Annotated in this window: 112 protein-coding genes, 2 pseudogenes and 2 riboswitches (2 of these 116 cut by a window edge); of the genes and pseudogenes, 33 read left to right on the top strand and 81 right to left on the bottom strand. The window is 46.4% G+C overall.

All coding sequences use genetic code 11. The annotated features are described in order from the left end of the window. Nucleotides 1-631, bottom strand: the start of a protein-coding gene (locus NLX82_RS15335; protein ID WP_068939324.1) for a glutamine--tRNA ligase/YqeY domain fusion protein. 1,049 nt of this gene lie to the left of the window's left edge; only the first 631 of its 1,680 coding nucleotides appear in the window; its start codon is at nt 629-631; its stop codon lies off the left edge, out of view. A gap of 207 nt (nt 632-838) precedes the next feature. Here NLX82_RS15335 and NLX82_RS15330 point away from each other — a divergent pair, with 207 nt between their 5' ends. Then, nucleotides 839-1,564: a copper amine oxidase gene (locus NLX82_RS15330; protein ID WP_068938949.1), complete on the top strand. Its 726-nt coding sequence runs from the start codon at nt 839-841 to the stop codon at nt 1,562-1,564. Between the two features lie 84 nt (nt 1,565-1,648). Continuing rightward, nucleotides 1,649-2,197 carry a GNAT family N-acetyltransferase gene (locus tag NLX82_RS15325; protein WP_028540721.1) on the top strand — a complete coding sequence of 183 codons (549 nt, stop codon included), beginning with the start codon at nt 1,649-1,651 and terminating at the stop codon, nt 2,195-2,197. Nucleotides 2,198-2,295: 98 nt separating this feature from the next. Here the strand turns inward: NLX82_RS15325 and NLX82_RS15320 are convergent, their stop codons facing one another. The 13 genes from NLX82_RS15320 to NLX82_RS15260 all read right to left on the bottom strand — a co-directional run bounded on the left by NLX82_RS15320 (nt 2,296) and on the right by NLX82_RS15260 (nt 18,482). After that, on the bottom strand, nt 2,296-2,790 hold the full coding sequence (locus tag NLX82_RS15320; RefSeq protein WP_039271600.1) for a GNAT family N-acetyltransferase: 495 nt from the start codon (nt 2,788-2,790) through the stop codon (nt 2,296-2,298). Nucleotides 2,791-2,894: 104 nt separating this feature from the next. Continuing rightward, nucleotides 2,895-4,142, bottom strand: coding sequence for an MFS transporter (locus tag NLX82_RS15315; RefSeq protein WP_068938950.1), 1,248 nt, complete (start codon nt 4,140-4,142; stop codon nt 2,895-2,897). A 46-nt stretch (nt 4,143-4,188) separates the two neighbouring features. Continuing rightward, complete coding sequence (locus NLX82_RS15310; protein WP_254348482.1) at nt 4,189-6,321, bottom strand: molybdopterin-containing oxidoreductase family protein; 2,133 nt, start codon at nt 6,319-6,321, stop codon at nt 4,189-4,191. 372 nt (nt 6,322-6,693) lie between these two features. Continuing rightward, nucleotides 6,694-7,527 carry a formate/nitrite transporter family protein gene (locus NLX82_RS15305; protein WP_023990747.1) on the bottom strand — a complete coding sequence of 278 codons (834 nt, stop codon included), beginning with the start codon at nt 7,525-7,527 and terminating at the stop codon, nt 6,694-6,696. Between the two features lie 388 nt (nt 7,528-7,915). Further along, nucleotides 7,916-9,277, bottom strand: a complete 1,362-nt coding sequence (locus tag NLX82_RS15300; protein WP_013312369.1) for an FAD-dependent oxidoreductase — start codon at nt 9,275-9,277, stop codon at nt 7,916-7,918. A 391-nt stretch (nt 9,278-9,668) separates the two neighbouring features. Beyond that, nucleotides 9,669-10,145, bottom strand: coding sequence for a glutathione peroxidase (locus NLX82_RS15295; protein WP_023990749.1), 477 nt, complete (start codon nt 10,143-10,145; stop codon nt 9,669-9,671). Nucleotides 10,146-10,232: 87 nt separating this feature from the next. Further along, entirely contained in the window at nt 10,233-11,036 is an 804-nt protein-coding gene (locus NLX82_RS15290; RefSeq protein WP_028540725.1) for a hypothetical protein, read from the bottom strand. Nucleotides 11,037-11,048: 12 nt separating this feature from the next. Further along, a complete protein-coding gene (locus NLX82_RS15285) occupies nt 11,049-11,942 on the bottom strand; it encodes an ABC transporter ATP-binding protein (protein ID WP_023990751.1) in 894 nt (297 codons plus the stop codon). A gap of 237 nt (nt 11,943-12,179) precedes the next feature. Beyond that, on the bottom strand, nt 12,180-13,193 hold the full coding sequence (locus NLX82_RS15280; protein WP_028540726.1) for an LLM class flavin-dependent oxidoreductase: 1,014 nt from the start codon (nt 13,191-13,193) through the stop codon (nt 12,180-12,182). Between the two features lie 104 nt (nt 13,194-13,297). After that, complete coding sequence (locus tag NLX82_RS15275; protein ID WP_254348475.1) at nt 13,298-14,461, bottom strand: AI-2E family transporter; 1,164 nt, start codon at nt 14,459-14,461, stop codon at nt 13,298-13,300. Nucleotides 14,462-14,612: 151 nt separating this feature from the next. Continuing rightward, nucleotides 14,613-15,626 carry an LCP family protein gene (locus NLX82_RS15270; RefSeq protein ID WP_013312376.1) on the bottom strand — a complete coding sequence of 338 codons (1,014 nt, stop codon included), beginning with the start codon at nt 15,624-15,626 and terminating at the stop codon, nt 14,613-14,615. 91 nt (nt 15,627-15,717) lie between these two features. Beyond that, nucleotides 15,718-16,620, bottom strand: a complete 903-nt coding sequence (locus NLX82_RS15265; RefSeq protein WP_023990753.1) for a cation diffusion facilitator family transporter — start codon at nt 16,618-16,620, stop codon at nt 15,718-15,720. 209 nt (nt 16,621-16,829) lie between these two features. Then, a complete protein-coding gene (locus tag NLX82_RS15260; RefSeq protein ID WP_254348473.1) occupies nt 16,830-18,482 on the bottom strand; it encodes a DEAD/DEAH box helicase in 1,653 nt (550 codons plus the stop codon). 350 nt (nt 18,483-18,832) lie between these two features. Here NLX82_RS15260 and NLX82_RS15255 point away from each other — a divergent pair, with 350 nt between their 5' ends. The 7 genes from NLX82_RS15255 to NLX82_RS15225 all read left to right on the top strand — a co-directional run bounded on the left by NLX82_RS15255 (nt 18,833) and on the right by NLX82_RS15225 (nt 22,932). Beyond that, complete coding sequence (locus NLX82_RS15255) at nt 18,833-19,441, top strand: hypothetical protein (RefSeq protein ID WP_254348603.1); 609 nt, start codon at nt 18,833-18,835, stop codon at nt 19,439-19,441. 39 nt (nt 19,442-19,480) lie between these two features. Continuing rightward, complete coding sequence (locus tag NLX82_RS15250; RefSeq protein WP_023990756.1) at nt 19,481-20,125, top strand: immunity 50 family protein; 645 nt, start codon at nt 19,481-19,483, stop codon at nt 20,123-20,125. Further along, on the top strand, nt 20,118-20,525 hold the full coding sequence (locus NLX82_RS15245) for a hypothetical protein (RefSeq protein WP_053326289.1): 408 nt from the start codon (nt 20,118-20,120) through the stop codon (nt 20,523-20,525). Before NLX82_RS15250 ends, NLX82_RS15245 begins: the two co-directional genes overlap by 8 nt. Before the next feature lie 177 nt (nt 20,526-20,702). Continuing rightward, the gene (locus tag NLX82_RS15240; protein WP_023990758.1) at nt 20,703-21,332 is read left to right on the top strand and encodes a hypothetical protein; all 630 of its coding nucleotides are present in this window, start codon (nt 20,703-20,705) and stop codon (nt 21,330-21,332) included. Nucleotides 21,333-21,414: 82 nt separating this feature from the next. Continuing rightward, nucleotides 21,415-21,942, top strand: a complete 528-nt coding sequence (locus NLX82_RS15235; protein WP_049828352.1) for an SMI1/KNR4 family protein — start codon at nt 21,415-21,417, stop codon at nt 21,940-21,942. Then, a complete protein-coding gene (locus NLX82_RS15230) occupies nt 21,926-22,486 on the top strand; it encodes a hypothetical protein (RefSeq protein ID WP_254348471.1) in 561 nt (186 codons plus the stop codon). The genes NLX82_RS15235 and NLX82_RS15230 overlap by 17 nt, the downstream gene beginning before the upstream one ends. A gap of 2 nt (nt 22,487-22,488) precedes the next feature. Then, nucleotides 22,489-22,932, top strand: coding sequence for an immunity 26/phosphotriesterase HocA family protein (locus NLX82_RS15225; RefSeq protein ID WP_068938959.1), 444 nt, complete (start codon nt 22,489-22,491; stop codon nt 22,930-22,932). A 62-nt stretch (nt 22,933-22,994) separates the two neighbouring features. Here the strand turns inward: NLX82_RS15225 and NLX82_RS15220 are convergent, their stop codons facing one another. Both NLX82_RS15220 and NLX82_RS15215 read right to left on the bottom strand, forming a co-directional pair. After that, nucleotides 22,995-23,534: an SMI1/KNR4 family protein gene (locus NLX82_RS15220; RefSeq protein ID WP_254348469.1), complete on the bottom strand. Its 540-nt coding sequence runs from the start codon at nt 23,532-23,534 to the stop codon at nt 22,995-22,997. A 129-nt stretch (nt 23,535-23,663) separates the two neighbouring features. Beyond that, nucleotides 23,664-23,837 carry a putative holin-like toxin gene (locus NLX82_RS15215; protein ID WP_254348467.1) on the bottom strand — a complete coding sequence of 58 codons (174 nt, stop codon included), beginning with the start codon at nt 23,835-23,837 and terminating at the stop codon, nt 23,664-23,666. 128 nt (nt 23,838-23,965) lie between these two features. Here NLX82_RS15215 and NLX82_RS15210 point away from each other — a divergent pair, with 128 nt between their 5' ends. After that, a complete protein-coding gene (locus tag NLX82_RS15210) occupies nt 23,966-24,625 on the top strand; it encodes a hypothetical protein (RefSeq protein ID WP_254348465.1) in 660 nt (219 codons plus the stop codon). Then, a complete protein-coding gene (locus NLX82_RS15205; protein WP_023990764.1) occupies nt 24,606-24,965 on the top strand; it encodes a DUF7716 domain-containing protein in 360 nt (119 codons plus the stop codon). Before NLX82_RS15210 ends, NLX82_RS15205 begins: the two co-directional genes overlap by 20 nt. On the opposite strand, the gene NLX82_RS15200 is transcribed toward NLX82_RS15205, so the two are convergent. Continuing rightward, nucleotides 24,955-26,589, bottom strand: a complete 1,635-nt coding sequence (locus NLX82_RS15200; protein ID WP_254348463.1) for a DUF6138 family protein — start codon at nt 26,587-26,589, stop codon at nt 24,955-24,957. The genes NLX82_RS15205 and NLX82_RS15200 overlap by 11 nt on opposite strands. Before the next feature lie 158 nt (nt 26,590-26,747). Between NLX82_RS15200 and NLX82_RS15195 the strand changes: the two genes are divergently transcribed. Next, nucleotides 26,748-27,524, top strand: coding sequence for an SMI1/KNR4 family protein (locus NLX82_RS15195; RefSeq protein WP_053326292.1), 777 nt, complete (start codon nt 26,748-26,750; stop codon nt 27,522-27,524). 17 nt (nt 27,525-27,541) lie between these two features. Beyond that, nucleotides 27,542-28,963, top strand: coding sequence for an SMI1/KNR4 family protein (locus NLX82_RS15190; protein WP_254348462.1), 1,422 nt, complete (start codon nt 27,542-27,544; stop codon nt 28,961-28,963). A gap of 68 nt (nt 28,964-29,031) precedes the next feature. On the opposite strand, the gene NLX82_RS15185 is transcribed toward NLX82_RS15190, so the two are convergent. Both NLX82_RS15185 and NLX82_RS15180 read right to left on the bottom strand, forming a co-directional pair. Then, the gene (locus NLX82_RS15185; protein ID WP_023990768.1) at nt 29,032-29,646 is read right to left on the bottom strand and encodes a TetR/AcrR family transcriptional regulator; all 615 of its coding nucleotides are present in this window, start codon (nt 29,644-29,646) and stop codon (nt 29,032-29,034) included. Between the two features lie 25 nt (nt 29,647-29,671). After that, nucleotides 29,672-31,156 (bottom strand): phytoene desaturase family protein, encoded by a 1,485-nt coding sequence (locus NLX82_RS15180; protein ID WP_254348460.1) that lies wholly within the window; start codon nt 31,154-31,156, stop codon nt 29,672-29,674. Nucleotides 31,157-31,578: 422 nt separating this feature from the next. Between NLX82_RS15180 and NLX82_RS15175 the strand changes: the two genes are divergently transcribed. Beyond that, a complete protein-coding gene (locus tag NLX82_RS15175; RefSeq protein WP_076156485.1) occupies nt 31,579-32,811 on the top strand; it encodes a PHB depolymerase family esterase in 1,233 nt (410 codons plus the stop codon). 420 nt (nt 32,812-33,231) lie between these two features. Here NLX82_RS15175 and NLX82_RS15170 read toward each other — a convergent pair whose 3' ends face one another. Continuing rightward, nucleotides 33,232-33,339: a putative metal homeostasis protein gene (locus tag NLX82_RS15170; RefSeq protein ID WP_175405225.1), complete on the bottom strand. Its 108-nt coding sequence runs from the start codon at nt 33,337-33,339 to the stop codon at nt 33,232-33,234. Between the two features lie 245 nt (nt 33,340-33,584). Next, nucleotides 33,585-33,945, bottom strand: a pseudogene (locus NLX82_RS27930) (hypothetical protein). A 167-nt stretch (nt 33,946-34,112) separates the two neighbouring features. Here NLX82_RS27930 and NLX82_RS15160 point away from each other — a divergent pair. Beyond that, on the top strand, nt 34,113-34,355 hold the full coding sequence (locus NLX82_RS15160; protein ID WP_023990771.1) for a helix-turn-helix domain-containing protein: 243 nt from the start codon (nt 34,113-34,115) through the stop codon (nt 34,353-34,355). Nucleotides 34,356-34,838: 483 nt separating this feature from the next. Here the strand turns inward: NLX82_RS15160 and NLX82_RS15155 are convergent, their stop codons facing one another. The 9 genes from NLX82_RS15155 to NLX82_RS15115 all read right to left on the bottom strand — a co-directional run bounded on the left by NLX82_RS15155 (nt 34,839) and on the right by NLX82_RS15115 (nt 43,122). Then, on the bottom strand, nt 34,839-35,714 hold the full coding sequence (locus tag NLX82_RS15155; protein ID WP_023990773.1) for a cysteine ABC transporter substrate-binding protein: 876 nt from the start codon (nt 35,712-35,714) through the stop codon (nt 34,839-34,841). 18 nt (nt 35,715-35,732) lie between these two features. After that, nucleotides 35,733-36,488 carry an amino acid ABC transporter ATP-binding protein gene (locus NLX82_RS15150; protein ID WP_025721631.1) on the bottom strand — a complete coding sequence of 252 codons (756 nt, stop codon included), beginning with the start codon at nt 36,486-36,488 and terminating at the stop codon, nt 35,733-35,735. An 18-nt stretch (nt 36,489-36,506) separates the two neighbouring features. Then, on the bottom strand, nt 36,507-37,184 hold the full coding sequence (locus tag NLX82_RS15145) for an amino acid ABC transporter permease (protein WP_023990775.1): 678 nt from the start codon (nt 37,182-37,184) through the stop codon (nt 36,507-36,509). After that, on the bottom strand, nt 37,165-37,830 hold the full coding sequence (locus NLX82_RS15140) for an amino acid ABC transporter permease (RefSeq protein WP_023990776.1): 666 nt from the start codon (nt 37,828-37,830) through the stop codon (nt 37,165-37,167). Before NLX82_RS15140 ends, NLX82_RS15145 begins: the two co-directional genes overlap by 20 nt. 219 nt (nt 37,831-38,049) lie before the next feature. Then, nucleotides 38,050-39,498 carry a SulP family inorganic anion transporter gene (locus NLX82_RS15135; RefSeq protein ID WP_076295243.1) on the bottom strand — a complete coding sequence of 483 codons (1,449 nt, stop codon included), beginning with the start codon at nt 39,496-39,498 and terminating at the stop codon, nt 38,050-38,052. Between the two features lie 270 nt (nt 39,499-39,768). Further along, a complete protein-coding gene (locus NLX82_RS15130; RefSeq protein WP_254348458.1) occupies nt 39,769-40,326 on the bottom strand; it encodes a hypothetical protein in 558 nt (185 codons plus the stop codon). A gap of 23 nt (nt 40,327-40,349) precedes the next feature. Next, complete coding sequence (locus tag NLX82_RS15125; protein ID WP_069080890.1) at nt 40,350-42,020, bottom strand: ABC1 kinase family protein; 1,671 nt, start codon at nt 42,018-42,020, stop codon at nt 40,350-40,352. A 1-nt stretch (nt 42,021) separates the two neighbouring features. Further along, nucleotides 42,022-42,381, bottom strand: coding sequence for a phasin family protein (locus NLX82_RS15120; RefSeq protein ID WP_013312404.1), 360 nt, complete (start codon nt 42,379-42,381; stop codon nt 42,022-42,024). A 102-nt stretch (nt 42,382-42,483) separates the two neighbouring features. Further along, nucleotides 42,484-43,122, bottom strand: a complete 639-nt coding sequence (locus NLX82_RS15115; protein WP_023990782.1) for a ThuA domain-containing protein — start codon at nt 43,120-43,122, stop codon at nt 42,484-42,486. A gap of 439 nt (nt 43,123-43,561) precedes the next feature. Here NLX82_RS15115 and NLX82_RS15110 point away from each other — a divergent pair, with 439 nt between their 5' ends. Next, nucleotides 43,562-44,011 carry an AbrB/MazE/SpoVT family DNA-binding domain-containing protein gene (locus tag NLX82_RS15110; RefSeq protein ID WP_023990783.1) on the top strand — a complete coding sequence of 150 codons (450 nt, stop codon included), beginning with the start codon at nt 43,562-43,564 and terminating at the stop codon, nt 44,009-44,011. Nucleotides 44,012-44,146: 135 nt separating this feature from the next. On the opposite strand, the gene NLX82_RS15105 is transcribed toward NLX82_RS15110, so the two are convergent. The 19 genes and pseudogenes from NLX82_RS15105 to NLX82_RS15015 form a co-directional block, all read right to left on the bottom strand. Continuing rightward, nucleotides 44,147-45,595, bottom strand: coding sequence for a cobyrinic acid a,c-diamide synthase CobB (locus tag NLX82_RS15105; RefSeq protein ID WP_254348601.1), 1,449 nt, complete (start codon nt 45,593-45,595; stop codon nt 44,147-44,149). Between the two features lie 6 nt (nt 45,596-45,601). Beyond that, nucleotides 45,602-46,687, bottom strand: a pseudogene (locus tag NLX82_RS15100) (cobalt-precorrin 5A hydrolase); the annotation flags it as partial. Next, on the bottom strand, nt 46,680-47,474 hold the full coding sequence (gene cobM, locus NLX82_RS15095) for a precorrin-4 C(11)-methyltransferase (RefSeq protein ID WP_053326306.1): 795 nt from the start codon (nt 47,472-47,474) through the stop codon (nt 46,680-46,682). The pseudogene NLX82_RS15100 and the gene cobM, both read right to left, overlap by 8 nt. Then, on the bottom strand, nt 47,471-48,187 hold the full coding sequence (gene cobI, locus NLX82_RS15090) for a precorrin-2 C(20)-methyltransferase (protein ID WP_023990787.1): 717 nt from the start codon (nt 48,185-48,187) through the stop codon (nt 47,471-47,473). Before cobI ends, cobM begins: the two co-directional genes overlap by 4 nt. Nucleotides 48,188-48,218: 31 nt before the next feature. Continuing rightward, entirely contained in the window at nt 48,219-49,475 is a 1,257-nt protein-coding gene (cbiE, locus tag NLX82_RS15085; protein WP_254348456.1) for a precorrin-6y C5,15-methyltransferase (decarboxylating) subunit CbiE, read from the bottom strand. Beyond that, complete coding sequence (locus NLX82_RS15080; RefSeq protein ID WP_023990789.1) at nt 49,468-50,613, bottom strand: cobalt-precorrin-5B (C(1))-methyltransferase; 1,146 nt, start codon at nt 50,611-50,613, stop codon at nt 49,468-49,470. Before NLX82_RS15080 ends, cbiE begins: the two co-directional genes overlap by 8 nt. 74 nt (nt 50,614-50,687) lie before the next feature. Beyond that, nucleotides 50,688-51,332 carry a precorrin-8X methylmutase gene (locus NLX82_RS15075; RefSeq protein WP_013312413.1) on the bottom strand — a complete coding sequence of 215 codons (645 nt, stop codon included), beginning with the start codon at nt 51,330-51,332 and terminating at the stop codon, nt 50,688-50,690. Between the two features lie 378 nt (nt 51,333-51,710). After that, on the bottom strand, nt 51,711-52,490 hold the full coding sequence (cobK, locus tag NLX82_RS15070) for a precorrin-6A reductase (protein WP_053326309.1): 780 nt from the start codon (nt 52,488-52,490) through the stop codon (nt 51,711-51,713). Then, nucleotides 52,487-53,566 (bottom strand): sirohydrochlorin chelatase, encoded by a 1,080-nt coding sequence (locus tag NLX82_RS15065; protein WP_254348450.1) that lies wholly within the window; start codon nt 53,564-53,566, stop codon nt 52,487-52,489. Before NLX82_RS15065 ends, cobK begins: the two co-directional genes overlap by 4 nt. 92 nt (nt 53,567-53,658) lie before the next feature. Continuing rightward, entirely contained in the window at nt 53,659-55,455 is a 1,797-nt protein-coding gene (gene cobJ / locus NLX82_RS15060) for a precorrin-3B C(17)-methyltransferase (RefSeq protein WP_028540743.1), read from the bottom strand. A 311-nt stretch (nt 55,456-55,766) separates the two neighbouring features. After that, a riboswitch (cobalamin riboswitch) is annotated at nt 55,767-55,952 on the bottom strand. A gap of 57 nt (nt 55,953-56,009) precedes the next feature. Then, nucleotides 56,010-56,564 (bottom strand): LOG family protein, encoded by a 555-nt coding sequence (locus NLX82_RS15055; RefSeq protein ID WP_023990794.1) that lies wholly within the window; start codon nt 56,562-56,564, stop codon nt 56,010-56,012. A 206-nt stretch (nt 56,565-56,770) separates the two neighbouring features. Then, nucleotides 56,771-57,622 carry a uroporphyrinogen-III synthase gene (locus NLX82_RS15050; protein ID WP_068938986.1) on the bottom strand — a complete coding sequence of 284 codons (852 nt, stop codon included), beginning with the start codon at nt 57,620-57,622 and terminating at the stop codon, nt 56,771-56,773. Between the two features lie 101 nt (nt 57,623-57,723). Then, nucleotides 57,724-58,878, bottom strand: a complete 1,155-nt coding sequence (locus NLX82_RS15045) for a GerAB/ArcD/ProY family transporter (protein ID WP_028540745.1) — start codon at nt 58,876-58,878, stop codon at nt 57,724-57,726. A 43-nt stretch (nt 58,879-58,921) separates the two neighbouring features. Next, the gene (locus NLX82_RS15040; RefSeq protein ID WP_023990797.1) at nt 58,922-59,146 is read right to left on the bottom strand and encodes a hypothetical protein; all 225 of its coding nucleotides are present in this window, start codon (nt 59,144-59,146) and stop codon (nt 58,922-58,924) included. After that, on the bottom strand, nt 59,139-60,356 hold the full coding sequence (locus tag NLX82_RS15035; protein ID WP_028540746.1) for a Ger(x)C family spore germination protein: 1,218 nt from the start codon (nt 60,354-60,356) through the stop codon (nt 59,139-59,141). The genes NLX82_RS15040 and NLX82_RS15035 overlap by 8 nt, the downstream gene beginning before the upstream one ends. Continuing rightward, the gene (locus tag NLX82_RS15030) at nt 60,356-61,981 is read right to left on the bottom strand and encodes a spore germination protein (protein ID WP_023990799.1); all 1,626 of its coding nucleotides are present in this window, start codon (nt 61,979-61,981) and stop codon (nt 60,356-60,358) included. The genes NLX82_RS15035 and NLX82_RS15030 overlap by 1 nt, the downstream gene beginning before the upstream one ends. A 179-nt stretch (nt 61,982-62,160) precedes the next feature. Next, nucleotides 62,161-62,499, bottom strand: coding sequence for a hypothetical protein (locus NLX82_RS15025; protein ID WP_023990800.1), 339 nt, complete (start codon nt 62,497-62,499; stop codon nt 62,161-62,163). Between the two features lie 15 nt (nt 62,500-62,514). After that, nucleotides 62,515-63,228 carry a pirin family protein gene (locus NLX82_RS15020; RefSeq protein WP_069080099.1) on the bottom strand — a complete coding sequence of 238 codons (714 nt, stop codon included), beginning with the start codon at nt 63,226-63,228 and terminating at the stop codon, nt 62,515-62,517. A gap of 69 nt (nt 63,229-63,297) precedes the next feature. Next, entirely contained in the window at nt 63,298-64,155 is an 858-nt protein-coding gene (locus tag NLX82_RS15015) for a LysR family transcriptional regulator (protein ID WP_254348448.1), read from the bottom strand. Nucleotides 64,156-64,336: 181 nt separating this feature from the next. Here NLX82_RS15015 and NLX82_RS15010 point away from each other — a divergent pair, with 181 nt between their 5' ends. Then, nucleotides 64,337-65,317 carry a DMT family transporter gene (locus NLX82_RS15010; RefSeq protein ID WP_254348445.1) on the top strand — a complete coding sequence of 327 codons (981 nt, stop codon included), beginning with the start codon at nt 64,337-64,339 and terminating at the stop codon, nt 65,315-65,317. 95 nt (nt 65,318-65,412) lie between these two features. Here NLX82_RS15010 and NLX82_RS15005 read toward each other — a convergent pair whose 3' ends face one another. From NLX82_RS15005 to NLX82_RS14980, 6 genes are all read right to left on the bottom strand, one after another. Further along, a complete protein-coding gene (locus NLX82_RS15005; protein WP_254348443.1) occupies nt 65,413-67,401 on the bottom strand; it encodes a methyl-accepting chemotaxis protein in 1,989 nt (662 codons plus the stop codon). Between the two features lie 154 nt (nt 67,402-67,555). Beyond that, nucleotides 67,556-67,963: a DoxX family protein gene (locus tag NLX82_RS15000; RefSeq protein ID WP_028540751.1), complete on the bottom strand. Its 408-nt coding sequence runs from the start codon at nt 67,961-67,963 to the stop codon at nt 67,556-67,558. A 119-nt stretch (nt 67,964-68,082) separates the two neighbouring features. Further along, on the bottom strand, nt 68,083-68,943 hold the full coding sequence (locus NLX82_RS14995; protein ID WP_028540752.1) for a M56 family metallopeptidase: 861 nt from the start codon (nt 68,941-68,943) through the stop codon (nt 68,083-68,085). Between the two features lie 3 nt (nt 68,944-68,946). Continuing rightward, the gene (locus NLX82_RS14990; RefSeq protein WP_023990807.1) at nt 68,947-69,360 is read right to left on the bottom strand and encodes a BlaI/MecI/CopY family transcriptional regulator; all 414 of its coding nucleotides are present in this window, start codon (nt 69,358-69,360) and stop codon (nt 68,947-68,949) included. Nucleotides 69,361-69,506: 146 nt separating this feature from the next. Further along, nucleotides 69,507-70,346, bottom strand: coding sequence for a winged helix-turn-helix domain-containing protein (locus NLX82_RS14985; protein ID WP_254348441.1), 840 nt, complete (start codon nt 70,344-70,346; stop codon nt 69,507-69,509). Beyond that, a complete protein-coding gene (locus NLX82_RS14980) occupies nt 70,319-70,717 on the bottom strand; it encodes a Fur family transcriptional regulator (protein WP_254348439.1) in 399 nt (132 codons plus the stop codon). The genes NLX82_RS14985 and NLX82_RS14980 overlap by 28 nt, the downstream gene beginning before the upstream one ends. 145 nt (nt 70,718-70,862) lie before the next feature. Between NLX82_RS14980 and NLX82_RS27925 the strand changes: the two genes are divergently transcribed. Beyond that, nucleotides 70,863-71,231, top strand: coding sequence for a YczF family membrane protein (locus NLX82_RS27925; protein ID WP_483312059.1), 369 nt, complete (start codon nt 70,863-70,865; stop codon nt 71,229-71,231). On the opposite strand, the gene NLX82_RS14975 is transcribed toward NLX82_RS27925, so the two are convergent. From NLX82_RS14975 to NLX82_RS14960, 4 genes are read right to left on the bottom strand one after another with little or no spacing between them, the layout of a single operon-like run. Then, a complete protein-coding gene (locus NLX82_RS14975) occupies nt 71,121-72,266 on the bottom strand; it encodes a GerAB/ArcD/ProY family transporter (protein WP_069080097.1) in 1,146 nt (381 codons plus the stop codon). The two genes, NLX82_RS27925 and NLX82_RS14975, sit on opposite strands and share 111 nt — an antisense overlap. Next, nucleotides 72,263-73,372 carry a GerAB/ArcD/ProY family transporter gene (locus NLX82_RS14970; protein WP_068938994.1) on the bottom strand — a complete coding sequence of 370 codons (1,110 nt, stop codon included), beginning with the start codon at nt 73,370-73,372 and terminating at the stop codon, nt 72,263-72,265. Before NLX82_RS14970 ends, NLX82_RS14975 begins: the two co-directional genes overlap by 4 nt. A 25-nt stretch (nt 73,373-73,397) precedes the next feature. Next, complete coding sequence (locus NLX82_RS14965; RefSeq protein WP_226887719.1) at nt 73,398-74,639, bottom strand: Ger(x)C family spore germination protein; 1,242 nt, start codon at nt 74,637-74,639, stop codon at nt 73,398-73,400. After that, nucleotides 74,617-76,251, bottom strand: a complete 1,635-nt coding sequence (locus NLX82_RS14960) for a spore germination protein (protein ID WP_069080096.1) — start codon at nt 76,249-76,251, stop codon at nt 74,617-74,619. The genes NLX82_RS14965 and NLX82_RS14960 overlap by 23 nt, the downstream gene beginning before the upstream one ends. A 224-nt stretch (nt 76,252-76,475) precedes the next feature. Here NLX82_RS14960 and NLX82_RS14955 point away from each other — a divergent pair, with 224 nt between their 5' ends. After that, entirely contained in the window at nt 76,476-77,567 is a 1,092-nt protein-coding gene (locus NLX82_RS14955; protein WP_023990814.1) for a GGDEF domain-containing protein, read from the top strand. 67 nt (nt 77,568-77,634) lie between these two features. On the opposite strand, the gene NLX82_RS14950 is transcribed toward NLX82_RS14955, so the two are convergent. Continuing rightward, a complete protein-coding gene (locus tag NLX82_RS14950) occupies nt 77,635-78,108 on the bottom strand; it encodes an Rrf2 family transcriptional regulator (protein ID WP_069080094.1) in 474 nt (157 codons plus the stop codon). A 66-nt stretch (nt 78,109-78,174) separates the two neighbouring features. Next, nucleotides 78,175-81,126, bottom strand: a complete 2,952-nt coding sequence (locus NLX82_RS14945) for a glycoside hydrolase family 3 protein (RefSeq protein WP_069080093.1) — start codon at nt 81,124-81,126, stop codon at nt 78,175-78,177. Between the two features lie 234 nt (nt 81,127-81,360). Here NLX82_RS14945 and NLX82_RS14940 point away from each other — a divergent pair, with 234 nt between their 5' ends. From NLX82_RS14940 to metE, 4 genes are all read left to right on the top strand, one after another. After that, the gene (locus tag NLX82_RS14940; protein WP_023990816.1) at nt 81,361-81,831 is read left to right on the top strand and encodes an AbrB/MazE/SpoVT family DNA-binding domain-containing protein; all 471 of its coding nucleotides are present in this window, start codon (nt 81,361-81,363) and stop codon (nt 81,829-81,831) included. 291 nt (nt 81,832-82,122) lie between these two features. After that, nucleotides 82,123-84,072 (top strand): anaerobic ribonucleoside triphosphate reductase, encoded by a 1,950-nt coding sequence (locus NLX82_RS14935; protein WP_028540758.1) that lies wholly within the window; start codon nt 82,123-82,125, stop codon nt 84,070-84,072. Then, nucleotides 84,069-84,566 carry an anaerobic ribonucleoside-triphosphate reductase activating protein gene (nrdG, locus tag NLX82_RS14930; RefSeq protein WP_023990818.1) on the top strand — a complete coding sequence of 166 codons (498 nt, stop codon included), beginning with the start codon at nt 84,069-84,071 and terminating at the stop codon, nt 84,564-84,566. Before NLX82_RS14935 ends, nrdG begins: the two co-directional genes overlap by 4 nt. 176 nt (nt 84,567-84,742) lie before the next feature. Continuing rightward, nucleotides 84,743-84,938: riboswitch (cobalamin riboswitch) on the top strand. 160 nt (nt 84,939-85,098) lie between these two features. After that, entirely contained in the window at nt 85,099-87,417 is a 2,319-nt protein-coding gene (metE, locus tag NLX82_RS14925; RefSeq protein WP_069080092.1) for a 5-methyltetrahydropteroyltriglutamate--homocysteine S-methyltransferase, read from the top strand. Between the two features lie 87 nt (nt 87,418-87,504). Here metE and NLX82_RS14920 read toward each other — a convergent pair whose 3' ends face one another. Continuing rightward, on the bottom strand, nt 87,505-88,038 hold the full coding sequence (locus NLX82_RS14920; protein ID WP_069080091.1) for a DUF6985 domain-containing protein: 534 nt from the start codon (nt 88,036-88,038) through the stop codon (nt 87,505-87,507). A 381-nt stretch (nt 88,039-88,419) separates the two neighbouring features. Between NLX82_RS14920 and NLX82_RS14915 the strand changes: the two genes are divergently transcribed. The 5 genes from NLX82_RS14915 (at nt 88,420) to NLX82_RS14895 (ending at nt 91,612) form a co-directional block, all read left to right on the top strand. Next, complete coding sequence (locus NLX82_RS14915) at nt 88,420-88,749, top strand: PadR family transcriptional regulator (RefSeq protein ID WP_023990821.1); 330 nt, start codon at nt 88,420-88,422, stop codon at nt 88,747-88,749. Then, the gene (locus tag NLX82_RS14910; RefSeq protein WP_069080090.1) at nt 88,742-89,293 is read left to right on the top strand and encodes a DUF1700 domain-containing protein; all 552 of its coding nucleotides are present in this window, start codon (nt 88,742-88,744) and stop codon (nt 89,291-89,293) included. Before NLX82_RS14915 ends, NLX82_RS14910 begins: the two co-directional genes overlap by 8 nt. Nucleotides 89,294-89,297: 4 nt before the next feature. Then, the gene (locus tag NLX82_RS14905; protein ID WP_069080089.1) at nt 89,298-90,149 is read left to right on the top strand and encodes a DUF4097 family beta strand repeat-containing protein; all 852 of its coding nucleotides are present in this window, start codon (nt 89,298-89,300) and stop codon (nt 90,147-90,149) included. Nucleotides 90,150-90,269: 120 nt separating this feature from the next. Beyond that, nucleotides 90,270-90,989 (top strand): 3-ketoacyl-ACP reductase, encoded by a 720-nt coding sequence (locus NLX82_RS14900; RefSeq protein ID WP_076264523.1) that lies wholly within the window; start codon nt 90,270-90,272, stop codon nt 90,987-90,989. A gap of 185 nt (nt 90,990-91,174) precedes the next feature. Continuing rightward, nucleotides 91,175-91,612 carry an AbrB/MazE/SpoVT family DNA-binding domain-containing protein gene (locus tag NLX82_RS14895; protein WP_013312449.1) on the top strand — a complete coding sequence of 146 codons (438 nt, stop codon included), beginning with the start codon at nt 91,175-91,177 and terminating at the stop codon, nt 91,610-91,612. 67 nt (nt 91,613-91,679) lie between these two features. Here the strand turns inward: NLX82_RS14895 and NLX82_RS14890 are convergent, their stop codons facing one another. After that, nucleotides 91,680-92,138, bottom strand: coding sequence for a hypothetical protein (locus tag NLX82_RS14890; RefSeq protein ID WP_053326325.1), 459 nt, complete (start codon nt 92,136-92,138; stop codon nt 91,680-91,682). A gap of 120 nt (nt 92,139-92,258) precedes the next feature. Between NLX82_RS14890 and NLX82_RS14885 the strand changes: the two genes are divergently transcribed. Continuing rightward, entirely contained in the window at nt 92,259-92,420 is a 162-nt protein-coding gene (locus NLX82_RS14885; RefSeq protein WP_013312451.1) for a hypothetical protein, read from the top strand. Between the two features lie 25 nt (nt 92,421-92,445). Here the strand turns inward: NLX82_RS14885 and NLX82_RS14880 are convergent, their stop codons facing one another. The 11 genes from NLX82_RS14880 to NLX82_RS14830 form a co-directional block, all read right to left on the bottom strand. Next, on the bottom strand, nt 92,446-93,609 hold the full coding sequence (locus tag NLX82_RS14880; RefSeq protein ID WP_160789274.1) for a nitric oxide synthase oxygenase: 1,164 nt from the start codon (nt 93,607-93,609) through the stop codon (nt 92,446-92,448). Nucleotides 93,610-93,759: 150 nt separating this feature from the next. Next, on the bottom strand, nt 93,760-94,236 hold the full coding sequence (locus NLX82_RS14875) for a Dps family protein (RefSeq protein ID WP_023990827.1): 477 nt from the start codon (nt 94,234-94,236) through the stop codon (nt 93,760-93,762). A 426-nt stretch (nt 94,237-94,662) separates the two neighbouring features. Further along, nucleotides 94,663-96,390 carry an adenine deaminase C-terminal domain-containing protein gene (locus NLX82_RS14870; RefSeq protein WP_069080087.1) on the bottom strand — a complete coding sequence of 576 codons (1,728 nt, stop codon included), beginning with the start codon at nt 96,388-96,390 and terminating at the stop codon, nt 94,663-94,665. Between the two features lie 28 nt (nt 96,391-96,418). After that, the gene (locus NLX82_RS14865) at nt 96,419-97,477 is read right to left on the bottom strand and encodes an ABC transporter ATP-binding protein (protein WP_254348437.1); all 1,059 of its coding nucleotides are present in this window, start codon (nt 97,475-97,477) and stop codon (nt 96,419-96,421) included. 16 nt (nt 97,478-97,493) lie between these two features. Then, nucleotides 97,494-98,282, bottom strand: a complete 789-nt coding sequence (locus tag NLX82_RS14860; protein WP_013312456.1) for an ABC transporter permease — start codon at nt 98,280-98,282, stop codon at nt 97,494-97,496. A gap of 6 nt (nt 98,283-98,288) precedes the next feature. Beyond that, nucleotides 98,289-99,110, bottom strand: a complete 822-nt coding sequence (locus NLX82_RS14855; protein WP_013312457.1) for an ABC transporter permease — start codon at nt 99,108-99,110, stop codon at nt 98,289-98,291. Between the two features lie 27 nt (nt 99,111-99,137). Then, on the bottom strand, nt 99,138-100,067 hold the full coding sequence (locus NLX82_RS14850; protein ID WP_069080085.1) for a nucleoside hydrolase: 930 nt from the start codon (nt 100,065-100,067) through the stop codon (nt 99,138-99,140). Continuing rightward, nucleotides 100,067-101,140, bottom strand: coding sequence for an ABC transporter substrate-binding protein (locus tag NLX82_RS14845; RefSeq protein WP_254348435.1), 1,074 nt, complete (start codon nt 101,138-101,140; stop codon nt 100,067-100,069). Before NLX82_RS14845 ends, NLX82_RS14850 begins: the two co-directional genes overlap by 1 nt. 176 nt (nt 101,141-101,316) lie before the next feature. Continuing rightward, nucleotides 101,317-101,661 (bottom strand): hypothetical protein, encoded by a 345-nt coding sequence (locus NLX82_RS14840; protein WP_023990832.1) that lies wholly within the window; start codon nt 101,659-101,661, stop codon nt 101,317-101,319. 383 nt (nt 101,662-102,044) lie between these two features. Beyond that, a complete protein-coding gene (locus tag NLX82_RS14835) occupies nt 102,045-102,341 on the bottom strand; it encodes a WXG100 family type VII secretion target (RefSeq protein ID WP_254348428.1) in 297 nt (98 codons plus the stop codon). A 37-nt stretch (nt 102,342-102,378) separates the two neighbouring features. Then, complete coding sequence (locus NLX82_RS14830) at nt 102,379-103,842, bottom strand: hypothetical protein (protein WP_069080083.1); 1,464 nt, start codon at nt 103,840-103,842, stop codon at nt 102,379-102,381. Between the two features lie 81 nt (nt 103,843-103,923). On the opposite strand from NLX82_RS14830, the gene NLX82_RS14825 reads away from it, so the two are divergent. The 4 genes from NLX82_RS14825 (at nt 103,924) to NLX82_RS14810 (ending at nt 106,421) form a co-directional block, all read left to right on the top strand. Then, on the top strand, nt 103,924-104,280 hold the full coding sequence (locus tag NLX82_RS14825) for a hypothetical protein (RefSeq protein WP_053326329.1): 357 nt from the start codon (nt 103,924-103,926) through the stop codon (nt 104,278-104,280). Nucleotides 104,281-104,636: 356 nt separating this feature from the next. After that, nucleotides 104,637-104,993 (top strand): hypothetical protein, encoded by a 357-nt coding sequence (locus tag NLX82_RS14820; RefSeq protein ID WP_254348426.1) that lies wholly within the window; start codon nt 104,637-104,639, stop codon nt 104,991-104,993. A 531-nt stretch (nt 104,994-105,524) separates the two neighbouring features. Further along, nucleotides 105,525-105,881, top strand: coding sequence for a hypothetical protein (locus NLX82_RS14815; protein ID WP_254348424.1), 357 nt, complete (start codon nt 105,525-105,527; stop codon nt 105,879-105,881). A 195-nt stretch (nt 105,882-106,076) separates the two neighbouring features. After that, the gene (locus NLX82_RS14810) at nt 106,077-106,421 is read left to right on the top strand and encodes a hypothetical protein (RefSeq protein ID WP_254348422.1); all 345 of its coding nucleotides are present in this window, start codon (nt 106,077-106,079) and stop codon (nt 106,419-106,421) included. Nucleotides 106,422-106,866: 445 nt separating this feature from the next. On the opposite strand, the gene NLX82_RS14805 is transcribed toward NLX82_RS14810, so the two are convergent. The 7 genes from NLX82_RS14805 to NLX82_RS14775 form a co-directional block, all read right to left on the bottom strand. Next, nucleotides 106,867-107,010, bottom strand: coding sequence for a hypothetical protein (locus NLX82_RS14805; RefSeq protein WP_254348420.1), 144 nt, complete (start codon nt 107,008-107,010; stop codon nt 106,867-106,869). A gap of 28 nt (nt 107,011-107,038) precedes the next feature. Then, nucleotides 107,039-108,433 (bottom strand): phage late control D family protein, encoded by a 1,395-nt coding sequence (locus tag NLX82_RS14800; RefSeq protein ID WP_254348418.1) that lies wholly within the window; start codon nt 108,431-108,433, stop codon nt 107,039-107,041. A 21-nt stretch (nt 108,434-108,454) separates the two neighbouring features. Then, nucleotides 108,455-109,765, bottom strand: coding sequence for a hypothetical protein (locus tag NLX82_RS14795; RefSeq protein WP_254348411.1), 1,311 nt, complete (start codon nt 109,763-109,765; stop codon nt 108,455-108,457). Between the two features lie 19 nt (nt 109,766-109,784). Further along, nucleotides 109,785-111,152, bottom strand: a complete 1,368-nt coding sequence (locus NLX82_RS14790) for a hypothetical protein (protein ID WP_254348410.1) — start codon at nt 111,150-111,152, stop codon at nt 109,785-109,787. A gap of 24 nt (nt 111,153-111,176) precedes the next feature. Next, nucleotides 111,177-112,622 carry an NADase-type glycan-binding domain-containing protein gene (locus NLX82_RS14785; protein WP_254348409.1) on the bottom strand — a complete coding sequence of 482 codons (1,446 nt, stop codon included), beginning with the start codon at nt 112,620-112,622 and terminating at the stop codon, nt 111,177-111,179. Continuing rightward, the gene (locus NLX82_RS14780; protein WP_068939022.1) at nt 112,619-114,082 is read right to left on the bottom strand and encodes an NADase-type glycan-binding domain-containing protein; all 1,464 of its coding nucleotides are present in this window, start codon (nt 114,080-114,082) and stop codon (nt 112,619-112,621) included. The genes NLX82_RS14785 and NLX82_RS14780 overlap by 4 nt, the downstream gene beginning before the upstream one ends. 162 nt (nt 114,083-114,244) lie before the next feature. Next, nucleotides 114,245-115,343 carry the 3' portion of a discoidin domain-containing protein gene (locus tag NLX82_RS14775; RefSeq protein WP_254348599.1) on the bottom strand. It continues 344 nt past the right edge of the window, so 1,099 of the gene's 1,443 nt are visible here — the last part of the coding sequence; its start codon lies off the right edge, out of view; it ends in the stop codon at nt 114,245-114,247.

Here is a 115,343-nt window from a genome sequence, read left to right as displayed (position 1 = left end):
AGTACATTGGATAGATGCACCATGTGTCGCCTGTATTGTGATGTGCTGTGTGTGAAATGCGGTAAATAACCGGATCACGTAAATTAATGTTTCCTGAAGCCATATCAATTTTGGCACGCAGCACCTTTTCACCATTTTGGTATTTGCCTGCACGCATCTCTTCAAACAGCTTCAGATTGTCTTCAACACTGCGATCCCGATAAGGGCTATTTTCCCCCGGTTCGGTCAGTGTGCCACGAGTTTCGCGGATTTGGTCCGCACTTTGGTCATCCACGTAGGCTTTACCCTTTTGGATCAGCAGGATGGCACGCTTGTACATTTCTTCGAAATAATTGGAGGCAAAATGTTTTTCCTCCCATTCATAACCGAGCCACTTCACGTCCTCCTGGATGGAGTTCACGTATTCCGTGTCTTCCTTCGCCGGATTGGTGTCGTCAAAACGCAGATTGGTGCGTCCTCCGAATTCATCTCCCAGCGAGAAATTGATCCAGATAGCTTTGGCATGTCCAATATGCAAATATCCGTTAGGTTCAGGCGGAAATCGTGTAACAACCTCCTTTACCTTACCCGTACGTAAGTCCTCTTCAATAACATTTTTAATAAAATTGGGGGGAGTGATCGGCTTCTCCACGCTAATCAACCTTTCTTCCGTATAATCTGTGTAAAACCTGTTCCCTTAAATATACCCTTTCACACCGCATAACTCAATAAAATGAAAATCCTTATGCTCGCTTCATCAAAAAAAGTGACAAGTTATGAAAAAGAGTTAACATTTTCGGCAAATAAATTCGTTATAGTGTATATATCTTTTATTTTGCCCGGAAAAGGAGACACACCCGTGTTTAAGCTGCTCATTGTGATCCTGCTGTCTATGCTTTTGTCCTCTTCCGTCATGACTTCCGGTCATCCTTCACCGGACCCGGTGAACGAAACCGTACAATCTCGTCCGCTAGCCAGCGCTCCAGAAGACTCATCCGTCCGCTTATATGCTGTTAATCCGTCACAGGGATTATTCCATTCGGCTGTACTGGAAATCGGTCAGCAACTCCGCACATTCCGATGGTCGGGCTCGGCAGATATCTCCACCGCACCACAATTATATTACAGGGATGTGAACGGGGATGGTGTCCGTGAAGCCGTCGTGATTATCACACGCGCCTCGGGAACGGGTGTCGAATTGCAGGAGTTGCATATTGTTAACGCACGCACGATGGAAGAATATGCGGTCGAATCTGCAGCAGATGCTGTGTCCCAGCGCGTACACAGCTCAGTGGAGCTACGTGATCACGACCGCCAGGTCCATATTGCTGTTACGATTGACGGTGCTACACATACGATGGACCCTAAAGCATCAGTATTTTACGATGATCCAGCCCAATTTACAAAGCATCTCGATTTTAGCTCTGTCGTAATGTATGATGCCGAACAACTTCCTCTGCAAGCCACTGTATCTGGCAGTGTATCCCCAAGCGAATTTGTAGGGGATTTGGATCTGAAATATGTATACGAGCATGAACGGTTCCGGGTGGGACCTATAGAATTTGAAGCTTCCTCTCCCTTTTGACGACTCTCGCAGAATAAGGTAGCATGGGATTAAATGCTAGACTGGCTGGTTTAGCGATTTTCCGAGTGAAAGAGGGGATCAATCATGTTTACATATGCGTTGGACGAACGCACAGTCCTTCGGCCGCTCACCAAGGAGCATGTGCAGCCTCTGTTTGAGCTGATCGAAATGTCCCGTGACCGCCTGCGTCAATGGCTTCCATGGGTAGACTCCACCACGGAAATCAGCCACACAGAGCAGTTCGTACAGGGCGCCTTGAAACAAGCCGCAGAGAACGGTAGCCTGACCGCCGGAATTTGGATAGACAACGAGCTTGCTGGCATCATCAGCTACCATGAGATCAATTGGACTCACCGTTCGGTTAGCATCGGATACTGGCTTGGACATGGATACGAAGGACAAGGTCTTATGACCAGCGCCTGCCGCGTATTCGTTGAATATGCTTTGATGGAGCTGGACTTGCATCGGGTCGAAATCCGTTGTGCAACTACGAACCGCCGCAGCCGCGGTATTCCGGAACGTTTGGGCTTTGTGCTCGAAGGCATTGTACGCGAAGCGGAATTGCTGCCCGACGGCTACATGAACCACGCAGTGTATGGTATGCTTCAAAATGAATGGAAGCAACTTCGGTAATATTGTATTATACAACAACGCCGCAGACCTGATCAGGTCTGCGGCGTTGTTTGTTTAGGCCGGACATAAAACCGAATGTTGCTATCTGTGCCTCCCGCCTATTTTAAGAAATAGGCCATTAACACATCATCCACGAATTGGCCTGCTATGTAAAACTCCTCATGCAAACGTCCTTCAATCGCAAAACCACTTTTTTCATAAAACATAAGGGCTTCCGTGTTGCATGAGAGTACACGCAAACTCAACTTGCGTATGCCCTCGGCAGCTGCAATGTCCTTCATGGAGTTCATGAGCGCCGTCCCAATACCTTTGCGATGATAGGCTGGATGTACAGCTATATTTATTTCCAATACATGACAATTACTAGCCAACAGCGTTGGAGGACGAAATCCAATATACCCGCAGAGTACTTCCTGTTCGATGGCGACCAGTTGGGAGCCCGGAGGCGTATTGCGCAAAAACTCTCCGCGAGACTTCCAGGACAGCGAAGCGGGAGCCGTACGTTCATTCCATACCAATTCATCCAGCGCAATCAGATCAGGAGCATCCTTCATCTCCGAATGACGTATCGTCAAGGGTTGACTTGTAAACAATTCCTTTCAATCCTTCCTGTGAAGGCTTTCCTGAAGCAATAACTGCAATCATTCGTCACTTATTGTACCATAATCACCGCTCATTACTGAACTTTTATTAGGACTTAAGAACTGGGAACATCAGCCTTGGAAGTAGTATCAAAAGTATCCAAATCATGTCGGTAACGGTTCAACCAGCTATGCAGGACGAAAAACAGGATCGACAACACCGCTACGCCCGCTGCCAGCCAAAGTGTAGGCGGTAACCCACCACCATCATACAACTTCCCCATAATATAAGGCCCCATTACCCGTCCGGCTGCGCCAATACCCCCCACAAGCCCAATGTAAAAGGGTGCACCCCGACCTCCATGATCAGACAGGAATGCTGGAACCGCAGGTGCAATCAGCATTTCTCCCAGGGTCGCCAGAACCATAGCGAATATCATCCCAGTATAGTTCTGTGTGCCCAGCATGACAATATAAGCCGCCAAATAAAATCCCCCAGCCCATGTCATTTGCGCTGAAGCGTGATGAGCGTACAGTCGTTTTATCCAAAAAATAATGGGTTGTGCGGCAAAAATAAGGATACCATTCAGTGTCCATAGTAACCCATACATCGTTTTAGGCAAGCCCTGCTCAATAATATGGGGAGACACTCCTGTATTCCAGATCGAATTGCCGAACCATAAAAAAAGCGAGCCTACCCCCACAAAGAGATACAATCTGGTATCACGAAACAGCAAACGAGCTGGTATTTCCTCTCTTTTCTTCACGGACTTGCTGAGCTGTACTTCTCCCTCTTCTCGATCTACCCTGCTTAGATAAGACCAGAAGAACCCGGCAAATACCGCAGAAGTCACCCCGTTCATCACAAAGCTGAGCTGATAGGAAAGGTCAGCCAGAACGCCGCTCAATCCCGTACCCACTGCAACCCCAATATTGTTAGCGACATAAATAATATTAAACAGCTCTCCACGACGGTCAGCGAAACGAAAACCTACAAAGGCCTGAATCGCAGGCACAGATACGACATTAAAAAAGCCGATAAAGCCCATCATGATGACAAACGCTACCCAATGACCACTGGTAAATGGAAGCGTGAGAAGTCCCAGCGCGTTCATCGCCAGTGAGCCAACAATCAATTTTTTGGCTCCAATACGATGATAGAGGGCTCCGCCCAGCACTTGACCAAAAATTCCGCCCAGAGACTGCACTAAAATCGCAATCCCTGCATCTCCCATACTACGGTTCAGTTCGTCAAACACATACATGCTAACCAACGGCCACATCAGGGAACTTCCAGCAGAATTAATCAGGCTAGCAACGAGAAACACTTTCACTTCTTTCGGATAAGACTCCAACCATTTCATATCTTTTGTTTCTCCTTTTGCATCTGACGCCATAAATGGCATTATCTCATTGGCGCTTCACATTCACCACCGTTGAGAAGAAAGTAGCCCCCTGTCCCATATCCGACAGCCGATCAGAGGTTAACACATTGGCACGCTGTCTGCGTCCTTTGCCTTCCCACCATAATCCCTGGCTAATCACTGTACCGGGCAGCATCAGATCGGTGACTTTGGCTTTCAGCTCATACGTCCCCCGATCATTCCATACGGTAACCGGTTCCCCATCCGCGATGCCTCTTGTCTGAGCATCCTCCGGGTGAATTTGTAGCAAGGGCTCCCGCTCCAGCCGCTGATGCTTGGGTAAGTTAGCGAAAGTAGAATTCAGAAAATTATGGTTTGGCGGTGAAATAAACATTAATGGAAACCGCTCGTCCGCTTGCGGTCGATGCTCTCCATCATACCCTTCAATCAGCGGCACATATGAAGGCATCGCGGGCAGACCTGCTTGTTTCATTTTTTTCGAATATAGCTCAATCTTGCCTGAAGGCGTGGTTAGACGATCCAAATAAGTGGCCTTTGGCGACATATCGAGCTTTACAAAAGGTGACTTCTTTAAGGCTTCCAAGGTTACACCGTTGAGATAAGGGTTCGTTGGATTATCCAGCGCGCCTGCGATCATGTCCGCTTCACTTTCCGTAAAGGCAGCTTCGTCAAAGCCCATAGCCCGTCCGAGCAGGCTAAACAGCTCATAATTGCTTTTGCTTTCCCCGAGTGGAGCAATGACGGGTTCCTGCATCTGGACATAGTGATGCCAGTAGGATTTATATAGGTCTGTACCCTCAAAGGAAGACGCTGCAGGCAGCACAATATCGGCATAACGGGCCGTATCCGTAAGAAACAGGTCATGTACGACTGTGAACAAATCCTCTCGTTCAAATCCTTCAGTCACCCGTTCCGAATCGGGAGCTACAACTACCGGGTTACTGCAGTATACAAATAACGCCTTAATCGGCTGTTCCTTCTGTAGCAGCGCTTCTCCGATCCGGTTCATGTTGATCACCCGGGCATCCGGGTTCTGTCGCAGATCAGGACGCGCCAGATTGGCGCCGTTAAATTTGCCATAAGCGCCATTAGAGCGTGACGCTCCCCCGCCGTGCTTTAGCCATTGTCCAGTGAGCGCAGGCAAGCATGTAACCGCACGTACGTTCATACCGCCATTATCATGATGCTGAAGCCCATTACCTATATTGATATACGCTGCTCGCGCAGTTCCGTACATTTCCGCTAAACGGATAATATCTGCTTCCGGCACGCCGGTAATCCGCGAAACTCGCTCTGGTGAATATGTCTTAACATGCTCGCGCAGTTCCTCATGGCCTACCGTGTAGCGATGTAAAAATTCGTCGTCCGTCAGTCCCTGAGCGAACAGCACATTCATAACACCCAGCGCGAGCGCCGTATCCGTCCCCGGATATAACGGAATGAACCAATCCGCCCATTGCGCCGTCCGGTTGCGATGAACGTCAATAACGACCACCTTAGCACCCTTTTTACGTGCCTTCTCAGCCAAAACGACCTGATGCATGTTGGTGCTAATGACATTTCCACCCCACACAATAATGAGGTCTGCATCCTCCGTGTCCTCCGGGCTGGTGCCGCCCTTAAAGCCCATAACGGATGCCCAGCCTTCATTCCCAGCCACGCTGCAAATCGTCTGATCCAGTTGGCTTGAACCCAGCGCATTAAAAAATCGGCGATCCATTCCATCCACACTCAATACGCCCATATTGCCATAAAAGCTGTAGGGGAGAATAGATTCCGATCCGTCCGTACGTATCAGCTCCTTGAACCGACCTGTAATGGTATCGACCGCTTCCTCCCAGCTAATTCGTTCAAACTTCCCTTGTCCTTTGGGGCCTATACGTTTCAACGGATAGAGCACCCGATCAGGATCATATACCCGCTCCGTCATATTGCGAACTTTGTTACAAATAGCGCCTTTGGTAATAGGATGATCCGGGTTCCCAGTGACCTTGACTATCTTTCCATTTTCCTTGTGAAGCAGGAGCCCACACGTATCCGGGCAATCTAACGGGCATACAGCCGGAAAAATACCGTCCTGCTGCTCCGTCATCCGCTGTCCCCTTTGTAAGTCTTGTTGAAGCGTGGCCTCAGGAGGCGCGCTATTGCGATGATCCATAGTGTTGATGCTCCTTTCCGTTACCGTTTCCAAAAATTACACTGATCTTATCATATCCACAGCTTTGACCTATGGCAAGAGAAGGATTTTCCCACACAGCCGCTAGTCCAAAATATTAAAAAATCCGTCTGCTGCATAGAGCAAAACGGATTTTTTTAAGAATCATATTTTTTTCGACATCCTGTTTCATCATATCTTACCGAGGGTAAAAGAGATCAAGGCATTATGGGACGAGAGCACACTCATCCTCCATGCCAAATCATGGACCACTCCCAAAAAAATCCGCCATGACAGGTTTCGTTCCCCCGGGCCTGTCATGGCGGATTTGCTTTGTTCATTGCTGTTTAAAGTGCCGTAATTAAGCAGGATCACTCAACGGATTTGATGTGCAACCGAAGAAGTGGTTGGAGATTCATTCACTGGATGTGCGTTGGCTTGAGGCTTTTTTAAATAGGCCAACCAGTAGGCTCCAGCCACAAACAGGCTACCTCCTACCAAATTCCCCAGCCAGACCGGAATGAAGTTCATAACATAATCTGCCCATGAAAAGTGGCCTGCAAAAATAGCCGCCGGAATGAGAAACATATTGGCAACAACGTGCTGAAATCCAATAGCGACAAAGGCCATGGTCGGGAACCAAATCCCCATAATTTTGCCGCCAATTGAGTCTGTGCTATAAGCCAGCCATACAGCCAGTGCTACGAGCCAGTTACATCCTATACCCGATATAAAAGACTGCAAAAAGCTTTCATGTAGCTTATGTCCTGCCATATCCACCACTTTGTCCAGGTAAGGGCCCGTTTCTGTCAAACCCAGCACATGGCCAAAGAAAAAAGCAACGAATAACGCACCCGCAAAATTACTGAGCGTAATAATCGCCAAATTACGAAGCATGGCCCCTGTCTTAATCCGTCCTGCCCATCTCGCCAAAGGAACCGCCATCATATTGCCGGTCAGCAATTCTCCGCCGGCGATCAAAACTAATACCAGACCTACAGGGAACACCGCAGCTCCAATAAAGGTGGCAATGCTTCCCCATTCTTTAGGCGCACTTGCAATAACACGTATATCCAGCAAAAACCCGAGTGCAATAAATGCACCTGCCAAAAATCCCAGTACCACCGCCACAGTCCACGGGTTGTTCGCCTTGGCCACTCCTGTTTCCACCGTCTTTTCGGCAATTTGCCCCGGTTTATAGCTCGCCATATGTCCCCGCTCCTTTAATATCTTTTCACTAAAATGTTCTTCTTTCATATTTTATTTAAAATCAGTGATTATGTTTGTGAAAAAAATCACTTTATCAAGCATTAAAAAAACAGCCCTTGGAAAAAGGACTGTCTTTTCTGTATTATTACATCTACTGCGCTACTACGCGCTTTGCATTTAGTTGTATTCTTCCTTTTCAACTGCTCTCAAGAACCAAATAACTCCACCGAGGCCTACCAGCGCTACGACTACAAGAAAAAGGATATAAAACAAATCCATAAGCTACTTACCCCCTAATCCTTATGCTACTCTATATTGTACTATAAGGATTCGTCCATACGTCTCAGATTGTTGACAAACTTATGAACAATGTCACAGACAAACCGAATTATACAGTAACTGGGTTCCGTTCGGATATTGTAGGCAATGCTTGTAAACCTGCTGCGTTCAGGAAATTCCAAGGCTTGTTATAATGTGGCTGGAAGAAGAAATCGACAAAGGCCAACTGGTCAATGGTCATATGATTTTGAATGGCTACGGATAGCGTGTTAATGGATTGCGTCAAATCCACCTTCGACATAATTTGTGCCCCCAAAATTCTCCGTGTCTCCTGCTCATATACCACTTTCAGTAATACCTTTTCGGAGGTTGGCATAAATTCAGGCCGGTAGCTGTCTTCAATGGTTACAGCTTCTACAGTCATGCCTTCGTCCGTTGCCGCCGCTTCCGTCATGCCTGTTCCTGCAATATTGTCTTCGTAAATTTTGATACCCGAAGTTCCTTGGGTTCCCATGTAGGCAATGGTTGGTTGTACCAGATTACGTGCTACCAGCGTACCCATACGAACTGCGTTGGTTGCCAAAGGGATATAAGCCGTTTTGCCTGTCGGATTATAGCGGATTGCACAACTGTCACCTGCTGCAAACACGTCCGGGCAGCTACTTTGCATATAGTTATCCACAATGATCGCACCGTTAGGCAACATATCTACCTGACCTTTGAGCAGATCCGTTTGAGGTCGGAAACCGATACAGAGAATAACAAGCTCTGTTTCATATTCTCCTTTAGAGGTCACGACTTTACTTACCTTACCGTTCGTACCCTCAAAACGACTCACCGTCTCGCCAAGTACCAGCTTAATGCCATGCTCCTTCAGGGAACTTTCAATCCGGTCTGTATACTCATGGTCCAAATACTTATTCAATATACGATCAGCACTGTCGATCAGTGTTACATTTTTACCGTTCATTTGGAACGCTTCTACCAGTTCAACACCAATGTATCCTGCTCCGACGACTGTAATGTTCTGTACGTGCTGGGCTTTCTCAATGATATCATTCGAATGATTATAGTTTTTACAGAGCAAAATATGATCAAGTTCAATGCCTTCCAGCTTCGGAATAATGGGCCATGATCCTGTAGTCACAATTAATTTATCAAATGTGTCTGTAAATTCTTCACCTGTTTGGAGATTACGTGCATGCAGCGTCTTGCCTGCCGTATCCACACTCGTTACCTCATGAAGCATCTTGGTCTCTACACCCAAGTCAGCCAGTTGATCTGGAGACGAATAAAACAGTCCGTGCGGATCTTTGACGACACCACCTACGTACAGAGCAATACCACAAGATAAGAATGAAATATTATCATTACGCTCATAAACGGTAATTTCGGCATCTGGATAACATTTAGCTGTATTGACGATAGCTGCCGTGCCTGCGTGTGTACATCCGATAACTGCTACTTTCATGTTAAATTCCTCCTTGGTGTGTGGGCATAAAATGTATAATAATTGTGAATAGTTTCACGTAAACGGCTCGTTAGCGTTTGTGATTTATTTCACTTCATGCGCTTATTATAGTGTGATATTTTTCACATTACAATAGCTTTTTAAGATATTCACAATTTGTCCACATTTAAAAAAGAAAGGATATACGAGTTCAGTCGTTTGCTGAAATGTTTCTTTGCTCCATCCAGTTTTCCCTGTAAGCCTCCTGATTATGCCCTTGGAATCGACCTTCACATGATGCAACACACCTTAGACAAATGCATATGTAGAGAACAAAAAAGGTCCGTTTCCCGGAGACATTCCGGAAATCAGACCCTTTTTAAACATATACGTTGGAATTAAAGCGAAGCTACTATAGCAATTGCTCAATAGCTGCTTTCATCGCTTCAGGTGACTCCTTCGGTTCAAAACGACCCACAGGTACACCTTCACGATTCACAATGAATTTCGTGAAATTCCACTGAATTGTCCCATCTTCCTGTTCTCCAGGCTGTTGCTTTTTTAAATATTCAAACAGAGGCGCTGTATCCGGTCCGTTGACGTCCACTTTGGCGAATATAGGGAAACTAACCCCATAATTCAATTGGCAAAATTCAGCCGCTTCCTCGCTGCTGCCCGGCTCCTGACCGCCAAATTGGTTGCAAGGAAATCCTAATACAACTAATCCCCGATCCTTATATTCGTCATAAAGCTTTTGCAAATCCCCATATTGCGGGGTAAGTCCACATTTACTGGCGGTATTCGCAATAACCAGCACCTTACCGGTGTAAGTATCCAGAGAAACCTCCTGATTCGCTGGTGTTACGGCATTATGTGAATAGACAGACATACAGCATCCTCCTTCGTGTCGCTTGGTTTAGGTTACATAACCTATTTTAACCAAAACGTGACGGACATGCCAACATCCACAGTGACTTTACCGTGATGCCATCACTTCGAGTCTGCGTTCTTCGCGTTCGGAAGCGGACATTTTGGGGCAAGCATAACAATACCGCTGGCCTCCACCTGTCTTGTAATATTGGCAACAGGACGGTTTCATGTAGGTATTTTCACCGGGGCGGTAAGGATTGTCTAATTCAATGAGACGAACCGTAAACGGATTTCTTTTACGCCCGAATACCTCTCCCTCCAGCTCACGTGTCACATACATATAATCTTGTTCAAAGCGCTCCACATCCTGAGGATCAGTCAACGATGGCTGTACTCTATCCTTAAAATACAGCAATGTCAACGGAAACTGTCCCCACATTTGCCCAATAGATGCGCTCCCCACTGCAGCTATTGCCTCCAATATGGGCCGCATCTGCAAACTGTAAAAGTCACGTAACGCTTGCTGAGCCTGTCCGGAAGAATGGTCATCCCCATTGTTCCGCGTATTGTCCAGCTCTGTTAGGTCGATGACCTGGAGGCTAATAGAGGGATATTGACCTTCATAACAAATATGAAATCTGAGATTGGAAACGGACAGGTCCAGACGGCGTTCACACAGAGACACCATAAAATGCTGCGCAAACACGAGGCCACGCAACTGGTTCACAAAATAAACAGCTGCGGTCAAATCGTCTTCAGCACGCAGAAGATCGCTATAGTACTCCATTACAGAGCGGAGCTTCTCTGGTTCAAGCCATTCCGCCACTGGGCCGGAATATACTGCATCCTCCGGCGTGACTCTCACTATTTTCGCTAATTGCTCAAGCTGATTGTAATCCAGTGGTCTCATGGTATGTCTCCTTTAACCTCTTGCCGCTACTTGTGGTCTGGCATCACGTCGCTCGGCAACAGAACCCACGGGTTGCTTCTCTTCCACATTCATTTCCTTTACTGCTTGGCTTACCGCTGGCTGTCCAGCCAAAGCATATGGAAGACAGAGCGGTACACCCGTACGAGGATCTGTTACAATATCCGCCTCAATCCCGAACACCTCGCGCAGCACATCAGGAGACATAACCTCAGTTGGAGTTCCTACCGCCTCGGCCTTCCCTTTTTTGATCGCAATCATATGCTGAGCATACCGGGCCGCATGGTTCAAATCATGTACGACCATAACAATGGTGCGCTCCGCCGAAGTATTCAGATACTCTAGCAAATGCAGCACTTCCAGTTGATGCGCCATATCTAAAAATGTCGTCGGCTCATCCAGAAACAAAATATCCGTATCCTGCGCAAGCGCCATAGCAATCCAAGCACGCTGACGCTGACCGCCAGAAAGCTGATCAATCGGACGATCGTGGAACTCACTCATTCCCGTTACTTGAATGGCCCACTCTACCATTTTGCGATCTTCCGCTTTCATGGAACCAAAGCCTTTTTGATAGGGAAAACGTCCGTAAGATACCAGTTCCGTCACGGTTAATCCTTCCGGTGCAGTCGGATTTTGTGGCAAAATAGCCAGCTGTTTAGCTACTTCCCGGGTGGATTGCTTATGAATGGATTTACCGTCAAGCAGAACACTGCCGCCCTTAGGATTCATGATGCGAGCCATCGTCTTCAGAATGGTGGACTTGCCAGAACCATTTGCGCCCACCAAGGCTGTGATTTTCCCTTGCGGTATTTCTACGTTCAGATCTTCTACAATCAATCGATCTTCATAAGCAATATCCAGATTTGCCGTTTTCAGACGAAACATTTGGAATCATCCCTTTCCCTTATCCAATATATATAGTCACGGGCTTAACGCACGACTTTCATCAAAACTTCATTCTATCTTTATATAATAAAGATATTGATAATCATTATCAAGTGTTAACTGGTTTATTTCCTATATCATACAGTGCATATCATCCAATATTCCCTCAAAAAATTCAAAAAAAGATCACAGCTCCTCGAAGCTGTGATCTTTTAAATCCGGCGAATCGCATTATGACTATACAGAAGACAGTCCAAATGCTTCAGCCATGAGACGTATAGATTTCATTTTGGCATCAAAGTCGTGAATAATGCTCGCAACCATGATCTCCTGTGCATTATAGTCCTTACTTAATTGCTCAATCTGACGCTTCACCTGTTCGGGCGAACCGACCACCATACGTTTGCGATTCTCACGTATACGCATCCGGTCAAACGGCGTATACGGATACGCCAGTGCCTTTTCGACGGAAGGTGTTCCAGCGGAGCGCATTCCCTGCTCTAATAGTACAAGAGACAAGTCCATACTGGAAGCCAACCGATTCGCCTCCTCTTCGGTGTCCGCACAGATCGCAAATACGGCAACAAGCGAACGCGGTTGGTCACTATGCTGGGAAGGCTGGAAGCTTTCCTGGTATTCCTTCATAGCCCCTGTGCCACCTTCACCGTTAATGAACTGCGCAAACGCAAAGCCCACGCCACGCTCGGCTGCCAGACCTGCGCTATCACCGCTGGAGCCGAGCAACCACATTTCCGGTACAGTTTCTATGAGCGGCATCGCCTGTAGCGAACCGAAACGGTGATCATTGCCTGTGCTGTCATGTAAATAAGCTAACAGGTCATCCAACTGCTCAGGGTATAGATCTACGCCACCTCGCATTTTGCCTTCTTGCAGAGCTCTGGTAGCAATGGGCATTCCTCCAGGCGCTCGTCCCAGACCCAGATCAATGCGTCCCGGATACAACCCCTCCAGCACACGAAAGTTTTCCGCTACTTTATAAGCGCTGTAATGAGGCAGCATCACACCACCCGACCCCACTCGAATGGTTGAAGTCCGGGCGGCCAGATGTGAAATCAGTACCTCCGGACTGGACCCTGCAAGATTTGCGGCAGAATGATGCTCTGATACCCAAAAGCGATGATAACCCAAGCGTTCCGCCTCTATAGCAAGCTCAGCGGTCTTTTGTAATGCCTGCGCATGCGTCATGCCTTCCGATACCGGAGATTGGTCAAGAATGCTGAGTTTTATCATAAAAGTCTGACCTTTCTATTTTGGAATAAGGATAGGCATTAATTATAGCACGCGTAGCCACAGTTACCCAAGAGGGGCCCATATCAATTTTATAGTGAAAAAGTTTATTTTTCGTAAAGACTTGCATTCTCTTTATCCGCCTCATAGAGATGCGAACGCTTTTTAAAGAAACTATACAGATGTGTAACGATTACTTTCAAGACAGCATATCCCGGAACCGCCAGTACAATTCCCACCACACCAAACAAATTGCCTGCGGTCAGAATAACGAAGATAATCGTGATCGGATGTACTCGAAGAGATTTGCCCATAATTTGTGGAGAAATAAATTTACCCTCAATGAGCTGTACGACTGTCCATACGATAACCATCTTGAGCAGCATAATCGGTGAGGTGACCAAGGCTACAATTAACGCAGGTGTAATGGCAATGACGGGACCTAAGTAGGGGACAACGCTCGTAAAGGACGCAATGACTGCAAGCGTCAGAGAGTAGTCTAATCCAATGATTAGATAACCAATATACAACAGCGCCCCAATACAGAAGCTGACAATAATCTGCCCACGAATATAGGAACTGACCTGATGGTTCATTTCAGTCATAATGCGATCTGTTTCTTTACGAAACATAGGCGGGAGCATTTTCAGGATAAACTGTGGCAGCTTGTGTCCATCTTTTAGCAAGTAGAACAAAATAAATGGAACCGTGGCAATCGCAAGTACCGTTTCTGTAACCACGCCCAAGAAGCTGCCCACGCCCGTCCATGCATTATTAATAAAACTAGATAACTTTTCAGAAGCTTTGGAGGCCAGCTCAGATGGATTAATTTGAATGGTGTTCTGGAACTGGTTTACAAAATCGCTGCCGATCAGTTTCTCGAATTGTCGTTGTACTTGCTCGCTATAGGCAGGGAAATTTTGGATAAGCCCCTGTATTTGATCGCGGATTACAGGTACCACCGATGTAACCACAATCGCAATAACCCCTATAATGAGCAAAAACAGTACAACAATGGAGTATATTCGTTTTACCTTGTTACGCTCCAGTACATCAACCAACGGATTGAACAGATAGTACAACACGCCGGATAAAATGACAGGGAGAATTATCGTTTTCAGCAGCACCATGACAGGTGTGAATATGTATGAAATTTTGGTAAGCACCAAGATATTCAAGCCGATCAGCAGCAGTACCAGCAGGAATAACACAAACTTGTTGTTCAGAAAAAACTTCTTGAATCGGTCTTTCCATGCCGGAGTTATTTCCACACCACATTCCCCTTCTCTTTACACAATTGAGTATACGTTCTTCATAGATACGATATATTTTTGGAACAAAATATACAAGGTTATACCCAAATAAACACAAAAGCAAACAAAGTTGTACGTCATCGTACGAACTTCGCTTGCTTTCGAAGGGTTATGGAGTATCATTTATCGTGGTTGCAGCATCCACCGTCGTGGTCACAGGTTTGTTCTCCTGTTCAAAAAGATTCTGTATGAAGCGCTTGAGCTTTCTTTCGTCCACACCCAACACCTGCGCACCCTTAATGGTTTCCCCGCGTACCAATTCATTTGGTGGGATTTGCTGCTTCGCTACTGTTGTTGCATCGATATTAAAGCCCAATGAAGCCAATTGCAGCATTTCCGTAGTACTGAGATTCGTTTCAATATAAGGAGAAATGCTATTTAAAATACTTGGCAGTTTGATTAGAGATGAGGTTGACTGAATTTTACCGCCAAGCTCGGTAATGAATTTGCGTTGCCGCTCCGTACGCGTAAAATCGGAAGTCGCATCATGACGGAAGCGTACATATTGCAAGGCTGTTTTACCGTCCATGTGCTGCATTCCCTTTTTCAAATCAATATCAAACTGGTGTTTATCTGCCTTGGAGGTATAGTGCATATCTTTTTCGACATCCAGGTCAATACCACCCACAGAATCAACCAACGCAATAAAGCCATTAAAATCAGTATATACATAATATTGAATCGGTATCCCCAACAGGTCGCTCACGGTCTGTCTGGTTAAATCCGGTCCACCGTAGGAAAAAGCAGCATTCAATCGACTTTGCCCATGACCTGGGATATTGACGTACGTATCACGAAGAATCGACATAAGTGTAGCCTTTTTCGTAACCGGATCAATAGAAGCAACCATAACGGAGTCAGAACGCCCTGAATCCTCTCCACGGGAGTCGCCGCCTAGCAGCAGAATATTCACTCTTTCTGTCCCATCCCATTCTGGTGGGAGCGATACCTCTACAGGTTGTACATTGGTTTGAGTTTGTGCCTGCGGTTTGAATTTCGAATCCTGTCCGGAAGCAACCGAAATTTGGTTCGTAAAATGATATATAGAATACGTATAATATCCGCCCACTAAAAGAACAGCCGCAGTCACAGAAATGCCTAACCATTTTAAAAATTTTCGCATATTTTCGGGTAACCTCGCTTTTATTCATCATCGTTCGGCTTTTAAAAGCATACCCTCCCTGCAAGTTATCTGTCAATTCGCGTCGTCTGTTCTAGTGGTCGTCCGGATACCATGGATTCAAATGGACAAGCACCTCATAAACCCGCGGTTCCTGCTTCATGACAGCCCCCTTAATCAGTCGGATAATATCGTGTCCCTGCTGAATCGTCAAAGAGGCATCCACTGAAGCGCGGATATCCACGATAATATAATGGCCGTGCTCACGGGCACGGATACGGTCAATACGTTGAACCTCAGCTACACTCAGTGCGGCTGCGGCGTAGCTTTCAATTTCCTCCGTGGCAATCGCTTTTTCCATAAGCACATCTATGGATTCACGGCCCATTTCCCACGCTAATTTCAGAACTAGCAATGCCACTACGAATCCCGCAATAGGGTCACCGTAGGATAAGATTGAAATGCTCCAGTGCTCCCCAATCAGCCCCAAACCGATACCCAGTACAGCAGCCCCAGAGGCGTACACATCAGCGAGATGATCTTTTGCCGTTGCGATAAGACCCTGACTATTGGCCGCTCTCCCGATACGAATCGTGTAGATATACAACCACTGTTTCCAGAGCAAGGAAATAATGGCGGCCACCAATGCCAGTATATGCTCCTGTGGCATCGGTTCGAACAGTGCTGCAATCGAATGATAGCCGATAAATATGCCCGCTCCAAACAATATGACCGCCACCACGCTTGCACCGATCACTTCTGCTTTGCCGTGACCATAAGGATGATCCTCATCCGGCGGCTGGCTGGATATGCGCATCGCTCCCAGTGCCGTTGCAGAGGCAATCACGTCCCCTGCATTATGCACACCATCGGCCACCAGCACCTTGCTGTTGAACATAAGTCCTGTAATAATTTTAATGCCGGTTAATAGGATGTTGCTAATCAGGCTGATCCATGCTGAGACCATGGCGCGCTTGCCCATATCCTGTTCCTGCATGATGTATAACCCCTCCAAATTTATCTTTTGAAAAATGTATCCTGAACGCTGATCATTTATTTCAAGGTAGCTCCGCTGATCATGTCATCTTATGGTGCTGCTCCTTCAAGCGTTATGGGTGAAGATTACAATAGCCCCGGAAGATGAGCCTCCCCGGGGCTATTATGATAACCATACTGGAGTATTCTATGAGAATACTCCTGTTTTATCTATCTGGACCGTCCGCGACGGCCTCCTTGTCCTTGACCACCACGCGGGCCGCCTTTGGCTTGTCCACCGCGGCCACCTTGGCCTCCGCGTGCAGAACCGCCGCTGCTGCGGTCATATCCACCACGCTCGCTGCTTTGCCCTACCGAGCGGCCTTGGCCTCCGCGTGCGGAACCGCCGCTACTGCGGTCATATCCGCCACGCTCGCTGCTTTGCCCTGCCGAGCGGCCTTGGCCTCCGCGTGCGGAACCGCCGCCGCTGCTGCGGTCATATCCGCCACGCTCGCTGCTTTGTCCTGCCGAGCGGCCTTGGCCTCCGCGTGCAGAACCACTGCTGCTGCGGTCATATCCGCCACGCTCGCTGCTGCCGCGGCTAGAACGACGTTCGCCGCCTGTGGCATCACGACGACCCGCCTGTTCGCGGCCGCTGCCCCGGCGTCCGCCGCCGGAGTCGTTGCCGCCGTAGGAACGGCGGTCGTTTCTGCCCGAACGGCGTTCTCGACCCTGTCGATCAGCCGTATCGGAAGCAGGTCTACGCTGTCCGCCGCCCTCACTGCTGGTGAATGTGACACCAGCAACTTTCTGGATGTTCCGAAGCTCTGGAACATCTCTTGGCGTAGCGAGCGTCACTGCCACGCCTTTGCCTCCGGCACGGCCGGTACGCCCGATGCGGTGGATGTAGCTTTCGGCATCCTGTGGCATGTCATAGTTAAAGACATGCGTGACGCCTTCTACATCCAGGCCGCGCGCAGCTACATCAGTCGCTACGAGCAATTGGAGTTTCGCTTCCCGGAACGCCTTCATCACTTGCTCCCGCTTGTTCTGGGACAAATCTCCGTGAAGCTCACCGCTCTCAAAGCCCATCTCTTGCAGCTCTTCGTTCAGTTTGGCAGCCCGGCGCTTCGTACGGCAGAAAATAACAGCCAAGTACGGGCGATCCGTATTCAGCATATCCACCAATGCCTGTTGCTTACCACGGTCTGTTGTTTGCACAACGACCTGACGGATTTGGCTCACCGGAACGGAAGAAGCGGATTTCACTTTGACATCTACGGGTTCGTTCATATATACACGAGCCAGCTTGCGAATACCGGCTGGCATCGTAGCGGAAAACAGCATCGTCTGTCTCCGGTAAGGAACCTCCTGAAGAATCGTCTCCACATCGTTCAAAAAGCCCATGTGTAACATTTGGTCGGCTTCGTCCAGGACCAGCATTTTAATGCCACCCAGATCCAGCGTGCCACGTCTCAGGTGATCCAGCAGTCGCCCAGGTGTACCAATAATCAGTTGTGCGCCGCCTTTCAGTTTACGAAGCTGACGCTCTACGTCCTGTCCTCCATAAACAGCCAGTAAAGACAAACTTGGCTCCGTCGCAGCCAATATGTTGGCTTCCTCTGTAATTTGGAGCGCCAATTCACGCGTAGGTGCAATCACGAGCGCCTGCGGGTGTCGCTTATCCAAATTCAGCTTTTGTAGAATCGGCAGTAAAAACGCAAGCGTCTTCCCTGTTCCCGTATGTGCCTCGGCGATAACATCCTGACCTTCCATCAACAGTGGAATCGACTCCTGCTGTACAGGAGTTGGGGATGAAATTCCCTGTTCTTTCAAGGCTTCTACCCAATGCTGCTCTACGCCTAATGCTGCAAAATTCTTCAAGTGGTATTCACTTCCTTTTTCTGTATTCAATATGTGTCACGTAAAATAGGTTCATGTGCCATATGACATCTATCGTTCCATAGTTCAGAATTCCCATTTTTGTATCGGTTCTCATTCTCCCCTTTTCAGGAAGGGAGCTTATCCGTTATCGTTGAATCTGTTCATGTAACCAACATACGACCGCAATGCGGCTCAGGCCCGTTCCATCTATGACTTTCCTAGTATACGCGAAGTTGAACTGGTTTCCAAACGATTTTAATGAACAGTACCACAGTCAATGTAAAAGGTGAATTCGATCTTCATGTCATATATTATGGTATATGAATTGGTAATTCATGAATAAAGGATGGATGCTTGTGGTTAACAACCTGCATTATAATTTCATAATGACCGGTTCCTTGTCGGAGAAGCACACTTTGTTTGCCGAAGAGTGCTTTACTAACCTGTTCGATTGTTTTGAAACGCTCCTGAATATATCAGGAATCCGCAATACCCGTGTGTCAGTCTATCAATCCGGGGCTAAAAAGGCCAAACACGGTAAGATTCGCTGGGACAAGCAGGAGTTGCTTCGTATTGTTACCGATGATGAATTGATTCCGTTGATGCTAGCTATCGAGGCTCCCAGTATCAAATCATCCTATAACAAAGGGACAACGCCGGAAGTGTACATTCTTTTGTCCAATGACCCCATGTGCCAATCTTCTAATCATTGCGGCATGCTCGTTTCAATCCGTCAGGACGTTTATGAAAGTATCGACCAAGCAATCGTCGAAGACGTTATGATGAAGCTGAGCCAGTGGTTAAAGGCAAACAAGCTGCTACACAGCTCGCGTAACTTTTATGCTGGCAGTAAAGCACGCGCTATTATGGATATTCTTCCATTTATGCTCGAACAGGATACCCCGGATATGAAGTATGTTTTTCAAACGTGGACTCCGTTCCCTTTACCACACACTTAAACAATCCGTCATACCATTAACCCCAGGAGGCTGCAATTTATGCAAATTCAAGTTCAAAAGGTTGAAAAAAAAGAGAACGAATATCTCATTCATTATCAAGCCGGGGGAGCGTTGCCGTTCGTTCCGCATGATATTGTTCTGATCCATGGCAAACAGTATTTTATAGGCACGATTTTGAAAGTAGAGCCGGAACAAGCCCTTGTACGTATCAATCCAGAATATGAAGACCAACTGGCAGGATCCATCGGACTGGAACTGGCTTTCTCTCCAACCGTTTCTATTCAAGGAGCAGACAGCATTGTCGAGAAGCTCGGCTATTTCCCTCCCTTTCATTATGACCGAATTACAGCTGCTAATATGACGAAAGACCAGATTACGCTGACGATTGAGCTATCCTACGCTAGCGTGCTTGTCCCTAAATCACCGGATCTGGAGCCTTCGGCTGAGGCACCTGTAATCCCTGAAGCTCCAGTAAAAGACGTCCCACGCTATGCAGTGACTTTTACATTTCTGGAAACCAAAGAGCATGTATTAACTCCTGTAGAAACAGAAAACATCATCTTGCAGCTTGATTTCCGCTATGAAGAAGCAGACATGGTCGTTGATATCGATGCCTTGTCGGGACTGTCAGGTAGCTTTCTGTGCAGAGGTATCCGCGCAGAGATTAAGGAGCTGAATGAATAAACAGGAGGCTCGCGAGCTGTTACGTTGTCATTCTTTTATTCACGATGATCTGGAGCATCCCAAAATGCAAAACGGATTTCTAGGGATGCTCCGCCCCTTTCAGGGAGAACTGATCGAGGACAACTTCCATGAACTGATGACCATCATTGAAGTTCTCGCAGATGAGTTGGAGAAACCATCCGTAGAACGGGAGCTGATTGCCGCTCTGTGGGGGATATGTCAATATACACGGGCATGGGCATTGTATCCTGATAGTATGCTGCAGCGAAACAACCTGCTGACCGTAGAGCAGATCAACACCCTCGACGATTGGATTGATACGATCTCCTATGCGGTTATGGTGCTGCTGGAGGGTGGCGGACGGGAAGAAGCTTTATCGAACTACAGACATGAGAGTTGATCCGCAGTGATACATATATCTTAGTCAAGGAGGCCGCTTGTGCACTGCTTCGCGCACATAAAAGCATGCCTTTCGCACAACATGCTCTGAAGCAATTATCGCAGCATGAGAATTCGGTGCATCTGCCAAACGGGAGCTGTCCACATAATCGACAACCAAAGGAGAATCACTCTACTTATGCGTGTAAGAATATTTATATTCATATTGATTATCGGGATTATATGTGTGCCTGCCTATTTCATCATGAGCAGCTTTGGATTATTTCAAAATGAAAAGGTGCTTGTACATTACAAGCTTGCCATTGAGGTAAAGGATAAAAAGTATGATGCCTGGCCTTTAATCAGCAGCTATACCGCTATAGATAAAAAAGGGGACAATCGTCAGCTCTACTATCAGGCGGAGGGCTCAGGCATAGAGTATCTGTTTCAACTGGCGTATGGACAATATGAACTCCGACCCTCCAAGGAAAATCCTTTTCTGGACGGGGGAGTCCACTACACCATGGACCATCCTGAGTATGTGCGTGAGGAAAAGCAGTATGAGAATGCTAACGACTACACGGAATTAACCCATTATTACAATCAGCAGGAACAGATTATTTATACCTATAATCCCAAAGCCAAGCTCGATAAAACATACGTCCGTTCCATCATCACCGCTGGGATGACTCGCACGACCGGTAGATCAAGCCGTGCGGTAAAGGATGACTATATCAATATCAGTAAGCTGTTTAAGGACAAGCTGGGAGTGAATGTGAAGGTAGATGTGGATGAGGACAACAAAATCGTCACCCTATCCATGACATGATCTCACAAACGATGCACCGCTGCGTCTTCTCATTTCCAAAAAGAGGTCTATGGTTTACTAGGATCAAGGAGGCTGGTTGTTGATGTCATTCGCAATTGAATCAGGGCTTTCGCCTGCCCAGATCGCGGCATTGGAGGAACAGATACAGCATATATTGCCCGCTGGCTATACACGTTTTCTTTCACAATATAACGGTTTTTATGTAGCCGCCCCTTTTTATTGCAATGTGCCCTTCGATCGCGTGGATAACGGAGACATTGATTTGACTTGTTTTTTCGGATATGAGGTATCCAACAAAAATCATGACCTTCTAGCGATTAATGATGAATTTCTGGATGAAATCAATCATGTCCAGAACGCTTTGTTGATTGGTGCAGATGCGGGCGACAATTTTTACGTTCTAATATGTAATGAATACACCCCGTATGTGTACTACTGGGACCGCACACATCTTCATGCTTATGATGACAAACTGAACTATGATATTGCAGAGCAGGACGAATGTGGACATTTGTATCTGGTGGCAACAGACTTTACAACGTTTTTTAATCAGGTAATTGAACGACTCAACGAGCAGAAAGGGAGGCCTACTGATGACAGAAATACATAACCCTAATTGGGGACCGGCTTATTTAGAAGGTTGGGTTGTACCCGAAAACCCAGAGGCATGGGTCGAGCAGGAGTGGACAGGTACGCTTCGTTCACAGGCAGGACATACGAAATTCCACATTTTTTATTATGGAGAACTTATGGACGAGCTGATCGCTGGAACTGAATTTGCCCCCCAACTCATTATTGCAGAAGAGGCAGTCACAGGTGAACAGATCGTGATTTTTGACGGAACCCGCCATGGTTACGATGCTCTGCTATGCGAAGTTTATACCAAGGAACAGCAGAACAATCGTACTCCCCTGCTGCCCTATCTGGACGAAGATGGTGAAGATACTTTCGAGGTAAGCTTGACCACTTTTTATAATGTTGATTGGGATGACGAGTTTGCAGACGATGTGGATGAGAATGGACAGTTAGAGCTGATCAACGGCGAACGATGCGATTTTGAAGATGCGAAGCGGAACGGCTATGATGCGATCAGCATTACGATTACCAACGCTAAAGGTCTAAAAACAGAGATCATTCAGGAAGAGCTGGCCTGACGATGGTGTTCAAAAGAATCAAACATCGGGAAGGCGATATTTTTGTTATCCCCATGCATGACGGCCGATTTGCGGTATGTCAGGTGATCTGCGCACTGTATGGTAGATTCAAAAAAGCGTTCTCCTTCGGGGTTCTATCCATAGGCCAGAATCAAGCGTACAAGGGTGAAAAGACATATCTTCCGTTCACAAATTATCGCGGCCGATTTGAAGTTATATTCACCGCCACCCAAAATCTGACGAAGGGAGTATGGCCTATTATCGATCAGCGCCCTCTATCCGAGGAACAACAGCAGCTAAAATATTTTAATTGTGCGGGCCATCTGTATTGCGGGGATGAATATATACGCAATCTGGAACTGGAAGAATATAATCAATATACTGTAATGGGCGTGGCTGGATATGAGTTGGTACAGCGATATTTAGCCCAATACGAAGACCACTAGCAGAAGAATAGCAGCACAAATAACCACCTTGAAGTTTGATACCAAGGTGGTTATTTACGCTGCTAAAAGGGCTCGAACGTATAAGAGAATGGTGTACGCTCTGTCCCTAATACTGACTTCACGCGCTCTTCATCCACCAACGCTTCGACGAGGCTATATAAATCCGAGGCTGCATACCGAAAATTGCCCCATGTGCATAGATTCAAAGCATAGATTGGGAATTCTCCCCGTTCATCAGGCGATTGAATATCCCAAATCAGCAGGTCATTCCCTTCACTGGAAGCGAAGGGAACCGCATGCTCCAAAAGCTCCGGAAAACCATCTGGCTCCAGCGCCGCTTCTTGTAGAACCTCTTCCGATTCCAGTAAATCATCAAACCAGGCCCGCCAGTTATGATAACGATGAAGCCATGAATCCGGGTGATCGCCAAGAGGAATATGAATGTTCCATAAGCCACATAGTCGCCCGTAACCAAGAGTTTTGACATAATCTATATAAGAAGGCGGAAAGCCCATACCATTTTTTAAACGATGCTCTATTAGAAAAACCTCATCATAATAAGCCTGAAACTGCGGACGTTGCAGCCCTGTAAAAATGCTCATGTTCGCCCTCTCCTTTTGCACGTCCTATTCACCTTTTCACCCTTCGGCGCATTGAAAAGGCCATTTTCAAGTGTTAAAATGGGAATAAGATGTATATTCTAAAAAAAGAGTGAAGATGCGTCAACATCCTCACTCTTTGGCAACAGCCGCTTTTAAGGGCGGTAGCCGTGTCAAAGGATGATCATTGAAATAGACCGCTTGCCTTTGTCGAGGGCGGTCTATTTCTTTTTTATGGAGGGAAAGAATTAGGATCACCAACGTTGCGAATTGAATCATCAACATTAGGGTGTCTTTAACCTCCACAGGCCTCACCTCCTTTACAGGAGACTAGCCGGCCGCCCATCTAAGCCATTCTGTTGTTGAGGAATATTATAACATAAGACTCGTAAAACGTACGTTTTTACGCTCTTTTCGAAAAAGGAGGAACGAATATGGAGCAAAAGCGCTTCAAAGATGAACATGGATATAAATATGACTTTAGCGCCGTGATCCGGAGAGGAGAACAGGTAGCTGTTCATTGCCCTCGTTGTCAGGGCCAAGCTTTCATTTCCAACTCAAAGGAAGACTGTCATTACGTCGTTCGATGTTCTCATTGTTACTACACGTATCAGCAGCCAGAATCTTATACATTCTATGCACGCGGCGTATGCAACCATTGCGAGCGGTATTTTAATATCGGAATCCATGATGACCGAACGAAACTCCATAAAAATACGAATATAAACTGTCCGCACTGTGAGACACGCAATCAGGTTCCGGTGCATCGTGTTCAATCACACGAATGGCATACAGACGTGGTCCAAAACGGAAAAGACCCTATTTTCCAGCTTCAGCTGTACTTCCTTGATTACTACCGGGGGAAACCTGTCTGGGCTCTTAACCGGATACACCTGAATTACCTGCTCTCCTATATCTCTGCCGAGTTGCGAGAAAAGCCTACATCCGGTATGATGCGTACGGCTTCCCATTCCATTCCCAAGTACATTAAGGATGCGAAGAATCGACAGGCCATCTTGAGAATATTACAAAAGCTACAGCATAAGCCAGCGACTAAGGGAGGGGCCTCCATACATGAGCATACAAACTTTTGACAGCCTTGAAGCATTGATTCGTGCCGTTGGCCAAACAGAGATCAATGAATGGGTATTTGCCAATCTGGAACGTGTTCAAAGTAATCCGCTCAATTCTACCTATTACATCATCCCCGAGGAAGAATTGTGGGAACTGGAGGATGCCGGTCTCACCGTCACCAATCATCGTGATGAAAGTATACCTGCATCTCTACCAGACCATCACGTGCAATCTTGGTTGGAGGTGGCGACTGTACAGGATGTCATTGAAGTGTTACGCCACAGCGGAAGCGAGCCGGATATTGAACGCATTGCGCAGGGACTGCGATATTATCATGAATATGATGCTTTTATGGAATAAGCGTTTCCAGCAGCTCTTTTACCTCAGGGGCAGCCTGCTTCAGGCTGTTTTTTAGTTTCTTCGCGCCACCCCATATGCGATAAACAAGCACCTCTTGTTCATAGTCCTCCAGCTTCTCAAGCTCCTCCACCAGTACCTGTGCCTGCTCTACAGTTTCGATTCTGGATGACTTCAGTGGTTTGGCAGACTCGTTGCCTGCCAGTAGAACCCTCGTCCAAATGGGGATCGTGTCCGGTGTCAGTCCGTGTGCGTCAGCAAATACAGCGGCGTAACCGTCCTGTACGGACTGATGTTCACTGTCCACCAGCTTCATATAACGATTCACTAATGGGAAATAGTTCTTTCCTTTTAGGCCCAGTCCCATCACCGCATAGGTTCCCGGCATCGCCGACTTTTCACCGGGCTCTACATCGTTATACCACTTGAACTCTTCCATCACGACCTCAGCATATTCAGCCAGCAACGGATGCAGCGCAGGGTATTCAAGTGCATTGGCGAAGAAACGATGTAACGTAGATTTAGCCAACTTGGGTACAGGCAGGTAGTTTTTCACCTTGCTTTTGAACTTCATCCGATATTCCTTGGTAAAGCCCTTTCTTAAAATATCGCATAAATATACGAGTGCTTCTCTATAGCTCTCTTCTTCCTCTGAACGAATCTGAACCTCCAGCGTTTGCAAAATATCATTGGCTTGGCAGATGACTCGCTCACTTGTATATAACGCTGGGATGCTTCCTGATCCGCTCTCAAGCCACACGGAAGCCTGCTCCGAGCCTAGCTGTGCAGCAATCTCCAAATACTTCTGCCGTGCATCGGCATCGGTCGAGCCCACCCGCATCGCGGTAAGCAGGAGCATCTCCATGGCTGGCGCAGGAATTTCCGAAGGGAGAATATCAGGCTTCACTTTATAATCCAGCCCATAGCTTTTTTCCCGATCTGTATAATTGGCCAAAAATTCATCCTCTGCCCAATGCTTCAAGCCACTGCTGAGCTGATACCTCCATACTTCCTCACGCTTGCGGCTGACCTTCACTTTGGCATCCATTCGATTCAGCAGCTCATTCATCCACTGGGCGTTTACAGGGTACAAATGAGGATCAAGCAAGTGCCTTACTAAGAAAAAATCGTCCTCTTCCTTCGGCACAGCTTTACTAGAGGGGTTGAGTTTCTGCTCTACAAACTGTTGGATAGTGGCTAACAGTTGCTGCCGCTTATCTTCGTTCAGGAGTGAGAATGTAAAATGACTAGCCTTATTCTCCAAGACTACTTCCAGATGAAATTCCAGCCGATAACGAAAGAACATGGAACTAAATTCTTTCGACTTAAACAGAGCCTCTATCCGTTCCCTAAACACAGGCATCCATTCGTCCTGTACCTGCTGCAATGTTACCCCATCTGTAAACCCAGAAATTTTCGTATCCGGTCTACGATGATCCCAATCAAACGGTTCGTAGGTATCCACCCACAGCCCATCCTTCTTACAGGTAACTTTTAAGTATTCATGAATCCCTTCGTGAAGGACACTTTTGATTTGGAATTCGGCGATGCGCTTTTGCTCAGAAGCGTACGCCTCATCAATCGCCTCAAAAATTGGATCTATGTAGGCTTGTACCCCTGATGTCATAAGATGTGTTCCTCCTTCGTCCCCTCACAAATTGTAGTTCCTATGAAATTAAGATAGACTAATCTATAACTATTTTATTTCCTGATTATAGCATATCTCTCATTTACTTTTGGGCTCTATCCCTATAGATAGAGTGCCGGAAAGCAGGTGTATTCTACATGTATTGGGTTTCCACACAGCACACACCGATGGCTACCGATGAACTGACAAATATTGAGCATACCTATGGAATAACTTTACCACCTCCCTATGTAGCATTCCTCACCCGCTACGGGCCGGGCACCTATTGTGGCCTGCTGATAATCGAAATGCCTGATCCTCAACTATTGCAATCCTATACGGATTACGAACTGTGGACGCATGATGATAACTGCCCAATTACAGCGCGGCAGCTGGGTGAGTGCGTGGTCATTGGCAGCTCCATAGATGGTGACTTCCTAGCGATTCACCCTCAGGTTGAAGGCTTAATGTGGCTGCCACGACACTCGGAGATCATTACTACGAAGACTTTAGATGTTCAAGTTCCATTCACAGAGACATTAGGACATATACTACAGGATGAATTTGGAAGAATGGAGCCATTCCCCCGTTATTTCGAACCTGTCAGCCAAGACAAAACCGCTACATTCCTACTGTTTAGTCCCCTGGATACGGCCGAGGCCTACAATCCAGCCAATCCGAGCGATCAGGCGCTGAATTTTGCTCCGGCATCCTTACAAGCATTGGCTCAGCGATTTAAACAGCATTTTAACTCAAATCTATGGATTGAAAATGAGCATATCTGCATGGCTTTTCTTCAGACTCTTGGCGGATACGTGCGTTTTAACTATGCATATGGACGCGAAGTGGCGATCATTTATGAATCCAAAGCGATAGCACTTCGTGATGAAATTTTATCATTCTTGCAAAAAGAGCATTGCCGGGTTGTAGAGTAAGAGGAGGGCGAATACGAATGACAGTACATTTTACACAAACCTTAGAAAAACTGGAACAAGTCGTTGATCGTCTGAGACAAAGTGGGATGCCTGATGTGGTATACCAATGGACGGAAGGGATTTCTACAGGTGAACTAACTGAGCTGGAGGAACGGCTGCAGATGCATTTGCCTGCCTCCCTGTCTGAATTGATAAAGCGGTGTGGCAGCTTAAATTTGCTATGGTGTCTCCCCCAACACTGTATTGTAGCTGATGGACCAGAGTGTTCATATAAAAACAGCAAGGATCATGAACAAGAGCAGTGTATCCTAGACGATATCACAGGAGAGATTGGATGGAATCATGAGTATATTGGCTATTTTACATCCTATGGGGAAGATACCGACTCAGCAGCGGACGAGCAACGATATCTGATCCTTAATTATAATGGTGCGGGTGATCCGATACTGCTTGATATGGCAACATCCGCAACAGAGCCAGCGGTTTTCTGCTATCATCACGAGCTGGATCAGTTCACGCTGCTCGCGGAAAATCTACCCGCCTATATAGACACCATGCTCACCTTGCACGGGCTATGGCTATGGGATTGGTTTAAAGTGACCGATGAGCATGGCATTCAGCTAAACAGCCCACCACTGCAACTGTGGCAACGCTGGTTGAACATGTTTTGCACGATGAAGCTGGAGGATGCACAGTCGTTGGAGACGCTAATCCATTACACCACCATGCATGGCGTAGATTATCCTGCTGTGTTGCAGGCTTTTCAAGCCTATGATCCAAAGGATATTTTTCTTGCCTGGGAGCAGCACTGGCAGAACATTCAACATAGCCAGGTTCCATTCTCTACTTGGGCCGTTTTGGTAGGGGAGACTGCGGGGATTGGGGCTGCTGATTGGGTCCGCTCCTTGTGGGAACCGGAAACCGCGCAAGCATGGACATCTTTAGCTCAAAACAATACCCTACATGCTAAGGGTGCATTTGCGTCCACACGTGCTTATCTAAGCGCCCGCTGCCTACCCGAGCAGGAAGGCTTGGTATGTGTTTGCAATCACCTGCTACAGCATTCGGTCGCAGAAGACAAATTAGGAGGATACACCGCTAATGGGCAGCTACAACATTTTCGTTCACCACAGATCATTAACTGGATGCGGGATAAGGTCAATCATCCGGTGGATGGCTGGGCAATACTTTTCGCTCACTCCCGTCCTACAGCTGAGCAGTTGATTGAATGGCTATCCGATAGCGAGCTTCATCAAAAAATTGCAACCGAGGCGCTGGATATTATGATTCATCGGGATCCTCTTCCCGCTCTGGAAGCAGACGCTTGGGCCAATATCTCAGATCTACTTCTTGCTTCTTTGCAGCTCGTTATGCTCAAAAAAGATAAACGTCGTATTGAAGCCGTACTTAAGCAGCTTTCAGATTTGGAACTTCGTTAATCTTTCGGAATGGTTGTATGCGGATTCGCATGTACAGTGGTGTGAGGTAAAGAAAGTTAGCCGCTGCGTCAGCGGCTTAACCCCTTGAGGAAAGTATCTATAGTGAATGCGATCAATTCATCATTGGATTTTGCCATAGGAAGTTCAAAATTCAGGAGCAAAGAAGTCAATCCGTGCAGCATGCTCCATACGGATCTGGCGATCAGGTGCTCATCTCCTTGAATGATGCAGCCCTCCTCCATAGCAGCTTTGAGCCCCGCTTCAAGCAGCTCAAAGCCTTTAAAACTCCCACTGTCTATAAGACTGACCAAGCTTACAGATTCCAGGTTGCTGATAAACAGGATGTTGTAATATTCCGGGTTAGTCGTTCCAAAACGAACATACGCATCAGATACCGTTTTCAATGTGTCCAGCGTATTCAATCCCGCTGCCTGTGCTTCATCCACACGCTGCAGAAGAGCCTGCAGGAACAAGGTATTTCCTTCTAGCAGCAGTTCACGGACAACGGCTTCCTTATTGGCAAAATAATGATAAATAGTCGTTGGTGAATATTCGATCTGATCCGCAATTTTGCGCATGGAGACTTCGGCATACCCCTGATTCAGGAAAAGCGACCGGGCGGCCTCAATGATTTTCCGGCGGATCTCACTGCTTTCACGTTCTCGGCGTTTGATATGTTTCATGAGTAGATGTACTTGCCCCTTCTGCCTACCCCAATTTGGCGGCGATACGATCAGCTTCCATTATACCCGAGTTCATAGCCCCTTGAAACCCGCCCCCAGGCTGTGTCCACGCCCCTACCAATGACAGACGGTCTACTGCTGATTTGTGCTTCAGTCTTTTTATGCCGGACTGGCGGACCGTTTGTGCGTAGCCATAAACGGCCCCGTCGGGATTAGCGGTATAACGCTGCATCGTGCGCGGTGTGCCCAACTCGGCCACCACTACCTTGCTGCGAAAACCAGGATACAGCTGTTCTAGGCATCCCAGTATCTGCTCTGTCACGGCTTCTTTTTTGGCTTTATATTCGGGACGTGCGGCAGGCCAGTTCTCCAATCTGTCCAAAAATGTAATTGCAATGACACCCTTCCCCGGTTCATTGAGCTTAGGGTCCATAGCGTTATAATTGGTGAGCATCCAGTTGCCTTTGGTATACTGGCCGCTCATCATAACTTCATAATCTGTTTCCGAATCCGGCTCATTACGTAGGATTAAGTCTTCTTCGGTGATACCAAGCTCATGGGGTTCACATGATAATCCCAGATATAGCTGGGTGAGAGATATGCCAGTCTCCAAACTGCTGACAGCTTCCAGCTCACGACGGGCAGCATCATAGTTTTCCAGTAGGCGGCCATAGGTATGATGGGGACTGATACCAGACACAATCCAGTTGGCTTTATATACATCCCCTTTTTTCAGACGGACACCAGCTGCTTTACCGCGTTCGAGCATAATCTCAGATACCTGACTGCGCAGATGAACTTCTCCTCCCGCTGACTTAATAGCGTCAACCAGTGCATTGGATAAAGCCTGTGCGCCTCCCTCAATGTAATACGTCCCCTCCATGTGGTAGCCGATCCAGGGAATGAAAAAATACACGGCAGCAAGCCGTTTTGGAGGCAATCCATAATAGGCCCACAGCGCGGTGAAAAATTCCGTGAATCGGTCAGACAACCCGAACTGGCTTACAGCTTCCCAGGTAGTCATCTGCGTCCAGCGGAAGAAGGTTCCTGCTTTGAGCAGGCCAGCCGCCCTGCGCCAGGAAGTGAGGGAAGAAAAAGCAGAGAAGCCTGTTTCAAAACGGCGAATGCCCGCGAATAGACTGTCAATGGCTGCCACCTCAGCAGGAAACATGTTTTTGAGGAGCTGCACATACTCCTGAACATCGGATGGAATATCAATGGTCTGCCCTTCCCAACGAATGGAGTAAGGGTGCTTTTTGCGGAGAGGAACAATTCGCTGGTCCGCATTGCAGTCCTTTAACAGCCGACCGAAGCTGCCTTCCTCGAGTCCACCGACACCATGCAAGGAGACATCAAAAGTGTAGCCCTTTCTTGTAAATTCAGTTGCGAAACCTCCAGGCAGAGTGTGGCTCTCAAAAACAGCTGTTCGGTAACCGAGCGCGGAGAGTCTTGCTGCACAGGACAAGCCACCCAGTCCTGCACCGATGACAATAGCATCATATTGGTTCATGATTTCATCTCCTTTATTAACATCGTTATATAAGTTAACGGTGTTAAGTTAAGGAGATTATATACCACAACATTCCCGTTGAAAAGCCTCGGTTTCTTATCTTCCTGTCATAGACGAATACAATCTTTTCGATCTATCTATTTGCTGATTACAAATCTCTTCAATGGATTTTTGCAAAATTCTAAGTTGCGAAAGTAGAATTTTTTATAAAAAACATCCAAAATTGTAGCGCTTTCACTTGTCAGAATCCAATGAAGGTGCTATCCTTCAAGTGGGATTGTTACTGAAAAGGCAAAACCCGAGTACACTTGTGTACCCGGAGTTTGCCTTTTTTTGATTTGTATGAATTCCACAGCATACAGTCAACCATCCCGAACATGTAGTAAGCGCTTTAAAAAATGACACCAAAGGAGATTAATCTCATGCAAAGAAGACGTTTTGCCCTTGTTTTATTATCTTTCGTGTTCCTGCTTACGATCTTTTTCCCATCCTCCAGCTCTGCCGCAGCAGCCGATGTCCCAGCGCCACAGGCTACCCTGCTTACGCAGGTACAGCCCTTGGGTGAAGTTGTTTCTGCTGTTGTACTGAAATACAGCACTAATATTGACGGGGCATCCTTATCCACTTCCAGCTTTCAGGTTCAATCTGTACTCAATGATGTATATACAGACAGAACCGTAACCGGTGTATATACCAATGATACTGGAGCCATCACCAACCGCAGTACTCATGGTAAATATGTCGTGATTGAGCTGGATACGCAAGATAAAAATGCAAGTACCCTTACTTACGATGCAACAAGCGCAGTTAACCGCATCAACACGTTGAATTATACGATTAGTCAAAAGAAAGATATTGCAACTTCAAAGAAAATAGTTATCCCAGCCTCTGCACAGATTGTAAAAGCAACGGATAATATTACACCGATCGTGGACGATTTCCAAAAAAACACCTTTGAAAATAAAGAAGGCTTCAAGCTGAACTACTTTACGTTTGAGCCTAAAGTAGAGCCCGGCAAAACCTACCCTCTGGTTGTGTTTCTGCACGGAAACGGCGAACGTGGTGACGGAAACGGAGTAAACCTGCTGGCAAATGCCGGAGCTGTTACTTGGGCTTCTCCTGAGCAGCAAGCCAAACACCCATCCTTCGTAATCGCTCCACAAAGCCCGATTGACCTGGAGCATAAATTCATTTGGGCGGATGAGCCACGCAACAGCGCTGTAGCCGATTTGGTACGTGAAACGGCGTTAAAATACCCGATCGATACCAACCGAATCTATATTGTTGGTATTTCTCAAGGAGCTATGGGAACGTGGAGATTGTTGGAGAAAAATCTTGACTTGTTCGCCGCAGGTGTGCCGATTGCCGGTTTGACCAACTATGAAAAAGCCGTTAACATGTACGCGCCTGTTGAACCTACACACGTCGAGGTATTGAAAAACGTTCCTATTTGGGCCTTCCATGCTGCAGACGACACCACAGTAAGTCCTAAAAACTCGCAAGAAATGGTCGCTGCCATTAAAGCACAAAACGGAAACCTCATTCACTTCACTGAATACGAAGCAGGGATTATCAAACCTACAGGACACTTCTCCTGGGTTCCGGCTCTGCAAAATCAGGATATGATTGAATGGCTGTTTGCACAAAAGAAATAAGTGTAGTTTTTGTATTAAAACCGAACTTAAAAGTTTCATATTGTGCCACTACGCAGTCGGATAGTGCTTCCCATCGCCATCGCCCCCGGATTTCTTGAACAAAGCCTTGTATAGAGTAGTAATCCGGGGAGGTGATGCTTCCGAAGCGAGCTTTCCTACGGAAAGCTTTTAAAGCCACCGCTTCGCTTGTACAGCACTATTCCGTCTACTCCGTTTTTATGTTCATTTTGAGTTTGGTTTTTTTTTATCTCCAAATAATGCGCCAGAACGGTTCGATACCCGCCTGGCGCTTTTTTATATCTATAAAAAAAGGCACCTGCCTTCCTGTGTACCACCATCAGGAAAGCAGGTGCAATATCAAAACGAGGAGACTGAAAAATTTGACACTGGTATTGCCATTTGCAGTTAACTTGGAACCTGCTACTTCGCGCGTTTCGCAGCTTTGATCGTTTTCAAAGCTCGTCTGCGAGTTACCTTGTTCGGACTCCGAAGCTGTCTTCTGGCAGTTGCCACATCTGCTTTAGCCATGTGCACATCACCATCCTATTCACTTAGGCTCATATTGGGAGCATGCACCTAAAGACTGTTAGTAATGATTATGATTCTCATTATCATTTAAGATTATATAATGAAATCTACTAGCATGCAAGAGCTTTTGGGTAGAGTATGTATCTTTATTAGGACGGTGTTCATTTCACCCTTTTACGCTTCTGTGTTACATTATATAAGTAAAACGAGAACAAAAATTCGAATCAGATTTACGTTCGCCATTTTCATAGTCCTTTATTCCGAACTAAATCAAAGTCTATATCTTCCCGACATGTGTTCCATAACAATTCATCTGTAAGAAAACTTAATGCATCCATGTTGCGCAATCGTTCGACCAACTCAGTAATCACATCTATGTCTTCACGTTGTACATGCCTTGCAAGAGTGAATTCCTCCCGTGTCACCATCAACATATAGATGCGAATAATGCTTTTCCTTTTTTACATGTCGAAGAGTAAGCACGCTATTGTCGATCATCATGACGTAACGGTCCTTGATCAGATAGCCTTCAAAAAGCTCATACATATGCGGAAGATCACAGGGACCAAGAATGACACTTACTTTTTCAAAATTACTTTTGTTCATTTAGATTTAGCTCCCTTCACATCTATTAAAACGGTCTTTACTAAAGATTAGATTTGTAAATTTTATAACTTTTAAAGATTAACCTTTGTAGTTATTTTATATCCTTTAAAGATAAACTTCAATAGTTAATGTTATTTCTATTTAAATTTCTATAATGAGGTGTATGTATGGGAATTGTTTTTAAACTTGAAGAATTACTTCGAGAAATCGGGATTACTAAAAACGCTCTCGCTCGTGAGGCAAAAATCAGGCCTAATACCATCTATGAGATGTGTAACAATACATCCAAGCGAATCGAATTTAAAACATTTAATACCGTGATGGAAACACTGATTCGGCTCTCTGGTCGTCCATTAACTCTACATGATGTTCTCGAATATATACCTGAAAATGAACTAGAGAAACACTAATTCATTCACAGAATAGTCCGCTGCACCTTATATCTCTGCCCCTGGCAGGGATATTTTTTCCCTTGTTATTTAGCATAATTGTTATCATTATTTCAGAGTACGTGTAACTAGAATCTATACTGATAAAGGAGTATTTTTCAGAAGCAAAAATACGTCCGGCTACCGTAATAGATATGGTAAATGGCAAAACCAAAAGACTTGAACTGGAAACACTAGTCCATATACTTGATGCTTTGAATAGATTTGCCCGCCAACGAAGATTTACAAGGGCTATTACTCTCGCTGATATTATAGAATACATTCCTGAAGATGGAATTGAGAGACAGTGAGACTGTAACATGAGAATGAGGATTACTATTAGCCCAGTGGGCATTTCCATGACAAAATAAGAGGTTGCTAAGGCCCTCTTTTCCCCATATTAAAGAAGCGTTGGGCTTGTTGTCCCAACGCTTCTTTATGGTAAAACAACAACTTATACTATGATTAATCCACTTTGCCGCCCTCTACAACCAATTGATCTGTAAAGCCTTCTCCATAAACAGAGGTCAATGTGTCCTTGTAGGCTTGATGCACAAAGTTTTCCTTGCCTAATGTAGCCAGCTCATTGTTGATCCAGTCTAACAACTCCTTATTTCCCTTTGCTACTGCGGGTGCAATTGTATCTTGACCACCAAAGGCCGGGATGGTTACGGTAAAGCCGGGGTTGGCCTTGGCCCAGGCGATCAGCTCTGTATTATCGTTGGCAATGGCGGCGCCGCGTTTGTCTTTGAGGGCTGAGAAAATCTCTGTGTATTGATCGAATTTAAGCAGCTTGATGTCAGGATAATTTTTCGTGAAATAGGTTTCAGCCGTCGTTCCCTTTGCGACAATCAGCTTTTGTTCCGAATTCTTCAATTGGTCAATCGTGGTGATTGGAGCGCTGTCAGGTGACACAATGCCAAAGGATAATTTCATATATGGATTGGCAAAATCGACTTTTTCTTTACGCTCATCCGTCACCGTAAAGTTAGCCATGATGATATCTACCTTGTTGGATTCCAAATAGGCGACCCGACTGGCAGCATCCACCAGGACAAATTCCACCTTGGACTCGTCACCCAAGAGATCTTTGGCAAACCGCTTCGCAATGTAAACGTCAAAGCCTTGATTCTTCCCTTCCGAATCCACGTAGCCAAAAGGCGGCTTATCTGCAAATACACCTATTCGAATCTTGCCGTTCTTTTTAATGTCCTCAATCGAAGCAAATTTAGCCGAGCCTGAACTACCGTTGGTATTTCCGCCTCCTGCACATCCCGCCAAACCAACAAGCAGCAAGCTCAAAGCCAGTAATAACGTCGTGAACTTCATTCCTTTTCTCATCTGTATTCATCCCCCTGTTTATATCGTTTCGTACTGAAATATATCCAGAAAGTGCTGGGCACGCTCTGTTTCCGGTTGGGTAAAAAATTGCTGCGGTGTAGTCATTTCACATATCTGTCCTTGATCCATAAAAACGATACGATCTCCTACCGACTTGGCAAATCCCATTTCATGCGTCACGATAATCATGGTCATGCCCTGTTGTGCCAGCTCTCGCATGACATCCAGCACCTCTCTGACCATTTCCGGGTCCAAGGATGCGGTGACTTCATCAAAGAGCATAATTTCCGGGTTCATACACAGGGCGCGCACAATCGCAATCCGTTGCTTTTGCCCGCCTGATAATTGTCTCGGATACGCATCTTTGCGATCCAGCAGACCCACTCGCTCCAATAGTTGCTCCGCTTGCTCAAGTGCCTCCTGCTTGTTTCTCCGCTGAACTTTAAGCGGGCCGAGCAATATATTTTCTAAGACCGTCATATGCGGAAACAATTCGTAGTTCTGGAACACCATTCCGATATGCTGCCGCACCTCGCGCCAATTCACTTTCTTATCCGTCAGGTCCTGCCCTCTATAACGGATAGCTCCGCTCTGGACTGGTTCCAGACCATTGAGACATCGGAGGAGTGTGCTTTTTCCACATCCCGAAGGACCGAGAACGACCACGACTTCCCCCTTCGTTACATCCAGATTAATCTGTTGCAGTACTTTTCGGTCTTCGAAGCTTTTGTGCAGCCCTCGAATTTCGAGTAAAACCTCCACAGCCTCTCCCATGACACCCACCCCATCCTGCTAATTTTGCCATCTGCGTTCAAATCTTTTGGAAAGTCTGGATAACGGATAGCATACGAGAAAATACAATATGAAAATAAAGCCGTACACCCAGAAGGATGCCGAGGGCGCTTTGATTACACCGAGCTCAATAATCTGCTGTCCGACCTTGACCACTTCCACTACACCGATCAGCACCACTAATGAAGTGGTTTTGATCATCCGTGTCGCCAGATTAATAGAACCGGGAAGCATTCGGCGCACCGCCTGGGGAATGAGCACATGGCGGTATAACTGTCTATATGTCAGTCCCAGTGCCTGCCCGGATTCCACCTGATGCTTGGGCAGTGATTCCAATGCACCACGAACGATGTCACCAATCTCGGCCGCTCCCCACAGGCTGAATACGATAATTGCTGTCAATTCCCCGCTGATATTCACATTCAACAAAGGAGTAAATCCAAAATATACGACATACAACCACACCAGAATTGGAATAATGCGGAATGTCTCCAAATATAATTTCAGCACAAACCGAATCGGTCTTGATTTTAAGGTGCGCAGCAACCCCATCAAAATGCCTAATAGAGTACCGATAATAATGGAAAGTAGCGCAATCTCCAGCGTAACGAGTAATCCCCCTAATAGACGCTCGAAATTGGAACCTTCAAAGAGCACATTAATCCCCGAATTCAGCATATCGCACCTTCCTTTCCACCCACGTCAGCAGTATCGACAAAGGTAAAAGCAGGACGAGATATGCCAATACCAGCAGAATTAGTGATTCTGTTGTTTTGTAGTACATGCCGATCAGGTCTTTTGCCACATTCATCAGATCTAATAAAGCAATGGCGCCAACAATGGAAGTCTCCTTGAGCAAAAAAATCGCATTCGCTCCCAGAGACGGAACACTGATGGCAAAAGCCTGTGGCAAAATAACATATCTCGCCAGTTGTATCTTGGACAGCCCGAGACTCAGCCCGGATTCCGTCTGGGTTTTACTCACTGCTTCCATTCCCCCACGGAACGCCTCAGCCATATACCCCCCGCCCAAAAAGGTCATGCCCACAATGGCACACGTCATTTCGCTCATATGCAGACCTATTTTCGTAAACCCATAATACAGAAAATATAACTGTACAAGCAGCGGCGTATTTCGGGAAAGCTCAATATAGGCAACAATGATGCCGCTAATTCCCCTTACCTTGTAATACAGCACTGTGCTGCACAGCAAACCGACGACTAATGAAAATAGAATAGCAAAAAAGGCGATCTTCAACGTCAGCCACATAGCTTCTCCATATAACGGCAAGCTCTCTACAATAAACTCCCAGTCTAAGTTCATATGTGCATACCTTTCGATTTTCGATTATTCCTATGTATTTGCTTTGCTTAATAACAATGATTGTATTCCTGCCCAATTATTACGTCAATACTTTGATGAAAATTTGTCATATTTATCTATGATTTAGGAAGAAAAGTGTTGTTTTATTTCAGAAATAAATAAAAAAAGCTTGAAATGAATAAATTTCATTTCAAGCTTTGATTTATGCTATACGATTCATCACACGAGTGGCTCTGTAACTACAGGACCGCCAAGCTTCTCTATAATTAAACGGCTTTCCTCATTTAACCCTTGCAGGGTAATAGATTTGCCGGATTTCGTATACTTTTGCAGCACCTTGCCGATGGCAGTAACCGCCGAGTGATCCCAAATATGAGAATGGCTAAAGTCCACAACGACACGTTCTGGATCATCCGAAGGTTCGAAATGATCGACAAAACGAGTTGTTGATGCAAAAAACATCGGACCCCTGACATGGTACACCTTCTCATCGTTGTTCTCCGTCGCGCTAATGCGAATTTTAGCCATTTTCCAGCCAAAATGCAGGGCACTCAGCAGTACGCCCACGATCACGCCCTTGGACAAATCATGCGTAGCCACCACGATGATCACCGTAACTACCATAATTAACGTATCTGCTTTCGGAACCTTGGCAATGTTTCGGAGCGATTTCCAATCCACAGTTCCAATACACACCATGAACATGACTCCCACCAATGCGCCCATTGGCACTTCCTTTACAACCCCGCCAAGCACGAGCAGCAGAAAGGCCAAGAATACCCCAGCCGTAAAAGTGGACAAACGCCCTCTTCCGCCTGAGCTGACATTAATGACGGATTGTCCGATCATGGCACAGCCACCCATACCACCAAAAAAGCCATTTACAAAGTTGGCAATCCCTTGTCCGCGGGCTTCCCGGTTTTTATTGCTTTTCGTTTCGGTCATTTCATCCAAAATACTGGCTGTCAGCAGCGATTCCAGCAGTCCAACCAGTGCCATCGTAAAGGAATACGGCAGCAAAATCCGCAAAGTGTGCCACGACCACTCAATTTGCGGCAAATGGAATGAAGGCAGCGAGCTGGTTAGTGTACCGATATCTCCTACTGTTTTCACATTCAATCCAAATACATACGTAATGATCGTCATAATGATGATTGCCGTCAATGGGGCAGGAATGCTTTTCACAAATCTCGGTAAAATATACACAATAAGTAGCGTCCCCGCTACCATCGCGTACATGATCCAATTAGCTCCATGAAAGTGGGTGAGTTGCGCTATAAAGACGAGGATCGCCAGCGCATTCACAAATCCGGTCATGACTGGCTGCGAAATAAAGCTGATAAAGCGACCTATTTTCAAAACACCCAGCAGCACTTGAATGATTCCTGCCAAAATGGTAGCTGCAAACAGATATTCCACGCCATGATCCTTCACCAGGCCAACGACCAGTACAGCTACAGCCCCGGTCGCTGCCGAGATCATCGCCGGACGTCCACCTGCAAAAGAGATGACAATTGCCATCGAGATGGAGGCGTACAGTCCGACCATGGGATTGACACCTGCAATGATCGAGAAGGCAATCGCCTCGGGAATTAGTGCTAGCGCCACAGTCATGCCCGCAAGTATATCGGCCCGGATATTACCGAACCATTGTTGTCTAAGATTCATACTGTCTCGTTCCAGCCTCCTATATTTACAGAGAGTAGCGTGTTGACTCGCAACCCGTGTGTTTCGGGCATCCGTCCAGCTGCCAATCGCCAAGGCTCTCCTATCATTCAGCTCGTCTCTCTCAAACGAACCCGGTCCGTTACATTCAGTCCATCATTATAACGTAAGGAATTCGCAGAGACGAATGAGTTAAAAGGCTGTTTACAGAAAGAAATCATCTATTTCCTTGAAATATCGCCCAGTATCTTCATCTTATTCGTTTTCTTATATTCAAAATTTTTGCAATTCCTGTACAAGCTCCGATAGAGCTTCAGCAAACTCCGAGTCCGCATGGTGCTGGAGTAGGTTTTCAAAGTCAGGCAGTGCTTGCTTTAATAATCGATAGCTATAGTCATAATAACTCCAAAAAGCTACCGGATCATAACCGCGTGCTTCTTCCTCTTCCCACTCCAGTTCATCTTCTTCTGGATCGCTGTCTGCCGGCCATAGATATTTTTCGTCCAGCAGCATGGTTAGAGATTCCACAGACTTCTGTGAATCCTCCTGTGCATTTTCCATGTCCAATGCTCCAACAACCGCATGGTACAGTTCCAACTCACTCAGCGTGATATCATCCGAATTTCTCGTATGCATATTACGCAATAAGAAAAGTAACACCCATGGCGTAACCTGCCACAGTGTGCCTTGATGCTCTATCAGATCAGCAATTGCTGCGTACTCCCCGTTGGATATCAATTGTGGCAACTCCGTGCCCCTACCATAAGGAGTAGTCAGGCGGTGCCATGGCACATCTGCAATTAGGAGATTATTCATCTTATGTGTATCCATAACCCCTCCTTCCTGGTCGGTATCTAAAACCTTCCCGATTTAAAAATGGAATACAGTAAAAAGGCAACCATTAAGAGAGCTACAACAAAGCCGATTTCAATGGCAGGTACATTCCACAGCATGGTCGCCTGATGATTCAGCGATGAACCGATAATCAGTCCGACCATAATAATGCTGAACGCTAACAGCACGATACTGAATGACAGGCGGTTGCTGATCTGATCCAGCCTGCGCAAAAGCATTTCCAGTTCCGGCACAGTAACCTCCAGCTTAAGCTTGCCCTTGCTGATAATCGAGGCCAATTGTCTCGCCTGTCCTGGCAGTTCCATCAGCGTCTCCAACAGCTCGGTTGCACCACCCAGTAGCTTGCCTCGGATACGACGACCACTGAAGCGTTCCTTCAACAGCTTGTTACCAAAGGGCTCAGCCAAAGCGATAATACTGAGATCGGGGTCCAGATGCTCCACGACCCCCTCCAGTGTCAGCAACGCCTTGCCTAGCAACAGGACGTCCGACGGCAAACCAATCCGATGGCGCTGCGCTGCGCCAAATAGGTCGTTCAAAGCATCACCAATACTGACCTGTGAGAAAGGAACGTCTGAGTAATCTTCGCGTATCTTGTCCAGATCGGCACGCAGCGCATTCAGGTCGGTGTCCGGTTCGACCAGACCCAAACGTTCGATAGACCGAACCATGGCATCGGTATTTTTGCGCATCAGGGCAATAATGAGGGAAGCGAGATGATTCTTCATCTCTTCGCTCAGCCTTCCCGTCATGCCAAAGTCCAAATAAGCGAGACTGCCATTTTTCAGAACGAGTAAATTCCCCGGATGGGGATCGGCATGAAAAAAACCCTCCATAAAAATTTGATGCAGCATGCTGTTCACCAGCCGCTGCGCCAGTTCTTTCAAGTTATATCCACGGCGTAATAGCTCTTCACGACTACCCAAGTGAGTTCCGTCTAGAAACTCCATGGTCAGTATACGGGAAGAGGTATGATCCCAGTATATTTTCGGAATATAGATATGTGGGTCCTGCTCAAATTGGAGCGCAATCTTCTCTGTGTTACGGGCTTCATGGTTGTAATCCAGCTCCTGAATGAGCGATCTCCCCAGCTCCTCTACCATCTGGCGAAGCTGATACCGCTCTACCCATTCCCAGCGCTTGGCTGCCATAGCGGTCAGTTCCCGCAAAATGTCCAAATCTCGCCGAATAATGCGATTAACGCCAGGACGCTGGATTTTAATGGCGACCATTTCGCCGCTGTGCAGCTTGCCCAAATGCACTTGCCCGATCGAAGCAGCGGCCAGCGGAACATCGTCAAAACGAACCAGTATGTCCTCTAATGACGTGTCCAGCTCCTGCTCTAGAATGCCACGCGCCGTTTCAGATGAAAACGGCGGTACCTGATCCTGAAGCTTAACCAGCTCACGGATAATAGGCTCCGGCAGCAGGTCAGCACGTGTGCTTGCCAACTGTCCAAGCTTGATGAATGCAGGCCCCAGATCCTCCAGCACAAGTCGAATCCGTTCACCTAGCGTTTTGGACTCGGGAGTTTCTCTCGTCAGCCACTTGCGAGGCAATGACAGCAGCTGGAACAGTCCCATTTCTTCCACCATATAGCCAAAGCCATGACGCGCCAGCGCCATGGCAATTTCCCGGTAACGACCGGCGTGCTTCATACGAACCGCCATTTTAATCCAGCCGGTTCGCTTCTTCAGCGTCGCTCGAACCCGTAAGCGCCGCCTTTTCTTTTTCCAGCTCCGCTACCTGTTTTTCCAACAATGCCACACGCTGCTCCAGACTTGTAACATCATTTTCGGTAGGTACTTCCAGCTCCTGCAAAATGCGGCTAACCTGTTCGCGGATCACTGTTTTGAATTGTCCCTGTTCCTCTGCCCCTCGTTCGATCAGACGATCGACCAGCGCTTTGGATTCCGAGGGCGCAAGTTCTCCCCGGTTTACGAGATCCTCGACGGCTTTCTCCACCTTTTCTTTGCTGACAACGGTGAGGCCCCACCCCAACGAGATGGCTTTTTTGAACAAATCGCTCATAATATATCCTCCCCTACCTGTGATTACCTATAGTATAACCTGAAAAGGGGAGCCGCATAAAGCTCGCAGCTCCCCTTCCTCAATGAATGGAATGATCTATGTTTAACCTGGAAAGCGTCCAGCCCACTTGGCAGCCTGAAGCAGCAGCTTGCGGTATCCCTCGTGCTGGAAGCTTGGCTGATTATGTCCAGGCATCAAATAGACGACCCGACCCAAGCCATAGGACAGTGACCATGCCGCCGGCCACCACTCGCCCTCGTGTTCATATTCCATCAGTAGTGTTTTTTCAGTGAATGGATCAAAGTCAAAACGATACGGTTCCTCTTGGATCTCAAACGGCTCGATTCCTTCCATAATCGGATGATCCGGCGCCGTTACTTTGAAGGAAAGTGGTCCGGCAGCCGGATGCCGCAAGAAACGCGCCCCCATTAATTGTGCAATCTCATACCGTCCTTGCAATGTGATTCCGTTATGCAGCACAAGCAATCCACCCCCGCCGCTAACATAGGACAGCAATCCTGCTGTTTGTTGAGGAGACAGGACCTCCTTGCGGCTATCACAGTACGAGATACATAGATCGAATGGGGTTAGATTTTCCTTGAGCAGCATTTTACGATTCTCACTGCATTGTACGGTCATCCAATCCTGTAAAATATGGCTAATCTCTTCGTCCACCCCTTGCAGCGGGTGAAACTCCGGATACGAATAATCTCCTAACAACAATGCTTTTCTTTTTTCCATGATAAATCCTCCTTGCCTGACTTGTATATAAGGACTTTAAAGGCGGGACCCGTGTCATTTATTCTTGTTTGTGGGGTCAAAACGCTCAGAAAATTCCGTTTGGCCCTCATCCATTTCCCATAACACCGCCATCATTGTCCGAGCTACGGCATATATAAATAATTCTACAGACGGCCTATTAAATCCTTTAGCAGAAGATTATAGCATATATGTTCGCTCGGGATAAACTTATTTAAAACTTATTCAAAATTTATAAATCTGAACGATGGCGATTCGGCCTGTTTATGGTATACTCGTAAGAAAAAAAGTGCGTCCATGCTTGATTAACAATAAAGGGCCGCTTTTTGTAAGAATTTATGCTTGCGGTTATAGAATTGATAAGAATTGCCTCAAACCTTATACATTCTATAAATCTTAAAAAACCGGGGAGGTTGCATGAATGAAAAGGACTGGAATGACCCGGCCCTTGGACAGCTTGGGGCGAATTGTGCTACCTAAAGAGTTGCGCATGACGATGGAGATTGACATCGGCGATCCATTAGAGTTTTTTATTGAAGACCAGACACTCATGCTCCGTAAGTACAAATCAACCAACTGTATTTTTTGCGGTGCGGTTGATACCAACACCTACTTTAAAGATCAGTTTATCTGCGATGAATGTGCAGCCTCGATGAAAACGGAAGATTTACTTCCGGTCACAGCGACTGAAACCCATTCACCCCCACTTAAGCAAAATATGCATATGAAAAAAATTTATCAGCGCACGGACGTTATTTTGGAGAAAATGAGAGAGCTTATGGAAGAACATCCAGCATCTTCACAAAAACAACTCGCCTCCATGCTTGGTGTGAGTCAGGGAAGGATTTCCCAACTGAAAAAGCTCATGTAAGCGAATCACCAAAAAAGTAATGTATACGCTTCCAAACTATGTAAGGTTTAAGTCTATTGATATTTAGAAAAGCCGGACCCTTTAGGGGAATCGGCTTTTTTTCGTTTTTATGAAGTAGTGGACTCGTTTGCAAAACTATTGACCGTAAGCCTGGCATTGTTCCACCCAGCGTGCTGCCGCTTTGGGAAGAGAAGCGAGATGAACATGCGTGTAGGCTGCCAAAAGGTTCCCTTTCGCATAGCCCTCGCTCTGGAGACCACGCATCCCCTTGGTTTGATAGGCGTAGGAGTAGGGGACGGATGATTCATCATAGTGCATGACAGAATAATGAAATTCATGTCCCCGAATGGTCTCTCCAGCCTCCAGCAGCAAGCAATCCTGCAAAGCGGTTGCTTCCCGGTATCCCAGTGCGGCCCGTTTCTCTTGCATGCGGACGTCCGACGGAATAACCCCGGCCATGTGATGGGCATTACCCATACGATCCGTAAGTGTCCGTGCCAGTACCATATAACCGCCGCATTCGGCGAATACTGGCATATCCCGGCTCACCGCGTTGCGGATATCTTCCAAAAAGCCCGTATTTGCAGCGATATCTGCGGCAAACTCTTCGGGGAAACCGCCGCCCAGGTATAGGCCGCTTGCCTGCTCAGGTACGCGTTCTCCCGCCAGAGGACTGAAATAGACAATCTCCGCTCCCGCCTGACGTAGCAAATCCATATTTTCCGGGTAGTAAAAATTGAACGCCGCGTCTCTGGCGACGGCGATGACGGGACGTTCCCCGGTATCAGCTTCATGCCCTGCTGATGGAAGCCAATCCGGGGAAAACAACGGTTGTGCGGGCAGAGACAACGGCGGAGCCGAATCTGCCAATGCCCGCAGTGCATCCAGATCCGTACCCACGCGGATCAGCTCTGCCGCCCGTTGGAAAAGCGGCTCCAGCTCGCCGCGTTCCACAGCAGGTACTAATCCCAGATGACGCTCGGGAATATCCAGCCCGTCATCACGCTTTAACCAGCCGAGCACGGGGATGCCGCACTCCTGCTCAATCGCCTTTTTGACGATGCCATAGTGCCCTTGGCTACCGCAGCGATTCACAATTACGCCCACAATGCGCAGCTTGGGCTCCAAGCGCTGAAAGCCGAGCACAATAGCGGCGGCGCTTCGTGCCATACTGCGCACGTCGACCACCAGCAATACAGGGCTGTCCGTCAGCATGGCGATCTCAGCGGTCGAGCCGGTGTTGCTGAGCGGGTCCTTGCCGTCATACAGCCCCATGACGCCTTCAATCACGGAAATATCCGCGCCTTCAGAAGCACGGATAAAGATTTCACGCACCGTATCTGGTGAGGTCATCCATGAATCCAGATTACGGGAAGAAGTACCGGTCGCGGCAGTATGATAGGTCGGATCAATATAATCCGGTCCGCACTTAAACCCCTGCACTCGCAGGCCGCTGGCGGCGAACGCCTTCATCAGCCCGAGGGTAACCGTCGTTTTGCCTGCACCGCTGCCTGTGCCAGCAACAACAATACGGCTTCTGCGCGTAGCGGCAGATGGATCAGACTGTACAGCAGCCTGCTTCATGACGCAGTCATAGGAAACCCGCGCTACAGACAACGTCATATTGCCGCTTTTTTTCTTCTCCAGCAGCCAATGGTCTGCACCAGAAGACAACAAGGCTGAAGGTTCGCTGACCCCATATGCGCCAGTGTATTTGAAGACGGTTTCCGATGGATTGGGAAGCTGCACCGTATTCAGCTCTGACGGAGTATACGTCACCAGTTCCCAACCGTATTTGGCGCAAAGAGCAAGTAAGCCCTCTTCGTCCTTTTTCAGATCAATAGTGGCAATATTCCGTACGCTTTTCACGGACAAACGCAGCTCCTTCAAGGTGTCCAGCACACCCGCCTCCAGCTCCTCTAATGCAGTCCCACGGTTGCAGCCGATGCCAAGCACCAAGCTTTTCGGACGGTACAGCACGCCATTAGAAAGAAGCTGCTCCTCTTCCTCCGGCTCCAATAAACGGTCACTCACGACCAACGCGGCGTTAAATGGTTCTTGTAATGCTTCTGCCGTCGAAGCATATACCTTGATATGTACAGGTACAGGCTTGTCATAACGCCACCAGTTCCGTTCGCCTGTCTCTTGTATGAGCGCAACAGGCTCCTCGTTCACAACAGCGGCGCTCACAGGAGTGGCCTTGTCGAAGCTATCGACCACCCAACCCAATTCCCGACCAAACATGTCCACCGGAATCGTGCCCTGCACGTCTGATGCAGTCGTGATTACAGCACGTGCGCCTAGTACAGCCGCTACATGGCGGGTCAATTCATTGGCGCCACCCAAATGGCCAGACAATACGCTAATGACATGCTCGCCGCGATCATCAATGACAACTACCGCTGGGTCTACCTTTTTATCCACCAAAATTGGTGCAATCATACGAACTACTGCACCGAGAGAAATAAACAAAATAATACCGTTATATTGTTTAAATAAATCCGGCAAAATCAGCTTGACTGAGCCTTCGAACAACTGAATGCCACGCTCCTGCTCGTCGCCACGCTCAAACTTGGACATGTAATACACATCCGTGCCCGGAAAGCTGGCTCCCAAATTGCGAACCATTTCCACTCCATGCTTCGTGATCGCCACAGCGGCAAATGGATTACTCACCGGACTTCACTCCCTTCCGGTAGCCATGGGTGAACGACTTGTCGTACAGCTTGGAACGATGCGCGTCCTTGTCCACCAGTCCCGGGTCCAGCGCCCAGCCTGCCAGAATCATGGCATGCATCGTAATACCTGCTGCACGCAGATCAGCTGGCAATTGGGCAAGCGTCGTGCGTACGATCTTTTGATCCGGCCAGGTCGCCCGCTGTACAACCGCTACAGGTGTGTCCTCGCTCCAGCCTGCCGCCAGAAACTCAACGACTACCTTCTTCGCCAGCGTTGCGCTGAGGAATAAGGCCACTGTGCAGTGATGGGATGCCAAATCACGCAGCTTTTCCCGATCTGGTACAGGTGTACGGCCTTCGGCACGCGTCAGAATGACGGTCTGCGTCAGGTCAGGCACAGTTAGCTCTGCACCCAACACGGCCGCAGAAGCAAAGACCGAGCTGACGCCCGGCACGATTTCGTATGCTACTCCGCGCTGCTTCAGCAACACCATCTGCTCCAAAATGGCACCGTACACTGCCGGATCGCCTGTATGTACGCGAGCTACACTGCGTCCAGCCTGCACAGCCTCGCTCATGATCTCGACCTGCCGCTCCAGGTCCATGCCTGAGCTTTGCAGTACCTGCGCCTCTGGTTTGGCCGTGGCAATCAACTCGTCGTTCACGAGTGAATCCGTGTACAATACCACATCGGCCGTGCGTAGAATCCGGGAGCCTTTGACAGTAATCAGCTCCGGGTCGCCGGGACCTGCTCCTACAATATATACTTTGGGCTCCAACGTCATTTGCTCACCACCATTAAACTCAAATATTCAAGTTCCTGTCCGCGCAGCTCACGTGCGTTGCGCCATACCATTTCATAAGGAGAAGTGACCTTGGTAATGACAGAAGCACGGTCCCCAAGATGGAGTTCATCCAGCACATCCAAAATCAAATCCAGCACCTTGGCAACCTTGATAAACACGACCGTATCGTGATTCTCAATCGCCCGCTTCATCGCTTCCCGATCATCCGTAGCCGGAATAATACCGACCTGCTGATCTCCGTCTGCCAAAGGCAATTCCAGCGCTGCCGCCGCCCCCAACACAGACGAAATGCCCGGAATAGATACAATCGGCACCTCAGGATGGAGATCCTTCATGAGCCGTGCCAAATGAATAAAGGTACTGTACAGATTAGGGTCTCCCTCTGTGACAAAGGCTACATCCTTGCCTTGACTCAGTGCCTCCCAGCAAGCAACCACTGTTTTGTTCCATTCACGCTCCAGTACAACCGGGTCCTTGGTCATTGGAAAAATGAGTCCCAGCATCTCCTTTTCCTCCGGGTTGACGTACAACTCCACGATCTCGTGAGCATACGACTTACCTCCCCGGCGTTTCTTCGGATAAGCCACAACTGCACATTCCTGAATCATGCGATACGCCTTGACTGTAATCAGCTCGGGATCACCCGGCCCCACGCCTACGCCGTAAAGTGTTCCTGTTGCCGCTGTATTCATGCTGTCTCTCTCCCCCTCTTGAATTACCAGCTTACTCCCCTGCTACTTCATCAGCCACGTCCACCACCGGCTGTCCTGTAATAACATATATCGGATTGAGTCCATCAAAACGAGTCATATTCAAAATCGGCTTGCTACGCGCTGTTTGCAGTAACGTCACCGAAGTATCGAGTCCTGCTGCTTGCATCGCCTTCATACCGTCATGCAACGTCTCAATCGTTGCAGCATTCACTACAATTCGTCCATCCTTACGTAGACGGGAAGCACACAGACGAATCAGCTCAGCCAATTCTCCCCCGCTCCCACCGATAAACACCGCATCCGGGTCTGGCAGATCTTCCAATCCGGCAGGCGCTTTGGCATGAATGACCGGGAAATCGGTACGGAATTTGATTTTGTTTGCTTCGACATTAGCCAGATCGCCTTCATTCTTCTCAATGGCAAATACTTGCCCATACCTGGCCAGCCGCGCACATTCCACCGCTACAGAGCCGGAGCCTGCGCCGATATCCCATACGATGCTTCGTTCGGTCAGACGCAGCTCGGACAAGCTGAATACGCGTACTTCACGCTTCGTGATCAGCCCTTTTTCCGGCTTGCGCTGGTGAAATTCCGCATCCTCGAAGCCAAATCCCCGACGAATTGCAGGCACGTCTTCGCCCTTACGGCGGCGTAAAATAACCACATTCAATGGTTGGAACGTTCTCTGTGCCATCTCTTCCAGCGTATAATGCTGATACGCCTCATCCGGTCCGCCCAAATGCTCGCCGACAAAGGCATCATATTCCGTCATGCCATAATGCAGCAAATAGGCAGCGACTGTGGCGGGATGATTTCGGTCGTCCGTCAACAGCGCGACCTTGTTCTGTCCGTCAATCCGCTGCGCCAATCCGGTCATCGGACGGCCGTGTACGCTTTCCAGCACCGCATCCTGCCAGCTTTCACCGAGACGCGCAAACGCCAGCTGAACCGAGCTGAGATGCGGCAAAATATCCAGATGTTCAGCCCCCAGCTTGGCAGACAAATAACCTGCAATTCCAAAAAAAAGCGGATCGCCTGACGCAAGCACGACAATATCCTTGTCCTCACGCAACCGTTCCAATTCTTCTACCACGGCAGATAAGCCGCTCTTTAATGTTCGTTTTTCCCCTGCGAATGCCTTGAAAAAGGCTAGCTGGCGTTCTCCACCAACCAGCAGGTCGGCACGCTCAATGTGTTCCAGCGTCTCCTGCGACAGGCCTGCCGCTCCATTTTCACCGATACCAATGACACGAATCACTCTACTCACCGACTCTCGCCCTCCCCAGCACGTTCCCTTTCATCGTTACCAGTACCATTTCCACGACAATTCCACCACCTGCATGGTCCAGACAATGCTGACATCCATAGGTACACAGCTTTTCAAAAAAGCTCAGCGCATTCGCTTCGGTCATCATATCTGCCACCTGCGTAGCTGTATTCGCCTCTGCCACTGCCGCTGCAAGCGACTCGTCCACACCTGCTTCACGCGCGACCTCAGCCAAAAAGCCAAAGTCCACCGGTGCGCTCTTGGAGTGAACCATCATGACACCTTGAGCTACCTTCGACAGCTTGCCGGGCATACCGACGAGAATAATCTTTTTCATTCCCAGCCGTTTCCCGTGCTTAATGGCAAAGCCGACAAAATCCCCCATCTGAATAAAGGCCTCTTCCGTCAGCTGATCGTACATTTGCATGGCATATTTTTCACTGCTGCCACCTGTGGTCAGGACTATTTCCTGGCAGTTCATCGCTTGCGCAACCGATATGGCCTGCACGACACTGGCTTTATAAGCTGACGTAGAAAACGGAACGACCACACCACGCGTGCCTAGTATGGAAATACCGCCAAGAATTCCAAGTCGCCCGTTCAACGTTTTCTTGGCAATTTCTTCACCGTCCGGTACGCTGATGACGACACGGACACCTTTGGCCGATCCGTGCTCTTCAAGCACGCCTGTCACAGCCTCCGTAATCATCCGGCGCGGCACCGGATTAATCGCTGCTTCCCCGACAGGCACAGGCAGACCGGGCTTCGTTACCCGCCCCACGCCGATGCCACCGTCCAACTCAATGCCCGGCTCCTCGCGCCAGCTAACAGAGGCGCTAATTCTCGCCTGATGCGTGGCATCTGGGTCATCGCCACCGTCCTTGATCGTCGTGCAGGAAGCTTCGTCCGCGTCCAACACAGGCTCAATCAGCTCAAACGCATGATCAAAGCCCGCGGGCAGCGATATCACTGCTTCCTTCGGCGGAATGCCCGTGATAAGTAGTTGTACCGCTCCTTTGGCCACTGCAGCCGCACAAGCTCCAGTCGTAAAGCCTGACCGCATTGGCTTGTCCGGTGCGGGAGCTTCACCGCTTTTCATCCGTTTGGGCCTGTCGACGGACGCCGCTTCCTTTTCCATGCCAATTCCTCCTTAACCTCTTCTGCTGATCATGTTCCAATTCATTTCATGATACAGCAAACGGACAACCGCATCTAGCGGACAGCCATTAAGGAGATCGCATTCAATGCTGCTACGACAATTGTACTGCCGCCCTTGCGTCCAATATTCGTAATGAACGGAATATCCAGCTTGCGCAGCTCGTCCTTGGATTCTGCCGCCGAGACGAAGCCTACGGGCATGCCAATTACCAGTCCGGGCTTAGCCGCTCCTTCTTTCACCAGACGAATTAACTCCAACAACGCTGTCGGTGCATTACCAATGGCATAGATACCGCCTTCGCCCGCCTGAATCGCTTTGCGCATCGAAATAATGGCGCGTGTCGTATTCAGCCTTTTCGCTTCTTCCATGACGTCAGGGTCAGATATGTACACATGCACATCCCCACCAAATTGACGGATACGATCCTTGCTCAGCCCAGCTTGAATCATTTGCACATCCGCCACTACCTGCTGTCCTGCGCGAATAGCTGCAACCCCGGCTTCAATCGCTTTTGGATGAAACACCATGCTGCGGCCCAGCTCAAAATCAGCAGATGCATGAATGACACGCTGTACAACGGGATATTGCTCTGCTGTAAAAGGATGCTCTCCCAGTTCTTCTGTGATCATCTCGAAGCTTTTGCCTTCAATCTCCTGCGGCTGTACCGTTAGCGGTTTGAAATCTGTTTTAAAATCCATCGTATCGACCACTCCCTTATGGAAAATTAGAAAATTAAATTAGCTTAGAACATTAAAGTTACCTATTGTTCCACTACGAGTCGGATGGTGCTTCCCATCGCCACCGCCCCCGGATTCCTTGAATAAAACCTATGATCAGCGTAGAAATCCGGGGACAAAAGCGACCGCTACGCTTGTACAGCACCATTCCGACTACTCCGTTTTATGTTCATTTTTCAAGTTCGTCTTATATAGGGAAAATGACATTCATGTTAAGGAGTTACAAACACCTCTACACAAAAACTGCACATTTTAAGATGACTATATTTTAAATACACGCCAGAAATCGTTCTGAATTCATCGGATTGACTGGACCGACCAACTTCATAGGCTTATGTCTTAAAGCACAGACTCCTCTTTGTCTATACGCAGTGCGTCGATGACTCCGTCGAAATGATCAAATACTGTGCCAAATTCCACTTCCGGCCTGGAAATCAAAAGTACGTGAATCCCCAGCTCCAATGCAGATTGAACCTTTTCATCCACTGCTCCCGTGCGTCCGCTTTCCTTGGTGACCATCACGGTCGTGCCATAGTGCTTGTACAATGCTTCATTCATCTCGCGGGAAAAGGGTCCCTGCATGGCAATAATATTCTTTTGCTCCATGCCCAGTTCGCTGCATTTCTCCATATTGTCCAAGCGCGGCAGCATGCGTGCAACCAGACGAATCTCCGGGTCTCCGAGTAAATGCTTGGTGAACGTGCCGAGCGTCTTACTGCCTGTCGTAAGCATTACAGAGCCTTTGAGTTGCTTCGCTTCTAATGCGGCCTCTTCATAGGAAGACACGATGTGGAGCAACGGATGATTGTCATATACCAGTCCCGTTCGCTCGTAGCGAATATAAGGAACTCCGGATACGCGAGCGGCTGTCATCGCATTCGCATGTGCTTCTTCTGCAAAAGGATGACTGGCATCAACGACGGCCAGTATTCCCTGCTCCCGAATCATTGCAGCCATTTCATCGGCTGTCATTCGGCCTGTACGTACGTCTAGTCCCACTTCGGACAAGCTGGCTGCCGCGCTTTCGGTTACGACCGAGGTCAATACGTTGAAGCCATTGTCACGGATTTGCAGCGCCAATTCCCGAGCGTCGCTCGTTCCGCATAGCATGAATATCATGTGCCCTTCACCTGCCCGCTTCCGTTCACTACAGATGGCGTATGTGAATGCTCGTGATGGTGATCATGGTCATCATGGCTGTGAGCATGGACATGCTCATGAGTGTGATCGTGGCTGTGTGTATGGTGATCATGATGATCGTGCTCATGTGCATGATGATGATGTTCATGGTCGTGCTCATGCTCATGATGGTGATCATGATCGTGATGGTGATCATGATCGTGGTGATGATGGTGGTGCTCCTGCGCCTCCAGACGGAACTGGCAGTTATCACAATTGGCCGTAACCTTGCCAAACAAGCCTTCCTTAGCTCGCTCCAGCACCAGTTCAATCAATTGGGGATGGAAACCAAAATATCCGCCCATCTCCACTTGTAATGCAGGGTGAGCCTCGGCAAATTCCTGGGTCATTTCTCCGATGCGCTTAATCAGCACACCCGTGAACAGAAAATAGGGAAGCACGATAATCTTTTTGGCCCCCAATCGTACACAACGCTCCAATCCATCGGGAAAAGAAGGCTGCGTCACACCGATAAAGCTGCTCTCTACCCACGTATAAGAAAGCTGCTCCCACAGCATACGGGTGATTTTGAAAAAGTCACTGTTCGCATCTGGATCGCTACTTCCGCGTCCTAACACAAGTACCGCCGTTTCTTCGTCGGATACCTCGGGAAATGCCTCTACAGCGCTATTCATTCCCGCTGGAATCGCAACCGGACGGGCCTCTTTCAAGCGGCTTTGCAGAATGCTGACGATTTTCTCGTGAACACCAATCGGGCGCCCGTATACAAATTCCACCTGCGGATATTTTGCTTTTGCCCGATCAATAGCCATCGGAATATCAATTTTGGCATGTACCGCTGCGAACAAGATAATCGGAATAAGAACGACACGCGTCGCCCCTTTCTCCACACATGTTTGCATCCCTTCAGCAATGCTGGGACGTGCCAACTCCAAGAAACAGGTTTCCACGCACATATCCGGTACCCGGTCTGCCACTGCCTGTGCAAATTCCAGCAGCTCCTGGTTCCCCTCCGGGTCCCGACTTCCATGTCCAACCAACAATATTGCATCCACTGCTGTTTTTTCCTCCTCTTTAATAGGGATAACCTGCATGACGCCCTATTTTATATATATGCTTGTATCCAGTTCATCAGGCCTTCATTCCATTAATCACCACAAACCGCATTCACTTCTACCGTTGCTGGTGCATCTTCATGCCGGAAACCCGCAACGACGCCTACACGTTTAAAAAATTTATGAAAACGCTCATTCGGATGCCCTTTTTCCTTATATTCAGCAATGACGTTCTCCACGATATCAGTAATCTGATCGCCCGGAATCCCTTCCGCTACGGGCTGAGCGGCATGAGCATTGCGACCGAATTTTTTGCCACCGAGGAAGAGGTCGTATCCTCCCTTGCGATAGACGATTCCGATATCCTCCAGCACCGCTCCATAGCAGGCCATACCGCATCCGTTCAAAGCAATACTCGTTTCCTTGGGTGCCTGTAATCCGCCAAGTACAACCTGTAGATGCTCAGCCACAGGCACAGCGTCATCCTTCTCCATATTGCAGAAGTCGCACGCCTTCACCTTAAACACATCGCCAATCGGCATGACAATGAATCGTTCATCCCGCAGCCGTCCGACCAGTTCCTCGGGGTCTGCACACGGCACGCGCAGCACGATCTGATGATCTGGCGTGTATTCCAGCTCGCCGTCATCACCCGCTACCTCGGCGAGCAGCGCCATCTGACGAGCGGTGAACTTCTTGTTTCCCACACCCGGGGAAACGCCCACCTCAAACAGCGCAGGCTTGCCAAAGCCGCCTGTCGCCATCCCGGACGCGGCCCCCGCTCCGGCCACCGCTAACGTTCCGGCGGTGCTCTCGGCGGTAGGCGCTTGCCCGCTCCAGCGAGCGTTGGCTGCGCCAGGCAGCTTGCCGCCTACAGCGAGGCGGCTTAGTGCCTCTGCCGCCAGCGATGCCGGGGCTGCGCCGGTTTGCACAGCAGTCGTTGCCTGCACGGCAGCCATCGCTTGCGGGCGTGCCTGCGTCGCAACCGCAGCGCCGCTCGCGGAGGGTCCAGCGGGCTTAGTCGGGGCTGCGCCTGCCTGCGGTGTATCCTCTTGTGCGCCCAGCGACCACGGCTCCGCTTCCGTGCGGAGACGCTGATGCGGCTTGAGTGCCTGCTCGGTCGCATCTAATGTGTATTTGCGCTGATATCCGCGCGGAGTCACGATCAAGCCGTCATACACCGTCGTCGAGGAATTGCCGATGATTACAGTCGTCAGCATCCCAATGTCATGGTTCAGCATATCTTCCAGCGTCGTTACAATAACTTGCTGACGTTCACGATAAGCACTTTTCACCAACCCGACTGGAGTTTGCGGATCGCGGTAACGCAGCAAAATGGACTGCGTCTCCACAATCTGGCGGGTACGCCGACCACTGCGCGGGTTGTATAATGCAATCACAAAATCGGCCGAAGCCGCTGCTTCTACGCGCTTCACAATCGTTTCCCATGGGGTTAGATGATCACTCAGACTGATCGTGCACGCATCATGCATAACTGGCGCCCCCAACAGTGATGCACAGGACTGAATAGCCGAGATCCCCGGTACGACTTCTACCTCAACCCCGTCCTCGCGTCGCCAGCCTTTTTGCATCAGCACCTCATACACCAGCCCTGCCATACCATAGACTCCCGCATCTCCACTGGAAATGACAGCTACCTTCTTGCCCATCTCTGCTTGGCGAACCGCCTCCTGTGCACGGCTCACTTCCTCTGTCATTCCTGTGCGTACAATCTCCTGTCCGTTCAACAACGGACGGATCAAATCAACGTAGGTATTGTAGCCGATAATGACCTCACTTTCGGCCAGCGCATCCAGCGCCCGTTTTGTGATATGTTCCATATCTCCTGGTCCAAATCCAATCACCAGCAATTTTCCTAATGGGCTCATCGTGCTCCTCCTATTCATCCTTTTCAGGGCAGCTATGCTATCTATTTCAATGATTTATGCACATCGTGTAACTCAAAAAAACCCCATCCTGCCCGGATGGGGTTTCTATGTACGCATCTCTCATCAGACGAACAAACAGCGTAAGAAGACACTATTTGTCTTCCTCCAGCCTGCCGTTGTTTTCCATCTGACTGTTTACGCTTCAAACGCTGCTGCACGTTCATATCCACGCAAACCTCTAGCCAACATGGAAAAAGCAACGTGTGCCTGATTTCCTGATTTCGTACACCCATCCTCTCCGCGAAGGTTAACGGTGCATACAGATCAAGGTAGGTCTCCTGGCTTGGCATCAACGGATTCTTTCGTCTTCCCCGTTTTTCACGAGTGACCATTTTAAAAAATCCTCTTCCTTACAGTGGCGGGACCGCTCGGGATTTGCACCCGATTCCCTGTTACCCTTTGCTCAACCGCAAAGGCACCTTGTCTGTCCGCTATTTGATTATGGGTCTTATCATAACCTTGCCTCAATCAGTTGTGCAAGCACGAAAAACGCTTTATTTCAAGTTCTCTGCTTTATTTTTTAACATATGTAGCAATTCGTCCGGGTCCGCAGAGATACTTAATAACGCTGGATGCTCAGCCCCGGTAAATCCTTCTTGCACGCTATGACGCACCATTTCTACTAACGGGTCAAAATATCCATTCACATTCAGCAGCCCAATCGGCTTGCGATGAATCCCGATTTGCGCCCAGCACAATACCTCGAATAGCTCCTCGAAGGTTCCCAAGCCACCCGGAAGGGCGATAAACGCATCGGCCATCTCGCTCATTGCCGCTTTACGCTCATGCATGCTTGCTACCTCAATAAATTCGGTAACTCCCCGATGAATGATCTCTGCATCAAATAATAGGGTGGGCATAATGCCAGTGACCTGACCGTCACCCGCCAGCATTCCATCCGCCACCTCTCCCATCAGCCCCCTGCTAGAGCCACCATAGATCAGACGGATATGATGACGAGCCATGGCTTCCCCCAGCTTGCCTGCAGCCTCAACATATACCGATGAATGTCCAGGTCTGGACCCGGCAAATACGCAAATAGAATTCATTAACGTCTCAGCTCCTGTCCTAAGTATCATGCATCGAAACTTATTCATTATATTAGATAAACATTTTCGCTATAACAAAAATCTTTGTCGATGCATGTCCAACAAAAAAAGATAAAGACCTCGTAGGCCCTTATCTTTATTTTACTCTGTATCCCAAAATATAAGTTCATTTTTTAGCATACTGCATTTATAATTTCTATCTCATTTCAATGACCATTCACGATCTTCAGACCACAGCCATGCACCGAATCGTTATGTTCAAAATATTTACCCAGCTCCACCATCATCGCGCCCATGCGCTCTTCGGTTGGAAACACGACTCGGTCAATCCCTTCTTCCACAATGGACTGTGCAGTCACCTTCCCTACGGATACAGCAATCACATCCTCACGAAAAGCTTCCAGTAACTCCTCGATTCGATTTTGCTCTCTGGCATATTGGGCCAAAAATCGGATTTGCGGACCACTTGTAAACGTAACAGCATCAACATTACGATGGATAACATCCTCCAGTAACGCCTGCAATTTTGCTTCCTCAGGTGGGATATGCTTATAAGGAAGTACCTGGCGGGTCACTGCCCCCTGCTCGTCCAGCCACTTTACCAACCGTGGAGCTGGATCGCCATGCAGTTGCAACAGTACTTCCTTCCCCTTCAGATCGTATGGGGCGAAAGCTCCTGTCAATCCGATCAAACTTCCGTCCTCGTCTCGTACTGCTGGCGTAAAGCCACGCTTTTTGAGTCCATTGACCGTCTTGTAGCCCCGCGCTGCAATGTTGGAGGATTGCAGCAACTCCATAATCTGCTCGGCCACGCCCATATCCTCTGCCATATCAAACAGGGCATCCAGCCCCATACCTGTCGTGAAGATGTACCAGTCCGGAGGGTGCTTCACCCACGATACAACAGCGTTGCGCAGCTCGATATCATCCAAAAAAACGGTGCCTTGGGCCGGGCGCTGTACTGGCTCACCCCCCATCTTCACAACTAGCAGCGCCATTTCTTCTGCTTTACGGGGACCAGCAAGAGCGACTCTCTTACCTGCCATGCGTTGTGCCATTCTGTTGCCTCCCTTGTAGAAGTCGTATTTCTTTCTACCAAGTATACAATCAGAGGGGTAAAAGACAAATAAGAATTACTTTTCCGATAAATACAGTAATCTTATAAGTGGTCGTGTCCTGTTCTGCCTCCATGCTGGCTTTCTTTCTGACTACTGCTATCCCGCTCTCCGTTAGATGCCTTATCATCTCCGCCTCTCCCTTTAGATTTGGGTCGGAGCAACATCCATAGCAACAAGGGCATGATAACAAAAAAAATGATCATCACCGCGGTCCACTCCCGGCTGAAATCATAAATTTGCACGATGTTGGAGAACAGCATAAACGAACAGACGTAACCCAACAAACCTACGGGCCAAACCATCAGACTTCCCCATGCATGGGCAAACATACGCTTTACTGCCAAACTGGTAACGTACAGGTCAACCCCAATCTTCGTAAGAAAGGTCGGTACAGTCAGTGCTGCCACGAACAAGTCGAACCGATCCAGAAAGTCCGTTAGCTGCAATTGACGCACTAGTTCATAGGATGGATAAAATAGCCGGGACAAGATAGGAACACCAATAACCAACTCCGACAGCAACATCAGCATGGTCAGAAATGCGGTTCCGAGCAAATGCCCATACCACGCACTACGCCCATTATAGCTCTTCCCAGAAATCACAAAGGGAACCATCATGATATCGGCCATATATCCCAGCATGCGCCAGCTGCCCTTGATCACTCCATCTACTTCCGGATGTAAATAGGGTCTCAGTACCGAAAAATCCATATTACGCCCGAAAAAAAGCGGCATGGTCAGCAGCGTCAGAATCAACAAAGGTACAAAAATCTCGGTCATATTCACGATGGTGCTTATTCCGCCTTTGGCCATAAACGCCAGAGTCAAAAGCAAAATAAGAGATACGACAACAATCGGAGTCAGCGGCAAAAGTACAACCTCCACCAAATCCGTGATAATTCTCAAATCCCGTGCAAAAATGATCAGAAATAAAATAAGGTAGACTGCAAGCAGCATACGTCCTAGCACAGGGTGAGAGCTCACCATGGCCTGCATCAGGTCCTGATCAGGAAAACGCCGCTTGAGTCTCAACATGGCCCAGATCGGCAAGCATAGCACGATAGCTGCAATTACACAGGTCCAGTAGGCATGTTGATTCGCGTAATCTGCTGCCTGCGCCGGAGCATGTACAAGGGTAATACCGACCTCCATCAATACACCAAGCAGCACGATTTGTCTGGTTGTGAACTGTCTCATGCAGGTACATCCTCCTTTTGCCCGCAGGCATCCATTACACGATTTACAACGTAGGGGGGAGCCACATGTCAATAAAACGGGCCAGCCATGTAGCCACATAAACAGTGCTCTTCGTTGATGTTCCGTAAATCCAGACACCAATGCTAATGACATACAATACGCGTGAGATCCAGCGATTGACGGCAGGTGCATCCCTAATACTTTTGCGGTCAATCAGATACATGAAGAGCATAGCCAGCAATAAAGGTAATAGAAATACTTTATTCATTCTGGATTTGCTCCTTTTTGACCCCGAATGGTTTGGTGACCGCACCGATATTTTCAATATGCACGACCGGATCTATAGTGACCTCCACCTTGGGATACAGTTGATCCCATTGAGGTTTAATCCGTTCCCATTCATCCGGATGACTCGTAATAATAGCCCGGCCCAAACCAAGTACGTCTGAGTGATATTTTTGCTGGATCACCTTGACACCCTCTCCCAGCTCCCTCTTAATTTCCTCGGCTGTCTGCTGTTCCAGCCACTTCAAATTTTCCTCGTTGGAAATATCGAAATCCGTCTCATTTTCCTTCACATTCCCGTTACAGTTCATATGAACGGTCATGCGAATATCGTTCCCACGAATATATGGCTTGATATGGACATTATTTTCGATGAGGTGTACAGATATGTAGCCTCTACCTTTGGGAGGGTGGATAAATATTTCTGTCTCCTTGGCTTGCTCCATACCCAAAAGCAGGAATCGACTGAGGTGGTTATCTATAATCCCTGTTAACCTGTCTTTCCGAAATACAGCTAGCCCATCGACCTGAATATTTGTCTTCTTGTCTTTAAGATTAGAGGGGCCATTCTTCACCAGAGACATCACCGGCACCACCGGGTCAATACCATCCAGCAGGACGGAATTTATCAGCAGCTTAACAGAACGAGGTTTTTTCATATAGGAATAGTTGAGCTCACGCACCATTTCTGCCGGATATTGCTCAATCGGGGCATCTGCCTGAAGCACTTCCATCGCTGATCCCTTCGTAATAACAACCAGGGAAGACAGACGGTTTTGCGGAATACGCGCCAGTACATCCATCATTTTGTTAATCCCTTCCCGCGCCAGCGTCTCACCGAACAGCAGCACCCGTCGATGGGAGTAATTCAGCGTTCGCGAAACCGCACGCTGTTCCTCGGTGCTTGCTCCCCGGAAGCTTGGGCCTGTTTTGGACTCCAGGTAGTAGGATTTCGTACCACTTGTACCTCCCCCTCCTCCTGTACTGCCCGAAGATCCAAGTTGTCCGGGCAAAGCGATTTGCATCGTTACCCGATATTGATCGCCTTCTTTATCCAGACCCGTACCCATCACAAAGGCCACATCGTTCACTTCACGGCGATCCCAGCATCCTCCCAAAAGAACAGAACAAAGCAGCAGACAACAGAGCACAGCCGCTTTACGTATTTGTTGTGCATCGGATTTGGGCTTCATCACCATCCCTCCTCGGTTGTAGGCGATCCATTCATCTTTTCCTTCGCTCGTTTGTTGTTGTCTTTACCAATCCAGGAAGGACGTTTAGTCATTTTCCACCAAGGCGCACGAACGACGATATCCTTTTGATCCATATGTTTGTATGGGCTATATCCGCTCATATAAGGAACACCAAACGATGTTAGCTTGGTTAGATGCGTAGCAATCAGCGTTGTCGCAATAATGATCCCAAACAATCCGAATAATCCCGCCATCAGCATAATTGGAAATCGTAGCAGACGAACTGTGATGGCAAAGTTAAAACGCGGGATGGTAAACGACGCAATACCTGTGAGCGACACAATAATGACCATCGGGGCCGATACAATCCCTGCTTGTACAGAGGCCTGACCGATGACTAGCGCTCCAAGGATACTGACAGCCTGACCGACCGTTTTGGGGAGACGAATCCCCGCTTCTCGTAACGCTTCAAAGGAAATTTCCATCATTAGTGCTTCCACCAAAGCGGGGAAAGGGATAGACTCACGCGCTGCCGCAATACTCAAAATAAGCGTCGTCGGCAGCATATCATGATGATAGGTCGTCACCGCTACATATAATGCAGGCAGAAAGAGAGCCAATATGAGAAAAAGAAAACGAATCCAGCGCACCATATTACTGATAAAAAAGCGCTCGTAATAGTCTTCGCTCGCTTGCATCATCTGCCACATCGTGACTGGCCCAATCAGGGCAAAGGGCGTTCCGTCTACAAAAATAGCAAAACGTCCTTCCAATAATTGCGCAGTGACGGTATCCGGGCGTTCGGTGTATTCCATTTGCGGAAACGGCGAAAACGGGTGATCCTCAATCAGTTCCTCAATATATCCAGTCTCCAGAACACCATCAATTTTAATATCGCTAAGCCTTTTTTTAACATCCTCCACCAGTTTTGGATCTATGATCCCTTCAATATAAGTAAGGACGACGCTCGTTTGAGTTTCTGTTCCGATGGTCATGCTGTACATCTTGAGCTTGGAGGTTTTCAATTTGAAACGTAACAGTGCCGTATTGACGCGAAGTGTCTCTGTGAATCCTTCACGCGGTCCACGAATAACCGATTCGGTCTGCGGTTCCTCCACTCCACGGCGGACACCCCCCTTGGCGCTAAAAATATACGCACGAGGCGTGCCATCTACAAACAAGGCGGCATTGCCGTCCAGTATCGCTGCCGATACCATCTTCCATTCGTCCATCGTTTTGGTCTGGGACATGGAGATACGAGTTTCATCCAGCGGCTCCAATTTGCCGTTCACTTCAGGGTCCTTGAGCATCATGCCCAGAATGACAGGCCGCAGAATATGGTCCTGCAAATCCTCCGATTTTACCGTACCTTCAAAATAAGCCAATAACCCTTTGCGTTCAGGGGAAATCATGAGCTCTCGATAGACGATATCAGAGCAATCCTTGAAAATATCACGCAAAGCAATCAAATTGTCTTCCACACTGCTACGCAGCGGCTGTTCTAGCCATGAAGACTCAGGCAGTCCTTTAGGCACATTGAAATTTCGTGTCTTGCGGTCTGCGGCTGGAATCGCTCGCCGGCTCCACGGTGGCTTCGGCAACTTGGGAAAGCGCCCTTTCTTCATCGTTATTCCCCCTTTACGAATGAGCCGAACAGATAATATGACATATAGGATGTACCAGCCTGCAAAGGATTATGTATCCAATGAACTCAACATGTTGAACAGATAACAAAAAGGCCCTGCAATGATGCAGGGCCTTCGAAAATCCATTATAAATCTGAAAATTTATGATAAAGGAATGATTAATCTCCCCAATACTCCTCGGGATGGTATTCAATCTCAGAACTAGCTTTGAACGTAAGCTCATCTGTCTGATCATGATATTCCACGCTTTCCGGGGTGACGTAATACCAATGCTTCACCACGGGTCCATCGTCTACCAGCGTTACAAAACGAAATACGTTCAACTCCCCGCTATAACGCACAATCGCCTCCGCCGTCTCATGCGGCAGTCCTTGAAGCGTAAAGCGAAACACGCCGTCCGCCGATTCCAAATGGCAATCGAAAACCTGCTTGCGGCTGTCAGCAAAGCTACGTCCCGTGACGGCATGCTTGATCAGCCATGTTTCCTGCTGCGCCATTGTGCGCACCTCCTTTTAGGGCAAATCAATCAACATATAAAAAACAGAATCTTCTGCTTTCAGTGAGAGCTTCGGCTCCTGCTCAATACGAGCGGAATCGCGTCCTTGCAGAATATGTTCACCGTTCACACGCAGCGAGCCTTCGATGACGAACAGGAACACGCGCCGACCCTCGGCCTGTGTGAATTCTACTTGCTCTCCAGGCTGAAGCTTGCTTAAATAAATCGTTAAATCCTGGTTGATTGCAGCTATTTCACCCTCTGTGCCTGGTACACGCTTTCCGGCAACGACAGGCAGAAGCTGACCTTGAAGACGCTCAGGATTGAATGCTGTAGCCTCATATGACGGTTTCAGTCCTCTCGTATGCGGGCTAAACCACAATTGCAGCAGACTGACATCCTCCGTTTGTGAAGCGTTGTGCTCCGTATGAATGATGCCGTGCCCCGCTGACATTCGCTGAATGCCTCCAAAACCGGTCACCGCTACATGTCCACGGTTGTCTTCATGACGCAGTTCCCCATACAGCACAATCGAAACAATCTCCATATCACTGTGCGGATGCGCCCCAAATCCCCGTCCCGGTGCGATGACATCGTCATTACAGACACGCATAGGACCAAACGCTGTATTGTTCTCATCCTGATACTCCGCGAATGAAAAGCTGTGACTCCCCCGCAGCCAGCCCTTATCGAAGCTGAATCGGGAAGCCGCTGGATATATTGTAAACATAATAGCCCTCCTTCAGGAAGAAAAATGAGATCAAATCCCTCTCATTGTAACCGAGCCCAAGCGATAATGCTACGCCTCTGTCTGAGTAATAATCTCATCTATAAAAGACTGCAAAGTACTGGTAACAAAGGCTTCCTTACGCCGGATAAACACCGTTGTTACTTCATTGTACGGCTCAGGCATCGCATGACCGCATACAAGGCCTTGAGTCACCAGCCCGCTAATCGACGATTCGGGAAAAACAGTCATTCCAATACCGGCCGCCACACTGCCGATAATTGTCTCAAATGTCCCAAACTCCATAATCTGCTTAGGAATAATCCCCTCCATCTTGAGCCAGGTTTCCAGCCGTCCCCGGTAGCCGCAACCTTTTTTATACAGCAGGAGTGGACGGGTTGTAAGATCCTCGACAGAAAAGTCATCTCCTTGGGATACGAGGACCAGTTTTTCCTGAAACACATCAAACTGTTCAATCAGCGGATGCTTGACCGGCCCGGTCACAAAAGCTCCATCCAGCCGCATTTCTGCAACCTCCTGCACCAGAGACTCTGTAACCCCGGCCTTGAGGGACAACTCGACATCCGGGTACTTGCTATAGTAAGCATGTAAAATGGCCGGGAGGGCAATGACAGTCTCCACAATGCCAATCTCCAGCACCCCCGAAGGTGTAGAGGTATTCTGAAACGCATGTTTCATTTCCTCAAATTGCGATAAAATGCTTTTCGTATATTGCAGCAGACGCTTGCCCTCGGCATTGAGGATCATGCCCCGCTTATGTCTATTAAATAAAGGCGTTTGCAGTTCCTTTTCGAGCAGCTTGATTCTGGCCGTTACATTGGACTGGACATAGCTAAGCTCGGCTGCAGCCTTGCTGACACTGCCATGCGCAGCGACCGTCTGGAAAATGTTTAAATCGTTCAGATCCACTACTGCTCCCCCTTATTGTGAAGGACAAGGGGCCATCAAAATTGACGCGCCTTGTCACTTATTATCATTTTAAATGATCATAATGTTTATTTTCAATCATTTTACCAACAGCTTCCTATCCTTTATGATGTGTCCATAAGATATGTCCGCTGAGACCGGCAAGGAGGAGCTTTTGTACACCATGAACAGACAAATCATGACCGGATCTTTATTATGCCTAATCGCCAGTATGTCCTGGGGGGCGATGTTTCCGGTTTCGCACATTGCATTACAACATATCAATCCACTGTACTTTTCGTTTTTGCGCTATTTATCGGTTACACTCATTTTAGTCGTGCTATTGTGGCTCAAAGAGGGACGGACAGCATTTCGCTTTGAGGGCAAGGGCAAGACGTTGTTATTCTTCGGGACCATGGGATTCACCATTTATAATATGGCCGTTTTCCAGGGACAGCACGCGATGGGGGCAGCAGGTACTCTCGTAGCCTCTATAATGGAAGTTCTAATGCCGATGATTTCCATTGCGATGGTGTGGATCATGACCCGTAAAATGCCTCCGAAATATACACTAATCAGCATGGTGATTGCGCTGGCTGGGGCTTTACTAGTGATCACGAACGGAAAATGGACCTTTTTCACGCTTGCCGGACAACATTTACTACCGCTGCTGCTTATTTTCGTAGGCGTCGTCGGATGGGTCGTATATTCCATGGGAGGCAGCCATTTTGCAGGATGGTCTACTCTTCGGTATTCAACTCTAACCTGCCTGCTGGGAACTCTCGTCTCCTTCGTAGTCGTCACATTTGCCTCTGCTTTCAACTGGATTGTGGTACCGGACTGGCAGGCTGTGTGGTCAGTTAAATACGAAATGAGCTTTATGATCCTGCTTCCAGGGCTAGCTGCCCTGCTTAGCTGGAATGCCGGAATCCGAAAGCTGTCTCCACTGAACGGAATTCTATTTATTAACTTTGTACCGATTACCACGCTGGTACTCATGTACTTCCAAGGTTATGTCATTAGCCGTTTTGAACTATATGGGACAGTGCTGGTCATTTTCGCACTGATTCTGAACAATATGTTTCAGAGAAGTTCGCTGCGTCCTTCCGACAGCTCACGGGATGTCCGTTTGCGTCTGGATCGCCGCAAGTCCTTCCAACGTTAACTTCTAACCCTGCAAACCAGAAATTATGCTAAACACATTAAAAAAGCGCCTGGATACAGAGTATAATCTCCTGTATCCGGGCGCTTTTTATCATTTTAGGATTTTCCTTCAACCTGAAAACGTCCAACCAGTTCGCGCAATTCCTCTGCCATTTGGCTCAGGTCCGCTGTAGATGAAGCAATTTCCTCAATAGAAGCGAGCTGTTGCTCAGCCGCTGCTGAGATCGACTCGGTGTTGCTCGCTGCCTCGTCCGAAATGTGGGCAATATCGCTCATAATATCTACGACACCTACAGTCCCCCGTGCCATTTCCTGAGTCACTCCGGTAATGTCATTGATATGTACCATAGCTCGTTCCACGGCCTGGCTGATTTCCGCAAAGGATTGCTCAGACGTGGTTACCGAATCAATGCCTTCCGTCACCCGTGTCCGCGCTTGATGCATAGCGCCCAGAGCATGATTCATATCCACCTGCATCGCTTCAATGCGCTCCGAGATCAAAGTAGCCGATTTCGCTGATTCCTCAGCTAGCTTACGTACCTCCGTGGCGACCACGGCAAATCCCTTACCATGATCCCCAGCGCGTGCGGCCTCAATGGACGCATTCAGAGCTAACAGATTCGTCTGTTTGGCAATACCGGATATAACGCTGATAATATTCACGATTTCACCGGAGCGCTCATTGAGAGAGTCCATGGCCTGTCCGAGATCATTGACAGTCTCGTCGATGTCATGCATCTTCTGGACAGCCTGCGTAGCAGCCTTGCTGCCCTCCTGAGCAGACTCGGCGTTCATCTTCACATGTTCAGATACGCCCACCATACGCTCGGATACGTTCGCTGCTTGCTGAGCAAGCTCCTCCATATTTACGGAGCCGTGCTTGACGCTCTGCACCTGACGTTCGCTGCCCACAGCTACTTCCTGGATAGCAATGGTGACATGCTCAATCGCTTGGGTTGTCTGATCTGCACCCGCAGCCAGCTCCTCCGCTGAAGAACTTACCCGATCTGTCGTTTCGTGTACGCTTCGAATCATCGTGCGCAAACTATCGACCATAGTTTGGAAGTGAGAAGACAATTCGCCTACCTCATCCGTTTTTCCAGTTTCCAAATCGCCCGTCAAATCTCCTTCACTGATTCGTTCTGCTGATTTTTGCAGCTTACGAATCGGTACCAGAACAGAACGGGTGATCAGGAAAATCGCGATAAGCGCAATCACCAATGAGGCAGCCAACACAAAAATGGTTACATAACGTATGGCAGCGGTGGCATCGCTAATCTCGGATTGATAGAAGGTACCTGCTATTTTCCAGCCGGTATCTTTATTCGTTACATAGTTCAGGTACTTCTCTTGGCCTTCATACACATATGTATACTGCCCGCTCTGCGCAGCATACATATCATTTATAAAGCTTGCATCAAGAGATGTACCCGGCTTAGCTGTAGGGTGGACTACAAATTTTTTCGTATGATCCAAAATGATGATATACCCCTCCTGGCCGACTTTGATGGAGGCCAGTTTGCGTACACTTTCCAGATTTAGAGAAATCCCGATAACCCCGGACTGGTCGGAAAGCGTCTGAGATACCACCACAACAGGAATACCCGATGAATTGATGATAACAGGGGTGATCGCTACCTTACCGGGTTGCTTCATCGCTTCGATGTACCATGGCCGTGTGCGAGGATCAAATGTCCCTTCGTCCTCCTTGGGCACCCCCCGAATCATCAGCCCGTCCGGTGTTCCAACAAAAATATCCGTCGCATCTTCGTGCAAGCCCTTGTATTGAATCAGTTTGGGCTGAATCAATGGGCTGTTTCGACCATCTATCATTGAGGCGTCCAGACGCTCCGCCAAATACTTCGCATCTTTAATTTTACTGGCGATTGCATATTCAATAATCGAGTTAGCCGTCGCTACACCCTGATTTGCACTGCTGTAGAGCTGTTTTTCCATAGCATTATATGATGATTTATAGGTCGCAATGGAAATACTTAAGCTCGGAATCAGCAAAACAAGCAAAAAGCCTAAACTTAGCTTGTTCCTGAGTGTCCATATAGTTTTTCTCTTTCGCGTTGTTCCCATGTTTTTTCCCCTTTGCTCATAAAACGATATATTTGAATTACATTCAGTGTTAGTTATATCGGTTGAAAGTAACAAATGATTTACAATAAAATTTCACAAAGGAGAAAAACAAAAACCGCGCCCTATGAGACTAAGGACGCGGTTATATGAACATTTAGACCTGTACGTTACTATTTTCAGCCTTTTTACGGCCAAATAACTGATCCACTGCCAGAAAACGTCCACCGACAAGCGCTTGCTGAAGGCTGGTGAACAGAATCAGCAGATCAAATTCAATCGAGCCAAAAGGCTGTCCTTTTTTAGCGGTTAGCAATACACCGATCATAACGATGGTCAATGCCGCACCAGCCAGTCGTGTTCCGATACCCAGAACCAGTGCAATACCCCCAACCAGCTCAACCGTGGCGACCACAGGAGCCATCCAACCAGGGAGTCCGATGCTTTGGAAGAAACCAGAGGTTCCGTCTAATCCCTGAAACTTTTGTGCACCGTGAACGATAAAAATAACCCCTGTAAAGATTCGTACCAACAACAATCCAATATTCATAAGCGTTTGATTCATTTGCTCATCTCCTTTTAAGTTGTATAAAAATCCTGTAACAAACTACATAGTGTAGTGTATTGCACATCGAGAATCGGGAGCGCGAAAAGCGCCACCCGTAGGAAACATTTCTTGTCCAACTAGATTAGCGCCAGTGCGAACATAAGTGTCAGCATCACTAGCACATAGCTGGAAAACATAATCGAACGCCAAGGCATTTGAATGACAGGTTCTTGCTGAGGGTCTAAAATACGAGAGATACGATAATTAATGGACGTTTCTGCAAACGAGGAACAAGCGGCGGAGTTTACCAGGCGAGTATTGGCAGGCGTCATACTCAGAAGCTTGAGCAATGCGCTCCCAATCCCAACTGGTGAACCAGCTCGATGAATCGCTTCGTTATCAGCCAAAATTTCACGGGCCGTCTTATAATGATTGGTAATGTGACGCAGCACCGGCAAGTAAAATAGCTGTTTAGCACACACTTGCAGCAACCAGGTCTTCAACGGATCATAATGTTTCATATGATAGGCTTCATGGTATATGACCGCTTCTTCCTCGTGCTTGTCCAGTACGGACAATAGTGCAGAGGACAATACAATACGTGGCTTCCATAATCCCATGGTGAAGGCGGCTGGCTTGGCATAATCAATGACCCATATCCGATCGGTCCCGAGTTCACGATATCGCTCACCCAGTGCTTCAGTCAGCGGCAGGTCACGCATTCGGTGCAGTCTGCGAAAAGCTGCCCTGGTAGCCATACACTGTCTGACTGCTTCTCCTCCGGCGATAGTGAAGGTAACGAGAACCAGCCCGCTGAGTGCATCCACCATATAGCCGATTCCGTAGTGCTGCAACAAGCTTCTGCATATTTGAAACACGTTATAATTCAATTTCCAGCCGAAAACATGCTGCCCGGCGTACATACCCATCTGTATAAGGGCGAAACCCGAAATCAAGGCGCCTGCTGTAAACAGTAATTTAGAACGTGTTTTCCACATCGTCTACATATCCTTTTTCCATTGTTTAATTTTTTGTTCCAGACGTTCGATCAACTTCGGATCGGCCACCTCCAGAGCATCAATCATATGATTGACAGCAAGCGGACCAAATTCATCAACCAATTCGTGACTCAGTCCCTTGGATTGCTCATCCATGAACTCATCCCTGCTTAATACTGGACGATATAAAGACGTTCTCCCACGTATACTCTTACTCAGTATTCCCTTTTCCACTAAACGGTTCATCACGGTCATTACCGTATTGAAGTTAAAGTCCCGATCCCCCTCCAACGCGGTCTGCACTTCTTTGATACTCCGATCCGAAGTGGACCATAAAATATCCATAATTTTGGCTTCCAGAGGTCCGAAAAATCGGTTAAGCCCGGTTTCGCCAGCTTTAAAATTCAGTCGTTTCATAAGAAGCACCTCACACTACCGATTGTAGTGTATATATCCGGATAAAGTCAACCGTCACACCTAATGTCAGTTTCTTCATGGAATCATATACAAACCGCCGAATGTCTCCATCCGGCGGAAATTCATCGGTATTCATAGCTTTTAGTTCAATCTGCCAATCTGTATCCTACACCTCTTACGGTTGCAATATATTCAGGTTCTGCAGGTCGATCATCCAGCTTCTTGCGCAAACTTTTGACATGCACATCTACAACGTTGCTGCCGCCTACAAAATCCGTCTCCCAGATATCGTGCATCATTTGCTCGCGGGAGATCACTTTGCCTTGAGCATCAATCAGCTTCAGCAGCAAATCGTATTCTGTTTTAGTCAGATTCAATTGACTCTCTTCTTTATATACCAGCATTTTATCTCGATCAATCCAGATGTCCTTGAATACCGTACGACGGCTGGCTTGCGCGGCCTGACGGGAAGCGGCAGGATGGCGTACAATCATCCGTTCAATGTCATGCACCATATGATTGGCAGCCAGCGGCCACACCAGCACCTCTTCTGAAGGAAGCAGCTCATGCGCATGTACAGACACCCGATCCTGAACCACATACATAACCGGTGTGTCTTTCATGTGTTCTACCTCGAGACGATTGCGGATATCCAGTAATTCACTCTGTGGTTCGGTGGCGGTCAAATCGTAAATCAACAGATCGCTTCCCAGATGACGCTGCACTTCAGGCTCCCAGCGATGAAAAACCATCACATCAAAACACGCATCTGACAACGTACGCACCAACCCATGAACTACACCCGGTACCGAACTGATCAGAATGATACGACGTGTAGTCGGACAATACAAAGGCTCATTGGAGGGAACGGTCTGCAACGTAGGTGTAGAGGGAGCTGCTAACATCGATGTCCAACTGCCCTTCACCCGTCTAGGCATGTCAGCCACTTTGAAACGATTCAATATCTGATTCGCTTGCTTTGACATTCCTTACACACTCCTCCGAATACGACATGGGCATGGGCAATATTATACCCCGTTTCATGCGCAACCGTGTCAATCCAATCATGTGGGACTTCACTCATTACTTCATCTACTCGGCCGCATACCTGACAAATAATATGCTGATGATCGTCCATCCGTCCATCATAACGACTAGCAGCTTCCCCCAGCTTCAATTCACGGATTAATTCCTTATCCGTCAAATAACGTAGGGAATTATATACTGTTCCATAGGCCAGATTATATCCGCGCTCCATCAACCGATTCATAACATCAGCCGCAGTAGGATGATCGTGGGCTTCACGAACCACATCATATACCGCTTGGCGCTGCGAAGTTAAATTTAAAGTTCTCATACCGCATCTCCCTTAACCAACGCAGATTATATTAATTACAAAATTACAATCACAATAAAGATCAACTTAGAATAAGTATAAATCTTAATTTATTTCAAGTCAATGGGATCGGATAAATTGAACGGCTTTGCAACACAATGTATACATGGTACATCTCAGCCCATACACATTGGAGGAATATTTTATGAAAATACTGTGGATATTCATTCTCTTTATGATGCTTATGCTCGGCACCAATCTGCTAGTGAACTGGCTATTCGGTACTCATACCCCGTGGGAGCCCATGGCATTGGCTTTTAGTTCTATGCGGCCATCCGAATATATCGTCTTGGCAGGAATGCTGCTCGTATTCTTTGTAACCGTGGCAAAAAAACAAATTGAGTACGGATTTCGCTTCCTTTTTTCACGATGGTCCCGTTTTCTGAAAGTTTCCGCTTCTTCCTCGGGTTCTAACTCTGCTTCGATGCAAAAGAGCGGCCAAAAAGAGCAGCAAGGGAAAGATGTAAACAAATAACGGATGAATATAAATAAACGATAATCGGCCAAAAGCAAGGTGCTCAATCATGCTGGGTGTTTGTACCTGTGACCACAGTAAGACAATGATCCCGACAAAAAGTAGTGTTTTCCGGTAGGGGAGGTTAAAAATATCGGAGATCCCGAGCACCGCAGCATAGAAGAACAGGGCAATTTTAAAAAAATCGCCGATAATCATCGTCATCAGAACAATCACATCCAGACGCTGTAAATATTCTGAAAACTGTACATTCCCAAATGTGCTGAGTAAAGGAAAGATGGAGCGCTGTGCAATGTCAGTGCCCATAACAGCCACATTTAGTATTGCGGCTTCAGCTAAAACGAGACCACCTACGATAATGCCCGCATAGCCTGTTCTGGCCATCTGCGACGTTTTTTCCAAATGGGGCACGAACATCATAAAACAAATCATTTCTGCGTATGGAAATGCCAAATGTTCCCTAATGGCTGAATGAAGCACAGATTTAAAGCCATGCTCCATCACCGGCGTCAGCTCATGCAAATGAATGCTGTCCGATAAAATCAACAGTACATTCCCCACAAAAATGACGGTCACCACTGCAATAAGCATTATTTGTCCTGTTCGAGCTAATACTTCAAATCCTAACCAAAGGACATACATTACGCACAAAACCATAAGGAAGGCAACGACCAGGTTGGGCGTTTGCTCCAGTACGGAAATACGAATCAGCTCTGTCTCATCGCGCAAATTCCCACCTGTTAGAAATAAAAAAAACAAAATATATAATACTCCCATGACTGTTCCACATGTATGACCGACCAATTCTCTAGCATAGGTTGTGAGAGGCTTACCAGGGAACGTTTCAGCTGTGTAGCAGTACATTCGGAACAATACCATACCCAGAATCATAGCAACGAGTTGAATAATCCATGTGTCCCGCTGCATATAACTATCCATATTAATGGTGACTGCGTTCCCAATCAGAAAATGAAACATAAGAATGAGCAGTTGTCCGGTGCTGATGTATGTTTTGTTTTCAAGACGATGACTCACGAGGCATACCCCTTTCTTTTTTTGTTGCGGATCTTTTTCAGCCATGACACCATAAGCAACAAGAAAGGAAAAAACACAGCAAATACCGGAAACATCCATTTCAGTACAAACTCGCCTGTTGCAAGATGTTCTTGATAACCTTGGGTCATCAACACGCAAGAAACAAGCATGATAAGCCCAAACGGCAGGATCAGTTTATGGTACGAAACACGCAATACATCTTCAGCAGCCTTAACCGCTGCATAATAGAAAATAAAAATTTTAAAAAAATCAAAAATAATGACAGTCATGACCCCAATTACATCCACTCTATCGACGAAATCTGATATTTCGACCTTGCTGATCATAGAAAGCAGCGGGTAAGTGGCCCGTTTGAATACGTCCTCCCCAAGCACAACCACATTTGACAGTGTAACAAAAGACAGGATTGCGCCTCCCAACAATACAGCGGTGACCCCAACCCCGTTGGCACGGTAGCTTTTCTTTAATGTGGGAAGGATCATCGCAAACGTGACCATCTCACCGTATGGCAACATCAAGGCTTGTGAATAAACAACCTCCCATATCGGCTGCCAGCCATGCTGGGCAATAGGAAATATATTGCTCATATGAACAATACCTGACAATAAAATCATGATATTCGTAGCGCAGCCCAACAGCAGCAGCAAGAATAACAGCATAAGTCCCGTCCGGCCTGCGACCTCAATTCCCAAATGCATCACATACATGACAAGACCAATCATCAGGACACAGACGATAGTTAACGGCGTATGCTGTAATGTCCGATCGGCAATCAGTATTCCAGTATCTCGAAGATCGCGTGCTCCGCCGTAAAGAAAAAACACAATATATAAAAAGGCAAGCACGCTCCCAGCAGTTTTGCCTAGGAGCACCTTGCAGTACTGTGTCATGAGCAGGTCGGGAAAGTGGCGGTGAAGGCTGCCGTAGCATAGAAAAAGTAGGGCTCCCAAACCTGTGGCGATAAGAATAGCAATCCACGCATCCTTGCCCGCATCTCTTCCGGGAATAGACATCATGGACGTCCCCAACTCAAACAGCATCATCAGGGAAATCATCTCTTTTGCGTCGATTTGTATCTTTTTCAATGCCTTCCCTCCTTTCCCGATTTCACTAATTGGACTCTCCCTTCGAATAAGGGTTAGTCCGTGACTGTGTATGCTTCAGTACCGAAGTCACCTGAACACGAACGGTGCTTTCTGCAAAATAGCGGTTCCATTCAGGTGAGAGTTTTTTCCACTGTTCAGGATGGCTTTTCTCCAGTGCATGGCCTAGGCCGAGTACATCACTACGGCTACGCTGAACCTCCTTAACCGTTGAAGTAATCACTTTTTTTGTTTCCTCTCCCCACTGTTTCTGCAAGCTATACATAACCTCTGGACTTTTTAAGTCAATCGAGCACTCGGCTTCCTGAATCGTCCCGGTCTGCTCCAAATTAATAACAAAAACCGGCTTCCCTTGCTCGATCAGACTGTGTACATGGGTTTTAGAATACAAGGTTTCGATTCCAATGATTTCACCTTTTTTGCCGCAGCTCAACGCGGTTTCAGCACTTTTCACCTTGTTATTCACCATAGATAGTCCCAACGCTTGGTCATCGTCCAGCCATTGGATGAGACGATCCTTCTGGAACACTCCCATACCCTTGATGCTAACAATCGCTTCGGGCAAAATACTATCCACGTTAGCCTTAAGGTGGGCCTGCTCCAAATTACCTTCTACTTCTACACCAGTAAGGACAGGGCCACTACCTTTATTGGACATACTCCGGATAACATCGTCTAGACTCACTGCGTAATCCCCGGCGTACATACGCTGGGACGCTTCCAGCTTACCCGAGATATCATTAGCAGGAATACGACCGATGGCGGTCATGGATGCCAGTACGTTCTTGGCCGTTTCACCGCGTGCTACCAGCATTTTCATCGTTAGTCGGGGCTCCGCAGCCCTTTCCAAATAATCCAACGTATCCCCGATACCACGTCGAGCCAGCTTTTCTCCAAAAACGACAATCCTCGCATGGGCCAGAGAAACTACCCGCGGAATCTTCTGTGAAGCTTTGCGAATTACTTGAAAAAGGTTGCTTCCCTTTTGCTGATACAGCACGACTGGGGTATTTCCTCGGGCCTTAGCCCCGGCAATTTCATCCGCTACGATAATCTGTAGGGAAACCTCATAATCCGATTCCCCATCCGCATCAATGCCTATAGCCGCGACTACTGCCCGCTGGTTCAACTCCACTGAATCCCAGCAGCCAGAGAGAAGCGGCATGACTAGTAGCCCCACCAAACTCAGCACCCATATTCTCCATTTAAAGGTTACTGCGCTTCGTTCACTCCCCTTCTCCAGATACACCCTGAGCGCCCCCCTCCCGCATCGGTGAAGTTTTATCGGAAGGGGAAATCCCGCTTCCATCCTTCATTCGTGTCTGATTCGTTGATGTAATACTTTTAGGACGTTTCCGCATCATCCAAAACGGCATTCGCAATACGGCATCCTTTTGACTCTCCAGCACAAAAGGACTGAAAGGGGCCATGTAGGGCACCCCAAAGGAGCGAAGGCTGTTCATATGAGCGATCAGCGCAATGAGCCCCAATGTAATGCCATACAGTCCCATAAATGCAGCCAGCACCATAAAAACAAACCGGAACAGTCTCCCGGCTACCGCCATGTTATATGTCGGAATCGCGTAGCTGGCAATCCCCGTCAGCGCTACTACAATCGTGAGCAGCGGAGTGACAATTCCAGCCTCCACAGCCGCTTGTCCCAATACAAGCGCACCGATAACGGATACCGTTTGTCCGCCCACACGGGGCATTCGAATACCTGCTTCTCGCAAGATTTCAAAGGTGATTTCCAGAATAAACGCCTCCAGAAATGCCGGAAAAGGAACGGATTCCCGCTGCGCTAGTATGCTGATGAGCAGTGGGGTTGGTATCATTTCATAATGATAAGTGGTTAAAGCGATGTAGAGAGAAGGCCCCAAAATCAGAATAATAAAGCTGATATATCGGATGAGTCGGACGACAGTCGCCATGTCGTAACGTTCCGAATAATCGGAAGAACTTTGAAAAAATTGAGCAAATACAGTAGGCATCACCAGTACAAATGGATTTCCATCCACAATGAGTGCCACCCGACCCTCCATAATGTTGCTGCTAATTGTATCTGGTCTTTCTGAGTTGTAAATTGTCGGAAATGGTGTGAGATTTTGATCCTGTATCATCTCTTCTACCATGCCTGACTCAAATATGGCGTCAATATTGATGGCTTTTATCCGTTCGCGAACTTCATCTACAACACTTGAATCTGCAATATTCTTCATATATAGTATGGCCACATTCGTGAGGGACGTACTTCCCACTTTGAACATCTCCATCGTAAGATCGGAGCTTTTAATCCGCCGACGTACAAGAGAGATGTTCGTGAACAGGGATTCCACAAATCCGTCCTTCGGCCCCTGGACGACAGACTGTGTGGAGGGCTCGTTAACCGCCCGCGTCTCTCCTCCACGTGTGCCGCATGCGATGGTTTTTATACAGCCTTCCAGTAAAATGATCGTATCTCCCATCAAGAGTTGTTCCATCATGGAATTCCAATCATCGCACTCCTTCACTTCACCCAGTTCCAGCGCGTGAGCCTGTATTTGATTGTAAAGCTCTTCTGCACTTTCCACCTCAGCAGCCACCTCGGCAGATGGGCGGCTAAGCAATGATTTCATGACGAGTTCATTCACCGTATCCGTCTTGACCATACTATCTAGAAATACAATAGCGGCGGGCACATCCGCCTTTAGTCCGACATTAAAACGACGAATCAAGAAGTCTGGGCTGTTTGACGTCGACTCCTTAATTTGCTGCAAGTTGGTATCCACATGAGCCTCGATCTTTAAAGAACGTGAAGAATTTTCATTATTCTTGTCCGCACCCGACTTTTTATTATGTTTGCGATAGGGATAGCGAATCATGAGCAAACCTCATCTCCAGTAAGGCAGCAATAGATACCGCCCATTTTTCCTTATTCTTGTATCTTTGGAGTATGCTCAATCTATTCCCAGTTATGCACCAAACACATGAACGAAACGTTATAAGCGCATCAGCGTAATAAATTTCAATAAATTCTTCATTTTCAAGCTTAATGTCAGTTTTTTTGATAAAATGAAGAAATATGCCTCTCGGGAGGGTTAGCATCTTGTTCAGTACGTTTTTTGTAAATACCTGTATCCTTGTCACCTTTTTGTACATAACTGGCCTCATATCACAAAGATATAAAATCCGTCTGCACACCTTGAAGCGTAAGATACATTGGATCGGAGGCGGCCTTTTTGGGTGCTATGGCATTGTTATGATGTACTATTCAATTCCAGTAGGATTTAATACGATTGCCGATCTTCGTCATTTGGCCATCGTAGCTACCGCAACGTACATCGGCGCCCCAGCAACGCTCATGGCTACCCTATTTATATGTGTAGGTAGATTATTGCTGTTTGGTATCAACACTCAAGCCATCGTAGGCGCTATTTTTATGATGCTCGTTGGGCTGGGGTGCGCTTTATTGTCACATCTGTCCTGGTCACGTTTACCCAAGCTGATGATTATGAACGTTTTTGCTATGGGCATTATATTCTGTTCCCTTATGATTAATTTGAAGAATCTTGATGATGTTCTTCACGTTTATCCGCTCCAATTATTCATATCCATGATCGGCGGATGTCTTCTGTACCTCATTGCTGAATCTATCAACACATCCAATGAGCTATTACTTCGACTGGAGCATACCTCCTACACAGACCATCTCACTAATTTAAGCAACAGAAGACAGCTTGAGTTTTCATTGGAAGAGAAGCTCCCTCAAGCTCGTCAACGTCATGAGCACTTATCTGTACTGGTGTTGGATATTGATCACTTCAAGGAAGTCAACGACACCTATGGGCATGCGGCAGGAGATGCAGTGCTGCGCCAGCTTGGGCAGATTCTAATGGAAAAATGTCGTCCTAATGATGTAGTCACCCGCAGCGGGGGGGAAGAATTCACCGTGCTTTTGCCAAATTGTGCTTTTCGGCAAGCGTTGCGAATAGCTAATCAGATTCTTAGTGGAGTAAATCAGCACGAGTTTATTTTAGCGGATGGTCTTGTTCTTAAGGTCACGGTGTCCATCGGTGTGACGACATTTCCTGGTACCGGGGAAGATATGTCCGGGGCAGCCCTGTTGGAGCAGGCAGATAAAGCACTATACGAAGCTAAAAATGCAGGACGTAACCGGGTTTGCTCATATGAAACATAATTTGAGGCATGACCATTTCATAGAAATAGCCGATACAACCCTCTTTTGAGAGTCGTATCGGCTATTATCATTTTGAATCTTCATTATGATTGCATTTCCCCACCACGAGTGATGTACGATTGGCAAGCGAAGCCAGCGTATGGGACCCCCATACTTCCAGCATACATCGTTCGCTCTCGGCTAAAATTTCGGATACGGCTATCGCCAACTCCTCACAAAAAGGATTGGTTTCCGGTTCATGCATCATACCCGGGAAAATCGGATCACATATTTCAATGGCGTGGTATATATCAGCAAGTGTAATATGGTCGGCCGAACGGGTAAGCACATAGCCTCCCTCACGACCTTCGCGTGCTGCAATCAAATCTGCCTGTACAAGTCGCGTCAGCACCCTGCGCACCAAAGTGACTTCGCAGTCAATGGAACGGGCAATAGAACCGCTGGCACAGAGTTCTCCGTGCTTTTCCAAATAGACAAGCGCCTTTACCGCCACCCCAAGCCATTTGGGCGTTGCGGTGCGTAGTCGTTTTTCACTATTCAAATGAGATGACACCCCTAAGCTGTAGAAACTTCGTTGAATGCATTGTACGTGATGTCAGAAGTAAGTTCAAGCCTGAAAGCCGGAATCCTCTGTAGCATTAGCGCCCAAAGTAAAATGAGCTAGCCGCACTTCCCCGCTCAACAACAGGTATACATCACGTGTGCCAGAGACTGAATGTACCGCTTCCGAAAGCGTAACCCATGCTTGCGCCCCTTCTGTATTGCCCACGTTCACACGTGCCACAGCTTCGCTGTCCGGTGCATCCAAACGCAACTCAATTGTGGCATCGCTACTGTTGCATGACACGCGACACTGAAGCTCGACCACACTCACCGTATCCATGTCTACGCCATGAAAGGCAATCCAACCGGAACGTTGAGGTGTGCGCGGACGTACACAGGCCTCCCTTTGCTCCTTGCTTTCATCCAGTACGATGTCGGAGCAATTATCAAAGTTTTCAGCGCGGATACTTCGTCCAGCTTGGCGTGGTGGAATAACTTCGCCACGAACGTACACAGGGTGCTCCAACCGGATATCCGCTGAGGAAGCGCCTGCCAGCAGTGTATATTCACCCGATTCAACGCAATAGCAATCCCGTGTAACATCCCAAATCGCCCAATCCTTCATCCGAATCGTAAAGGAAACCGTTCGCGTCTCACCTGCCTCTAAGCGAATACGTTGAAAACCGCACAATGTCTTCAATGGTCGCTTTACTCGTGAGGCACCAGGCCGTACATAGAGTTGTACAACCTCTTCACCAGCAGCTACGCCCCTATTCGTCACCTCTACCCACACCTGGAGCGTATCCACAGCATCCAGTGCAGCAATAGATTTTACGCTATCCTTTGGGACATCCGTACGCAGGTCATTATATTCAAAAGGCGAATACGTCAATCCATGGCCAAACGGATACAAGGATTCACCTTCAAAATATTGATAGGTACGACCGCCGCGAATAATATCGTAATCTTTGATGTCGCCCAATTGATCCTCGCTCTGAACCCAGGTCATGTTCAAACGCCCCGCTGGCGCGTAGTCTCCAAATAACACATCCGCTATTGCTGTACCCTGCTCTTGTCCCGCATGAGACGTGTATACGATCGCTGGAATATGCTCCTGAACCCAAGGGATGGCAAATGGATAGCTGCCCGTCAGAACCACAATCGTATTCGGATTGACGCGATACACTTCCTCGATAAGCCGTTGCTGGGAAGCTGCCAGTTCCAAGCCTGGACGGTCATTCTCTTCCTTTCCATTGATGAGCGGGTGATTTCCAACAAATACAATTGCTGTATCTGCCGCTTGCGCAGCGGCTATCGCTTCCGCTAAACCATCTGACACCGTCTCTACCTGGAATGTTTGGCTCTGTCCTAAAAATGTCGAGGATGTCGAGGCGTTACTCTCTACAGCGTTAAGTGCAGATTTTTCAGCCTCCACTACCTTTAATGAGCCCTCCGTTCCGGCAATCACTGGTTTGCCATTCCATGTTGTCCACAGATGCTCTCCTTGTCCAACAGGAGTCAGCCCAAAGACCTCTTTGACATACCAGCCATACGCTTCATCAGCTGTAACACGGAGCGTTTCCTCATCACTCGTCACGTAAGTACCCAGATGCTCATCATGTAACGTCACACTGCCATAGCCCCAATCCGTCATGGTCAATACTGTGGGCTCTCCATCCTGGGACAGGCGCATCTCACCGGAAGAATCGACTGTGAGCTTCGCTCCGTCATTCACCGCCGTCAAGATCACGCGTTTCTTACCGTCACGGTACACGACGCGTTCCTTTGCGTCCTCGCCTTCCAGCTTGGCACGAATCGCCTCCAGCGGTGTAACCCGGTAGGGCAGCGTACCGGAATACCAGTCGCGGTACACCTCATTGCCATGCGTACCAATGACCGCTACTTTGCCACACCGGGCAGGGTTCAATGGCAAGAGTTCATGCTCATTTTTAAGCAGTACGATCTGCTCCCTCGCCGCACGCAGCGACAATTCACGGGCTTGCTCTGTCAGGAGAGCTTCCTCTCCGATTGAGGCATAAGGATTGTCTGCCGCCGGATCAAATTCCCCCAAACGAAAACGGACACGGAACGTATGGAACAATGCCCGATCCAGGTCTTCTTCTTGTAGCGTTCCTTGCGCCAAGGCTTCACGAATTGCCTGTTTGGAGAGCTCTGCATCATCTGTAATGCTGTCAATTCCCGCCCGAATAGATTCGGCCACGCCAGGCGTATGGGAATCGTAATACTGATGATCGTTGACAATCCCCATGACATCACCCGCATCACTTACAACAAAGCCGTCCATCCCCCATTCGTCCCTGACAATATCGTTAACCCCATGATATAACGTAGCAGGCGTTCCATTAATCAGGTTGTAAGAAGTCATCATCGACTGGGCGCCGCCTTCCGTAAAAGGCTTTTCAAAAGCTCTTAGGTAATATTCTCGCAGGTTTCGCGGGTCTATACTGGAGGAGCCACTTCCCCGATCCACTTCATTGTTGTTACCCAGAAAATGTTTTAAAGTGGCAACCGCTTTCAAATATACCGGATGATCCCCCTGTATCCCCTTGACTAACTCCTTTGACAACTCTCCCGTCAAATACGGATCTTCACCGTAAGCTTCCTCATTGCGTCCCCATCTCGGGTCACGCTCCATATCCACCGTAGGTGCCCACAGGGTCAGACCGTTTAATTTTGGATCACGACGATAGTAAACACGTGCCTCATCTGCGATAACAGAGCCGATGAGGCGCATTAATTCCGTATCCCAAGTACATGCCAATCCTACAGGCTGAGGAAATGAAGTCGCCTCACCTAACCACGCTATCCCGTGTGCCGCTTCCGTACCGTGCTTATAAGCTGCGACTCCCAACCGGTCAATGGCCGGCTGGTATTGCAACATGGATTCAACCTTTTCCTCCAAGGTTAGTCGCGAAACGAGATCCCGTACACGCTCATCCAGATGAATCTTCGGATCTTGAAATAAATATTCGATACCCGTTGTTTCATGACTCATATCCGTCATCTCCTTAGCTTAATTAAGATGATAAAAAGTACTTTTATGAAAGCGTTTTAATATATCATAGCTAAAAAGGGGTACCCCGGCAACAATACCGAAAACATCCTATACTGTTTGAAAGAGAGACCGCAGCATAAAGACAAAAAAAGTTGTATTTTACCTTCAATATACAAAGCTAAAAATAATATTTTTTGGTATAATCAGGATATATCACTGAAGGAGGAAGCGCTAATGAAAAATACCGGAATGACAAGGCCTCTGGATCAATTGGGGCGGATTGTACTCCCTAAGGAAATGCGCACTACAATGGATATCAATATCGGTGATTCACTTGAATTTTTCGTAGATGAAGAAGGGTTTGTACTAAGAAAATACACCGGTGTCTCCTGCAAATTTTGCGGCGCAGTGGATCATTTAACTTATTTTCGCGACAGCTTTATTTGCGCAGAGTGCATCCAGGTATTAAAGACCGATGAAAATGTGCATGCCACAAGCACCGATGCTATCCAGGCTCAAGAAGATTCTAAGCCGACCCGAACCAATACAACCTGGCAACCCAAGCAATCTAGAGTGCAGCAAGGTGAAATGGTAAAAAAGCTACGCAAGCTGATTCAGGAACACCCGAACCTGCCACAAAAAGTATATGCCGAAATGCTAGATATTTCCCAAGGCCGGGTGTCCCAGTTGAAAAAGCTACTCTAAACCTTCCCAAAACAATATCCCAAGATCATATACTATGTACTCGCAAGCCTATCATTTTCATCGCAACTACGATGGCCAGATATAGAGTAAGGTGCATATCCGCGGATATGTCCCTTACTCTGTATCTGGCTTTTTTATGCTGCCCGCTCCTACCAATGTGACAATAGTCACATACTCTCAATGTATACGTATATACAATATATAGATCGAAACAATTGGTTAACACAAGATATCATCAATATGTTGTTTTTGTGAAAAATATATATATTTTACTATATGGAGGGTTTTACGATGAAGGTGCTGGAGGAACATCAATTATACGACATCGGCGAGCGGGTCATTGGGGCACAAGATCTGGACATGCTGCGGGAGAATGCAAATTTGAATGGAGAATCGTTCAGCGGCAAAATGAGCAAGCTTGGGTCCGAGTATGCCAAATGGTATGCGCGCCTGCGGGTACTTCCGCCTGAACTGACGAACGCGATTGACCACGGATATGTATATGTTCACGATTTGGACCAATATGCGCTCGGAACTACGAATTGTATCTTTATCCCTTTTGGTCGTTTACTGCGAGACGGCTTCAATACAGGCAACGGCTCTGTGCGCACACCGCAAACGATTATGTCCGCTATGGCACTGGTCGCCATTATTTTCCAATCTCAGCAAAACAGCCAATTCGGAGGTGTCTCCGCCAACAAAATAGATTGGGACCTTGCCCCATACGTTGCCCGGTCCTTCCGCAAACATCTGCGCAAAGGACTTCGGTTGTTCGAGGAAGAGATAGAATCCCATCTGTCTGACGACGAACTACATATGGCCAATCCCCATTTGCAAGAAGTCTGCCCTCGTTCATACGCATTCGCACGCGAAGAAACGGAAACGGAAACCCGGCAGGCTGCTGAATCGCTCATTCATAACCTGAACACCATGAGCAGTCGGGCGGGTGGACAGATTCCATTCACTTCACTGAATTACGGAATGTGCACGTCTGCTGAGGGACGGCTTGTTACTCAATCGCTGCTGGAGGCCACTATTCGCGGCTTGGGCAGCGGGGAAACTCCTATTTTTCCGCAGCATATTTTCCAATGCAAAGAGGGAATCAACCAGGCAGAAGGCGACATCAATTATGATTTGTTCTTACGGGCGGTAGAATGCTCTAGCAGACGGATGTATCCCAATTTTGTGAATGTGGATGCCACCTTCAACTTGCCTTTTTACCGTGCTGATGACCCGGATACCATTATAGCGACAATGGGTTGCCGTACCCGCACCATTTCTGACCGTTTCGGCAGAAATCGGCAGAGTGGCAAGGGAAATCTCTCCTTCAATACCATTAATCTGGTGCGGCTTGGGATTGAGTATGGTATTTGCACAGGCAAACGCCTGACACCTGACCGTGATCGCTTTGATGCGAGACTGGAAGAAGTTATGCGCATTGCGGTGGATGGCCTAATCCATCGCTATCAAATCCAGACCAGCCAGCCGGCTAAAGCTTCGGACTTTATGATGCGCGAAGGGGTATGGGAAGGTGGAGAAGAACTGGCGCCAGATGATAAGGTGGGAAGCGTACTAAAGCACGGTACGCTTTCGATCGGGTTCATCGGGCTGGCTGAGTGCATGAAGGCACTATACGGGAAACACCACGGGGAGGATGATTTCGTATACCGCGAGGCACAGCGAATCATCACTTCCATGCGCGTGTATTGCGATCGAATGAGTGAATATCACAATTTAAATATTACATTGTTCGCTACGCCTGCCGAAGGTCTGTCGGGCAAGTTCACATTGCTGGATCAACGTGATTTCGGAATTATTCCTGAGGTAAATGATCGAGAATATTACACGAATTCTTTTCATATTCCCGTGTATTATACGCTCCCGGCTGCTCGTAAAATCAGCTTGGAAGCTCCGTTCCATAACCTCTGCAACGCTGGTGCGATTTCATACATCGAACTGGACGGCAATGCGCGGAATAACCCGGATGCGTTCCTTAAAATTGTTCAGTACGCGCTGCATCAGAACATTGGCTACTTCTCCATCAACCATCCGGTGGATCGTTGTACGGAATGTGGTTATGAAGGGATTATCGGGACAAGCTGCCCCCAATGTGGCACAGATGAGGAGCACACACACTTTCAGCGCTTACGTCGGGTAACCGGATATCTGACAGGAGATTATACCGTTCGCTTTAATGCTGCAAAACAGGCAGAAGTTCGAGACCGGGTGAAACATAAGTGAATTTGTGTGGCTACATTCCGGAATCTCTGAACGAAGGATACGGCCTGCGCACTGTCGTGTTTATTAGCGGTTGCCGTCATGCCTGTCCCGGATGCTTTAACCCAGCGTCGTGGAGCTTCCGTGCAGGTGAGCCATTTACACCCCAACGACAACAGGAAGTCATTCGTGACATCATGGATAATCCGTTGTTGGACGGACTGACTCTCTGCGGGGGAGATCCGTTTTTCTCAGCAGCAGAATGCTCGCAATTTGTGCGTGACTTCCGCGAGGCCTGTCCCGACCGAACCGTGTGGGCTTATACTGGCTTTGTCTATGAAGATTTACTCACAGATCAGGAGCGACAGGAGCTAGCGCTTTTGTGCGATGTGATTGTGGATGGTCGTTTTGTAGAACAGCAAAAGGACCTGACCCTTCCCTTCCGGGGCAGTCGCAACCAGCGTCTGGTAGATGTAAAAGCCAGTATTCAGGCAGGCTATACCGTTTCATTGGCTTAACGCGAAGTTTACCCGGCAAGATGCTATATATCTAAGACAAGTCCCCATCATGGGTAAGGCTTGTCTTTTTTTCATATAGCTAACTGTTTCCATTGGAGTTTCTATTGCGCATCCTGTAAGTTTCACTTATGATGGTGAACAAGTATACGAGTGCATAATTATTCGTCATACCTTAACCGCATAGCTTGGAGATAGGTGTCTGTTCTATTCAGATCAGGCTTAAAAGGGAAGCCGGTGCAAATCCGGCACGGTCCCGCCACTGTAAACGGGGAACTTTCAGCTGTTCATATATCCACTGGTCCACAGACCGGGAAGGAATGCTGAGAGTCATGATCCGTAAGTCAGGAGACCTGCCTATTTTAACAACATCGCAAGTACCTACGGAAGATAGGGAGGTGTTAAGAGCAGTCGCCGTATTTTTGATTTTTTAATCACGGAGGCATTCTTTCCCCTACTTATTTTTAACTCTGGGGGAAGAATGCCTTTTTTGGTACGTAAAAATAAAACAGCTACCCACTAGGAGGAAAAGTACATGTCCATTATTGAATGGCCTGAATTGTCCGGCTTGATTAGCAGTAATCTGGGATATCCGCGTATCGGCGAAAACCGGGAATGGAAGAAAGCACTGGAACGCTTCTGGAACGGCAGCATTAACGAAAGCGAACTGCAGACGGAGATGAAAAGATTACGGTTGGAGCATCTGAGCAAGCAGCGTGACAAGGGGATTGATCGCATTCCTGTCGGAGACTTCTCCTATTACGATCACATGCTGGATACATCTGTAATGTTCGGTCTGGTACCCGAACGGTTCAACCATCGTCCCGCAGGTCCGGTTCCTCTGTCCGTGTATTTTGGGATCGCTCGTGGACAGAAGGGAGCAACCGCCAGTGAAATGACCAAATGGATGAATACCAATTATCACTACATCGTTCCTGAATTGGCAAACGCAGTCCCGGTGTTCACTGAAAATAAACCCTTACAGGCTTATCGTGAAGCAAAACAAGAACTAGGCATTGATGGGAAACCGGTCCTCATCGGCCCCTATTCATTCGTTACCTTATCCAAAGGCTATGACCGTAAGGATTTGGCCGCCATCGTACGAAGCTTCCTGCCACTGTACACCCGTATCCTGTCTGAACTAGCGGCAGAAGGCGTTCAGTGGGTCCAAATCGATGAACCTGTCCTAACCACCTCATTCCCGGCAGAGGATTTGGACATTATTCAGGAAGTCTATGAAGCTTTGACTCAAGCTGCGCCCTCCTTGAATATAATGCTGCAAACCTACTTTGGCAGCCTGGACCATTATGAGCGTCTGTCCGCACTTCCGGTACAGGGATTGGGTCTTGATTTTGTGTATGATGATGGCGAAAATCTTCAACATATATTGCAGCATGGCTTCCCTAAAGAGAAAACGCTGGGCGCTGGGGTCATTGACGGGCGCAATATATGGCGCAGCGACCTGAACGCTGTGGCTGCTCTGTTGGGTCAGTTGGTGGAACAAACCACTGCCGCACAGCTTATCGTGCAGCCATCATGTAGTCTGCTGCATGTGCCAGTCAGCCTGGAGGCAGAGCACAAGCTGGATCGAGAACTGGTACAAGCGCTTGCCTTTGCCGATGAAAAGCTGGAGGAAATCGCCGTCCTGACGGCTGCACTTGGCAAACACGATCCTTCCGCACTCACCAAGCTTGAGCAAAGTGCGGATGCGGTAGCCCGTTTCAACAACTCAGCGGCACGCGTACAGACAGCCGCCGATCTGGCCGACCTGCTGGCAAAAGAGCCTCTGTCACGCAGCGTTCCTTTCGCCGAGCGTCGTGAGATTCAACAAAATAAGCTGAAGTTGCCTCCACTGCCTACGACGACCATTGGTAGCTTCCCGCAAACCGCCGAGATCCGCAAGGCCCGCCTGCACTATCGCAAAGGAGAATGGTCAGCCGAGCAATACCGGGCGTTCATCCAACAGCAAATTAAGGAATGGATTGATATTCAAGAGGACATTGGCATTGACGTGCTTGTTCATGGAGAATTTGAGCGGACCGATATGGTTGAATTTTTTGGCGAAAAGCTGAACGGCTTTGCTTTTACGCAAAACGGATGGGTGCAGTCCTACGGCTCCCGCTGTGTCAAACCGCCGATTATATACGGAGACGTTTCCTTTGATCAGCCCATGACCGTGGAAGAAACGGCATTCGCCCAATCGTTAACTTCCAAGCCTGTTAAGGGAATGCTTACAGGCCCTGTGACCATTTTGAACTGGTCTTTTGAACGTAACGATATTCCTCGTAGTCAAGTTGCTTTACAGTTGGCTCTGGCATTACGGGCAGAGGTAGAGGCACTGGAACAAGCGGGCATCGGCATGATTCAGGTCGATGAGCCTGCAATTCGTGAAGGGCTTCCACTGAAAAAAGAACAACAGCAAGCCTATCTGGACTGGGCGGTTCAAGCCTTCCTTGTGACCACGGCCACCGTTGAGCCTGCGACCCAAATCCATACGCACATGTGCTATTCCGAATTTCAGCATATGATTCAGTCCATCTCCGATATGGATGCCGACGTTATATCTATTGAAACTTCGCGAAGTCACGGAGAACTGATTGTCAGCTTTGAAGATCAGGTATACGACAAGGGCATCGGTCTGGGCGTGTACGATATCCACAGTCCGCGCATCCCCGATGTATCTGAAATGCTAAGCATGATCCAGCGTGCCCTGCGCGTATTGCCATCAGATTTGTTCTGGGTTAATCCGGACTGTGGTCTGAAAACCCGCACCAAGGAGGAATCTGTCGCCGCCTTGCGACTAATGGTACAAGCGGCTCATGCAGCCCGGGCTGCATTGGCTGTATCCAACTAATCTTTTAATCGTATCGAATCGCACCATCATTTCACCATATCCTATTCCCCTTTCCGGCCCTTTTTGGTAAAAGCCGGGAAGGGGGATTTATTCTAGGTCATATAATGTATAAACGCCTTGAATATGCTCCATTTTCATCTGCTTCATATGTACGCCTAAGCCATGTTCTCGATCCCAGGAGCAACTAAAATTCAAATACAGTTCATCCTTTGCCGATGAGTCGGAAATCAGTATAGACACAAGCTGTATTCGATCCAGAAATTGTTCCGGCCGCTCCACATAAGGCGCATATTCATCTGGGTCCTCTCCCCATATACTGTAAGCATTCCGGTACTTTTCCACTATGCCAGCATAATGATGGTGTATGGACTCCAACACTTGAGGATGAATAGCTGACGAATATTCCATATACTGCTCCCATGTGTTTTTTTGCAACTGTGTAGGTTCTTCTATAGTCTGTGCCTGTTCTTCGGAGTCAGCCCCCACGATAAATTCGACTTCTACTTCCGAGGGCTGCCCGCAAAAATTAAGATGTACTACACCACGCAGAACAATCTCCTCAGATACATCCCAAGACTCATCATCCTGTTCCAGTTCCATATACCAATTTTTCCAATCCACCCTTTACCCACCTCTTCATAAAAAGTAATATTTAACCCTATTGAATACTTTACAATCTATCATTTTAATGAATGAAATTAAAGTGCATCCTATTTGTGCTCCCAGCCATATTTCGAGTAATTTCCAAATAAAAATACTTTTTTCTACAACATTCGCTATTCAATAAAGCCTTCAAGAAAGAAAATCTGCCCATTTTGGCACAAATATTTTATTATTAAAAATTTAGTACCTTGCATTAATCAGTACATGATGTTAAATTATACCTGACTACTGTTCTATAATTAGTACCCGTGACAAATTATGCACAAACACACGTTTCTTCCCCTTATTCCGAACGACACCTATGAATTATTGATAACATCCAGGAAGGGAGCACCGCTCGTGAATGTGAACATCCAATTCAAAAAAGGGGTACTGGAACTGTGCGTTCTAGTTCTAATTGGACGCAGAGACCGTTATGGCTACGAGTTGGCTCAAGCCGTCTCCCGTCATATTGAAGTAGCTGAGGGAGCCCTATATCCATTGCTCCGCCGTCTGGTATCAGAAGGATACTGCACAACGTATTTACAGGAATCGACCGAGGGGCCTCCCCGCAAATATTATCGGCTGACTGATACTGGAAGCCATTATACAAGAATACTTACGCGGGAATGGAATGATTTTGTCCATCATGTCGCAAGCCTACTGGAGGAAGGGAATTCCGATGAATAGAAAACAGTTTCTTACAGAGGTAGAGCAGCGTCTTTCTCCTCTCCCTGCAGAGGTACGCAATGAGCTGCTTAGTGATTTGAGCCAGCATTTTGACTACGGGTTGGTTAATGGCAAAAGCGAAAGTGAGATTGCCAATGAGCTGGGTAACCCGGAGGATATTGCCCGAGAAGCGTTGGATGATCCCAATGCAGCCTGGAACGCTTCTCCTCCGCTTCGTCAGGGAAGCTTCGCACGCAATCTTTTTACTTTCTTAGGGCTGCTGTTTCTCAATTTGCTAATCTCCATCCCGATTATGGCTACCCTATGGGCAGTATGGGCTTCATTGACCGTGGTATCGGTCAGCTTCATTGCAGCCCCCCTTCTCGCCGTTACTGATTATGCACTAAACAGCACCTTTTACCCGGCCAAATTCTTTTTCTCTATCACGATGACGGGTATAGGTCTATTGCTGCTGCCTGGAGTACGTTATCTCTTACTCCTTATGGTCAAAGGCACAGTACGATACTGGAAATGGAATCAGACTACCCTGAGGGGAGCTTACTAACAACATGAATAAAAAGTGGTTTATTGCAGCAGGTCTGTGCATTGTGATCGGTGTAGCCGGAATGGTGGCTTACGGTGCCCCATGGAGTCAACAAGTCATGAAGGAAACAACTGCGATTAACAAAAAATGGACGTTCACACGTGGTCAGCTACAGAAGCTGAAAGTGGACAGTTCTGATGATGTCTCTATTTTGTTTACTCCCGGCTCTGGCGACCAAGGTACGATACGCATTAGTGGAGAAGTTCAGACAAAGGTAGCCGACCAAATTCATAATGCCCGAATTGAGAACGGTAAGCTTACGATTCAATCGGAGCCGGCCGCTTCCTTGTCATTTCTTTCGATCACCCCTGATGTGGATCAAACGATTACCGTAGAGATGCCCTCCGGCGAAACACTAACTGACCTACAGGTAGATGCACATTCAGGGAATGTAAAACTTCAAGATGCCTCCGTGCAGAATACTTCCATCACCGCTACTTCAGGCACTGCCGAGATTACAAACCTCCAAAGTACCCACCTGATCGCAAATTTAACATCCGGCAATTTTACAGCCAGTCAGCTTGCAGCAGATATGGAGTTGAAGCTTACTTCAGGCGATGTTACCATCCGCGATTATAGCGGTAATGGCCTTATTTCCCTAACCTCAGGGGAGACAAATATTACACAACGTGCCGTAGCCAACTTGGAAGTGAATGCTGATTCTGGTGACGTGAAGATTAAACAAGCTCCCGATTTTAAAGGTGTTTATAATGTCCACTCTGACTCTGGGAGTATAGATACTCCCGAATCTGTTCCCGGTAGTGTGAACGTGATAAAGGTAGAAACCACCTCAGGGGATATTAATATTTCCAAATAGGAGACCTCTAGATGAATACCTCATCAGAGGCGAAGTTTGGTTCAATGAGTTTAACCTTGTATAATGTAACCATGTGCTCACATGCACAACCACGTTATGGAGTGAAAAGGAGGAGACTGGATGGAACTTAAGAATAAAACAGCCATTATTACAGGAGCCAGCAAAGGAATCGGTAAAGCAATTGCCGAAACTTTAGCTAAGGAAGGCGTTAACCTGGGATTAATCTCACGAACATTGACTGACCTGCAAAAGCTGCAGGATTCGCTGGGGAGTACATACGGTGTGAAAGTGGTGAGTGCTGTTGCAGATATATCGGATCGCGCACAGGCCGCTGCCGCTGTAGCTTCACTGGAACACGAGTTGGGCGCTGTCGATATTTTGATCAACAATGCAGGCATTGCTACCTTTGGCACAGTCGCAGATATGGACCCCGAAGAGTGGGAACGTATTATTCGCGTAAACCTGATGGGAACCTACTATGTCACACATGCTGCTCTTCCAAGCATGCTGGCACAAAAAAGCGGAAACATTATTAATATCTCCTCAACGGCAGGAGAACGAGGTTTTGCAACAGGCTCGGCATATTGCGCATCCAAATTTGCTTTGATGGGCTTCACGGAAGCACTGATGCAGGAAGTTCGCAAATCCAATATTCGCGTCACCGCGCTGACTCCAAGTACTGTCAATACAGAACTGGCGGCAAACGCAGGATTGCCTATTGGTGATGAGGATCGCATGCTTCAACCGCAAGATTTGGCCGATCTGACATTAGCCGCATTGAAACTGCCTCCACGGGTTCAATTAAAAGTAGCCGGTATTTGGACAACCAACCCACAGTAATTCGACACGACATCTTAGATTCATTGGCTGTACAATGCTCCGGCAGACGTAATTGTTCGTCATGCCGGAGCTTTTTTTCAGCATAGCTATACCAAAACAAACTGTAATATAAGCGCTTTGTACTTCCAGCATATATACATACAATTCCTACAACTATAAGCGCATTTCAGGAAAGGGGAAAAATGATGAAGAACACAGGAATGACACGGCCATTAGACCATTTAGGCCGCATTGTGCTGCCCAAGGAGCTGCGCAATTCTATGAATATTAATATTGGAGATGCCCTCGATTTTTTTATTACCCCAGAGGGACTGATGATTCGCAAGTATACGGGGGTTTCTTGCTATTTTTGTGGTGCCGTAGATCATTTGAGCTATTTTAGGGATCATCTGATATGTAAAAGTTGTATTGAAAATCTGAAGAGCGATAATCCTTCCAGTCATTTGAGTGAATCCCGTCCTGTCCAGCCCAAGAAAAGAAGGAGTTACAGAAATCAGAATGATCTCCTGAATAAACTAAAACAACTCATGCAGGAGCATCCTAATGTATCTCAAAAAGAATTAGCCGAAATGCTCGAACTATCCCAGGGACGCGTGTCACAGCTTAAAAAGCTACTCCTTTAGATAATCCTGCCGATCCGTCTGTTATTATCAACAAAAAAAGAGCCTGACGGCTCTCGGATCATCATCGTTACGCAATGTCAGAATGCTCCATAACCGGGACTCGATAGGCCAGCAAGGACTCGTCTATTACGGCAGAAATAAACGTTGCTTCTATTTCAGGCACCAATCTAAGCGCATAATTCCATGCGTTTTCTTCAATTTGCAGCGCAAGTCGTTGCCGGGTCCCTATCCCGCTCTCTTGCTCCAAAGCATCGGAGAGGTCCACTAATTCCGTATCGGCGGCGTGCCCGATCTCATGTGCAAGCACAACCGTAAAATACTCCTCAACTCGATCAACGCTGCCGAACATTTGTAAACACTGTGTTTCAATAACGTCCGTATACATGGTAATAGCGTGAGCATTCATGGCATATTTGCCCCCAATCAGCCTTCCACCAGGAAAACGTTTCTCCAGCTTAACTGTCACACCTATAGCAGCCCGTTCCAAAAGCTCAGCGACAACGCGCTCTGCCTGATATCTTTCCAACTTAGCTTCGCTCCTCAAACCAGGATATATAAAGTTATATTTACTTTAAACTTATGAAATCATGGATGTGTTCATACCATACACAGTACGATATTATACCTTTTTACAAAGGAGAATACCATGTCAGAAGATTATTATATAGGCTGGGGAACGCTTGCCCTGATTAATGCCGGCTTGGCACAGTCCAAAAATCGGAGCGGGCTAAACTGGTTTCTGCTCTCCCTATTAATAGGGCCACTGGCTACCCTTTTTATCGTTGCATGGGATAAGCTGGAATCCTAATCCAGCCATTAGGTCATTCCCATCATTATCCGGAATGAAAAGGGCAACCTTGGCGCTTCTGCTGAAGCACTGCATCTGATACTGTATTAGCCTGTCTCGACATATACGGCTTCTCTTGAACTCCGAAATTCGGCTTCACAAGCCGATTATCGTAGGAACTATGAAAAATATGCGTTGTCGCCGGGGATAGCGGGGGGATCAGCCATGTCCAATTGCCTGTCAGTGCGCGCCCAGCCTTGGCCTCCCGTTCCTCAAACAGCTTGAATTGTGCCGCTGCGGTATGGTGGTCGACAATGCTGACTCCCGCTTTTTTAAAAGAATGCAGCACAGCAATATTCAATTCCACCAGCGCCCGATCACGCCAAAGCGTTGTTTCACTCGTCGTATCCAGCCCCATCAGCTTAGCCACCTGTGGCAACATATTATAGCGGAAGGTATCCGCAAAATTACGGGCGCCGATTTCTGTTCCCATATACCAGCCGTTAAAGGGAGCCGCCGTATAGATGATACCGCCAATTTCCAGCGTCATGTCCGAAATCATAGGCACGGCATACCAACGTAATCCCAAGGAAGCGAAACCCGAAAGTTCTGGATGCTCAATGGCTACCTCCATCACCAAATGCTCAGGAATATCAAATAGCTCGGGAGGCCGCCCGCCTGCTTCCACAACCAGTGGCAAAATATCAAAAGGAGTCATCGCTCCTTGCCAGCCCATATCTTTACAAACATTGGTAAAATCCACCGAGATCGGGTCCCCGATGATCCCTTGATCGGTTTCATATCCAGCGTAACGAATGAGTTGATGGTTCCAGATGCGGATATTCGGCTGCCCCGGCTTGGAGGCGCGAAATACAGTAAGCGTTGGCTTAATTTTACCGCCATTCGTTCCTATGCGCATATGCTCCAGGAGCTCGCTGACCACCTCCGCCGCATCTGACGCGGCCCGCGCATCTCTGACCAAAAGCTTGTCCCAAAATAAGCGCCCGATGCAACGATTGCTATTGCGCCAAGCCATGAGTGCTCCGTGCTCCAGCTCTTCGTACGTATGATCATACGTTCCAGTTGTCTCTATGTCGTGACGAATATGAAGAAGCCGGGCTTCCGCTTCATCGCGGCTTCGGCCCAGCTCCTCATAACATGTATATATAAACTGCTCCGCTTCATGCAAAAGCTGTTGTTTCACTTCCATAACACACACCCCATCCCGGCAGCTCTATGACTCAAGAGCCTGTGGTCTTCCACGCCTTCACGTTATTATACTCCAGCGGCAGAGTGGAACCAACGGGATGTGTACCTTGTTCACCTGATCTCCATATACGTGGAAATATATCCCAATATCTTATCCCAAATACGCACTCAGCATCCAGATATGTTTATCCATTGCTTCTCTCAAGCCGTTAAGAAGATCCTCTGTCGCTTTATCCTGTGCTGCTTCCGCTGCTTCCATCCCATTAGCCAGTTCAACAGTGATGGTTTTAAAATCAGCAACAACGGACTTCACCATATCGTCAGCTGTCTGCTCACCTGCGGACTCCTGAATAGCTGAAAGTTGCAAATGCTCCTTCAAGGTCGCAGCCGGACGGCCACCAATAGCCAACAAACGTTCAGCAATCGTATCTAGATTAGCTGTTGCTTCATTGTAAAGTTCTTCAAATTTAGCATGCAGTGTGAAGAATTTAGGTCCTTTCACATACCAGTGAAAATAATGCAGTTTCGTGTACAATACAGACCAGGTAGCTACCTGACGATTCAATGCCTTGTGCAATTCTTGAATGGCCTCTTGTGTAGGTGCGTTCGTATGATTTAATGTACTCATGTTAAAATCCCCTCTCGTTTTCATTCAAAATATAGTTGGTGTAAAGCTTGGATACTCGTTAACAGTAGTGTCTGATTTTCTTCAAAATCCCATGCGTGAATCCAATAAATATTTATTTATTAATTTAGACTTAATCTAAATCCTGTTTTAATTATAACACTGTGTCGATGTTTTTCAAGTCTTTATTCGGTTTTAATCATGAAGATTACGTGAATTGATTGTAAATCAAACTCTATAGGCAATAGGATATCCAGAACCAAGACTTATTTATCTTTATACATAGGTTACATCAATAGGAGTAAAGAAGATGTTAATTTTGTCTGCTAAAGTATCTGTATTGTAGACAAAGTCCAAAGTCCATAACCTACTACCTCATACCTAGCCACGACAAAAAAGAGCCGGCCCGTAAGAGGGTCGGCTCTTTTATTATTCTTGCATCTCTGAAGGTTCCACGATTAAGGATACAACCTTGCCAGCATTTACATCAATCAGACCATGATCGGTAATTTTCAGGGCCGGGCTGACCGGCAAAGAATGCGTACTCAGCGACATGATTGGATTGTAATGGCGGTAGCCCAGCGACAACAAGGCTGAACGCAGCTCCTTCACATGCGCTGCAACCATTTCCAGCGGTCCTTCTGTTAAAATCCCGCCTACGGTTAACGGCAAATGGGACAGCACCTTGCCATTTTCAACTACGCAAAAGCCACCTTGGCTGGATAAAACCGTATTCGCAGCCAATATCATATCTTGCTTGTTATGCCCTACGACCAGCAAGTTATGGTTATCGTGCGAATAGGTGGTTGCCACTGCCCCACGTTTAATCGTATCTCCCCCGATCAAACCATAAGCACGGTTGCCATTCTTTCCATATCGCTCAAACGTAGCGATGAGTCCATGTTCACCATGTTCCCATACCAGTTCACCCTGCTCCACATTTGCAGGGGCAATCCGTTCGCTCGTAAAAGTTGAGCCATCCTTGACCATCATAACACGGCATTGATGTGTGCCATCAGCTACATCCATCTTTACCGTAAAATCCTGCTCCGTGAGCGGATTGAGCTTCACACTTTGATAAAAATGGGCGGGGAAGCGGCTTTTTATCGGTGCTTGATGGTATTCCTCGAATTTATCAAAAACCTTGTGTCCGTCCTTATAGACTTGCTCCACATCAAACTGACCAAGATTGGACAGCAGTACAAAGTCAGCTATTTTTCCCGGTGCAATTGTTCCGCGGTCATGCATACGCATCCGTGCAGCAGGAGTAAACGTAGCTGCATAAATGGCATCCTCAGGCTTCATGCCCATTCCAATAGCTTTACTTACGATATGGTTCAGATGCCCTCGCTCTACGAAAGAGTCTGGCATCACATCATCCGTTACGAAGCAAAAATGCTGTGCCACATCTTCCTGAATAAGATAGTCCATCACTTCAGGGGTCATCGATTTTTCCTGGATTTCAATAAACATCCCGGCAGCCATCCGCGCCTTCATACCTTCAATACTTTGGTGAGTATGGTCCGAGCCTATCCCCGCATAGATCAACTGATGCAGGTCCAAATCAAGCAGCTGCGGCGTATGGCCTTCAATGATCAGCTCCGGGTAATGCTCACGAACATGGCGTAAGATGCGGTTCGTCTTGCTTTCCGGATCACGAATGACATCCACATAGTTCATAATTTCACCCAGGCAGATCATTTCACCGGTTTGCAGCAGGGCATCTATCTCGGGAATACCGATCTCGCCTCCTGAGGTTTCGAGCGGCGTTGCCGGGACAGAGCTTGGAATACCGTAGAACATATCAGCCACGCAATCTTTGCTGGCTTCCATCATTTCCTGAATGCCTTCCAATCCGAAAACATTCGCCATTTCGTGCGGTTCCGGTACAATCGTCGTTACCCCATTGCGAATCAGCCCATAGGAAAAGGTTGCCGGTGTCACCATTGTGCTTTCGATATGCAGATGGATGTCAATCAGGCCGGGAATCATATATTTCCCATGCCCCTCTACAATCTCAGCCACCTCAAAAGACTCCAGACCACGCTGACCGATATACATAAACTTACCGCCAAGTATAGCTACATTACCTTCTTCGAACGTCTTGTAGTAACTGTTATACACCTTAACTTGTAAAATCATTTTGTCTGCACGCATGATGTATCTCCTTCATCGAACCCGCTGATTATTGGACCAGCACCATTTTATCTGCCGGAAAATGCAGGGTAACCCGCTGACCACTCAGGTAAGGCGTATCCATTTCCTGATTAGCCGTAAAGTTGCCTTTCGCCGTTTCTACCACATACTGATAGCTACGCCCCAGGTAAGTACTTACCTTAATAATACCGGGAAGCTCATTTTCCCCTGTCTCGTTGCCTTCTGTTCGAATGACCAAATCATCCGGGCGAATAGCGCCCTGACGAGCACCCGGCTGAGCAGTACCCTGATTACGCACTACGCCGAACGAAAGATCGCCTGTATTCAGTCGAATACAATCCCCTTCTTCAGTACGCTCGTCAAAACTCAGAAAATTATTAAACCCAATAAAACGGGCGACAAATTCGGTCGTCGGATATTTAAAAATGGTCGATGGAGCATCTAATTGTTCGATGTTCCCCTTATTCATAATCGCAACCTGGTCAGAAATCGAAAAACATTCCTCCTGATCATGCGATACATATACGGTAGTGATGCCCAGTTCCTGTTGAATACGGCGGATTTCCACACGCATATTTACACGCAGGTTAGCATCCAAGTTACTCAGAGGTTCATCAAACAACAGCAGATCGGGTTCAATCACAAGCGCTCGCGCAATCGCAACACGTTGACGCTGTCCGCCTGACAATTCACCGGGGAAACGTTTTTCAAATCCCCCCAGGCTAACCGTATCCAGCATGGTCATAACGCGGCGCTTTACATCATCTTCCTTTACCTTGCGTAACCGCAGACCAAATGCAACATTATCAAAAACGGACAAATGCGGGAAGAGTGCATAACTTTGGAATACAAAGCCGAAGTTCCGTTTATTTACCGGAACCCGAGTATAATCCTTATCGCCAAACAAAAATGTTCCTTGTTTAGCTTCGAGAAATCCTGCAATGAGACGAAGTGTGGTCGTTTTGCCACAACCACTCGGTCCGAGCAGCGAGAGCAATTGCCCCCGTTCGAGCTGCAAATCGAAATCCTGCAAGATCAGTTGGTTGTCATAAGCGACCGATACGCGATCCAGAGTAAGCAGTGCCATAAGGTTGAAGCCTCCATTACCTTTTAGTGAAGTAAGACAATCCCATCAGTCGTTCAATCAAGAACATCAGGATACCGGTCAAAATCATCAGCATAACCGAAATCGCCGCAATCGTCGGGTCAAAATAATTTTCGACGTAAGTCAGCATTTGAATGGGCAGGGTGCTGAAGCCCGGTCCTGTCATAAAGACGGAAATGTCGACATTGTTGAATGATTCCAGAAAGGCAATCAGGATAGCCGCAATAATACCTGAGCGGATGTTGGGCAGAACCACCTTGAAAAAGGTTTCCAGCCGTCCAGCCCCCAAACTAAGCGCTGCTTCCTCAATCGCAAAATCAAAGTTAGACAAACTGGATGCAATGACTCTAATAATGAACGGCAGCATAATCACCGTATGTCCGATCAATAGTCCAGCATATACTGGTAAATGGTAAACAATGATCAGATAGCGCAGCAGTGTAAAACCAAGAACAATACCCGGTATAAGCAACGGGGAAAGGAACAAAGCATTCAGCGCATCCTTCCCGCGAAACGAAAAACGACTAAGTGCATAGGCGGCAGGCATACCGATCAACAGTGCCAAGATGTTGCCTAGCAGAGAAACGACAATGGACGTTTTGAACGTGGACATAAACAAATCCACTTCAAAAATATTTTCATACCAGCGCAAAGAAAAGCCCTGCGGAGGAAATTTTAACACCGTGCCCGGCTCGAAAGAAGTGACCGATATGATCAACAGCGGACCGAGCAGAAAGATGAAGACCAGCAGGCTAAAGAAGCCTAGTCCGTAATGTTTCTCCCGCATATCCACCTACCCCTTCGGATTGAGTTTATGGGCCGCCTTATTTAAGAGACCGACCACGATAAATGTAATAACAATCATAATTGTTGCAATAACAGAAGCTAAAAACCAGTCGTTTAGCGTCATCGCGTTCTGATACAAAAATGTAGCGATAACCCGCTGTTTTCCTCCAAGTAGTGCTGGTGTCGTATATGCAGTCAGACTGCCCACGAAAACGAGAATGCTTCCAATGATCAGGCCCGGCACAGACAGCGGAAATACGATTTTACGAAATGCGCTAAATCTGGAGGCCCCGAGGCTCTGAGCAGCATGAACAAGATCACCGTCGATATTTTCGAGTACACCAATCAGTGAAATAATCATCAGCGGTAAAAACAAATGAACCAGACCAATAATCATCGCTGCCGGAGTATACAAAATATTCAGCGGCTCATCCACGAGTCCTAAACCGATGAGCACGTTATTTAACAGCCCCTTGCGACCCAGAATGACCATCCAACTGAATGACCGCACCACCGGACTCGTCAACAAGGGGAAGATAGCCAGCGCTAGCAAAATCCCTTTACGACGCGGGGCCTTTTGCGAAATATAATAAGCCGTCGGGAAGCCGAGTAATACGCACACAAGTGTCGTTACGACACTGACTTCCAGCGTAGTCAGCAATATTTTCAGAAAATAAGGGTCCTTGAAGAAATGGAGATAGCCTTCTAGGGTGAATGAGCTGTTCTGTACGAAGGTCGAACCGATCGTCAACACAATCGGAATGACCATGAACACCGCCAGAAAGAGCAGACCTGGCAGCAGCAGCCAATACAAGTATGTTTTCTTCATGGGTAGCTCCTTGCGGTTATCAAAATGTTATTCCTTATTCAGCACCTGGATAAACAGCTCCAGAAAAGCTTCGCTGTCCACCTGTTCGCACACATTCATATTAGGGCTATGATTGAGGCGGTTCTGTACATCGCCCACTGTTTGTCCATCACATATGCGACTCGAGGTTTCCACGTCGACATACAACAGCGAGGTATTTACTAACCTCGAATTCAACGCGACACCCACGGCAAGCGGGTCATGAAGCGCACACGCTTTTACCCCGTTGCGTTCTTCATAACGCTTGGTATAAACGGCCGTGCTTTCAGCTACATAATTACGAATTGCTGGGCGGGTCAGACGAGCAATATGATCCGCAGTCAGCAGAGCCTTCCGTGTTACATCCAGTCCCACCTGTATCAACCGGCCAAATCCTGCATGAAATACGATTCGTGCGGCTTCAGGATCAGCATACATGTTGTACTCCGCTACAGGTGTAATATTGCCGCACCCGTGAATAACACCGCCCATAAAAATGACCTCATGGACGTGATCCGTCAGTTCGGGACACTTCAGCAGCGCCAGTGCCAAATTGGTGAGCGGCCCGGTGCAAATGAGCGTCACTTCCCCCCGGTGAGCCATCACGGTATCAATGATGATATCCGGTGCAAAACCTTCGGACGCAGACATGGCTGGTACTACTCCACTCAATGCACCTCCAATGCCGTCTTCTCCATGGACACGGTGCTCGTGCAGACCTTTACGTATTAAGGGAGCCTCTGCCCCCCGATAAACCGGAATATCCGGTCTATCCAAAAGGTCGAGGATTTTGCATGTGTTCAATGTTGCTTGTTTAAGTGAAACATTACCGCATACTGTAGTAATCGCTTGAATATCCAGCTGACCACTTTTGGCCGCTAGTAAAATACCCAACGCATCATCAATACCCGTATCTACATCTAGTATGACCTTTTTCATTATTGTGCAACTTCCCGGTTCCAGCGATCTGTCCATGCCTTGATATGATCGTTAACGAACTTCATATCCAGCTTGGTCAGCTTGTTCACTACATCCGCACCGTACGTAATTCCCTCTGTATCCGCACCAGATAGTACCACCTGCGTATTCACCGGGGAATCAACCTTTGCCTTGGCGGATTTTTCTTGAACTTCCTTGCTCAGCTGCCAGTTGATAAATTCCTCAGCCAGCTCCTTCTGGTCGGAGCCTTTCACTACATTAATCGTGTTCATTACTGCGTAAGCACCTTCATTAGGAGCTATAAATTTCGCTCCTGGCACAGCCGCCTGCAAATCTTTGAAGTACATTTCCATGATCGGACCGCCCGCAATTTCTTGTTGACTAAACATGTTCACGAACTCGGACGTTTTACTATAAAACTTAACGATATTCGGACTCAGCTCTTTCAGTTTTCCGAAGGCTTGGTCTTCATTAAACTCCTTACTACCCGCTACTTTGGAGGCTGCATCTACCATCATTGGTCCGGCAGTCGCCGTAATGTTCGGCAGAGTCACGTTTCCTTTGAACTCACTGCCCCACAGGTCAGCCCAAGAGGTCACATTCTTTTTCACCAGCTCCGGATTATAGGCAATACCGAGACGCCCAACTGTATAAGCAGGACCATACTCCTCACCCAGCGGTGCTTTGGCAATGTCATAAATTTGGTTCAGGTTCGGCACCTTGCTGCGATCCAGCTTCTCAAACAATCCCTGTTGAATTCCCTGTTGAGCATAATAATCAGACAGATAAATCAGATCGACGTCTGTACTACCTTGACTGATTTTGTTCAGCCGTTCTGCGTTATTTCCAATTTCGACTACGATGTCAACGTTATGTTCCTTTTCAAAAGGCTCGTACACTTCTTTGTTAAAAAAGTCCTCGGAAAAGCCCCATGTTGAAATAACTAGTTTCTTTTTCCCATCAGCTGAGCCATCTTTTCCATCTGTCTGCCCGCCAGTAGCATTGCTGCCGCAACCTGCCAGTACCACAGATGCCAAGGTCACAGCCATAAATCCTTTAAACCATTTTTTCATATGAAACTCCCCCTGTTTTTTTTATTCTGCACACCTTATGACACAAAAAAGAAAAGTACTCTTGTAAAACAAGAATACTTTTCTTCGTAAACAAAGAATAAGTTGATCCCGCTGCGCGTTATAACAGGTTCTCCCCTCAGATAGATCCGAAGCGAAAAGCCGAATATCCAATTTTATTAGGATTCTTTCAGTATGATGTTCGTAATTGCCCACTGCGTTGCTGCATCATAATCGCGCAGTAAAGCTTCTATATCGAGCTCCATATCCTCAATCAGCTTCTCGCGAAGTCTCTTCTTGTACAGCATGGACATTCGGAAATCCACTTCCAGCTTCAAGCCGGGGGCTTCCACTTCCAATGCCGCCGAGCGTGGAGAACGCCGGTGCTTCGCCACAAAGGTAACAATGTTGTTCTCAACGGTGGCCCGCAGCAGCGTGGTCCCGAAGCCGAACAGTTCCTTTGAAACTTCATTGTAAATCTGGCACATCCGCTTCTTGCTTTCGTTACTGTCGAGCAGCGTCAATGAACCCACCCTCATCAGCATATTACGTACAATCAATCTTTCAACACGATAGATTATACATAAATATACGATAAATAGCAAACAAAAATCCCTAATCTAATAACATATGATGCGAAAAAGCGAACAATATGTCGAACTTTGTAGCTTTTCAACATTTTTACACTTTTTCGTCTAACCCTTAAGTTTCCGAACACTGCTATATTCCCCGCAGGAAAATTAAAGTAGACTACAAAGTCGTTATCGTTACCACTCTGGGAGAATATTTTTTTCTTCTACTATATATGTAGTTTTATTTAAACGCATTTAACCATACCCCGCGGGAGTCCCCTAGCGGTTGTGCGGTTTTTTATGTTATGTAGCTGACTTAATGGTTGAGCTCTACATCACCATTGTGCAGCCCGTTTGCGTCTCTCCTCACGCCGATCAACTTCTTCCATTTTCCGAATATAACGTTTCAACTGCTCTTTATGATCGTCCAATTCCTGTATTCGTACAGTTGTGCCTTGGAGAAACGTCTCCATTTTACGTGTTAATTCAGCAGCCGATTCGCCCCTCCAGTCTTGCAGACGACCATATATATTTCTCATCTGCTGCTCCTGATGCTGAAGTCTTTGCTTTAGCTGTTCGCATTGCTGTACAGCCCTTCGCAGATCCCCCAGACTCAAAGATATTCTGCCCATCTCTTTTGCCCCCTATTGTGTTCTTACAGCTGATCTTTTACTGATCCACCATCGTGAATTCCTGACCCTTGCGATCTATATATTCTGCTATCTCCGTAATTGATTCCTGATACCAGCGATTAATCCGATCTAGCGTTGCCGTTGCACTATGCGCAATTGGGGTCAAAGACTGACTTTCACTTGTCCCGATATGAGCCTGAAATAACTGGATGGATGCTCGGGTATCGCTAGAGAACCCTTGCAGGCTGGAACGCATCTGGTTAGCCGCATGCTTTAGCTCCTCAGGTGTTAATTGAATTGTGCCCCCATTTTTGTTGCCCACAAAATATGCCCCACCATGGGTGCGACCATTTTGCTGTCCTTCTCCCATCAGATTCACTCCCAGTGTAGTAGCAGCAAACTGCCCGAAAGCACCCATTTGTCCACCGTAGCGTTCAACCAGGTCGCCCATGACTTCCTTGAGTTCTGCTCGCGCAGCCAGCATTTGCTCGTACGCCTGCACCCGTGGATTGCCTTCCACCAATTGACCGTCCATGGTGTACAGTGGATTGCTAATATTGCCATTTTCATCAAACGTAAAGTTTCCCATGCTATGAGTGTTCTCTCCACCTAATACAGAATTATAGAATTTGGTGAATGCATCTTGCTGCATCATAGGCAGCGTAACCGGGACAAAAACAATTGGGGACCATTGAGGACCAAAAATAAGATCTCTTAATTCATTATTTTTTTTAAGTGGAACTGAAACAGGAATAGTAAACTTGGCCGCATTGGCAGTCTTATAATCACTCCCAATATGATACGTTTCCCCCACATGTTGATTAGCTTTAGTAGCTCCCCCACCAACGCTATCTCCGGGATGGGCAAAAGCCACATTAGTCTTCTTGAATTCTCCTGCTTTCACCCTCTTTTGAAGATCTTCAGGCAATAAATGTACAATACCCGGAGCAGCAAAACTCACGGATGATAAACCATTTTTCACTGCAATATATTCTGCTTCTGCACCGCCTAAAGAATGGCCTGTCGTAGAAATTTCGGAAGCGGGGTACTTCTTCTTCACTTCGTCATACAGTGTTTGGGCTTTTGTAAACTGATTATCTTGATACTGGGCTTCATAATGTTGAAATGAGCTTTGTACCTGTGGGGGGAGCTTTTTTATCTCTTCTTGATTATTGGCATAATAATCGTGAACTTGATTTAAAGTTTTTGCTCGTCCGCCCACAACATCGCTAATGTCCGTTCCTATGTCCATCGCTCTACTCCATATTGGTCTTCCCCCTGGTTCAGTTCCCCTATATCCTATAATCACCTGATTGCTATTCTCATTGTGAAAAACGGTCGCATCAAATCCAGAACCGTTCGTGTCATGTAATAGTTTCTCGTCTAAATCAACAACCTTCCAACCGGGAATATCTTCATTTTTATAAGTCTTTGGATCAATATCCAATAGGTAAGCCTCATCTGCTATCTTCCAGTATGTTTTTTCGCTAATATACTGCAACTATTACCCCACCTTGTCTAATCACCTAATATATTATAAAGTTAGAAAAAGTTGATACTTTCAAAAAAGGAGCATCAAAAATTGAAAAAGAAAAAAATTTGGGTTACTGCTCTTATCTTATTCTTCATCCTAGTAGGAGCTCTCTATTACATGCAGTACGCATCAAATGTAAAAAAAGAAGAAGCCGTTAGAGCAGGTATACCTATTGGAAAAGAGTACATCCAAAAATACTATAGGGCTGATTTCATATTTAAGAGTTATGACTATATAGGGAGCTATGTTAATAATACGGTTCATCTAATCGGCTATATAAAAGGGCATGAAGGTCAATCGATATCTATTGCTTACGATTTTGAAAAAAAAGAAGTGCTTAGTGTAACCGGACCGGATTGGTTCATTGACAGTCGATACCCTAAAAAGAATGTTCCACCATTTTAAAAATCAAGATTTGTATGCAAAAAAAAGCATATATGATTCATTCCAGTTCAAGAATATATTTTTCCAATCTAAGGAAGTGAAATCATTATAATACTTCCTGTTTACTTGCGGTATAGTTGAAGGTGAAAATAAGTATAAAGTCGTTGGTTACTGCATTTCTGGTCGTGGTTCATACCTAATAACGATTAGGACTTTGTAACTGGATGTTAGAAGAAATTTGCGTATATGAACATAATTTTTAGAGGTTGTATTGAGCTAATCCTTATATTGGCTATAATGATCTATTCTATTATTAACAAACAAAGCAATAATGTTCCTGGGTATATAAAAGGGGATAATAAGGAGAAGAATACAACTTGAAGAAGAAAAAGGTTTGGGGAAGCATCCTTATATTACTTTCCATCCTTGTCGGAATCTTTTGTTACATGCAATATACAGCAAATACAGAAAAAGAAGAATACGTCCAATCTGGCATACCTATTGGAAAAGAATACATTAGGAAACATTATAATGCCGAGTTTATATACAAAAATTACGACTTTATTGGCGGCTATGTTAACTCTACCGTTTATCTTCGTGGCTATATAAAAGGACATGAAGGTCAGATAATCTCACTAAATTACGACTATAAGAAAAAAAAGGTACTCTACGTAACTGGACCGGATTGGTTCATCGATAGTCAGGATCCCAAGAAGGACGTATCTGTTCCATAAAATAAGATTCGCTTTATTCAGTAAATAAGTTCACTCTTCCATTCTCAGGAAGCAATATCATTATAATGTATTATATTTATTTCGAGTATCAATCGGAACAGAAATGAGGACAAAGTCGGAGAGGATTGTATTTTGGTGATAGTTCTTACCTAATAACGTTTAGGACTTTATAGCTGTATGTTAGGAGAAGATTACGTAAATGAACATACCTTTTAAGTTGTGTCTAATATTTCTATGACGCCGCTTATTCTGACAGGATTCGGTTTCTCAGTACCTCAAGAAAAAGAGTTATAGATGTCGCAACTCCCATCGGCATCAACCTTATCCACTACAAACTACGCTATATTAGAGGTCACGGGAACAGCAAAATTACCATTCACTACACTTATTAAACTAATGAAGTGATCAAGGTTTCTGGACCGGGTTGGTTTGTTATTGGTTTATTAATAGTAGGGTTATAGATGAGGATGCTCCTTATTCCTAAGAAAGCGTGTAGCATATTCACTCCAATTCTAAGGAGATTAATTCAACTTGAAAAAGAAACAATTATGGCTTTTTGTCTTTATATTACTTGTCATTCTGGTAGGAGTCTTCTATTACATGCAGTACGCATCGAATGCCAAAAAAGAAGAAATCGTTCGAACAGGCATACCTATTGGAAAAGAGTACATCAAGAAATACTATAGGGCAGATTTCATATTTAAGAGTTATGACTATATAGGTAGCTATGTTAATAACACGGTTCATCTAATCGGTTATATAAAAGGGCATGAAGGCCAATCGATATCTATCGCTTACGATTTTAAAAAGAAAGAAGTGTCTAGTGTAACCGGACCAGATTGGTTCATTGACAGCCGCTATCCCAAAAAGATTATTTTTCCATTCTAAAGTCAAGTCCAGCATCCAAATAATCAGCCCTCTAACAGATGACTTTTTCCTAAATATGAAGAAGTAATATCATTAAAATACTTCCTGTTACTGAGAGATATTTGCAACAAAAATAAGAACCAAGTCATTGTTCACTGCATTCTGGTTGTAGTTCACATTAAATTATAAATAGCATGTTAGGGGAATGTTGCGTAAATGAACACAATCCTTAAATGTTGCACAGTTCTCATCATAATATTAACCATTCTGGGCGGTTGTGGTTTTTCTACTTCTCAAGAGGAAGAGATAGTGGAGACTGCTACTACTGTCAGTATCAAATATATTGAAACTCACTATAATACGGATTTCGTATTAAAAAACTACACTATTGAAGAAAACAGTGTCTTTGCAAGAGTACATCTTTACGGCTATATAAAAGGAAATGATACAGACTTAATTAGGATATCCTATGACTTGGACTCAAAAGAAATCGTCAATGTTACGGGACCGGATTGGTTTATTAATAGTAAGGTTATAGATAAGAATGCACCTTATTCCTAGAAAACGTATAGCATATTTAGCTCAATTTTAAGGAGAATAATTCGACTTGAAAAAGAAACAATTATGGCTTTTTGCCCTTATATTACTTGTCATTCTGGTAGGAGTTTTCTATTACATGCAGTACGCATCGAATGCTAAAAAGAAGAAATCGTTCGGACAGGCCTACCTTTCGGAAAAGAGTACATTAAGAAATACTATAGGGCAGATTTCATATTTAAGAGTTATGACTATATAGGTAGCTATATTAATAACACGGTTTATCTAATCGGCTATATAAAAGGACACGAAGATTCAATCGATATCCATCGCTTACGATTTTGGAAAAAAAGAAGTTCTAGATGTATTAGGACCTGCTTGGTTCATTGACAGTAGGAATCCTAAAAAGAATTAGAATATTGAACCATGATTGCAGAAAAGGCTCCTTAGGAGCCTCTTCCAGTCGTCGTTAGTCCCCACCTTTGGTGCTATGCTTAGTTACATGAATAAAAGGATATTCGCCTTTGCTTATTTTACGTTTCCATTCTTGAATCATATCTTCTTGGGTAGGCGGTTTCTCGTTTACGATTGCTCCTGTGGTTTCTTTAGCCATACTCTTTATCCTCTCACGGTGGATTTAGTTATTGCGTCTTTATCTTTTCTCCAGTCATTTTGATGTTACCATCCATTTCTACCAAACTCGTTTTACATTTTAAGCCGATGGCATCCTTCGCGGTGACCTGTATTGTGTTACCCGCATTGAACACCAGGTTCCCGTCAGCTTTTACACGGATATCCTTTTTGCTTCGCAGTTCAATTCCATGGTCATCCAGCAGTCGAATCACCACTTCATCGTCGTTCCCCGTAATTAAAATTTCATTTTTCTCAAATATAATGGCTTTGCGGTACTTGGTCATAAAGATTTTCGTCGACGGGTCCTTAATAAAGTCACCACCTTTGGATCTCTTTCGGATCGAGTGAGTTACAATGGCGTCTTTTTCTTTAGAGGTCGGAAAGTAGATATCTACAAAGTCAAACAACTCTGGCATGCAGTACCATCCCGTATTCCCTTCCGATGTATAGAATGTAGCCGTTGGAAAAGCGAAGGTTTCCTTGACGTTAGGCTTGACCTTATCCATTTCATAAAAGAAAACCTTTACATGATCCTGCTCGATTCCAATGACCTTGGACTTCAATGATATGCCACGAATGCTCTCATTTAAAATCAAATCCTGTTTCATTCCATCCGATGTAGTCAGCACATATTCATACCACAAGACACTATGCCGTATAAACGCAACAGACTGCAGGACATATAAGGTTTTTCCTTTGAATTTGACCTCTGCGCCAATATGCAGCAGAACATCTTTGGCCCCTGTCGTTTGTACTTTGTAATACAAAAGATTGTCGTCCTTGCTGGCCCCTGGCTTGGTTTTTCTGGTCATCGAGTAGTTATACTGTTTTAGCTCACCTTGATTGACACCATCCGGTAATCCAAAATAAAACTGAGGTTTGTCTCCAATCGGATCAGGTATCAGTCCCCAACCAAGCCGAGACGCTATACGTTTTAGAAATGACCAGTCCGTTTCGTCGAATTGCATCGTAAATTCCTGTAAAAGCTGATCTTTTAAGCGGCTCGTACAATTGGCTTTGGGATATGATTTAAGTACATGTTCAAGTAATGCCTGCACCTTCATCTTCACATTTTGAAAAGATTGTCTATGAAGCACTTCATCCAGCTGGCTTGTATAGGAGAGGGCTTCGACGACCAAATAGGCTACATTGGACACCAACTTGATTCTGAACTGCATGACTAATCCCCTAAATAATACAATCTGCTTTTGATCATCATTCACATAAGAAACGACTAACTTAGCCCCTGCCTCCATATGATCTGTATACTCTTCCATTTGAGCACCCGTTAACACACCTGTCAAAAAGACTTTCACATGCTCATTCATTTTCTGTACAACTTTAACTTTCGGATTTTTAAGAGATAAAACCGTTCCGTTATACTTTATGATTGGATATCCCATGTCTCTGCCCCTTTTTGTCGGTTAGTTTACAATTATCCGTTGTTTGCTTACGTACTGAATGACATCTTTAATGGTTTGATTATGCTCCTGATCGTTGAGAGCCTGATCCAATGCAGGGAGCGTGGTAAAGGTTTTATTTTTTTTCTGAAAATATATATCGGCCATAGGGAATGGAACTACACCCTGGGGACCGGCCCCTGTAATGTATTCCCCAATGATCACGATATCGGAGTATCCATCGTGATTCACATCTTTGAAAGAAATAGCCTTTACTCCCTCCAACATGCCGTTGTTATTTCCACTAAATTCAGGGAGAGTATATAAAATAGTACCTGCGTTATCTAATAGAAAAAAACTCGCCTGATTTAACCCATTGGTATCCCTTGTAGCGGATACAAACTCTACTTCTCCCCACCCATTCAGGTTGGTAGTAAAGGATTGGCTTTTGTCTATGGCATATTGATTGTGGTCTATTTTTCGCTGTACTTCCCCATCAACATTAGATAATTTAAATTCTTGGTATATTTCAACTCCTTTTCGAGAAAATTGAACGATTACATTTGGAACCATATCACTTGTAATCAAGAAACCATCCATATTCTCTGAAATCCCTATATTCATTTCTATATGCTGCTGGTTTTCTACAGTTAGTGTGTTATCTTCGATACTCAGGTCCCAAAAATTAGTAGAATTGATTATATTAGTGAAACTATGATTCTTATCAGACCATTTTTGATTATCTAACTCCCAAGAAGAAACAAATACAGGCTTAGGTGAATACAAAGAAAGGTAACCTCCCAATAAAAGCTCTACCTTACCTTTATAAGTACTAACCACAAAATCTGTAACCTTCTGTGCATCTTCATTCAAAACTAATTGAGCACGTACATGTCCCTCATCATTCCACCACTGAATAATTGTAAAATTATTTTCCAACGTACCCTTTAGATCAATAGGAGCTTGAAAATTAATAACTCTAACATTCAATTTGTTGTCTTTAAGAACTACCACTTTAGTCGACGAAACAACTGTTTCATCAAGTATGTTACTAAGTTCATCACCCTTTATTTTTGTACTATCCTGCATATTCATTAGAGCAACTAAACCCGATGTAAACTGCTCCAAGTTGCTTTGTCTTATATCACTCTTTAAATCTTCATTTTTAATGTTACTTAGTTTACTTTTCAATTGTTCCAACTCAATTTGAAAAGAACCGCTTGAGTTTATATCATTAATATGAGACGAGCCCCTATCTGATTCTGATTGGAAGTGAGCACATCCATCCAAGGTAATACACAACAGTAACAATAGAAGAAAAAGCAAGATTCTCATTTAATCCATATCTCCATTTTCACTTAAAATGATTATTTGTCAGATCGAAGTCACGTTGAAGATCATAGGATTTACCATGCACAGTTCCGGTTCCATTAACAATGGTAAATTTTCTAGAACTTACGTCTTCCCTATATTTCGCTTTCGATTTATCAACTGCTGCTTGAGCTATAACTTTTAAAGCTTCCTGTTCACTCAGGTTTCCGCTTTTTATCTTCTGCTGAATCGTGTTTGTCTGCGATTGTTTAAATCCACCATTTTGTACAGCTATATCAAAGGCAAGAGCCAGTCCTCTTTCTGTTTTAAGATTAAAATCATTCGCTATAGAGTAGGCTTTGTTGATATACTTGTCCATTGCTTTGTTCTGTATTTCTTGGAATTCTTTTGTATTACACATAGCAATCAGTTGCGCTTTCCAATCTGGCTTTATCTTATTACGATTATCATTTATAGACCTTGCCCAATTCATTTGATCTTGCTTTGAGCCTTGCAAGGCTTTTGCTAATGAGGCGTAATTCTCTCCGAATATTTTTTTTGCCTGATTATTATATTTATTCACAAATGATATTAACATTGGTTGTAGAGTACCTTGCCCTATATTCCACTGTAAAATCCCTAAAGAAAGGCCTTGATTGTCAGAATTACCAGCTATGTTGGCATAGCCACTTCCTTCAAAAGAAGCCGTAATTTTTATAGCCTTTTGTATAGCATCATCTTTCTGAGTCGTTGCAGGCTTATCAGTTTTTTCTGTAGTCTTAGGAGTGTTTTTCTCTATAGGCTTTTCTTTCACCAACGGTTGCGATTTGCTATACTTCCCAATAATCACCTGTGCTTCTTGACTATACTTATCCATTGCAGCTTTTAAGGCTTTTGGGTCTTTACTTAGATCCTTGCCATCGATGATGCCATGATCATGAGCCGTATACCATTTTACTGTAAAATCAGTTAACTTATCGGCATCTGCCTTAGACGTTTTGGCAATTGTATTAATCAAAGTGACTTTATCGCGAAGGGCTTTACCTGCTTTTTCTGCCGCTTTCTTTTGCTTGATATTCCCGCTTCCTTCAGCGGTCATCCAACGAACTGTTTCTTTTTGCATCTGTTCTTGGGCCCACTTGGGCATCGTCGCCATTTCGCGTAGCTTGCTGCGAAGGCCTTCTGCCAGCTTTTGCGCTTTACGCATGCCGACTTCGTCACCATTGGCCTGAGCGATATACCAATCCTCTTTGTATTTGCGCAGCCAGGACTGGGCCCAGTCAGGATAATTTAATTTCTGTTTCTTCTGCTCTGCCACCAGGTCAAAAGCCTTTGCTTTCCTGTGCGCATTAGCGGTTGTTAAAGCTTTCAACATAGGTGTTGCACCAAACGTTGGTTCTTTCCACTTCATATGCCTTCTCCTTTGTTAGGAATACTAGAAGAATCGTATCTCCGACATGCAGGTATCGTGATATTTGCTTCCTCGCTCTACGGCCTCTATCGTTATTTTTACGGATGAGGTATGAATGGGGTTATCAAGAAATTGGTTGCTTAAAAAGTCATTATCTACCATCATGGTCTGCCCATTCGAGAACTCTAGTTTCATTCGCTTAACTCTGTTATTTGCTTGGAAAGCATTAGATGACTTAGCCAAGCCATTGATGAGTTCGAAACCCTTCAATTCTTGCACAGAACCAAAATCAACCTTGACCCACTCTCCAATCCCGTCTCCCTTAACTCCTTCGCACCAAGCTGTGCTTGCATCTCCATCCATGATGTTACGGGCAGCATAGAAGTTCCCTGCTTGATCAGAAAGCGTAGAAGAAGCAATGATTTTCTGTGCCGGGATGGTTTTTCGATACTTCATTAAATCCGTTGTTGTCTGTACCCATTGTGTAGGGGACACGTTATAGCCTATCCTGTGGAATAGATTGGAGTATTTTATAGGCAGACCTGTTTGAATATCTTGTTGTTGCATTTCACCCTTGGAGTTCAGAAAAGCAACCCTGTGGTTATCCAAGGTTATAACAGGAGAGTCTGTGGCTTTCATTAGTTGCTTCTTCTCCCCTGTCTGTATATTGAACATATACGACTTATCATTATCGTAAGAAGAGAGAAGCAATTGATCGTTATAAAGCCACTGCTCGATCTGTATTCCTTCTATCCCTAGCTTGATTTGTTGAATTTGCTTATTCTTGGACAAGTCATAAATCAATACATTATGGTTACTATTTACAAGGGCAAATTGACTACCGTCAGGCGAAAACACTGGAAGATCGAGATAGCTACCATCATTTAATTGTCCTAATGCTTTAGTTTTCTGTCCCTGGTTCATATAATAAAAAAAGGCAGCATCATCCGTGTAAACGCACTTGCGTAAATCAGGAGACATAACAACGTAGTCCCTATTGGGCACCTTAAATTCATATAATTTTTTTGTAGTAGATAAATCAAAGATTTTGATCATTAAATAATTCAAATCCTGCGACTCTCTACATAAAGCGATCCGCCTGCCATCATCTGAGAACCTAACCAGATACAACTCAGATTCAGGATACGCTTCACCTTCACTTGCATATAATTCATCTATAATGTCATCTAAATCAATATAGGTATTGCCTGTAGGATCATCCATATCAGCGAGATAATCCATGGGCATGTTTCCATTTTCCGCTTCAAAAAGCAACCAATTTACAGCCTTTTTTGCTGGAGGAAGTCTCTTGGACTGAGAGACTGAAGCATGAGATTCCTTTCGCTCCTGTACTGCTTTTTGGCCCTCGCTCGATTGTATACACCCGCATAGCATGGAAAAGATCATGATGAATAACGTAATTTTACTTATCCATACCGCAGTTTTATTTCGCTTTCTACTGCTTATCACAATAACTTCAGCTCACCTATACAAGTATTGGGGAAATCCGTGCCTTTTTTCACTTCTAGAATGGTGATTTTAACGAAAGATGTTCGTATGGGTTCATCGAACTTGAAGCGGGTGTCATTATTCTCAAGCACCACAGATTGTCCATCCGAAAAATCAAGTTTCATTTTTCGGATTGTATTTACGTCTAAATACTTATTGTTAACCCACATAGTGCCATCGACCATCCCTATACCTCTGACCTGTTGAGTTGAACCCAAATCTATAGTTACTGTTTCTCCTACTCCGCCTCCCTTCGTTCCTTCACACCAAGGGGTTAAATTATTATCGTCCGTTAAATTGTTAACGCTAAAAGAATAGTTACTCTGATTAGGAAGTGTGGAAGTGGCCGTAATTTTTTTCACTTTGACCTTGTTGCTATATTTCATATAATTGGTTTTTGTTTCGATCCACTGTATTGGAACCACCCAAGTTCCTTCACCATTTACAATGAACGAAATATCTTCTTTTTTTCCACTAGCTACATCAATCATGAACATTTTTACAACCTCATCATCTGCCAGTACTAGTTTTTTTTGATCGGGAGATAGAATAAATTCGCCCTCATTTTTAGTTATAAACTGTACTTTTCCAGTGTATATATCTAGTGAATAAATATCGTTTATGAAAGTATTATCTTTTTTATAAGTGGTATAAATAAGTCGGTTCCCCTGATCCCATTGCATAATACTCGAGACATCAGTGCCTGCAAGCAGAAGCTCCGTACCACTATCACCAGATAGATCAAGCATTACGATCCCTGTCTGATCATCAACAAAACATAACTTGGTGTTATCCGGTGAAAACACTCCCTGAGCAATATTACTAACATCCGCTTTGCCTTTGTTAGTCTTCAATTCTGTAGTTCTTTTACTTATTGCATCATATAAATACAAACGTCCGTCCATTACGTATAGATATTTGCTTAAATCAGAAGAGATCACAGGATATTGAGCCGTTGGCGGCAATTTAAACTCTCGTTCTTTTACTCCCGCATCCAAATTGTACACTTCAATAATGAGTGGCTCCTCTGGTTGCTCTCCATAAACATCTCTTATAATCGCCATACGAATGCCATCACTTGTTACTTTCTCGACATATACTTGTGAGTCGCGATATTTTAAACGTTCTTCCCGAGTTTGCATAGTGTCAATTAGGTCGTCGATACGGATATTAGTTTTTCCAGTAGGATCATCTAAATTGGTTAAGAATTGAACTCGATCTTCTACGCCTTCTTGACCATTCAAAAGCCAGCTTGCTTTCTTTTCAGTTTCTTTTGCAGCATTCTTACTTACCTTAACTTCATTGTTTGAAGGTATATTGGGGGACTGCGAAGATGTAAGAATGTCCCCTCTTGTGGTTGCTGTACATGCAGATATCGACATTAAAAAAACAATAATCACAGTTGCTTTTATAAGACGCATGAGCTCTCCTCTCCGTTACACTCTCAACAAAGTCCTTCTGCTACCAAGTCAAAAGCCTTTGCTTTCCTGTGCGCATTAGCGGTTGCTAAAGCTTTCAACATAGGTGTTGCACCAAACGTTGGCTCTTTCCACTTCATAGGCTATCTCCCTTTTGTAAGAATGCTAGAAAAGCCGTACATCGGATATACATGTATCCTGATATTTCGTTCCACGTTCAACTGATAAAATAGTAAGTTTAATAAATGAGGTATGAATAGGCTCTTTAAATTTCTTTCGTATGTTAAAATCATTCATTACTAGAGAGGAACCATCCGAGAATTCCAGTTTTAGTTGTTGAACTCTGTTATTCTCCCGATAACTTTTTTCAGATTTAGCATATCCGTTAATCAGCTCGATACCCTTTACCTTCTGTAATGATCCCAAATCTATCCGTATAGTTTCTCCTTCCCCGTTGCCTTTCACACCTTCACACCATGCAGTAGATGTATCTCCATCCAACAGATTTTTGGCATCATAAGTCTGCGTGCCTTTACTTGGCAGAGTGGATGAGGCTTTAATTTGATGCACTTTTATTTCACTATCATATTTAGAAAAATCATTAGCAGTATAGAGCCACTGCACAGGTGTTGCCGTATTCCCACTAATTGTAGTGATAGATGCGGCTTTACTTTCTAAACCTGTATTTATATTCAGTTTATAATTAGACGGTGAGTCTGACTTTTCAAACCATAACTCCGACCCATCACGAGACATTAAAGGTCGTTCCATCCCTTTGCCTAAAAGGTGCTCCTCTCCATTATTTAAATTTAACAAGTACGTTTTATTTACAGACATGGAGTCAATAGAATAGATTAGTTGGTTCTTCTGAGCCCATTGATTAACTATCGCCATACCAGAATCTATATGGATTTGCTTAATGATTCTATAATTTGATACATCAAATACGACAATATTCTGCTGGCTGTCGGTAAAACAAAACTGGGTACTGTCTGGAGAAAATTGTCCTTGATGAATGTCATCTATATCTATAGAACTTCCATCTAATTGAATAGCTGTTGATTGATTAGTTAACGTGTCATATATATACGCTTTGTCTTTATCCTCATATAAATACTTGGTTAAATCAGACGAAATTACTGGATGGTTATAAGGCAGCTTAAATTCATTTACTTTGTTACCCAAATCCAAATCATAAATCTGTACTATTAATCTCGCTTCTTCAAATAAATCTAATACGAATGCGATTTGACTCCCATCTTCT

Source organism: Paenibacillus sp. A3M_27_13, from assembly GCF_024213315.1.
GTDB lineage: Bacteria > Bacillota > Bacilli > Paenibacillales > Paenibacillaceae > Paenibacillus > Paenibacillus polymyxa_B.
Note: the sequence above shows the minus strand (reverse complement) of the source record. Positions and strands in the feature narration are given on the sequence as shown.

Coding starts and splice junctions, on each gene's coding strand:
- NLX82_RS15080 (WP_023990789.1), bottom strand. CDS start 50,613: ATGGAAAAGGAAGCGGCGTCCGTCGACAGGCCCAAACGGATGAAAAGC.
- NLX82_RS15040 (WP_023990797.1), bottom strand. CDS start 59,146: ATGAATAAAGTATTTCTATTACCTTTATTGCTGGCTATGCTCTTCATG.
- NLX82_RS14845 (WP_254348435.1), bottom strand. CDS start 101,140: ATGAAAAAATGGTTTAAAGGATTTATGGCTGTGACCTTGGCATCTGTG.
- NLX82_RS27925 (WP_483312059.1), top strand. CDS start 70,863: ATGGTACATCTCAGCCCATACACATTGGAGGAATATTTTATGAAAATA.
- NLX82_RS15110 (WP_023990783.1), top strand. CDS start 43,562: ATGAAAAGGACTGGAATGACCCGGCCCTTGGACAGCTTGGGGCGAATT.
- NLX82_RS14865 (WP_254348437.1), bottom strand. CDS start 97,477: ATGGCACTGCTTACTCTGGATCGCGTATCGGTCGCTTATGACAACCAA.
- NLX82_RS14935 (WP_028540758.1), top strand. CDS start 82,123: ATGAAGGTGCTGGAGGAACATCAATTATACGACATCGGCGAGCGGGTC.
- cobK (WP_053326309.1), bottom strand. CDS start 52,490: ATGATATTCATGCTATGCGGAACGAGCGACGCTCGGGAATTGGCGCTG.
- NLX82_RS15190 (WP_254348462.1), top strand. CDS start 27,542: ATGACAGTACATTTTACACAAACCTTAGAAAAACTGGAACAAGTCGTT.
- NLX82_RS15145 (WP_023990775.1), bottom strand. CDS start 37,184: ATGCTGAATTCGGGGATTAATGTGCTCTTTGAAGGTTCCAATTTCGAG.
- NLX82_RS15125 (WP_069080890.1), bottom strand. CDS start 42,020: ATGGCGGTTCGTATGAAGCACGCCGGTCGTTACCGGGAAATTGCCATG.
- NLX82_RS15325 (WP_028540721.1), top strand. CDS start 1,649: ATGTTTACATATGCGTTGGACGAACGCACAGTCCTTCGGCCGCTCACC.
- NLX82_RS14860 (WP_013312456.1), bottom strand. CDS start 98,282: ATGCGGGAGAAACATTACGGACTAGGCTTCTTTAGCCTGCTGGTCTTC.
- NLX82_RS14885 (WP_013312451.1), top strand. CDS start 92,259: ATGTCAGAAGATTATTATATAGGCTGGGGAACGCTTGCCCTGATTAAT.
- NLX82_RS15280 (WP_028540726.1), bottom strand. CDS start 13,193: ATGATAAAACTCAGCATTCTTGACCAATCTCCGGTATCGGAAGGCATG.
- NLX82_RS15005 (WP_254348443.1), bottom strand. CDS start 67,401: ATGGGAACAACGCGAAAGAGAAAAACTATATGGACACTCAGGAACAAG.
- NLX82_RS15250 (WP_023990756.1), top strand. CDS start 19,481: ATGCAAATTCAAGTTCAAAAGGTTGAAAAAAAAGAGAACGAATATCTC.
- NLX82_RS15120 (WP_013312404.1), bottom strand. CDS start 42,381: ATGAGCGATTTGTTCAAAAAAGCCATCTCGTTGGGGTGGGGCCTCACC.
- metE (WP_069080092.1), top strand. CDS start 85,099: ATGTCCATTATTGAATGGCCTGAATTGTCCGGCTTGATTAGCAGTAAT.
- NLX82_RS15020 (WP_069080099.1), bottom strand. CDS start 63,228: ATGTTTACAATATATCCAGCGGCTTCCCGATTCAGCTTCGATAAGGGC.
- NLX82_RS14835 (WP_254348428.1), bottom strand. CDS start 102,341: ATGGGCAGAATATCTTTGAGTCTGGGGGATCTGCGAAGGGCTGTACAG.
- NLX82_RS15195 (WP_053326292.1), top strand. CDS start 26,748: ATGTATTGGGTTTCCACACAGCACACACCGATGGCTACCGATGAACTG.
- NLX82_RS15180 (WP_254348460.1), bottom strand. CDS start 31,156: ATGAACCAATATGATGCTATTGTCATCGGTGCAGGACTGGGTGGCTTG.
- NLX82_RS15225 (WP_068938959.1), top strand. CDS start 22,489: ATGGTGTTCAAAAGAATCAAACATCGGGAAGGCGATATTTTTGTTATC.
- NLX82_RS15115 (WP_023990782.1), bottom strand. CDS start 43,122: ATGGAAAAAAGAAAAGCATTGTTGTTAGGAGATTATTCGTATCCGGAG.
- NLX82_RS15200 (WP_254348463.1), bottom strand. CDS start 26,589: ATGACATCAGGGGTACAAGCCTACATAGATCCAATTTTTGAGGCGATT.
- NLX82_RS15170 (WP_175405225.1), bottom strand. CDS start 33,339: ATGGCTAAAGCAGATGTGGCAACTGCCAGAAGACAGCTTCGGAGTCCG.
- NLX82_RS14985 (WP_254348441.1), bottom strand. CDS start 70,346: ATGTCAAAGCAAGCGAATCAGATATTGAATCGTTTCAAAGTGGCTGAC.
- NLX82_RS15295 (WP_023990749.1), bottom strand. CDS start 10,145: ATGTCTGTCTATTCACATAATGCCGTAACACCAGCGAATCAGGAGGTT.
- NLX82_RS15030 (WP_023990799.1), bottom strand. CDS start 61,981: ATGAAGAAAGGGCGCTTTCCCAAGTTGCCGAAGCCACCGTGGAGCCGG.
- NLX82_RS14990 (WP_023990807.1), bottom strand. CDS start 69,360: ATGAAACGACTGAATTTTAAAGCTGGCGAAACCGGGCTTAACCGATTT.
- NLX82_RS14895 (WP_013312449.1), top strand. CDS start 91,175: ATGAAGAACACAGGAATGACACGGCCATTAGACCATTTAGGCCGCATT.
- NLX82_RS15245 (WP_053326289.1), top strand. CDS start 20,118: ATGAATAAACAGGAGGCTCGCGAGCTGTTACGTTGTCATTCTTTTATT.
- NLX82_RS14870 (WP_069080087.1), bottom strand. CDS start 96,390: ATGCGTGCAGACAAAATGATTTTACAAGTTAAGGTGTATAACAGTTAC.
- NLX82_RS15035 (WP_028540746.1), bottom strand. CDS start 60,356: ATGAAGCCCAAATCCGATGCACAACAAATACGTAAAGCGGCTGTGCTC.
- NLX82_RS15135 (WP_076295243.1), bottom strand. CDS start 39,498: ATGAATCTTAGACAACAATGGTTCGGTAATATCCGGGCCGATATACTT.
- NLX82_RS14960 (WP_069080096.1), bottom strand. CDS start 76,251: ATGATTCGCTATCCCTATCGCAAACATAATAAAAAGTCGGGTGCGGAC.
- cobM (WP_053326306.1), bottom strand. CDS start 47,474: ATGACGTTGGAGCCCAAAGTATATATTGTAGGAGCAGGTCCCGGCGAC.
- NLX82_RS15055 (WP_023990794.1), bottom strand. CDS start 56,564: ATGAATTCTATTTGCGTATTTGCCGGGTCCAGACCTGGACATTCATCG.
- NLX82_RS14800 (WP_254348418.1), bottom strand. CDS start 108,433: ATGGGATATCCAATCATAAAGTATAACGGAACGGTTTTATCTCTTAAA.
- NLX82_RS14880 (WP_160789274.1), bottom strand. CDS start 93,609: ATGGAAGTGAAACAACAGCTTTTGCATGAAGCGGAGCAGTTTATATAT.
- NLX82_RS14900 (WP_076264523.1), top strand. CDS start 90,270: ATGGAACTTAAGAATAAAACAGCCATTATTACAGGAGCCAGCAAAGGA.
- NLX82_RS15235 (WP_049828352.1), top strand. CDS start 21,415: ATGTCATTCGCAATTGAATCAGGGCTTTCGCCTGCCCAGATCGCGGCA.
- NLX82_RS15175 (WP_076156485.1), top strand. CDS start 31,579: ATGCAAAGAAGACGTTTTGCCCTTGTTTTATTATCTTTCGTGTTCCTG.
- NLX82_RS14875 (WP_023990827.1), bottom strand. CDS start 94,236: ATGAGTACATTAAATCATACGAACGCACCTACACAAGAGGCCATTCAA.
- NLX82_RS14945 (WP_069080093.1), bottom strand. CDS start 81,126: ATGAGTCATGAAACAACGGGTATCGAATATTTATTTCAAGATCCGAAG.
- NLX82_RS15220 (WP_254348469.1), bottom strand. CDS start 23,534: ATGAGCATTTTTACAGGGCTGCAACGTCCGCAGTTTCAGGCTTATTAT.
- NLX82_RS15105 (WP_254348601.1), bottom strand. CDS start 45,595: ATGAAGCAGGCTGCTGTACAGTCTGATCCATCTGCCGCTACGCGCAGA.
- NLX82_RS15300 (WP_013312369.1), bottom strand. CDS start 9,277: ATGAAAGTAGCAGTTATCGGATGTACACACGCAGGCACGGCAGCTATC.
- NLX82_RS14805 (WP_254348420.1), bottom strand. CDS start 107,010: ATGGCTAAAGAAACCACAGGAGCAATCGTAAACGAGAAACCGCCTACC.
- NLX82_RS15285 (WP_023990751.1), bottom strand. CDS start 11,942: ATGTTTCGTCTGAAAACGGCAAATCTGGATATTGCTTATGAAGATCGA.
- cobI (WP_023990787.1), bottom strand. CDS start 48,187: ATGAATACAGCGGCAACAGGAACACTTTACGGCGTAGGCGTGGGGCCG.
- NLX82_RS14905 (WP_069080089.1), top strand. CDS start 89,298: ATGAATAAAAAGTGGTTTATTGCAGCAGGTCTGTGCATTGTGATCGGT.
- NLX82_RS14940 (WP_023990816.1), top strand. CDS start 81,361: ATGAAAAATACCGGAATGACAAGGCCTCTGGATCAATTGGGGCGGATT.
- NLX82_RS14795 (WP_254348411.1), bottom strand. CDS start 109,765: ATGAGAATCTTGCTTTTTCTTCTATTGTTACTGTTGTGTATTACCTTG.
- NLX82_RS15075 (WP_013312413.1), bottom strand. CDS start 51,332: ATGGATTTTAAAACAGATTTCAAACCGCTAACGGTACAGCCGCAGGAG.
- NLX82_RS15205 (WP_023990764.1), top strand. CDS start 24,606: ATGAGCATACAAACTTTTGACAGCCTTGAAGCATTGATTCGTGCCGTT.
- NLX82_RS15305 (WP_023990747.1), bottom strand. CDS start 7,527: ATGGCGAGCTATAAACCGGGGCAAATTGCCGAAAAGACGGTGGAAACA.
- NLX82_RS15270 (WP_013312376.1), bottom strand. CDS start 15,626: ATGCGAAAATTTTTAAAATGGTTAGGCATTTCTGTGACTGCGGCTGTT.
- NLX82_RS15255 (WP_254348603.1), top strand. CDS start 18,833: ATGCTTGTGGTTAACAACCTGCATTATAATTTCATAATGACCGGTTCC.
- NLX82_RS15315 (WP_068938950.1), bottom strand. CDS start 4,142: ATGAAATGGTTGGAGTCTTATCCGAAAGAAGTGAAAGTGTTTCTCGTT.
- NLX82_RS15155 (WP_023990773.1), bottom strand. CDS start 35,714: ATGAGAAAAGGAATGAAGTTCACGACGTTATTACTGGCTTTGAGCTTG.
- NLX82_RS15025 (WP_023990800.1), bottom strand. CDS start 62,499: ATGGCGCAGCAGGAAACATGGCTGATCAAGCATGCCGTCACGGGACGT.
- NLX82_RS14810 (WP_254348422.1), top strand. CDS start 106,077: ATGAACACAATCCTTAAATGTTGCACAGTTCTCATCATAATATTAACC.
- NLX82_RS14995 (WP_028540752.1), bottom strand. CDS start 68,943: ATGTGGAAAACACGTTCTAAATTACTGTTTACAGCAGGCGCCTTGATT.
- NLX82_RS14910 (WP_069080090.1), top strand. CDS start 88,742: ATGAATAGAAAACAGTTTCTTACAGAGGTAGAGCAGCGTCTTTCTCCT.
- NLX82_RS15210 (WP_254348465.1), top strand. CDS start 23,966: ATGGAGCAAAAGCGCTTCAAAGATGAACATGGATATAAATATGACTTT.
- NLX82_RS15240 (WP_023990758.1), top strand. CDS start 20,703: ATGCGTGTAAGAATATTTATATTCATATTGATTATCGGGATTATATGT.
- cobJ (WP_028540743.1), bottom strand. CDS start 55,455: ATGAGCCCATTAGGAAAATTGCTGGTGATTGGATTTGGACCAGGAGAT.
- NLX82_RS14855 (WP_013312457.1), bottom strand. CDS start 99,110: ATGAAGAAAACATACTTGTATTGGCTGCTGCTGCCAGGTCTGCTCTTT.
- NLX82_RS15185 (WP_023990768.1), bottom strand. CDS start 29,646: ATGAAACATATCAAACGCCGAGAACGTGAAAGCAGTGAGATCCGCCGG.
- NLX82_RS15310 (WP_254348482.1), bottom strand. CDS start 6,321: ATGGATCATCGCAATAGCGCGCCTCCTGAGGCCACGCTTCAACAAGAC.
- NLX82_RS15130 (WP_254348458.1), bottom strand. CDS start 40,326: ATGGATACACATAAGATGAATAATCTCCTAATTGCAGATGTGCCATGG.
- NLX82_RS15010 (WP_254348445.1), top strand. CDS start 64,337: ATGAACAGACAAATCATGACCGGATCTTTATTATGCCTAATCGCCAGT.
- NLX82_RS15290 (WP_028540725.1), bottom strand. CDS start 11,036: ATGAGACCACTGGATTACAATCAGCTTGAGCAATTAGCGAAAATAGTG.
- NLX82_RS15140 (WP_023990776.1), bottom strand. CDS start 37,830: ATGAACTTAGACTGGGAGTTTATTGTAGAGAGCTTGCCGTTATATGGA.
- NLX82_RS15050 (WP_068938986.1), bottom strand. CDS start 57,622: ATGGCACAACGCATGGCAGGTAAGAGAGTCGCTCTTGCTGGTCCCCGT.
- NLX82_RS14790 (WP_254348410.1), bottom strand. CDS start 111,152: ATGAAGTGGAAAGAACCAACGTTTGGTGCAACACCTATGTTGAAAGCT.
- NLX82_RS14780 (WP_068939022.1), bottom strand. CDS start 114,082: ATGCGTCTTATAAAAGCAACTGTGATTATTGTTTTTTTAATGTCGATA.
- NLX82_RS14980 (WP_254348439.1), bottom strand. CDS start 70,717: ATGAGAACTTTAAATTTAACTTCGCAGCGCCAAGCGGTATATGATGTG.
- NLX82_RS15150 (WP_025721631.1), bottom strand. CDS start 36,488: ATGGGAGAGGCTGTGGAGGTTTTACTCGAAATTCGAGGGCTGCACAAA.
- NLX82_RS15000 (WP_028540751.1), bottom strand. CDS start 67,963: ATGAATCAAACGCTTATGAATATTGGATTGTTGTTGGTACGAATCTTT.
- NLX82_RS15160 (WP_023990771.1), top strand. CDS start 34,113: ATGGGAATTGTTTTTAAACTTGAAGAATTACTTCGAGAAATCGGGATT.
- NLX82_RS14850 (WP_069080085.1), bottom strand. CDS start 100,067: ATGAAAAAGGTCATACTAGATGTAGATACGGGTATTGATGATGCGTTG.
- NLX82_RS15230 (WP_254348471.1), top strand. CDS start 21,926: ATGACAGAAATACATAACCCTAATTGGGGACCGGCTTATTTAGAAGGT.
- NLX82_RS15265 (WP_023990753.1), bottom strand. CDS start 16,620: ATGCAGGAACAGGATATGGGCAAGCGCGCCATGGTCTCAGCATGGATC.
- NLX82_RS15045 (WP_028540745.1), bottom strand. CDS start 58,878: ATGAGACAGTTCACAACCAGACAAATCGTGCTGCTTGGTGTATTGATG.